Genomic DNA, 108,656 nt, shown 5'->3' with positions numbered 1-108,656 from the left:
CAAGCCGATCGGCGACCGCCCGGCCGGCCAGACCGCCAAGGACGCCGCCCTCGTCGCCGGCACCGCTGCGGCCATCGAGGCGCTCGGCTACAAGCCGCAGTACGAGGCCTCCTCCACCGACGCCAACGCGCCGATGGCGCTCGGCATTCCCGCCATCACCATCGGCGGCGGCGGCTCGGGCGGCCGCGCCCACTCGCTGGACGAATGGATCGACGTCGAAAAGGCCAGCAGCGTCCGCGGCATGAGCGTCGGCCTCGCCGCCGTCCTCGTCGCGGCGGGCATGAACTAGCGGCTGAAGACCGACAACAGCCCGCGCAGCCAGTTCACCAGCGCTCCCCAGAGGTCGGCCAGCCACGACGTCGGCGTGGCCGGCTTCTCGGGAACGAACCAACTCGGCGCGGCCGGCGGGGCGCAGTTCATGTTCATGCCCACGCCCTTCAGGTAGCCGCGCCGCACGCCGCCGGCCTTGATCGCCGCCTCCACCGCCTTGCGGTGGCGGTCGGCGCCGCTCAGCTTGCGCACCCAGCCGCGGAACGGCAGCAGGTCCTGCGTCTCGCCGCGCACCTCGGCCACCGCCGCGGCCTTGGCCTGCGCTCCCAGCTTCTGCATCCGCGTGCGCTCGTCGGGGGCCGGCGCCTCGTCCAGGTCCGGGCCCAGCACCGCGTCCAGCCGGCCGATCTCGGCGGCGATCGCCTCGCAGCCGATCAGCTCGCGGGCCTCGTACGGATCGGCGAGCGCCCGAACCAGCACGTCCGGGATCTGGGCCTGCTTTAGGTTCAGGTCCTCCAGCGGCGCGGTCACCGCCCCGCGGAAGCCTTCGTCGACCTGGGTCGTCCCCCGGTCCGCCGCCGCCCCCGGCCCCGCCGCCAGCAGCGCCGCGGCCGCCAGCCACATCTGTCTCGTCACCATTGCTCCACCCTAGCCTTTGGCCGCGCGTTGGCGCTGCGGCGTTTCGCGCGCCGGTGCATCGCCGGGGGACGCCAGCCATTGCCCGAGTCGCCGCGCACGGCGACGGAACACCCCCTCGGCCCCGTCGTTTTCGAAGGAAGGAGCTATCGAGGATCAGGTCCATGCCCCATCGCCCGACCCCGCCCGACGAACCGCGCCGGCGCAGCCGCCGCTGTGACGAGGCCAAACGCCCCGCGGCGGAACCTCACAGCTTCGGCGAAGAAGGCCGCTACTCCTCCGACCAGGCCCGCTACTACGGCGCCGATCCCCGCTCGTTCGACGCCTTCGGCGCCCACCGGCCCAGCGAGACCCGCCCCGATTGGCGGCGCGGCCGCTATGAGTCGGGCCGCGACAGCGCGCCGGACGCCCCCTTCGACGAGGCCGACGCCCTGGCCCGCGGCTACTACAGTCTCGACGCCCCGCACGGCGGCCAGGAGTACGGGATCGAGCCGCACGGCTATCGCCAGTCCATCGTCCGCCGTCGCGCCCGCCCGCCCGGCGCGGCCCCCACCGAGGCCGAGCGCGCGCCTTACGGCGACCAGCCGCTGGATCCCCGCGACCTCGGAGTGCGCGAGTTCGGCCCTCCCGCCGACTACGCCTATCACCCGGGCGCCGAGGCCGAGTTCGAACTGGAGTACCTCGACTGGCGCGAAGCCAAGCTCGCGGCCCACGATCGCGACTACGCCGTCTGGCGCGCCGAACAGCAGCGCCGGTACGACTCCGAGTACCGCACCTTCCGCGGCGAGTGGCAGGAACGCTTCGACCGCGGATTCGCCGAGTGGCGCAGCCGGCACGACGGCGCGCGCCCCGCCGACGATGATCCGCCGCCGGACGATCGCATGTAGTTCTCCTCACGCGCGATCCCTTCGCGCAGGAGGCGAAACGTCGTTCGCCGACCATGTCCGGGGAGCGCCGAAAACGGCCGGAATAGTCCTATCGGCCAGATGACTCGCCTGCCCGAACCCCATACTAGCGTTACGTCAAATTGACGGGCGGCGCGTAGAGGCCGCCAGGGGGTGCGTGATGCGTGTGGTCGTGGTGAGCAGACAACCGCTTTGGCGGGACGCCCTGAGCGTCCTCGTGGCGGCCCAGCTCCCCGGCGATCCCGTGGTGACGCTCGACGATGTCGCCCAGCTGCCCCCGCTCGCTCCGGATGCAGACGACCTGATCCTCCTCGACCCGCCGGCCCAGAGCGACCCTGGCGATTGGATCGAGCGTCACGCCGACCAGCTGAGCGTCGGTCGCCTGGTCCTGATGCCGCCGCACAAGAATGTCCGCTGGGCCAAGATCGCCTACGCCCGCGGCTTCCGCGCGCTGGTCCCCAAGGACACCGCCTCGGACATCCTCGTCGCCGTGCTGCGGCTGGTGGTCGTCGGCGGCGAATACTTCCCCTGTTTCGAGGAACTGGGCGCCATCCCCGACCCTATTCCCGGCCATGGCCCGCGCCTGTCGCCGCGCCAGATCGAGGTCCTGCGCGAACTCGAACGCGGCCGGACCAACAAGGAGATCGGCGAACACCTCGGCATCGCCATCGCCACCGTCAAGCTGCACGTCCAGGCGATCCTCAGCGCCACCGGCGCCCGCAACCGCACCGAGGTGGTCAGCCGCATGGCCTCCGGCCAATCGCGCCCCCAGGCCTAGCCGAACGGCCACCCCAATATAGCCAAGCGCACTACCAAGAATAATTACACCACTATACTTTTCTATTACTTTTGATATTCGTCATTTTAGGACATCGTTAACGAAAACGCGTCCAGCGTCCCACCCAATATAGCGGGGGACTGACATGTCTATTACTGCGCAACTCAGTGAACGACTAAGCTTCATGCGTATGGACGACCTCGCCTGCGAGAGTCTCCGGGACATCAAACCCATCGTCATGAGCGCCCTGCCCGGCGCGCTCGACGCCTTCTACGGCCAGGTCTCGCAACGTGAGGAGACCCGGGCCTTCTTTTCCGGCTCCACCCACGTGGCCAGCGCCAAGGGCCGCCAGATCGATCACTGGGAGACGATCTCCAGCGGCCGGTTCGACGAGAAGTATGTCGCCGCCGTCACCACCGTCGGCGAAACCCACGCCCGCATCGGCCTGGAGCCGCGCTGGTACATCGGCGGCTACGCCCTGGTGCTGGAGGGGCTGATCGCGGCGGTGACCGCCGCCCGCTGGCCGCGCGGCGGGATCCTGCGCCGCGGCGCGACGCCGGACCAGATCGCCGCCGAGCTGGGCGCGCTCACCAAGGCGACGCTGCTCGACATGGACTATGCGATCTCGGTCTATCTCGCTGCCGCCGAGGCCGCGCGCCGGCGAGCGGAAGCCGAGGTCCTGGCCGCCGAGCGCGCCGCCATCGTCCAGACCATCGGCTCGGGGATGAGCGCCCTGGCCGGCGGCGACCTCGGCTACCGGATCGAGGCCGGGCTGGCGGCCGAGTACGCCCAGATCCGCGAGGACTTCAACGCCGCCCTCGTCCAGCTGGAGGAGACCATCGCCTCGGTGGCCGGGAACGCGGCCGGCGTCCAGGCCGGCGCGGCCGAGCTCGCCCGCGCCTCCGACGACCTCTCCCTGCGCACTGAGCGCCAGGCCGCCGCCCTGGAGGAGACCGCCGCGGCGCTCGACCAGATCACCGCCACGGTGAAGGCCACCGCCGACGGCGCGCGCCAGGCCGGCGAGGTGGTCGCCGTCGCCAAGGCCCAGGCCGAGCTTTCCACCAGCGTGGTCGAGCGCGCCGTGGGGGCCATGGGCCAGATCGAGCAATCGTCCGGCCAGATCGGCCGCATCATCGGCGTGATCGACGAGATCGCCTTCCAGACCAACCTGCTGGCCCTCAACGCCGGGGTCGAGGCCGCGCGCGCCGGCGAGGCTGGGCGCGGCTTCGCCGTCGTCGCCTCCGAGGTCCGCGCCCTGGCCCAGAGGTCGGCCGACGCCGCGCGGGAGATCAAGGATCTGATCGGCGCCTCCGCCGGTCACGTCGACGAGGGCGTCGGCCTGGTGCGTGAAACCGGCGCGGCCCTGCAGGCCATCGCCGACAAGGTCGGCGAGATCGACGAGGTGGTCACCGGCATCGCCGCCTCGACCCAGGAACAGGCTTCGGGCCTGGCCCAGATCAACTCGGCGGTGAACCAGATGGACCAGGGACTGCAGCAGAACGCGGCCATGGTCGAGCAGGCCGCCGCCGCCACCCGCGCCCTACGCGGCGAGGCCGCCGAGCTGACCGCCCTGGTCGCCCGCTTCCGGCTATCGGGCCAACCGCCGCACCGCGACGTCGGGCCGGTCGGCGCGATGACCCGGGCGCTGGCCTCGGCGGTCTCCGGCGGCCGGCTCGCCCATGGTTGAGGACCGCCTCGAGCGGGTGCAGCGCCTGGCCAACGCCGGCGCCTGGGAGTGGACCGTCGCCGACGGCGCCCTCTCCTGCAGCGAGCCGGCCCTGCGCCTGCTCGGCCTGCCGCCCGGTCCCTGCACCGCCGACCAGGCGCTGGACATGCTCCCAGACGACGACCGCCGACGTCTTGTGGAAGCCGTCCGGCGGGCGCTCGACACCGGCTGCGCCTACGCTCTCGACCACCGCGTCAGGCTGCCCGATGGGGCGGTTCGGGTCCTGCGCCACCAGGGCGCGCCGCGCCTCGACCAGACCGGCGCGGCCGTCGGCCTCGTCGGCGCGGTGCAGGACGTCACGCCCTTGCGCGTCGCCGAAGCCGCTTCCCATCGCAGCCAGCAGATGCTGGCCGGGATGCTGAAGATCTCGCCCGAGGCGATCGTCGTCGCCGACGCCGACGCGCGTATCATCCTGTTCAGCGCCGGGGCCGAGGCCATGTTCGGCTACAGCGCCGATGAGGCGCTCGGCCGCAGCGTCGAGGACCTGATGCCCGCCCGCTTCCGCGCGCGCCACCAGCAGGCGGTCTACCGGTTCGCCTCCAGCTCGCGGCCCAGCCTGCGGATGCACGAGCGCGCCGAAATCCTCGGCCTGCGCAGCGACGGCGAGGAGTTCCCCGCCGAGGCCTCCCTCGCGCGCCTGGAGACCCCGGCCGGCACGGCCTTCACCACCATCGTCCGCGACCTCACCGAGCGGAAGGCCGCCGAGGCCCGGCTGGTCCAGGCCCGCGAGGAAGCCGAGGAGGCCAGCCGCGCCAAGTCCACCTTCCTGGCCAATATGAGCCACGAGATCCGCACCCCGCTGAACGGCGTGCTCGGCGTCGCCGGCGCCCTGGCCCGCACCGAACTGGCCGAGACCCAGCGCGAAATGGTCCAGCTGATCGAGACCTCCGGCCGTGCGCTGCAGGACCTGCTCAGCGACATCTTAGACCTGGCCAAGGTCGACGCCGGCCGGCTCTGCATCCGCGACGATCCCTTCGACCTGGCCGAGATGGTCCGCGCGGTCTTCGCCCTGTTCCAGGCCAGCGCCGCCGAAAAGGGCATCGGCTTCCGGCTGGAGATGGACCGCGAGGTCTGCGACCGCTTCCACGGCGATGACCTGCGCATCCGCCAGGTGCTGTCCAACCTGCTCTCCAACGCCGTGAAGTTCACCGCTCGCGGCGAGGTGCGGCTCAAGGTGCTGTCGCGCGGCGTGGCCGGCGATGTGCGCCGCGTGCGCTTCGTGGTCGAGGACACCGGCGTCGGTTTCTCCCAGCAGGTCGCCGAGGCGCTGTTCGACCGCTTCGAGCAGGCAGACTCCTCGATCACGCGTGAGTTCGGCGGCACCGGCCTTGGCCTGGCGATCTCCCGCTCGCTGGTCGACCTGATGGACGGCGAGATCGTCGCCTCCTCCAGCCCGGGTCAGGGCGCGACCTTCGCCTTCGAGCTGCCCTTGCGGCGCCTCGCCCGCGACCTCGCCCCGCAGGCGCCGGCCCCGGCCTCCTCGCTGCCGCCCGCCGACCGCCCCGTGCGCGTGCTGCTGGCCGAGGACCATCCGACCAACCGCCGGGTGGTCGAGCTGATCCTCGGCGGCCTGCCGGTCGACCTGACCTGCGTCGAGAACGGCCAGCAGGCGGTTCAGGCCGCCGCGGCGGAGACCTACGACCTCATCCTGATGGATATGCAGATGCCGGTCATGGACGGGGTCACCGCGGTCAGCCGCATCCGCGCCGCCCGGCCGCTGCGCCTGGGGCCCCGCATCTGCATGCTGACCGCCAACGCCATGCCCGAGCACCGCGAGGCCAGCCACCGTGCCGGCGCCGACGCCTTCCTGGTCAAGCCCCTCGACGCCGCCGCCCTGATCGCCGAGGTCATGGAGGCCCGCGACGCCGGCGCCTGACCGCGCGTCCCGCTTCGCGGCCGCTGCCGACGCTCTCCGTTGATAGCGTCGGCGACCTGTGCGCAAGACAGGCGGCCCGCGCAGCAGGAGTCCGCATGGAATCGGCCGAAACGAGCAGCGCCGCCACGGCCGAGCGCATCCTGGAGGCCGCCCGCCTGCGCCTGGCCGCCGGCGGTTTCCGCGACCTCACCCTGCGGCCGCTGGCCGAGGCCAGCGGCTCGACCGTCGCAGCTCTCACCTATCACTTCGGCTCCAAGCGCGCGCTGATCGAGCGGCTGGTGCGGGCCGAGCGCCAGGCCGACGCCGCTCGCCATGCGGCCTTCCTGGCGCGCTTCGCGGGCCTGCGCGTCCTGGCCCCGGCCGCGCTCGTCGCCCTGCTCGAACACTATCTGGACGAGGCCGCCGGCCGCGAACGGGCGACCAGCCTGATCTGGTGCGAACTGCTGTTGGCCGCGGTCAGCGACCCGGAGGCCCGCGAACTGGTCGCCCCCTGGATCGCCGAGCGCCGCGCCTTCTGGGACGCGGTGTTCGAGGGCCGCATCCACGATCCCCAGGCCTGGGCCCGCGCCTGCCTGGGCTACGTGACCGACGAGACCGCCCACGGCCTGGCGCAGCAGGATAGCCCCGACTACCGGCTGATGCGGACCATGACCCTGGAACGGCTGGCGGGCCGCGGGGCGTGCCTCGGGCTGTCCGAACCAGCCTTCTTCGAAACCGTCATTCGCCGGCTGGACCCGGCGCTCGCCCTGCCCGGCCCGGCCTCCCAGGCGCCCTACGCCGGGCGCGCGCTGGACATCGCCATGGCCGCCGGCGAGGTGATCGTCGCGCGCGGGGCCGAAGGGGTCACCCACCGCGCGGTCGGCGAGCGGGCCCAGGCCCCGGCCTCCTCTGTCGCCTATCACTTCCGCACCCGCCTCGACCTGCTGCGCGCCGGACTGACGGTGATCTATCTCGTCGCCCAAGGCCGGCTGGCGCCGCGCCAGGACCAGGCCGAGATCGAGGCCTTCGTCGCCCGCGGCACGGTGTCGGTGGCCCTGGCCGCGGCCCGCGAAAGCGAACTGCGCCCCTACGCCGTCGACCTGCGCCGCCTGCGCGGCGAGAACCTGCGCCGGCGCGCGGCCGAGCGCCTGGGCCGCGACCTCGACCTCTGCGCCGCCCAGAGCGCCTCGGTCGCCCGGCTCGGCGCCACCCTGCTGGCCCGCGCCGAGGGCTCGCCGCCGCAAAGCGCCGAGCTGGTCGACTGGATGCTCGCCCGCGCGACCTGAACATCTGTTCTGTTGCGCGCGCTTTTCAGCCGCAATCGTCGCAAATATTTCGCACAACTGTTTTCCTGAACGCCGTGCAGACCCCCTAGAAGGCCCGCGTCCGAGCCACAGGGGATCACAAATGCTCAAGACCGCCCATGCCCGCCGCCATACGCTGCGGGCGCTTCTGGCCATCGGCGCCAGCGCCATCGCAACTGAACAAGCGTTCGCCCAGGCCGCCGCCGCCGACCCGCTGGCGATCGAGGAAGTGGTGGTCACCGCTCAGAAGCGCGAGCAGAAGCTGAAGGACGTGCCGATCTCGATCGCCGCCTTCGGCGGGGCCAACATTGAGCAGCAGAACTTCACCGACTTCGAGCGCCTGTCGACCCGCACCCCGGGCTTCTTCGTGCAGCAGCAGACCGACTCCTCGGCCAGCTTCGTCATGCGCGGCATCGAGGCCGGCAACGCCGGCGCGGTCTCCGAGCCGAGCATCTCGTTCTTCCTGAACGACGTCGACACCAGCCGCTCGCGCGGCATGCTCAAGGAGCTGTTCGACATCGAGCGGGTCGAGGTCGCCAAGGGCCCGCAGGGCACCCTCTACGGCCGCGGCTCGCAGATCGGCGCCGTCGCCGTCGTCACCCGCCGCCCGGACCTGTCGCAGACCGGCTGGTCGCTGGAGGGACAGTACGGCTCCTACAACCTCTACAGCATCACCGGCATGGCCAACCTGCCGATCATCGAGGACGAGCTGGGCCTGCGCGTCTCGGTCCGTCGCCGCGAGCGCGAGGGCTACGTCACCAATCTCGGCGGCTCCAAGAAGCTGAACGACGACGACCTGTGGGCGGCCCGCGCGTCGCTGCGCTGGGCGCCGAGCCAGGACCTGACCTTCGACCTGATCCTCGACCACCAGGCCGACAATGACGCGGCGGCCGCCACCAAGGCCATCAACATCGCCTCCCCGGGCGGCGACACCGGCTGGTTCAGCGACGCCGGCCAGAATCGCTACCAGCCGCCGCAGAAACGCCGCCAGACCGGCGCCACCCTGCTGGCCGACTGGGACCTCGCCGACGGCTGGAACCTCAAGTCGATCAGCGCGTGGCGCGAGGTGGACTTCTCCGAATCCTGGGACGTCGACGGCACGACCTACGAGTTCCTGATCGGCCGCAACCTGGCCGACGACCAGAGCATCCTCAGCCAGGAATTCCGCCTGGCCTACGACCAGGGCGGCCCGTTCCGCGCCGTCGGCGGGATCAGCTACTACAAGGACAAGACCTTCAATCAGTCGGAGTTCGTGATCAACGAACAGCTGCTGCTGGCCGGCTTCCCCAAGCGCACCACCCCGGTCACCATGTTCCCCGTTCCGGGCACGAGCCTGGTGCTGCCGGTCACCACCGGCAACTCGACCCTCTCCAACACCCGCAACAACCGCGAGAGCTGGTCGGCCTACATCAACGGCGGCTACGACATCACCGATCGCCTGGTGCTCGACGCCGGCGTCCGCTTCACCCACGACGAGGCCACGGTCCGCAATTCTTCGCTGGTCACCACCGTCGACGGCGTGCGCCCGATCGCCCTGCCCAACGGGCTCTCCAACTCGCTCGGCCAGGAATTCTCCAACAGCGCCGACTACGACATGGTCCAGCCGCGGATCGCCCTCACCTATCGCCTGACCGACCAGATCAACATCTATGCCGGCGCCTCGCGCGGCCTGAAGGCCGGCTATCCACAGACCACCTTCGCCGCCCCGGTGAACGGCCAGGCCCGGCCGATCTACGGCGAGGTGAAGACCGAGGAGGTCCTGAACTTCGAGGTCGGCGCCAAGGGTACGGTCATGGACCGGCTGTACTTCGACGCCGCCGCCTTCACCTATGACTACAACGACTTCCAGACCCGCGCCGTCGATATCACTGTCGGCGTCGTCAACGCCGGCAAGGCCTCGGCCTGGGGCGTGGAGCTGAACGGCGGGCTCAAGGTCACCCCCGAACTGACCTTGTCGGCCGCCTACGCCTATCTGCACACCCAGTACGACGAGTTCCGCGAGGTGGTCGGCGGCCAGCTGGTCGACCGGTCGGGCAATGTGTTCCGGATGGCTCCCGAACACACCGCCTCGCTCAGCGCCGACTACCGCCGGCCGATGGCCGAGGGCTGGGACGGCTTCGTCAACGCCAACTACGCCTGGCGCTCGGAGTACTTCCTGAACAACGACAACCTCGACACCGAGATGCAGAAGGCCTTCGGCCTCGTCGACCTGCGGATCGGCGCCGAAAGCGCTGACGGCCTCCTCGTCGAGGCCTACGCCGAGAACCTGTTCGACCAGGACTGGGTCCGCGACGTCGGCAACGGCGGCAAGTTCTTCGGGGTGCCCACCTCGGTGCGCGCCAATCCGCGCATGGTCGGCCTCCGCGTCCGCATCGTCCGCTAGCTTCGAGAGAGCCCATGAAGACTCTGATGACCAGCCTCGCGGCCCTGGCGCTCGCCTCGGCCGCGGCGGCGGCGCCCGCGCCGGCCCCCCAACCTGGCGACCAGCTGAAGCTCAACCAGATCCAGGTGGTCGGCACCCACAACAGCTACAGCCAACCAGCCGACCCCCGGGTGTTCGCGGTGATGAAGCCGCTGATCCAGCCGACCCTCGACGGCATGATGAAGATGATGCCGCCGGCCATGGCCGCGCGCATGGCCGACGAGCATCCCAATCCGCTGGGCGCCGACCTGCAGGCGGGGCTCGAATACGTCCACCCGCCGATCGAGATGCAGCTGCGCGCCGGCCTGCGCAGCCTGGAGTTCGACCTCAATGTCGACCACGAGGGCGGCCGCTTTTCCGATCCCCTCGCCTACCGGCTGCTGCGCGAGAAGGGCGCCAAGGACCTGGCCCCGCTCTATTCCGACGCGCTGAAGCAGCCGGGCCTGAAGACCCTGCACGCCGCGGACATCGACTTCCGCAGCAGCTGCCCGACCTTCCGCCTGTGCCTGCAGCAGATGCGGAGCTGGTCGGACGCCAATCCCGGCCACTCGCCGGTGTTCGTGCTGCTGGAGCCGAAGTTCAACAGCCTGGCCGGGTTCGCGCCCGGGGCCACCAAGCTGATCCCCTTCGACGCCAGGGCCTTCGCCGAGATGGACGCCTCGATCGGCGAGATCCTCGGCCGCGACAAGGTGGTCGCACCCGACGACCTGCGCGGCCAGCACGAGACCCTGGAAAAGGCCGCCCTGGCCGGGGCCTGGCCGACCGTGGGCCAGGCGCGCGGCAAGTTCGTGTTCCTGATGATCGTGCCGGGCATGAACCTGGCGGCCTTCAAGCCCTATCTCGACGGCCATCCCAACCTTGAGGGCCGCCTGGCCTTCGTCCAGGGCGAGCCCGGCATGGCCCACGCCGCCTTCGTCATGGTCGACAACGCCCTGACCCGCGGCGGCGAGATCAAGGCGCTGGTGAAGGCCGGCCGCCTGGTCCGCTCGCGCAGCGACATCGACACCTACGAGGCGCGCCAGAACGACCCGGCCCGCCGCGACGCGGCGCTGGCCAGCGGCGCCCAGGTCGTCTCCACCGACTACCCCTGGGCCCCGAACATCTTCGGCAACGCCTACGCGGTGAGCCCCTTCGACGGCGGCTTCCGCTGCAACCCGGTCAGCGGCCCCTGCGCCAAGACCCCGGCGCGCTGACCCCGCAGCGCGCCGCCCGAGCCCCGCCCCTTTCCCCGAGGGGGCGGGGCTCTTTGGCGGGCGCTGGCGCGACAAGAGCGTGACTTCGCCGCGCCCGTGCTTCGAGATAAGCGGAAGCGGATTCGGGGGAACTCACGCCTTGTCGACCCAGCCATCGAACGGTCCCAGAGTGGGGTGCGGCGTCGCCATCCTGCGAGACCAGCGCTTGTTACTGATCCGGCGTGCGCGCCCCCCCGAAGCCGGCTGCTGGAGCCTTCCGGGCGGAAAAGTCGAACTATGGGAAAGGACGGCAGAGGCCGCACGCCGGGAGATCGCCGAAGAGATCGGCGTCAAACTCGGCGCGCTCGAACTTCTCTGTGTCGTCGACTACGTGGCCCCTGACGAACGCGCTCACTGGGTTTCGCCGGCGTATCTGGCGACCGAGTTTGAGGGCGAGCCGACCTTGCTCGAACCTGAGAAGCACATCGGCCTGGACTGGTTTCCGCTCGACGCCTTGCCGAGCCCGCTCGCCCAGTCCGCCCAGGAAGCCGCCGAGGCGCTCAAGTCGCGCTAAGCGGCTTCGCGGTCCGCACGGGGTGGAAAGAGGACGGTGATGGCCCTAGCCTAGCCTCATGGGGGAAGTCAGCGTCTCGTTTGATCGCGCGGGCCAAGGCTGGATGAACCTCGCCATATCCATCGGCGACGAACGCATTGTCTTAGATTGGATCAGCTACACGACCGACGTGATCGGCGATGTGATCCGCGCTGCACTTCAAATCGCGGCCGGAGGCATGGGTGCGCTGGCGCGGTTCGACCGCGAACCCGCAGAATTTCGGATGCTCTTGGAACGGCGTTGGGAAGGCGTGCCCCAACGGGAAATGTTCTGGATCCGGGTGCTCGAACTACCTGAATTCTACGCTGATGCTCCCACTGAGGCGGGCGAGCAACGTTTCTGCGTCAACTGCGATCCATCGGCGTTCGCAACCGCGGTGCATCTCGCGGCGAGCCGGCTTCTTGGCGAGGCGGACGCCCAGGGCGGGCTGGAATGGTGGGGCCTGCCGTTTCCGTTTCGAGCATTCTCAGCTCTTGAGGCAGCCCTCGCCGAGGATCGCCCCCAGGCCGGCTAGAGACCGACAAGCGACATCGTGTGATCGATCACCCTCATGGACCGAAACCAATGCACGCTGCTTTGCACCAGCCGGACCGCTATCCGCTGACTTCTAAGTACGACGCGGCCTGGCTCCTGTCCCTGGACATGGGGCCCAACCCGCTATGGCTGCTGGAAGACCTCGCGACGGACCTGACCCTTCGGTCCGGCATGCGGGTGCTGGACCTCGGCTCCGGTCGGGGCGCGACATCGGTGTTTCTCGCGCGGGAGTTCGGCGTCGAAGTCGTGGCCGCCGACCTGTGGGTGGACCCGGCGCTGGCCGCAGCGACCTTCGCCCAGGCGGGCCTGAGCGACAGGATCGAGGCCGTGCGGGCCGAGGCGCATGCGCTTCCGTTCGCAGCCGGGTCGTTCGACGTGATCGTCAGCATCGACGCCTACGAATACTTCGGGACCGCCGACAGCTACCTGGCCTACGTCACCCGCTTTCTGAAGCCCGGCGGCCAACTCGCCATTGCCACGCCCGCCATGCGCCGGGAAGTCCGCGCGATGGGCGAGATCCCGGCCCACATTAAGGCGTGCGTCGGCTGGGAGGCCATCGCCTGGCACACTCCCGAGTGGTGGCGCTTCCAATGGAACATCACCGAACTCGTGAGCGTCACCGCGGCGCGCATGCAGGAACACGGCTGGGCCGATTGGCTGCGTTGGGCGCGGGCGCTGAATCCGGCAGGCGATGACAGCACCATCGCCATGCTTGAGGCCGACCGGGGCGAACTGCTCTCCTTCGCCCTCGTCACCGCCAACAAGTAGCAGCCCGCGACGGCGCATGCTCTGGACTCCGCCACCTGTGCACCCAATGGTTCGCTCATGACGAAATTGTCCCTGGCGCCATTGTCCTGGGCCCATCCGGATCGTCGTCGGCTCTATCGCGCCCTCCTGATCCTGACCTCGGCTCGACTGTCGCCGGCCCGCGCCGCAGTGGCCAGGCACGCCCTGCTGCAGGACCTGGAGATTTTCGACGATCCGCGCCAGGGCCAAGGCGACTGGCTGTTCGCCGACGAGGTCGCGCACGTGGAACGCTTGGGCGAACTGCTGGCGGCGACGGACGACCGCGGCGACCGGGATCGAGAGATCCAGAGGGCCGCGGCCGTGCTGATCCGGTTGATGGATACCAACGGCGCCGGTCGCGCAGAGATCGAAGCCGTTGCGGGTCAGTCTGATTTTTCTGAGAAAAGTTGGCGGTGACGCAGGGATTCGAACCCTGGATACGCTTTCACGTATGACGATTTAGCAAACCGTTGCCTTCAGCCACTCGGCCACGTCACCAGTCCGACCGGGCGCGCGCGGGGCGCGCTCCAAATCGGGTCGCACTCCATAGCCGAAACCGGGCGCCGGGAGCAACGGGGGCGTTGAAAAGAAAACGCCCTCCGCCCCGCTCGCCGAAATGTGCGGCGCGCGGGCCGCCTCATCGCCTATGGTTAAGCGACGGGAGGGGCGCGTGAGCGGTCAACTGCACGAACGACTGGACGCCAAGATCGGCGAGTTGCGCGCCGCCGGCGTGACGATCACGCGAATCGACGCCAGCCCCGAAGCGATCGCCCAGCTGTTCGTCGGCAAGGGCGAGGCGGCCATCCTGTTCGACGCCGATCCGGCCCGCGACACCGCCTGGTACGGCGACGTCGAGCTGCAGGCCTGCGCCGCGCCGGGCGCGCGGCTGCTGGTGGTCGGCGCCGACGGCCCCCAGAACATCGAGATCTAGAACATCCAGATCTGACGGCACGAAGCTTGCTGCGCGGTCTCCCAGCGAGACACTCGCGCACCAAAACGAGCCCATCGTCCCAGTGCGCGCGCCGGCGCCCCACGCGCCGGCAAGGCGGGGGAGCGCGTCATCGCCGGCGCGCTCCCCCAGCCTCCTTCACCCCCCAGCCTCCTTTGATCAGGACGGGCTCTTGGCGTAGCGGCGGGCGCCGCGCGCCGCGTCCAGGCACTCGGCATAGGTGTCCAGCAGCCACTTGCGGCTGGCCAGCTTGTCCTTGCCCTCGCGCGACAGGGCCACCCCCTCCAGGTCGGCGACCCGCTCCAGCAACTGATAGGCGATGTGCTCGGGCGTGTTCTCGACCGCCCGTGAAACCGGCAGATCGGCCATGGCGTTTTCGGACTTCCTGATAGACATTGCACGCGCGCCCTCGGCCGAGCTTACCCCGCGCCTCAACGTGCCGATCGCGGTACAGTTGCATTACCCTTTCGTCACGCCCAGAGCCCCTTTCGGAGACGCCCCGCGACGGGGCCAGACGCCCATGCGCTCCCTCTTGCCCGCCGTCCTGGCCCTCGCCCTCGCCGCGCTGGCGCCGGCGCCCGCCGCGGCCGATCCCAGCGCCGGTCCCGGCCTGCTGGCGCGCCTGCCCGACGGACGCCGCCTGAACTTCCGCTGCGCCGGCGCCGGCGCCCCGACCGTGCTGCTCGAAGGCGGCTACGGCGCGGACTCGCTCGGCTGGGGCAGGATCAAGGCCGCGTTCGCGAAATCCTACCGGGTCTGCAGCTATGATCGCGCCGGGGCCGGCTATTCCGATCCCGGGCCCCTGCCCCGCGACGGCGCGGCCATCGCCCGCGACCTCGACCGCGGCCTGGCCGCCGCGCGCATCCCCGGCCCCTACATCGTCGTCGGCCATTCCGCCGGCGGCCTCTATGTGCGGCTGTTCTCCAACCGCCGGCCGCAGGACGTGGTCGGCATGGTGCTGGTCGATCCGTCGGTCGAGCATCAGGACCGCCGCTTCGCCGCCCTGTTCGGCGAGGGCGCGGCCGGGCTCGGTCCGCTACAGGCGCGCGCCGCCCAGTGCCTGGCCGCCGCCGAGACGGGGGCCCTGCCCTCGGTCGAACCGCCGCTCGACAGGTGCGTGCCGCCCGCCCGGCCCGGCCAGAGCCCGGCCGCCGTCGCCGCCCGCCGAGCCGAGGCCCTGCGCCCGTCCACCTGGCGCGCCCGGATCTCCGAACTCGACACCCTCTGGAGCGCGACGTCCGACGCCCTCGACCTCGGCCGCCAGAGCTACGGCGACCTGCCGCTGGTGGTGCTGACCGCCGACGGGACCTATGCGGCCGCGCCGCAGGCCGCCCGCGAGCCGCTGGCCAGCCTCTGGTGGGGCCTGCACCGCGAACTGGCCCGCCGCTCGACCCGCGGGGTCAGCCGCCAGGTCGAAGGCAGTTCGCACATGATGATGACCGACCGGCCCGACGCCATTGTCGCGGCTGTCCGCGAGGTCGCCGCTCAGGCGAATATGATTAAGGCCAGGTGAACAATTCGCTCACAGGTTGTTCGCGGTTTATGAGCATCCTGAAGTGTGAACGACAGTTGTCGATGCCCACACGCAGCCCCGAGATTGATTCAGTCGTCAATCTGTTTGCAATTAGGGTGTTCTACGGGTGCGAATAGTTTACAGATATCGCTACAGAACGCGTGTACGTTAACTGCTCACACAGAGGCCGTGTGGCAGTGTGCTTCTCCGTTATCGCGACAAACCGGTCCCTGATGTCTCTCGCCGCTCCGTTCAAGCCCAGTTCGTTGGCTGATCGCCGCGCACGGCGCCAAGCCGATGCAGACGCGGCCGCTGCGGCCTGGGCCGACCCCGTTCGCGACCGCCGCGGACCGCTGCGCCCGGACAGGCTGACCCCGACCCGGCTGCGCATGTCGGGCCGGCTGCTCACCCGGTTCTTCCAGGGCGGCGACGCCATCGCGCTGATCCTCGGCAGCCTGATCGCCGTGGCCCTGACCCATGGCGCCAGCGTGCTGCTGATCTACGGCGGCGCGTCGGTCGCCACCTTCGCCAGCCTGCGCCTGTTCGACTGCTACAAGTTCGGCCGCCGCGAAGACCTGGCCATGCACCTGATGCGGGTCACCGTGGCGTTCGCCGTCGCGGTGGCGATGTGCTTTGCGATCCTCACCCATTTCGTCGGCGCGGTCATGCTGACCGCCTCGCTCGGAGTCTGGACGCCGATGGCGTTCCTCTGCGTGGCCGGCGCCCACGGGCTCTGGTGGGCCAACGTCAAGCGCTGGCGCGCCAACGGCCGGCTGACCCCCAACCTGGTCATCGTCGGGGCCACCGGCGCGGCCGACCGCCTGATCGCCGCCATTCTCGAAACCCGCGAGGCGCACGTCCTCGGCGTCTTCGACGACCGCGCCGCGCGCACGCCGGCGGGCCTGCATCGCGTCCCGGTGCTCGGCGGCACCGACGATCTGCTGGCGCACCGGATCATGCCCTATGTCGACCGCATCGTGATCACCGTGCCAGCCGGCGCGCGCGAGCGCGTGCACGCCCTGCTCGAGCGGCTGAAAGTGCTGCCCAACGAGATCACCCTGCTGCTCGACCGCGAGGGTCAGGCCGGCGAAGCCGACGCCATCGACCGCATCGCCAACATCCCGCTGACCCGCATCTCGGGCGCCGAGATCGACCAGGGCAAGGCGCTGGCCAAGCGCGCCCAGGACCTGATCATCGCCACCATCGCGCTGTTCGTCGCCACGCCGATCATGCTGCTGGTCGCCCTGGCCATCAAGCTGGACAGCCCCGGCCCGGTGTTCTTCCGCCAGCGCCGCCACGGCTTCAACAACGAAGAGATCGTGGTCTGGAAGTTCCGCTCGATGCGGACCGAATCCGCCGACGCCAAGGCCGCGCGCCAGATCAGCGCCGACGACGACCGCGTCACCAAGGTCGGCAAGTTCATCCGCAAGACCAGCCTCGACGAACTGCCGCAGCTGATCAACGTGCTGACCGGCGAGATGTCCCTGGTCGGCCCGCGCCCGCACGCCATCGGCATGAAGACCGGCGAGGTCGAAAGCTCGCGCCTGGTCGCCGAATACGCCCACCGCCACCGCATGAAGCCGGGCATGACCGGCTGGGCCGCCATCAACGGCTCGCGCGGCGCGGTCGACACCCCCGAACTGGTCCGCCGCCGCGTGGCCCTGGACGTGGAGTACATCGAGCGCCAGTCCTTCTGGCTCGACCTGTACATCATGTTCATGACCGTCCCCTGCCTGCTCGGCGACTCCGAGACGGTCCGCTAGGCCCGACTAGGCGCCGGCCGGCTCACGCCCATCTCGGCCAGCGGCGGCTTCCAGCTCTGCGGTGTGATCACCGCGCGATAGCGTTCGGTCTGGGCGGGATCGAACGTCTCGATCATGAACACTCCGTCCATCCAGACCTCAGTCAGCTGAAACACGCCCTCGCCCCGGTCGCAGGCCCGCGCGGGCCGGCCGGCGGGACGTCGCCGAACCGCGCAGGCGCGCGGCGCCGGGCCTACCCCAGCAGCGGCCAGCCCGGCGCTCCCACCACGCCGCGGTTGAAGAACAGGCCGGTCACCTGACCGCCGGCCCCGGTGATTGCGTCGCGCAACTGCGCCGGCGCGCGCACGTCGGGCTGATCGGCCGCCACCACGAGCACCGTCTGGTCCATGAACGGGGCAAGCGCCAGGGCCGCGCGCGAGCGGTCAGGCGCCGGCCCGTCGACGATGATCACCTCGGCGAAGCGGCGCAGCGCGTTCCAGTAGTCGGCGGTCGGGACCAGCCGCACGCTCTGGCGGCCGATCAGCCGCTCGCGCCGGAAACGGGTCACCCACCAGCGGGCCGAGCCGACGCGATAGGCGGCGAGATACCGGCCGTCCGGCCAGACCTCCCCGTCCGGGGTCTGGGCTGGCGGCTCGACGGTGAAAAAGGCCGAGCCGTCCGGGCTGGCCTGCATCGGGCCGATCAGTTCGCCGTAGCGGCCGGCCTGGGCCGACAACGCCGCATGCTGCGCGGCGGTCACCAGGTCCAGGTCGACCAGCCACACCGATCGCCCGGCCTTGCGCGCCGCGTAGTGGGCCAGCTCGCGCGCCACGGTCGAGGCGCCCTCCCCGGTCCGCGCCGCAGTGATCTGAATGATGCGCGAGCGTCCGGCCGCGGGCGATCCCAGGGACGCCCACAGATCGGCCATCTCGGAACTCAGATCGACCATGCTCGAATCGCGCCGCCCATTTGGGGGAGGCTAGAGCATTTCCCCTCGATCTGGCGGGGTCGGAGTTGTCTCAGGCGCGAACCGCCCCTCACCGCCCCTTGAAGGACGCGGCCCCCAGCACCGGCAGGTCCAGGGTGCGCGCCGCCGACTGCGGCGTCGGCAGGCCGGGGCGCAACACCATCGCCAGCAGCCCCGCAAACAGGGCCGAGACGGCGGCGACCAGGAACGCCGTCGCAATCACCGGCCCCCGCAGGCTCTTGCCCTGGGTCGGCGGCGCGGCCCGCTGGACGATGCGGATGTTCTCGCTCGCCCGGGCGGCGATCTCGGAGGCCGCGCGGCGCTGCTCCTCCTTGACCGCGAAGTCGCGCAGGCCGGCCTGCAGCACGGCGCGGTTCAGCGACAACTCCTGGAAGCGCGGCTCCAGCGCCGCCAACGCCAGCCGCCGCTCGGTCAGGCGCTCGGCCTGCGCCTTGAGCTCGGCCTGCGCGCGGCGCAAGGCGCCGATCTCCGATGTCAGCTGGATCTTCTCGGTCTGCAGGGCCTGGTGCACCGGATTGATCCCCAGCCACCTGCCCCCCTCGCCCTGGGCCCGAGCGCCGGGCGCGCCGGAGGCGTCGCGATAGATCACCACCTCGCGCGGCGCCTGGTCGAGTTGCGTGCTCAGGCTCGCCAGCCGCCCGATCCGCGCCTGCAACTGGGCGTCGGTCTGCAATCTCTGCTGCTCGACCCCTGCCTGCAGCTGCGACAGCGAAGCCTTTTCGGCCGCGAAGTCCCCGATCCTGTTGTCGGTCAGGAACGCCTCATAGGCCGCCTCGGCGTCCGCCAGCCGCGCCTCGAACACCTGGCGCTGCTGCTCCAGCGCCGGCGAGCCGGGGTCGATCAGCACCGTGCGGCGGAAGATCAGATATTCCTCAAGCAGGGTGTTGAGGATCAGGGCCGCGGCCTTCGGGTCCTGGTGGCTGAACCTGGCCCGCACGATCGGGGTGTCCGGCGCGGTCTCGATCGCCAGGCCCCGCTCGATGGCCCGGACCGCCCGGCCCATGACGGCGGCCTTCTCGGCCGGCGTCGCCGCCTTGGCGTACGCCCTGGCCAAATCCGGATAGGTCTGCGCCAGGCCCAGCCGCTCGATCACCCGCAGTTTCAGCGGCGCGGCGCCCAGGATCTCCAATTCCGACTGGACCATCCGTCCGGGGTCCAGCGACGTTCCACGCCCGGCGTCCCCGACCCGCGGCTCGTAGACGTACTCCTGGCCCAGCCGCACGAGCACGCTCGAATAGGCCTCGTAGCGGGTCTTCAAGGTCAGGGCGGCGGCCATCCCCAGGACTGACAGGGTCAGAAAGACCGCCAGCATCAGCCGACGCTCGCGCCACAACAGCGCCGGCAGATCGCCCAGCGCATAGCGGCGGCCGACCCAGGCCGAGCCCGGGGCCTGCGTCGCTGCTGTCCGGGCGCCGTGCGTCACGTGCGAGTATCTCGGTTCCCGTCCACCGCCGACGACGAGTCGGCGCGCTCTACGCCTATCTCTCGCCCCGTTCGCGGCGTTCGTCAAAAGCGGGACCGCCGATGCAGCGCGCGGTCTCGTATGCGTGGATTGAAGACATCCCGCCGCGGGGGCATCGTCCCCGACATGAGCGATGCTCCGAAAGTTCAGCTGTCACGCCTTCGCCAGATCGGATGGTCGCTTTGGGACCCGATCGGCCTGCGTGAACTGAGCGATGGCGAATGGCGCGACGGCGGCGCCTGCGCCGACGAGTATGACGGCTATCTGCTGCAGGTCGTGGCGAGGCTCAGACACGGCGCTTCAGTCGCCGAGGTCGTCGCCTATCTCGAAGACAGCGAGGTTGGTCACATCGGGCTGACGCGAAACGCGACAACAGGCCCCCGGGCGATGGCCACGGTCGAGGTCGTGCGCGAGTATCTGACGACCATTCCGGCCGGACCGCCGAAGGTCCGCTAGCGACCAGTCGCCTCGACGGACGACGCCGGCTTCGCCATCGCCGAAATTGGTCCGACGACCGCGCCAGGCGTCAGCCGTGGGCCAGCCACTCGCGGGCCTGGCGCTGGGCCTCGGCGACGTCTTCCGACTCCATCTCCTGGCTCAGTTCCTTGCGGTAGACCTTGGCCTCGACCGAGCCGCGCATGGCCGCCAGGTTGAACAGCATGTGCGCCGAGACGTAGTCCAGCGGCGCCCCGCCCTGACCGGTCGAATAGAGCAGGCCCATTTTGAACAGCTCGTCCCCCGTCGACTCGGCGGTCGGCAGCGGCATTTGGTTTTCCACGCTCGCAAGCATGACTTCGTTTCCCTAGCCCCGTCGGTCCGCCCCCGTTCTGGGTTCCGATCCCGACGATCCTGAGGCTAGGTAAGTCGATGCGCACTGAAGATAGGGTTAACTCGAAAAACGCCATGTTCTTCGAGCGACAATTATGACTATTCGCGCTTTTTACTGCTCGGAAAGCTTCGTAGCCAGAATCTTAAAGCGGTCGCCTTCTCGCCCGCCGCCGCTATCGGCGGGTTCCTGGCCGACGGGGCTGAAAACCTGCCGCTACACCGGCGATTGCGACCCTATCGGCGCCGATTGTGAAGCTGAAAGGCCCGTTCAGCGGCGGTTCAGCCGCCTACCGTCAGGTTTGCCGATATCGAGTACGAAAGATTGGAGCCAGGAGGCCCGCCATGAAACGCCTGATATTGAGCCTTGCTGCGGTCGCCGCGGTCGCCGGCCCGATGGCGTTCGCCGCCACCTCGGCCCAGGCCGATGACGACCATCGCGGCCGTGGCCGCGACCGTCACGAACAGCGTTGGGACCGTCACGACGACCGTCGCGACTGGGACCGCCGCGGGAACTACGACCGCCGCGACTGGGATCGCCGCGGGGAGCGTTGGGGCCGGCACGACAACGGCCTCCACCGCGGCTGGGACCGCGGTCGCCACAACGGCTATTACTATAACAACCGCTGGTACTACGGCCCGCCGCCGCAAGCCTATTACGGCAACCCGTACTACCGCCCGGGCTACGCCGCCTGGCGTCGCGGGGCGCACCTGCCGCCCTACTACCGGGGCTATGTGGTCAACGACTACCACCACTACCACCTGCGCCAGCCGCCGCGCGGCTACGCCTGGTATCGGGTCGGAGACGACTATCTGCTGGCGGCGATCGCCACCGGCATCATCTTCGATATCATCAACAACTAACTGATCTGAAAGAAAAACGCCCCGGATCGCTCCGGGGCGTTTTGCTATTCGATGCCCAGCTTGGCCTTGAGCAGGCCATTGACGGCGCCGGGATTGGCCTTGCCGCCGGTGGCCTTCATGACCTGGCCGACGAACCATCCGATCGCCTGCGGCTTCTCCTTCACCGAGGCCGCCTGTCCCGGATTGGCGGCGATCAGCTCCTCGATGATCTTCTCGAGCGCGCCGGTGTCGGAGACCTGCTGCAGGCCCTGCTTCTCGACGATCTCGCGCGGGCGGCCCTCGCCGGCCCACATCCGTTCGAAGACGTCCTTGGCGATCTTCGAGGAGATCACATCCTCCTCGATCAGCGCCACCAGTTCGGCGATCGCGTCCGGTTTCAGCGGGCTGTCCTCGATGGCCAGGCCGCCGGCCGTCAGCTTGGCGGCCAGTTCGTTGGTCACCCAGTTGGCGGTCAGCTTGGCGTCGCGGCCCTTGGCGGCTTCCTCGAAATAGTCGGCGCGCGCCTGCTCGGTGATGAGCACGCCGGCGTCATAGGCCGACAGGCCGTACTGCGACTGCAGGCGCGCCTTCTTGGCGTCCGGCAACTCGGGCAGCGAGGCCTCGATGGCCTTGACCCAGGCCGGGTCCAGTTCCAGCGGCAGCAGGTCCGGATCGGGGAAGTAGCGGTAATCGTGCGCTTCTTCCTTCGAGCGCATCGAACGGGTCTCGCCCTTGTTCGGGTCGAACAGGCGGGTTTCCTGGTCGATCTTGCCGCCCTCCTCGAGGATCTCGATCTGACGGCGCGCCTCGTACTCGATCGCCTGCTGGATGAAGCGGTACGAGTTGACGTTCTTGATCTCGCAGCGCGTGCCCAGGTGGCTGAAGTCGCCGGTTTCGCGGAACTTCTCGTAGGAGCCGACGCGGCAGACCGAGACGTTCACGTCGGCCCGCAGGTTGCCCTTCTCCATGTCGCCGTCGCAGGTGCCCAGATAGACGAGGATGGTGCGCAGCTTTTTCACATAGGCCGCGGCCTCGGCCGACGAGCGCATGTGGGGCCGCGAAACAATCTCCATCAGCGCGGTGCCGGCGCGGTTCAGGTCGACATAGGTCGCGTTCGGATCCTGATCGTGCAGGCTCTTGCCGGCGTCCTGCTCCAGGTGCAGGCGCTCGATCCCGACACGGAACGTCGTGCCGTCGTCATGCTCGACGATGACCTCGCCCTCGCCGACGATCGGGTCCTTGAACTGGCTGATCTGATAGCCCTGCGGCAGGTCCGGATAGAAGTAGTTCTTCCGGTCGAAATGGCTCTTCAGGTTGATCTGCGCCTTGAGGCCCAGGCCGGTCTTCACCGCCTGCTCGACGCAGTGCTTGTTGATCACCGGCAGCATGCCCGGCATGGCCGCGTCGACCAGCGAGACCTGCTGGTTGGGGCCGGCGCCGAATCCCACCGCCGCGCCGGAAAACAGCTTGGCGTTCGAGGCGACCTGGGCGTGAACCTCCAGCCCCAGGACCACTTCCCATTGGCCGGTGCGGCCGGCGATCAGCTTCGACGTATCAGTCATGGCCGCTTCCTAGCGCCCCTCGCGCGCGAGCGAAAGCGGGGCCGCTCGAAATCCCTTGCGCAAAAGGCGGAACCGGGGCTGAAATCCGCGCCGGATAACCTGGGGATGAGGAAACACCCGAAATGATGAAAACGTTTACTGCCGGCCTCGTCGGCCTGTCGCTCTCGCTCGGCGCCATGGCCGCCCCGGCCCTCGCCCAGGACGCCCACGCTGGCCACGCCGCGGCCCTTTCGGCCTCCGACACCCCGATCGAGTCGATCGCCGCGGTTCCGGAAGGCAAGGCCGCCCTGGACAAGAACCTCCCGGGCCTGACCACCCACGAGGCCTATGAGCAGTTCAAGGGCATGAGCCTGAAGCAGGTCCAGCCGATGAGCGGCGGCGCCATCACCGACGACCAGATCAAGGCGCTGCAAGCCGACCTCGACAAGCTCAAGAAGTAAGGGCCGCGCCGAATCGACAAGGCCCCCGCCCTACTCGGGCGGGGGCCTTTTTCATGCCCGCAACCTGCGGCCTACCACCACTTGGCGGGCTTGGCCTTGAAGTCGGCGGCCTTCTCGATCGCGCCGCCGAGCGAGAACAGCGTGCCCTCGTCCAGCGCCTTGCCGATCAGCTGCAGGCCGAGCGGCAGGCCGTTGGCGTCGACGCCGGCCGGGATGCTCATGCCCGGCAGGCCGGCCAGGTTCACCGTCACCGTGAAGATGTCGTTCAGGTACATCGCCACCGGATCGTCGGCGTTCTCGCCCAGCCCGAACGCCGCGGACGGCGCGGTCGGGGTCAGCAGAGCGTCAACTTTCTGGAAGGCCTGGTCGAAGTCGTCGGCGATCCGCCGACGGACCTTCAGCGCCTTGACGTAGTAGGCGTCATAGTAGCCGGCCGACAGCACATAGGTGCCGATCAGGATCCGCCGCTTGACCTCCGCCCCGAAGCCGGCGGCGCGGGTGTTCTCATAGGTCTCGGTCAGGTTGCCGCCGGCCTCGCGCAGGCCGTAGCGCATGCCGTCATAGCGCGCGAGGTTCGACGAGGCCTCGGCCGGCGCGACGATGTAGTAGGCCGGCAGAGCGTACTTGGTGTGCGGCAGGGAGACCTCGACGATCTCGCAGCCCGCCTCCTTGAGCCAGGCGATCCCCTGCTCCCACAGCTTCTCGATCTCGGGCGGCATGCCGTCGACGCGGTACTCTTTGGGAATGCCGACGCGCAGGCCCTTGACCGACTTGCCGACGAAGCTCGGATAATCGGGCGTCTCGATGTCCAGGCTGGTGGAGTCCTTCGGGTCGTGGCCCGACATCGACTTCAGCAGGATCGCCGCGTCCTCGACGGTCTTGGCGATCGGGCCGGCCTGGTCGAGCGACGAGGCGAAGGCCACCACGCCCCAGCGCGAGCAGCGGCCGTAGGTCGGCTTGATCCCGACCGTGCCGGTGAACGCGGCCGGCTGTCGGATCGAGCCGCCGGTGTCGGTCGCCGTCGCGCCCAGGCAGAGGTCAGCGGCCACCGCGGCGGCCGAACCGCCGGACGAGCCGCCCGGGGTCAGCTTGGCGTTGGAGCCTTCCGAACGCCACGGGTTCACCACCGGGCCGAAGGCCGAGGTCTCGTTCGACGAGCCCATGGCGAATTCGTCGAGGTTCAGCTTGCCCAGCATCACCGCGCCGTCGCGCCACAGGTTGGCGGTGACGGTCGACTCATAGGTCGGGATGAAGTTGCCGAGGATGTTCGAGCAGGCGGTCGAGCGGACGCCCTCGGTGCAGAACAGGTCCTTGATGCCCAGCGGCGCGCCGTCCAGGGCGCCGGCCTCGCCTTTCGCCCGGCGGGCGTCGGAGGCCTTGGCCATCTCGATGGCCTTTTCCGGGGTTTCGAGGATGTAGGCGTTCAGCGGCTTGGCGGCGGCCACGGCGTCGACGTGCGCCTTGGTCAGCTCTTCCGACGAGAACGACTTGTCGGCCAGGCCGTCGAGGGCGGCCTTCAGGGTCAGGGAGGTGAGCGCGCTCATCATTCCACCACTTTCGGCACGACGAAGAAGCCATCCACGGTCTTGGGCGCGTTCGACAGCACCTTGGCCGGATCGCCGCCGTCGGTGACCACGTCCTCGCGCATCGGCAGCGTCACGGCCACGGCCGACGTCATCGGCTCGACCCCGTCGGTGTCGACTTCGCCCAGTTGCTCGATCCAGGTCATGATCCCGGTCAGCTCCTTGGCGAGCGCTTCCAGCTTGTCCTCGGGCTCGGCGATCCGCGCGAGCCTCGCGACCTTACGAACGGTCGCGGCGTCGATGGCCATGGGGCCCTCCTAATGGTTCGAGGCAGGGGTTAGCCGCGTGGGCCTCCCTTTGACAAGCGATGACCGCTAAGAAGCCGCATGGCTGTCGTCGATCTGACCGATCTCCCCGCGCTTTTGCCGCGCTATTCCGCCCTGATCGGACTGGATCTGGGCGAAAAGACCATTGGCGTGGCCGTCTCCGACGTCACCCGCATGGTCGCCTCCCCGCTGGAGCTGATCCGCAAGACCAAGTTCACGGCCGAGGCCAACCGCCTCTTCGCCCTGATCGACGAGCGCGACGTCGGGGCCATCGTCATCGGCCTGCCGGTCAACATGGACGGAACCGAGGGGACCCGCTGCCAGTCCAACCGCGCCTTCGCCCGCAACCTGCTGCGGCTGCGCGACTTGCCCATCGCCTTCTGGGACGAGCGGATGTCGACCATGGCGGTCAACCGCGTGCTGATCGAGGAGGCCGACGTCACCCGCGCCCGGCGAGCCGAGCTGGTCGACAAGATGGCCGCCGCCTGGATCCTGCAGGGCGCGCTGGACCGCCTCAGCGCCCTGGCAGGTTAGCCGAGGACCGAAATCCGGATCTGGCGCAGCACCTCGCCCAGGCCCGCCTGCGGCTGGTCGAGGTCGTAGGTGCGCACGGTGCGCACGCCCAGTTCCGGCGGTCGGCGCCAGGCGACCTGGACCTCGCGGCCCATGCCGGTCACCAGATCGAGCACGCAGAAGCTGTCCGGCGCCGCCTCATCGCCTGGCAGGTTCAGCCGCAGACCGCCCTCGGACCGGTCGAGGATCACGCAGGGGCGCTTGCGGCCGCCCTCCTCGACCAGCAAGGCCGGTAGGAGGACCGGTTCGCGCGGCGTGGCCCGGCGCTCGATTCCGCCATTGGCCCGCGACCAGCGTTCGATAATCGGCGGCGTCGCATCAGATGGTGTCATGCAGGAACTCCAGCGCAGACCCTAGCCTGAGTCAGCCGGTGATCCACAGTGGGGCGTCGGCCCCAGTCGACTGCCCCTTGGCGCCCGCCGCCGCCGCCTCTAAGAGGGCGCTTTAATGAGCGCAGCACCGACCGGCCTGAACGAAGTCCTTGGCAGGACATTCCCTTTTCCCAAGCGCCACTTCCTATCGGTGGTCGATCTCAACCCCGTGGAAGTCACCGGGTTGCTTGATCTGGCCGACAGCTTCGTTTCGCTGAACCGCCAAACCTCGAAGAAGCTCGACCTGCTCAAGGGCAGGACGCTGATGAACCTGTTCTTCGAAAACTCGACGCGGACCCAGAGTTCGTTCGAGCTGGCCGGCAAGCGGCTGGGCGCCGACGTCGTCAATATGAGCCCGCGGTCCTCGTCGATCTCCAAAGGCGAGACCCTGATCGACACGGCGGTGACGCTGAACGCCATGCAGCCGGACCTGCTGGTGGTCCGCCACTCGTCGTCCGGGGCGGCCTCGCTGCTGTCGCAGAAAGTCACCTGCTCTGTGATCAACGCCGGCGACGGCCAACACGAGCATCCCACTCAGGCGCTGCTGGACATGCTGTCGATGCGCCGCGCGTTCGGCCGTGTCGCCGGCCTGCGCATCGCCATCTGCGGCGACGTGCTGCACAGCCGCGTGGCGCGCTCCAATGTCGGCCTGCTGCAAATGATGGGCGCCGAGGTGCGGCTGGTCGGTCCGCCGACGCTGATGCCGACCGACGTCGACCGCTGGAACGTCCAGGTCTTCCACGACATGCGTAAGGGCATCGCCGGCTGCGACGTGGTGATGATGCTGCGGCTGCAGCTGGAACGGATGGACGGGGTGATGGCCCCTTCCCAGCGCGAGTATTTCCGGTTCTTCGGCCTCGACCGCGAAAAGCTGGCATTCGCCTCCGACCATGTGCGGGTCATGCATCCGGGACCGATGAACCGCGGCGTCGAGATCGACTCCGACGTGGCCGACGACCTCAATGTCTCGCTGATCCAGGACCAGGTGGAGATGGGCGTGGCCGCGCGCATGGCGGTGCTCGCCGCGCTGGCCGCGCGGCTGGACAACGACTGATGAACGCCCTGACCTCGGTCTGCATCTTCTGCGGGGCCAGTCCCGGCGGAGACGTCGCCTATCGCGCCGCGGCCGAGGCCATGGGCCGGGCGATCGTCGGACGCGGGCTGCGGCTGGTCTATGGCGGCGCCAAGGTCGGGCTGATGGGCGCGGTGGCCGACGCCGCGCTGGCCGCCGGCGGCGAGGTGATCGGCGTCCTGCCGCACGCCCTGACCGACAAGGAGATCGCCCACACCGGCCTGACCCGGCTGGAGGTCGTGGCCTCGATGCACGAGCGCAAGGCGCGGATGGCCGAGCTGTCCGACGCCTTCGTCGCCCTGCCCGGCGGCGCCGGCACGCTGGAGGAGATCTTCGAGATCTGGACGTGGGGTCAGCTCGGCTTCCACGCCAAGCCGGCCGGTTTCCTCAACGTGCGCGGCTACTATGACGGCCTGCGCGGCTTCGTGGACCATGCGGTGGGCGAGGCGTTCCTGCGCGCGCCCCACCGCGACATGCTGATTTTCCGGGAGGATTGCGACGAGATGCTGGACGCGCTCGCCGCCTACAAGCCGCCCGTCGTCGAGAAATGGATCGGACGCCCCGAACTATGACCCAACGCCCGACCGCCTTCGTCAACGCCCGCCTCGTGGATCCCGCCAGCGGCTGGGACGGCCCCGGCGCCCTGCTGGTGCAGGACGGCAAGATCGCCGACGTCGCGCAAGGCCGCGACCTAGGCGCGCTCTCGGCCGACATCGAGGTGATCGACGCGGCCGGCGCCATGCTGGCGCCTGGCCTGGTCGACCTGCGGGTCAAGACCGGCGAACCCGGCGCCGAGACCAAGGAAACCCTGAAATCGGCGGGCCTGGCCGCCGCCGCCGGCGGCGTGACCTCGATCGTCCTGCAGCCGGATACCAATCCGGTGGTGGACGAGGCTTCCGTCGTCGACTTCATTCTGCGCCGCACCCGTGACATCGAACTGGTCCACGTCTATCCGGCCGGCGCCGCCACCAAGGGCGCCAAGGGCGAGCGGATGGCCGAGATCGGCCTGATGCGCGAGGCCGGCTGCGTCTATGTCACCGACGCCGACCGCCCGATTGTGAATTCCAAGGTGCTGCAGAGGGTCCTGGCCTACGCCAAGAGCTTCAACACCCTGGTCGCCCATCGCCCGGCCGATCCCTGGCTGTCGGCGGGCGCAGCGGCCACCGCCGGCGAATTCGCCGGCCGCATGGGCCTTCCCAGCGTGCCGGCCATCGCCGAGAAGATCATGCTGGAGCGCGACCTGGCGCTGGTGGAACTGACCCATGCGCCGTTCCTGGTCGACCAGGTCACCACCGCCGCGGCGCTGGAGAGCCTGGCGCGCGGCAAGGCCAAGGGTCTGCCGGTGACCGCCACCACCTCGATCAACCACCTGTCGTTTAACGAGGTGGACATCGGCGACTACCGGACCTTCCTGAAGTTCGACCCGCCGGTGCGCAGCGAGGACGACCGCCAGGCGACCATCGAGGCCCTGGCCAGCGGCCTGATCGACATCGTCGTCTCGGCCCACGCCCCCGCGCCGGCCGAGGACAAGCGCCTGCCATTCGACGAAGCGGCTCCCGGCGCGGTAGGCCTGCAAACCCTGCTGCCGGCCCTGCTCTCCTTCCACGACCGCATTCCGCTGATCGACCTGATGCGCACCGTCACCAGCCGCCCGGCGGATCTACTCGGCCTGCCGGCCGGCAAGCTCGCCAAGGGCGCGCCGGCCGATCTGGTGCTCTGCGACCTCAACGCCCCGATCGTCATCGACCTCGACAAGCTGAAGTCGAAGTCCCGCAACTCGCCCTTCGACGGCCGCCGGCTGTTCGGCGAGGTGACGATGACGCTGGTCGACGGGCGTGTGGTGTATCGGGCCTAGAACAAAAGTTCTCATTTTGTTCTGAAAATCTCACTTCTCGTGAGAGACTGTGTGCCGGCGCTTGCGCGCCTCCCCCACATTCTCAAGCGAGTACCAAATGGGCAGAAATCCCTTTAGCGCGGCTGATCCCGACGGCCCGGCTTACGATGCAATGATCGCGAAGGATAAACGCCTGCGCGCCGAACGTGAGGCGAAGCAGTACGAAAAGACCGGCGCGACAGCCTCCACTGCCAGCAAGGTGACCAGCATCGCCGACGCCGTGCTGGGAGCCGGCGACGACGCCGCCCGGCGCGCCGGCAAGCCGGTCGCCAAGTCCGCATTGAAATCCGCCGGACGGGTGGTCCCCTTAGCCGGCTACTTTCTTGATGGAATCGACGCCTGGACGGGCTACCAGGCCGATCTCAAACGCGGCTACACCAAGAGGCAGGCCGCAGAGCGAAACGGCCGCCGGATGGCCCCAGGACTTGCGGGCGCAGCGGCGGGCGGACTGGTTGCCGGTCCAGTGGGCGCCGCCATCGGCGGCATCGCGGCACCCTTCATCAAAGATCACGTCATCCCCGCCATCGGAGACCAGATGAAGTACAACTTCGAGACCCTGAACGACCCTCGCCGCTGGCCGACGCGACGACTTCCCTACTAGCCGGCAACCGCGCCGGTCGGGATCGCACCCTCCCGTCACCCGCTTGACGGGTCGAACGATCCCAATGTTCCCCGATTGTTCTTGACGACGAGCGTAGCACACTCTACGCGCGAACTGAGAGACGGGGCGACAATGCAGACTAGCGAACCGGCCGGCGCTTCCAAAGTCATCGCCCACACGAACCCGATCACCCTCGGAACCGGTTGGATGGTCCTTGGGGTAGGCCTGCTGTTTCACATCCAGGCGCTCGACAAGTACGGCTGGCTCAAGCCGGAAGCTTTCGTCGGATTGAAGTCATCGCGCCATGCTTGGTTCTACGACATCGCATTCGTAGGCCACGCCATCGCGGCGAGTTTAGCGCTACTCCTAGCAGTAGTGACGTTCAAGCTCGCCCTGCCGGCCATGCGCGGCTTCAATGATGTGATCGTCGAGAACGGGCGCCTCTCCTATGCGAGCCGCCCTTGGATGGGGAAATCCGCAGTATCGGACATCTTTGCGCGGGTCGTTCCCTCCCATCAGGAGGGACTTCTGTTCCGCGCGGACAACCTCGAGATCGTCCACGTGATACGGCGCTCATCAGGCCGGAAGCTACGGATCATCCGCCTCCAGTCTCTGTTCTACTTCGAAACCGCACAGCAAATGGCGGCCAACCTGGAAGCATGCGGCGTCGAGATTCGGGGTCGCCGCTCGGAACAGTCCGTTCCGGTATGGGAACGCAGTGCGGACGGCTAACCACCGCTTGGCGAGCGTCGCGCCCACGGCTACCACTGGACGACCAAGGGGGAACGCCGATGTTTGAGACTCTCAGCCCTGCGCTGATCGCCGCCGCCGTCGTCGGCGGCTACCTGCTCGGATCCATCCCGTTTGGGGTCATCGCCACGCGGCTGGGCGGCGCCGGCGACGTGCGCAATATCGGCTCGGGCAACATCGGCGCGACCAACGTGCTGCGCACGGGCCGCAAGGACCTGGCCGCGATCACCCTGCTGGGCGATGGCGGCAAGGGCGCAGTGGCCGTGTTCATCGCCTGGCTGCTGACGCGCAATTCCGGGGCCCAGGCGCAAGCGACGCTGACCGCCCTGGCCGGCGGCTCAGCCTTCCTCGGCCACCTGTTCCCGGTCTGGCTGAAGTTCAAGGGCGGCAAGGGCGTGGCCACGTTCTTCGGCACTCTGCTGGCGGCCGCTTGGCCGGTCGGCATAGCGGCCGGCGCGACCTGGATCGCCATGGCCTTCCTGTTCCGGGTTTCGTCGCTGGCGGCGCTGACCGCGGCGGCCCTGGCCCCGATCTACGTTTTCCTGCTTGATCGCCCCTACCCGATCGCGGTGATGGCGCTGTTCATGGGCGTGCTGATCTACATCCGCCACAAGGACAACATCGGCCGGCTGCTGAAGGGTCAGGAGCCGAAGATCGGCAAGAAAAAAGACGCCGCGTGACGCTCACCCCCGCAGCCCGTCGCGACTGGCTGCGGCTGGCGCGCACCGAGAACGTCGGCCCTGTCGCCTTCGCACAGCTGATCGCCCGCTATGGCGAGGCCTCGCTGGCGCTCGCCGCCCTGCCCGACCTGGCCCGCCGCGGCGGGCGGGTGTCGCCGCTGGGCGTGCCGCCAGTCGAGGACGTCATGCGTGAACTGGAGGCCGGCCAGGCGCTGGGCGCTCGACTGATCGCGTCCTGCGAAGCCGACTTCCCAGCCGCCTTGGCCGCGGTCGACCCGCCCCCGCCGTTGCTCTGGACCCGGGGCGACGCCGCCCTCCTGAACCGCTCCAGCATCGCCGTCGTCGGGGCGCGGGTCGCCTCGGCCGGCGGCCAGCGGTTCGCCCGCGGCCTGGCGGCCGAGCTCGGCGCGGCCGGCCACGTGATCGTCTCGGGCATGGCGCGCGGCATCGACGGCGCGGCGCACGAGGGAGCCCTGCCGACCGGAACCGTCGCGGTGCTGGGCGGCGGCATCGATGACATCTATCCGCACGAGCATAGCGACCTCTATCAACGGATTGTCGCCGAGGGCTGCGTGGTCTCGGAAAACGCCCCGGGGCGGACGGCCACCGCCCGCGACTTCCCGCGCCGCAACCGCGTCATTTCCGGCCTCTCGCGGGCCGTGGTGGTCGTCGAGGCCGAACTGCGCTCCGGGTCGCTGATCACCGCGCGTCTGGCCGCCGAGCAGGGCCGAGAAGTTCTCGCGGTTCCGGGCTCACCGCTCGACCCGCGGGCCAGGGGAACCAACGACCTGATCCGCCAGGGCGCGGCGCTCTGCGAGGGCGCCGAGGACGTGCTGCGCGCGCTCGAGGGTATCGGCGGCCTGCGCGAGCCCGAGCGGCCATATGCCCCGCCGCCGGTCGCCGACGCCGAGGTCGACGCGGTGCGTGAACGTGTCGCCGCACTGCTGTCGCCGACCCCGGTGTCGCGCGACGAAGTGGTCCGCGCCGCCGGCGCCCCGACGCCCGTGGTGCTGGCCGCCCTGACCGAACTGGCCCTGGCCGGCCGCGCCGAGCTGTTGCCGGGCGGGCTTGTCGCGAGCCTCGGATGAGGCCATTGACAGCGCCTAGGCGCCACGCCCACCTTTCGCGCCCTTGATTTTCGGGCGATCCGCCCAAGACGCCCCATATAGAGCGACCATGAACCTTCTCGTCGTCGAGAGCCCGGCCAAGGCCAAGACCATCAACAAGTACCTGGGTTCGGACTATACGGTCCTGGCCTCGTACGGCCACGTCCGCGATCTTCCGGCCAAGGACGGATCGGTGAAGCCCGACGAGGACTTCGCCATGTCCTGGGACGTCGACGCCAAGGCCGCCAAGCGCCTCAGCGACATCGCCGAGGCGGCCAAGAAGTCCGACCGCATCATCCTGGCCACCGACCCCGACCGCGAGGGCGAGGCGATCTCCTGGCACGTGCTGGAGGTCCTGCAGAAGAAGAAGGTCCTGAAGGACAAGAAGGTCGAGCGGGTGGTGTTCAACGCCATCACCAAGTCGGCCGTCACCGAGGCGATGAAGTCGCCGCGCGACATCGATATGGAGTTGGTCGAGGCCTATCTCGCCCGCCGCGCACTGGACTATCTGGTCGGCTTCACGCTCTCGCCGGTGCTGTGGCGCAAGCTGCCGGGCTCGCGCTCGGCCGGCCGCGTGCAGTCGGTCGCCCTGCGCCTGGTCGTGGACCGCGAGCTTGAGATCGAGCGCTTCAAGACCCAGGAATACTGGACCGTCGAGGCCGACGTCTCGGCCGGCGCCGAGCCGTTCCTGGCCCGTATGGTCAAGCACGAGGGCAAGCGGCTCTCCAAGTTCGACCTCGGCAATGAGAGCAGCGCCCTGGCCGCCAAGGCCGCGGTCGAATCGGCGACCTTCACGGTGGCCGGCGTCGAGAAGAAGCCCGGCCGGCGTTCGCCGCCCCCGCCCTTCACCACCTCGACCCTGCAGCAGGAAGCGGCCCGCAAGCTCGGCTTCTCGGCTCAGCGCACCATGCAGGCCGCCCAGAAGCTGTACGAGGGCATCGACATCGGCGGCGAGACCGTCGGTCTGATCACCTATATGCGGACCGACGGCGTGCAGGCCGCGCCCGAAGCGCTGGACGAAGCGCGCGTCGTGATCGGCGGCGTCTACGGCAAGGAATACGTCCCCGAGACCGCCCGCATATACAAGACCAAGGCCAAGAACGCCCAGGAGGCGCACGAAGCCATCCGCCCGACCAGCCTGGCCCGCAATCCGGGCTCGCTGCGGCTGGAGAGCGATCTCGGCCGGCTCTACGAGCTGATCTGGAAGCGGATGATCGCCTCGCAGATGGAATCGGCGCGGATCGAGCGCACGACGATCGAACTGGAGAGCGAGGACGGCAGGACCGGCCTGCGCGCCACCGGCCAGGTGGTGCTGTTCGACGGCTACCTGGCGGTCTACGAGGAAGGCCGCGACGACGCCGACGACGAGGAAGGCGGCCGCCTGCCGCAGGTCAACGAAGGCGCTTCGGCGCGTGTCGTCGCCGCCCGCGCCGACCAGCACTTCACCGAGCCGCCCCCGCGCTACTCGGAAGCCAGCCTGGTCAAGAAGATGGAAGAGCTGGGCATCGGCCGGCCGTCCACCTACGCCTCGGTGCTGACCGTGCTGCGCGACCGCGAGTACGTCCGCATGGACAAGAACCGGTTCGTGCCAGAGGACAAGGGCCGCCTGGTCACCGCGTTCCTTGAGCAATTCTTCTCGCGCTACGTGGAGTACGACTTCACTGCGGCGCTGGAAGAGAAGCTCGACCTCGTCTCGTCCGGCGACATGGACTGGAAGGCGCTGCTTCGCGAGTTCTGGCAGGACTTCCACGCCGCGGTCGGCGAGATCGCCGAATTGCGCGTCACCAACGTGCTGGATGCGCTGAACGAGGCGCTCGGCCCGCATATCTTCCCGGCCAAGGAAGACGGATCGGATCCGCGCGCGTGCCCGACCTGCGGGACCGGCCGGCTGTCGCTGAAGACCGGCAAGTTCGGGGCCTTCATCGGCTGTTCGAACTATCCGGAGTGCCGTTTCACCCGCCAGCTCGCCCAATCGGACGACGAGGCGGCCCAGGAGAGCGGCGACCGTGAACTGGGCGTCGACCCGGTGACCGGTGAGAAGGTGTTCCTCAAGGCCGGCCGCTTCGGCCCCTACGTCCAGCTCGGCGAAGCTGACAAGCCCAAGCGCTCCAGCCTCCCCAAGGGCTGGTCGGCGGCGGCCATGGACCTGGAAAAGGCGCTGCGGCTGCTGCGGCTGCCGCGCGAGGTCGGCGCCCACCCCGAGGACGGCGGCATGATCACCGCCGGGATCGGCCGCTTCGGGCCGTTCGTGCTGCACAACGGCACCTACGCCAATCTGCCGAACGTCGATGAGGTGTTCGAGGTCGGCCTGAACCGCGCGGTCGCCCTGCTGGCAGAAAAGCGGGCCGGCGGCGGGCGTCCCGGCCGCGGCGAGGCCGCAGCGCTCAAGGACCTCGGCGCCCACCCGGCCGACGGCGCCCCGGTCAAGGTGCTGGCCGGCCGCTACGGCCCCTACATCAAACACGGCGCGACCAACGCCAACATCCCAAAGGGCAAGGATCCGCAGGAGATCACCCTCGAGGAAGCGGTCGCCTTGATCGCCGAGCGCGAGGCCAAGGGCGGCGGCAAGAAGAAGGGTAAGGCCGCGGCCAAACCCAAGGCGGAGAAGGCGCCGGCCAAGAAGGCCGCAGCGAAGAAGCCGGCCGCCAAGAAGCCTGCCGCGAAGAAGGCCACGAAGGCGGACGCCGAGCCGGCTCCTGCCGGCGGCCCTGCGCCCTGGGACGAGGAGTGACGGCGGGGGCCAAATCCCCGCCACCACTGCGCGATTCCTGCGTTACAAGGCGGAATGGCTAAAGCCCGCATTCCGAAGTCCGCCCGTTTTACCGCCAAGTCCGTCCGGCCGCCCCAAGGGTTGCCGGATCGCGAGACCTTGCTGAAATTCATCCGCGAGGCAGGCGAGACCGACAAGGCGGACATGGCCAAGGCGTTCGGCCTGAAAGGCAATGATCGCCGCGCCCTGCGCGACATGGTCAAGCAACTTGAGGCCGAGGGCGCGCTGGGCAAGCGCGGCCGCAAGGGCTTCTCGGAAGCCGGCGCCCTGCCCCCGGTCGGCGTCGTCGACGTGGTCGAACGCGATCCGGACGGCGAGCTCCTGGTCAAGCTGACCAAGGGCGAGGATGCGCCGCTGGTGCGGCTGGCGCCGGATCGCGCCGGTGCGATCGGCGGGGCGCCCGGCCTGGGCGACCGGCTGCTGGTCCGCTTCGAGACCCTGGAGAACGGGGAGACCGAGGCTCGCGTCATCAAGCGGCTGGGCCAGAGCGCCCACCGCATCCTCGGCGTGGTGCGCAAGGCGAACAAGCAAGTTCGGGTCGAGCCGGTCGACCGCCGTTCGAAGGAAAGCCTGACCCTGGTCCCGGCCGAGGCCGCCAACCTTTCCGACGGCGACCTGGTGCTGGCCCAGGTCACCGCCGAGGTCCGATATGGCCCCAAGCGCGGCAAGGTCCTGGAGATCGTCGGCCGCGAGGACCAACCGCGCGCCGCCTCGCTGATCGCGATCCACAGCCACGGCATTCCGACGGGCTTTACCCAGGACGCCGAAGCCGAGGCCGAAGCCGCGCAGGAGCCGTCGCTGAAGGGCCGCGAGGACCTGCGCGCCGTGCCGCTGATCACCATCGACCCGCCCGACGCCCGCGACCATGACGATGCGGTCTATGCCGAGCCGGACGCCGATCCCAAGAACGAGGGCGGCTGGGTCGTCTGGGTCGCGATCGCCGACGTCGCCGCCTATGTGCGGCCGGGATCGGCCCTCGACCGCGAGGCGCGCGACAAGGGCAACTCGACCTATTTCCCAGACCGCGTCGAACCGATGCTGCCCGAGCGGTTGTCGGCGGGCCTGTGCTCGCTGCGCCAAGGCGAGAACCGCGCCTGCATGGCGGTGCGGATGGTGTTCGGAGCCGACGGGCGCAAGCGCTCGCACAGGTTCGTCCGCGGGCTGATGCGCTCGGCCGCCAAGCTCTCCTATGAGCAGGCCCAGCGGGCCATCGACGGGTTCCCGGACGATCAGACGAACCCGCTGCTGGCGCCGATCCTGAAGCCGCTGTGGGCCGCCTATGAGACCATGCTGAAGGGCCGTAAGGCGCGCTCGCCGCTGGCCATCGAAAGCCAGGAGCGCAAGATCGTCCTCAACGCCGAGGGCGAAGTCACCTCGATCACGCCACGCGCCTCGCTTGAGGCCCACAAGCTGATCGAGGAGATGATGGTGCAGGCCAATGTCTGCGCCGCCGAGACCCTGGAACAGAAGAAGTCACCGCTGATCTACCGGGTGCACGACGCGCCGAGCCAGGAAAAGGTCCAGTCCCTGGCCGAGTTCCTGCAGACCGTCGGCATCGCCTGGAACAAGGGCGAGGCGCCGCGTACCGACCGATTCAACAAGCTGCTGGGCGAGACCCGCGACGGCCCGCACGCCGAGATCGTCAACGAGGTCGTACTGCGCACCCAGATGCAGGCGATCTATTCGACCGAGAACATCGGCCACTTCGGTCTGAACCTGGATCGCTACGCCCACTTCACCTCGCCGATCCGCCGCTATGCCGACCTCGTCGTGCACCGCGCGCTGATCCGCGCCCTGGGGCTCGGCGACGATGGCCTCACCGATCGCGACATCGCCCAGATGAAGGACACCGCTGAGCGGATCACCGGCACCGAACGCCGTTCCATGGCCGCCGAGCGCGACGCCACCGACCGTTATGTCGCCGCCTTCCTGTCCGACCGGGTGGGCGCCGAGTTCGCCGGGCGGATCACCGGGGTCACGCGCTTCGGCCTGTTCATCCGGCTGGACGAGACCGGCGCCGACGGCCTGGTCCCCGTCTCCACCCTGGGCGGCGAGTTCTTCGTCCACGACGACAAGGCCCATGCCCTGGTGGGCGAGCGCACGGGCCGGCGCTGGCCGTTGGGCATGCGGGTGCAGGTCGAACTGAAGGAAGCGACGCCGATCACCGGCGGGCTGCTGTTCGAAATGATCAGTGATCCTCTGCCGGTCGATCGCGCCGCGCCGCGCCCCCGCTTGGGGGTGCGTGGGCGCGCGCCGTTCACCGGGCCGAAACGGGGTGGCGGCGCCGGCAAGGCCCCGCCCAAGCGCGGCAAGAGGCGCTAGGTCATTTCCGCCGAAGCGGCAAAGACAGTGTCCTGAATTCCACCGGGCCTGCGCAACACCCGATCCATGAAGATCGGATTCTGCTCTAGGCCGGCGCGCAGGCCACCGCCAGGCCGACGCAGACGTCGTTGTGTGTCTGACGAACGACCGACAATCGCACGGCGACAAGATCCTGGTCGCGAACCAGGAACTCGACCGCGCCCAAATGCGTGTCCGCGCGCCCTTGCATGACCGCGTTCAAGGTCTGGGCGATGTCATGCCGATGCGGCGGCGCGACGAAATCGACGAGCCGCGCGCCAAGCACCTGCGCCCGAGGAAATCCGACGAGGTCGCAAAAGGCGTCGTTCGCCTCCTCGACGTAGCCCATGGCGTTGACGGCGAGCTTCGAGACCACGCCCAGCGCGTCGACCGCTTGGGTCTGGGCCCGGTACATCTCAGCGTCGCGCCGCAGGTCGAGCAACTCGGTCAACTGTGAGAACATGAGGGCGACGCCGCCCTGGAACGGAAAGGCCCTGTTCTCGTAGCGCCGGTGAGGATTGAAGACGCCCTTGGATTCGAACTGCACGACCTCGCCGGTGCGAAGCACCCGGCGCAGGCGCGCCGCCAGCACCGCGCCCTGCTCTCCGAACTCCGGACTGTCGGCCGCCGCGCCGATCAGCTCCTGCGGATCCCGTCCTGCGCTCGCGAAGGCGACGGCGTTGAGATGACGCACCCGCAGGTCGCGGTCGAAGGACACGAAGCCCTCGAACATGTTGGCGATGAAGGTGTCGCGGTTCAACTCGCCGACCTGCTCGCCAGCGACCGCCGCCGGATTGGAGCCGCCGGCGTCGTCGGCGTCGTCGTCGGCGAGACGGGCGAACTCCTCGGCCGAGAGGACGACAAGCCTCGGACGGCCGTGATGGGTGACCAGCACCGGCCCCTGCATCGCTCGATCCTGCCATTGCCCGAAGTTCCGACTGATCTCGGCTGCCGTCGTCCTGGCCCCGGGCCTGTCAAAGCGCTTCAGCACGCGTGTCCCCCTCCGGTTCACCCCAACCGTGCGGCGAAGGTTGTTCACCCGATGGTACTTGACACTGCGCCCTAGGGTCGCAGTTCATTATCTTTATAATTCATAATGTTACATCATCACCCATCGTTGAGCTTGATCGACGAACAGCGGCCGATTCGCCGAGCGGCCGGCGCCGTTGAAACGGCGCCTTCGCAGGCGATGAAAGCGCGCGCGATGCGCTAAGCTCCCGCCAAAGATCAAGGAGGGACGCGATGTACGAAAGCCCAGCCCCGCCGACCGGCGCCCAGGCGGTTCCCGACAGCCGCGGCCTCAACCTTTTTCGCGCCGACCCGGATCTGCAGAAGCTGGCTGAGCTGTATCTGCCCGGCGGGCTTGCCGGCCACCTGCAGCCGCACCTCGATCGTCTCGGCGCCCTCGCAGGGGGCGAACTGGACGAACTGGCCAGCGTCGCCGACCACAACCCGCCGGTGCTGCGCGCGCGCACCCGACGCGGCGAGGACGCGCAGAGCATCGACTATCATCCCGCCTATCGTCGGCTGGAGCAGACGGCCTTCGGCGACTACGGCCTGGCGGCGCTGTCGCACCGGCCCGGGGTGCTGGGCTGGGACGCCGCCATGCCGGCCGCCGCCAAGTACGTGATCACCTATCTGTTCGTGCAGGCCGAATTCGGCCTCTGCTGCCCAGTCAGCATGACCGACAGCCTGACCAGAACGCTGCGCAAGTTCGGCTCGGAGGAGCTGATCGCCCGCTACCTACCCGCGCTCACCAGCCAGGACCTGGACGTCCTGAACCAGGGCGCGATGTTCATGACCGAACAGGGCGCGGGTTCCGACGTCGGGGCGACGGCCGTGACCGCCTCGCCGCAGGCCGACGGGACCTGGGCGCTGCACGGCGAAAAATGGTTCTGCTCCAACGCCGACGCCGAACTGGCCATGGTGCTGGCCCGGCGGGAGGACGGCGAGCCGGGCTTGAAGGGCGTCTCGCTGTTCCTGCTGCCGCGCACCCTCCCCGACGGAACCGCCAATCGCTATCGGATCGTACGGCTGAAGGACAAGCTGGGCACCAAGTCGATGGCCAGCGGCGAGATCTCGCTGGACGGCGCCACGGCCTGGTTGGTCGGCGATCCCGGCGCCGGCTTCAAACAGATGGCCGACATGGTCAACAACTCGCGGCTATCCAACGGGGTGCGGGCGGCCGGGCTGATGCGGCGGGCCAGCACCGAAGCGCTCTACATCGCCCATCGCCGCGAGGCGTTCGGCAAGCGGCTGATCGAGATGCCGCTGATGCGCCGCCAACTGTTGAAGATGGTCGTGCCCGCCGAGCAGGCGCGCAGCATGATGTTCCAGACCGCCGAAGCGCTGCGCCGCTCCGACGGCGGCGACGAAGGCGCCTATCCGCTGCTGCGCATCCTGACCCCGCTGATCAAGTTCCGCGCCTGCCGTGACGCCCGAAAGGTGACCGGCGACGCCATGGAGGTGCGTGGGGGGTGCGGCTACATTGAGGAATGGTCGGACGCGCGGCTGGTGCGCGACGCCCACCTGGGCAGCATCTGGGAGGGCACCAGCAACATCGTCGCTCTGGACGTGATCCGCGCCGCCCAGCGCGAAGGCTCGCTGCCGGTGCTGCGCGCCCATGTCGCCGGCCTCTGCGACGACAGCGACGCGCCCGCCGAGCTGCTGCCGGCGCTCGACCGCGCCATCGCCCTGGCGGAGGCCGCGCAGGACGACGTCGCCCAGACGCGGCAGGCGGCCAGCGCCCTCTATCACCTCACCTCCGCCGCCGCTCTGGCCTGGGAGGCCAAGAGGCTCGCGGCGCCCCACCGCCTGGCGCTGGCGCGCGCGGTCCTGACCCACCGTGTCCTGCCGAGCGATCCTCTGGCGGCGACGCCGGCCGAGGATCCCGACCTGGCGCCGCTGCTGGCCGATCCCGGCGCGGACGCTAAACTCAAAGACTGATGCGCCATTTCCGATCCAGACAGATCGGGAGTGGCTCTAGGCGGCGGCCGGCTGCAGCGCGGCCAGGAAGCCCTGCTTGGTCAGGGTGAGGCGGTCCTGGTCGAGGTCGCGCAGGCAGTCCTTGGCGCGCAGGGTTTCCCAGGCGTGTTCGAGGCGCTCGGGATTGTTGCCGCGCAGCACCGCCGCCTCGTGCACCGCCGCCCAGGAAATCGCCTCTCCAGGCCAGATGTCGAAGCTGCGGACCGCCGCCAGGACGGCTCGCTCGGCGTCATCCAGAATCAGCAGCCGCGGCGCCCCCGCGGCGAACTCGACCACCTCGCCGGCCGGCTCGGCGGCGGCGCTCTCGTCCTCCAGCATACCGCGGGCGATCTCGGCCTCGCCCATCACCACCCGGTCGGCGCCATGGGCGATCAGGTGGGCGGCCTCGGCGTCGGTGTGGGCGCGGGCGATGATCTCAAGCAGGGCGTTGGCCTTGCGCGCGTGATCGACCACGCCGCCGCACTCGAAGCCGTCGGACACCGCCACGTACATGCGGGCTGCGCGTAGAACCCCGGCGGCCTCCAGCACGCGCGGTTCGACCGCCGAGCCGATGATCACCTCATAGCCTTCCGCGGCGGCCTTGGCGGCGAACTCGGGCTCGGCCTCGACAAGCACGAACGGCTTGGCCTGGCTCTTCAGGCCGGCGCTCACCGCCTGGCCGACGCGGCCGTAGCCGACGACGACGATGTGACCGCTGAGCGCAGTAGGCGACAGGTCGTTGGCAGGCTCCGGCTCCGGCGCCGCGGGCATCGGGGCCGCCGGCTCCACAGGCGCGGTCTTGGGCGTACGCAGAGCCACCGCGAAGATCAGCGGGTTCAGCATGATCGAGATGATGGCGCCGGCGAGGATCAGGTCGCGGCCCTCTCGCGGCAGGATCTGAAGATCGACCCCCAGGCCTGCGAGAATGAATGAGAATTCCCCGATCTGGGCCAGGCTGGCGGCGACCGTAATCGCCGTCGTGTCGGATCGCTTGAACAGCTTGAGGATCGCATAGGCGGCCAGCGACTTGCCGATGATGACGATGGCCAGCACCGCCAGCACGGTGAGCGGATTGGCCAGCACCACGAACGGGTTGAACAGCATCCCGACCGACACGAAGAAGAGCACGGCGAAGGCGTCGCGCAATGGCAGGGTCTCTTCGGCCGCCCGGTGGCTTAGTTCGGAGTCGGCGAGGATCATGCCCGCGAAGAAGGCGCCGAGGGCGAACGAGACCCCGAACAGCATCGCCGCGCCGAACGCCACGCCCAGGGCGATCGCGAACACCGCCAGCCTGAAAAGTTCGCGCGAACCGGTGTGGGCCACATAGTGCAACAGCCACGGCACCGCGCGTCGGGCGACGATCAGCATGAAGGCGACGAAGCCGCCGACTTTCAGAAGGGTCAGGCCCAGCGGCACCCCCCAGGCAGTGAGCGGGTCAGCCGCCCCTTCCCCGGCCTTCATCGCGCCGGCCAGCGCCGGCAACAGCACCAGGGCCAGGACCATGGCCAGATCTTCCACGATGAGCCAGCCGACGGCGATCTTGCCGCGTTCGGTCTGGACCAGCCGCCGCTCCTGCAGCGCGCGCAGCAGCACCACCGTCGAGGCCACCGACAACGCCAGGCCGAACACCAGACCCGAGATCAGCGGCCAACCGAGCAGCGCCGACAGGGCGATCCCGAGGATCGTCGCGACCGCCATCTGGGCCAGCGCGCCCGGCACGGCGATTTTGCGCACCGCCATCAGGTCCTTGACCGAGAAGTGCAACCCCACCCCGAACATCAGCAGGATGACGCCGATCTCGGCCAGTTCGTTGGCGATCTTCTGATCGGCCACATAGCCGGGCGTAAACGGCCCGACGATCACCCCTGCCAACAGGTAGCCCACCAATGGAGAAAGCCTCAGGCGCTGGGCGAGCGTGCCGAGGGCGAAAGCGACGACGAGGCCGGCGACGATGGTGGCGATCAGCGGGGTATGATGGGGCATGTGCCTCCGTGGTGAGTTTCAGGGGGTTCCCACCGTGGAAATTGCGGCCGCAGAGCCTCAGATCAACCAGAAATGAATACGCGCGCCGGACACATCGGCGTCATCACCTGCGCCGTCGTCAGCCTTGGCGGGGGCCGGCCAGCGCCAGCAGCAGCCAGGCGGCCAGCGCCCAGCTGGCCCCGAGGGCCCAGCCGCCGAGCACGTCGGTTGGCCAATGAACGCCGAGATAAACGCGGCTGATCCCCACCGCGAGCACCCCGCTCACCGCCACCCCGTAGATCAGCGCCTTGGTGCGCCGGCGCGCTTCGACGCTGGCTGCGACGGTCGCCAGGATCAGGAACACCGCCGCGGCCATGGCCGAATGTCCCGACGGAAAGCTGTGCGAATAGACATAGCTGCCATGCGCCACCAGGGCGGGCCGCTCGCGCTCGTAGAACGCCTTCAGCAACTGGCTCGACGCCTGGGCGGCGATCACCGTGGCGACGAAGATCAGCGCCTCGCGCCGGCGCTGGTGAAAGATCAGCAGCAGCGTCGCCACGATGGTCAGCAGGGTCAGGAAGGTGAAGCCGCCGAGAGCGGTGATGTCGCGAACCGCCTCCTCCAGCCAGTGCGGGCCGAGCGGATCGGAGGGCCGGCCAGGAGTCCGCAGCGCTAGCAGCAGCCGTCGGTCGAGGGCTTCGGTCTCCCCATCGGACACCTCCCCGGCCACTTTCAGGAACAGCCAGGGCGTCCCGGCCAGCGCCACCAGCAGCACCAGGGTGCGGGTCTCCAACTTGCCGATCAGGGATTTCAGGCGTTCGATCATGCTGTGTTCGCAAGGGGTGAGGTCGATGACGTCTTCATGGCAGCTTTGGGCTTTGCTGTCGGCGGCGTTCGCGGCCTTGACGGCGGTGTTCGCCAAGGTCGGAGTGGAGAACATCAACTCCGACTACGCCACCTTGATCCGCACGCTGGTGATCCTGGCGATCGCCGCCGGAGTCGTCGCGGCGACCGGCGCCTGGCGACCGGCCGGCGAAGTCACGCCGCGGACCTACCTGTTCCTGATCCTCTCGGGCGCGGCGACGGGGCTGTCCTGGCTCTGCTACTTCCGGGCTCTGAAACTGGGCGACGCAGCGCGGGTGGCGCCGATTGACAAGCTGAGCGTCGTGCTGGTCGCCGTGTTCGCCGCGATCTTCCTGGGCGAGCGGCTGTCGGCCGCCGGCTGGGCGGGCGTGGCGCTGATCGCAGCCGGCGCGGCGCTGGTCGCGTGGGGAGGTTGACGTTACGTCGCCGTTCCCAGGACTCAGATCGGGTCATACAGTTGTTTCATGACCACGACCGTTGTTCCGACCAACCGCGCCCCTGAAGGCGGGCGCATGCGGCCCCCCGGCGCCCGGGCGGTGAAGCCGCGCAACGCCGCGACCCTGATCATCGTGCGCCGCGACCGCCAGAAGCCGCAGGTGCTGATGGGCAAACGCCATAGCGGCCACGACTTCATGCCGAACCTCTGGGTGTTCCCGGGCGGGCGGATCGACCGCAGCGATTTCCGCGCGCCGTTCGCGACCGATCTGCGCCCCGACGTCGCCGCCCGTTTCGAGGCGCATATCCCAATGAACCGCGGCCGCGCCCTGGCCCTGACCGCCATCCGCGAGACCTTCGAGGAAGCCGGACTGCTGCTGGCCAAGCAAGCGCCTGTCCGCCCGCTGGCCGGTCCCTGGCGAGAGTTCGCCGCCGAGGGCGCGGCCCCGGACCTGGAGGCGCTGGAGATCGTGGCCCGCGCGGTCACCCCGCCGATGCTGGCCAAGCGGTTCGACACCTGGTTCCTGATGGCCGACGCCGAGCGGCTGATCAGCCTGGAGCGCAAGCCCGATTGCGGGGAACTGGAAGAGATCGCCTGGGTCGACTTCGACGAGGCCATCGCCCTGCCGTTGCCTTCGGTCACCCGCATGGTCATCGAAGAGGCGATCCATCGACTGGACGATCCCGACCGCCCGCGGCCGTTCATGCGCTTTGGGGCTGGCGCCACCCGGCTGAGCCACCTCTAGACGCCGGAACATTTCAAATGCGAATTGTTCTCAACTAACTTGCGTTGAGAACCGCCCCTTGATAGTGCGACCTACTATCAGCACTTGCGGGGATCAGCATCTTGTCGGCTTCGGAGCTCGTGGACGCCAAGGCGGCCATCGACGTGGAAAAGGCCAAGGCCAAGCGTAAGGCCCAGCGCCGCGCCGCCCTGATGCGCCAGATGGTTCAGTGGCACTGGATCAGCGCCGCGGTCTGCCTGCTTGGGATGCTGCTGTTCGCGATCACCGGCATCACGCTCAACCACGCCGGCGCCATCGAGGCCAAACCCCAGACGGTCGAGGCCGAGGGCCAGCTTCCTGCCGAACTGCTGAGCATCGCCAAGGCGGCCCAGGCTGAGCAAGGCTCCCTGCCCGATCCGATCCGGGCCTGGCTGGCCAAGGAAATGGGCGTCAAGGCGCCCAAGGCCGCCACCATCGAGTGGACGGACGCGGAAGCCTATGTGTCCCTCCCCCGCCCCGGCGGCGACGGCTGGGTGACCTTCGACGCCGGCGACGGCGCGGTCGTCCACGAGAGCACCAGCCGCGGCCCGGTCGCCTACCTCAACGACCTGCACAAAGGTCGCAACACGGGGACGGCCTGGAGCCTGTTCCTCGACATCTTCGCCATCGGCTGCGTGGTCTTCTGCATCACCGGACTGGTGCTGCTGCAGCTGCATTCGCGGGCGCGCAAGATCACCTGGCCACTGGTTGGCTTGGGCCTCGCCGTGCCGCTGATCCTTGTCCTGATCTTTGTTCACTGACCGGAGCCCCCATGCGTCTGCCGATCTATACCGCCGCCTTCACCGGCCTGATGGCGGGCCCCGCCCTGGCGGCGGACCTGGAGCTGAACCTGGAGATCCCGCGGCTGACGGTCGCCGAGTACCACCGTCCCTACGTCGCCGTCTGGATCGAGAATCCCGATAAGACCGCGGTGAAGACCCTGGCCGTCTGGTACGACGTCAAGCTGAAGAACCAGGAAGGCCAGAAATGGCTGAAGGACATGCGCCAGTGGTGGCGCCGCGCCGGCCGGGACATGAGCCTGCCCGCTGACGGCATCAGCGCCGCGACCCGCGCGCCGGGCAAACACCAGGTGGTGTTCAAGGGCGGCGCAGCCCCGCTCGGCAAGCTGCCGGCCGGCCAATACAACCTGGTGGTCGAGGCCGCCCGCGAAGTCGGCGGCGTCGAGGTGGTCCGCGCCCCGTTCCAATGGCCGCCCAAGGCCCGCGCGACCTCCTCCGCCAAGGGAACCAGCGAACTCGGCGCCGTGAGCGTCACCGTCAAGCCGTAGAGGATACAAGCATGCACATGATCCGCCGCGGCGCCCTGGCCGCCGTCTCCGTCGTCGCCATCCTGGCGATCCCGGCCGCCGCCAGCGCGCACCGCCAGTGGCTCCTCCCCTCGGCCACCGTGCTGTCGGGCAACGATCCCTGGATCACGGTCGACGCCGCGGTCTCCAACGACCTCTTCTATTTCGATCACGTGCCGATGCGCCTCGACGGCATCTCGGTCATCGCGCCGGACGGCTCGAAGGGCGAGATCAAGAACGGCGCAACCGGCAAGTACCGCAGCACCTTCGACGTGCAGCTGAGCCAGCCCGGCACCTACAAGATCGCCAATGTGAGCGACGGCGTCGGCGCCTCCTACAAGCAAGGCGGCGAGCAGAAGCGCTGGCGTGGCTCGGCCGCCGACCTGGCGACCGCGATCCCGAAGGACGCCACCGACGTCAAGATCATGGAAAACGCCCGGCGCCTGGAAGTCTTCGCCACCCGCGGTTCGCCCACCAAGGAAGCCCTTAAGCTGACCGGCAAGGGGTTGGAACTCGACCCGGTCACCCACCCGAACGACCTGGTGGCCAGCGAGCCGGCCACCTTCAAGCTGGTCATCGACGGCAAGCCCGCCGCCAATGTCGAGGTCGAGGTCGTCGCCGGCGGCAACCGCTACGCTGGCAAGACCACCGAGCTGAAGCTCACGACCGGCGCCGACGGCGCCTTCACGGTGAACTGGCCGAGGGCCGGAATGTACTGGCTGGAAGCCTCCGTCCGGGGCGGCCAGAGCAGCATTCCGGGCGCCGAGCGCAGCGCCGCCTACGTGACGACGCTGGAAGTCCTGCCCGACTGATGAGCCGGGTCGCCGTACCGCTGGAGCTCTCGCCGCTCGGCCTGCAGGCCCGCGGCGAGCGCCCGGTCGCCTTCGCCGGCCCGACCATGGGCGTGGCGTGGAACGTCAAGGCGTTCGCGCCGGCGGGGCTCGATCTCACGGCGGTCCCGGCCCAGATCCAGGGCCTGCTGAACGGCCTCGTCGCCCAGATGAGCAACTGGGAGCCCAACTCCCATATCTCGCAGTTCAACCGCGCCGACGCTGGCGGCTGGCTGGATCTCGCGCCGGGCTTCCGGCACGTGATGGACCGCGCCCTGCACTGGGCCGAACTGAGCGGCGGCGCCTTCGACCCCACCGCCGGGCGGCTCGTCGACCTCTGGGGCTTCGGACCCGCCGGTCCGACGCCCCCGCCGACCGAGGCCGAACTGGAGGGGGCCAGGGCCGAGTGCGGCTGGGACCGGCTGGCCCGCGACGGCGCGCGCATGTTCCAGCCCGGGGGTCTGCATCTCGACCTTTCGGGCATCGCCAAGGGCTTCGGGGTGGACGAGGTCTCCCGGGCCCTTTCGCATCTGGGCCTGATGGATCATCTCGTCGAGATCGGCGGCGAACTGCGCGGCGCCGGCGTCAAGCCCGACGGCCAGCCCTGGCTCGCCGACATCGCCGCGCCGCCGGGCGAGAGCCTGCCTGGGGGGCCGATTCGCGTGGCCCTGCATGGGCTGTCGCTCGCCACCTCAGGGGATTATCAGCGCTTCATCGACCATGACGGCGCGCGCTACAGCCACACGCTCGACCCGCGCACGGGCCGCCCTACGTCCAACGGCCTACGCTCAATCAGCGTCGTCGCTCAAGACTGCGTCGACGCCGACGCGCTTTGCACCGCGATCGGAGTTCTTGGCCCCGACGAAGGCCCCGCGTTCGCCATCGAACATGGCGTCGCAGCCTATCTTCTGGTGGACAATGGCGGCGGATTGCGCGAAATCGTCACCCCCGCCTTCCAGGCGATGCTGGCCTGAGCCAGGACACTCGCGGATTTTCCCAAGGCCGCATTGACTTTGGGTTCGAGATTCGTATTGTCCGCGGCTCTTTAGAACACCTGCCGGTCCGACCGGCCCCGCGAGGACCGACCATGGCGAAGCCCGCCTCCATCAAGATCCGCCTGAACTCGTCGGCTGACACCGGCTACTTCTACGTCACCAAGAAGAACGCCCGCACCAAGACCGAAAAGCTGGTCATGAACAAGTACGACCCGATCGTGCGCAAGCATGTCGAGTTCAAAGAAGGCAAGATCAAATAAGCCTTCCCCAGACTCTCCAGTCTGTGAAAGCGCCCGGCCGTCTGGCCGGGCGTTTTTCGTTGTGCGCTCGACGGGAGCGCCTCCGCATGTCGCCGCCTCGCCTCATCGGCTAGAATGCGGGCATGACGCCCCTGGATCTCAGCATCCGCAGTTACGCCGAAGACAACGGCCCCGACAGCCACAGCTTCGACCAGTTGGTGCTGCCGCTCAGCGGCGCACTGGAGCTGGACATCGACGGTAAGGGCGAACGCCTGGCGTCCGGACGCGCCGCCTTTGTTTTGGCCGGGACGCGGCACTCGACCATGAGCCGGATGGCCAATCGCTCGGTGATCGTGGATCTGCACCTGGCTCATCTGGCGCCGCAGGTGGCCGAACGGCTCGCTCGGGCCCCGTTCGTGAACCTGACCCCCGCCGCGACCAAGCTGATCGACTATATGGGCCTGATGATCGGCGAGGGTCGCGCCACGCCCGCCACGGCGGCGCTCTGGACGCCGCTGCTGATCGACGCACTGGGCCAGGCGCCGGCCAGCGCCGCCTCGCGGCTGGCTCGCCTGGCCGCCGAGATCGAGGCCGATCCAGCCCGGCCCTGGACGGCCGCGGCCATGGCCGAGCGCGCCGCCGTCAGCGTCAGCCGCCTCCACGCCCTGTTCCAGGCCGAGCTGGGCGCGAGCCCGCGCGCCTGGCTCGGCGAGGTGCGGCTGCGCCAGGCCCGCAATTGGCTAGCGACCTCTCCCGTGTCGATCGCCGAAATCGCCCATCGCTGCGGCTATGCCGACCAGAGCGCGCTCACCCGGGCGATGCGCCGCGCCACCGGCATGACCCCGGCGGCCTATCGGCGGCAGGAACGCGAGACGCGGACCAAAACGCAGTAGCCTCGGCCAAGACCGCACGCTCGTTCCATGGCAATGGCCTGCCGCATGACAGGACAGAGCCGGACATTGCTGGGCGTCGGATGCGGGATGGCCGCCGGCGCGCTCTGGGGCCTGGTGTTCCTGGCGCCGGAGCTGGCCGCGGAATTCACGCCGCTGCAACTGGCCGCGGGACGCTACCTAGCCTACGGCGCCATCGCCGCCGCCTTGCTGGCGCCGCGTTGGCGCACGGTCAGCGCCGCGGTCGGCCGGCGTGAATGGTTCGCGCTGTCGTGGCTCAGCGTGCTGGGCAACACCCTCTACTACGTCCTGCTAGCCAGCGCCGTGCAGATGGGCGGGGTAGCCATGACCTCGGTCGTGATCGGCTTCCTGCCTGTCGCGGTGACGGTGATCGGCAGCCGCGACCACGGCGCGGTCGCGCTGCGACGGCTCATCCCTTCGCTGGTCATGGGCGCCGGCGGCGTCGCCTGCATCGCCTGGCAATCGATGGACGCCGCCGCGCCAAGCTCGGAAACCAAGGCCATCATCGGCCTGGCCTGTGCGATCGGCGCGCTGGGCTCCTGGACGGCCTATGCGGTCTGGAACGGCCGCTGGCTGGCACGAATGCAACACGTCTCCGCCCACGACTGGAGCCTGCTGACCGGCGTAGCGACAGGGGCCCAGGCGATCGTCCTGGCAATCCCGGCGGCGCTAATCGGCGCGAGCGCGCACGCTTCCGACGAGTGGATCGGCTTTGTCGCCGTCTCGGCCGGCGTCGCGATCTTCGCCTCCATTGTCGGCAACGCCCTCTGGAACCGCGCCAGCCGGCTGCTGCCGCTCACCCTGGTCGGTCAGATGATCCTGTTCGAGACGCTGTTCGCCCTGCTCTACGGCTTCCTGTGGGAGCAGCGCTGGCCGACCGCCGCCGAACTCGCCGCCATCGTCCTGATGGTCGCCAGCGTCGTCACCTGTGTTTCGGCGCACCGCCAGCGCCAAGGAGCTTCCCATGCACAAGACCAGTACGCCTGACGAACCTGCGGCCGCGCAGATCGTCTTCGACGACTTCGCCAAGGTGGACATCCGCGCCGGGGTGATCGTCTCGGCCGAGCCGTTCCCGGAGGCCCGCAAGCCGGCCTACCGACTGGCCATCGATTTCGGCCCCGCGATCGGCGTCAAGAAGAGCTCGGCCCAGATCACGGGGCGCTACACGCTTGAGGAGCTCGTCGGCTGCCAGGTGATGGCGGTGGTGAATTTCCCGCCGCGCCAGATCGGCCCGGTCCGCTCCGAAGTGCTGGTCCTGGGCTTTCCCGACCAGGACGGCCACATCGTGCTGGCCGCGCCGATGTCAGCGGTTCCCAGAGGCGCGCGACTGGCGTGACCGCTTCGGCAGGCCGCGTCACGCTGCCCGGGCGACCACCTTGTTGCGGCCGTGAGCCTTGGCCTCGTAGACGGCCTCGTCGGCGCGCTTCAGCAGGGCCTCGGGCTTGTCCCCCTCACCCAGGGTGGCCGCGACGCCGACCGAGATCGTGACCGTCAGCAGCTCGCTCCCGCCCTTCACCCGGAAGGGCGAGCCGGCGACATGCAGACGAATCCGCTCGGCGATCCGCTCGGCGTCTTCCAGCTTGGTGTCGGGCATCACCACGACGAACTCTTCGCCGCCGTAGCGGCACGGCAGGTCGATGGCCCGGACGTTGGAGGCCAGCCGCACGGCGAACTCACGCAGGACCTCGTCGCCGACGTCGTGGCCGTAGCCGTCGTTGATCTTCTTGAAGTGGTCGATGTCGATCAGCAGGCAGGCCACCGGATCGCCGCCATGGGTCGCCCGGCGCACCAGCGCCTCGAGCTGGCCGGTCATGTAGCGCCGGTTGTGCAGGCCGGTGAGCTGATCGGTGACGGCCAGCTCGAGGGAGTGATCGAGGTTGTCACGCAGATAGTCGGTGTAGCGCTTACGCCGGATCTGCGTGCGGGCGCGTGCGGCCAGCTCCTGCGGGTCGATCGGCTTGGGCAGGATGTCGTTGACGCCGATCTCCAGCGCCTTCACCAGCCGCGACCGCTCATCGAAATCCACCACCGCCAGCACCGGAAGGTGGCGCGTCGCCTCGTCCGAGCGCAGCTGGGCGGCGAAGCGCAGGCCGTCGAAGGCGCGCGCCGTGGCGTTGACGATGATCAGGTCGACCGGCCCCTTGGCGGTCATCAGCGCCTTTTCGGGATCGGCCTCGATCACCGGTCGGTGCTCGATGGCCAGTTCGGTGGCCACGCGCTGAGCCTGGCGTTCGTGATCGTCGACGATGAGGATCCGCCCCCCCGTCCCGCCCAGGCGCGAGGCGGCGCCGGCGATGACGCCCATGCGCCGGCCCGAGGCCTCGCGGTCGCGAAGTTCGTCGATCACCATCTTCAAGCGGGTCAGGCTGCGCACACGGGCGAACAGCAGGACGTCGTCGATGGGCTTGGTCAGGAATTCATCAGCGCCGGACTCCAGCCCGGCGATGCGGTCGGCGCGGCCGTCCAGGGCGGTGACCAGCACCACCGGCACATGGCGCGTCTCCGGATCATCCTTCAGACGGCGACAGACCTGGAAGCCGTCCATGCCCGGCATCATGACGTCCAGCAGGACGATGTCGGGCTTTTCCTTGGCCGCAATGGCCAGGGCGGTCGGCCCGTCGCTGGCCGTCAGGACATCGTAGTATTCCGCCGTCAGCTTGGCTTCCAGCAGGCGCACGTTGGCTTCGATGTCGTCGACGACGAGAATGCGGGCGGACATGGGCGAACTAGCTCAACAATCGCCGGATGGTATCGAGAAAGTGCGACACCGAAATGGGTTTCGACAGATAAGCCTCGCAGCCGCCTTCGCGAATACGTTCCTCATCGCCCTTCATGGCGAACGCCGTCACCGCCACGACCGGAATCGCGGCGAGGTCGTCGTCCTCCTTCAGCCACTTGGTGACCTCCAGTCCGGAGATCTCGGGCAGCTGGATGTCCATCAAGATCAGATCGGGACGATGCTCGCGCGCCAACGCAAGCGCCTGCAGCCCTTCCCGGGTCTGCAGGGTTTCGTAGCCTTGGGCATCGAGCAGATCATGAAACAGCTTCATGTTCAGCTCGTTATCCTCGACGATGAGGACCTTCTTGGCCATTTTCGTCTCGACGATGCTTCGAGAGCCCACGAATCGACCGCTGCCCCCACCTTTGGATCGTTAATCCCACGGATATCCTTAAACTCGCGTTAGTCGCACCGGAGAGCTTCTTGGCCAGCGTTTCACCTCAACTGCCGCCGCCGCGGGCGCCCAACCTGCTGGACCTGGGCGTCGATCCCGCCCGTCCGCTGCTGCTGGTCGACGTGGACGAGGTGCTGGGCCTGTTCATGCAGGGCTTCGGCCGGTTCCTGGAGGGGCGCGGGCTGGAGTTCCGCGTCGACCGCTTCGCGCTGTTTCAGAACATCTATCGCCCGGGCGAATCCCAGCATCTGCCGGTCGAGGAAGGCCGCATCCACTTCGACGACTTCTTCCGCCTCGGCTGCGGCGACATGGAACCGGCCCCCGGCGGACCAGAGGCGCTGCGCGCGCTGTCCCAGCGAGCCAATGTGGTGATCCTGACCAATGCGCCGGGGCCGGCCCGCATGGCGCGGGCCCGGTGGCTGGGCCGGCACGGCATGGATTACCCGCTGGTGCTCAACACCGGTCCCAAGGGGCCGGTCGCCGCCCTGATGGCGCGGCAGGTCGCCGCGAGGGCCGCCTTCATCGACGACCTGATCTCCAATCTCGACTCGGTGGCCGAGAGCGCGCCCGGCGTGAACCGCTTCCAGATGGTCGCCGATCCGCGGCTGCAGCCGCTGGCCCCGACCGCGCCGGAACGCCACACCCGAATCGATGACTGGCGGGCGCTGCGCGAAGCGATCGAGGCGGCCGTCTTCTAGCCTGCCGGCTTGGCGGCGGCCGGGCCAGGCTGGGTGAACTCGGTCTCGATGAGGATCTCGACCTCGTCGCCGACGCCGAAATGGGTCCCTGGCGCGGGCACCCCGTACGAGACGCCGAAATCGGAGCGCTTGATCTTGCCCTGGGCCGAGAAGCCGATGCGCGCCCCCGACGGATCCATGCCGCCGGCCGCGTAGCCGCCGTTGAACGTGGCGTCCAGGGTCAGCGGCCGGGTCACCCCGTGCAGGGTGAAGTCGCCCGTGACTTTCGCGGTGTTGGCGCCGGTCGGCTCGACCTTGGTCGACTTGAAGGTGATGGCCGGGAACTTTGCGGCGTCCAGCCATTGCGGGCCGGTCAACTCGGCGTCGAAGTCGGGCTTGTCGAGCGGGAAGTCGGTTTCGAGGGACTTCGGATCGACGGTCGCCTCCACGCTCATCGCCGCTGGATTGGCAGGATCGAAGTTCAGCTTGCCGGCGATGTCGGTGAACCGCGCCGTATAGCGGGAGAGCCCCAGGTGATCGACCCGGAAGGTGACGCTGGCGTGGGTGTTGTCCAGCTTGTACTCGCCGGGCGGTGCGGTGTTCTGCACCGTCGGCGCGACGGCCGTAGACGTGGACGGGGGCGGCTCAGCCGCCTTCTTCTCGGCCTGCGGCTGCGAGCAGGCCGCGACAGCAAGAGCGGTGAACGCCCAGGCGGCTCTCTTCATGGGTCCGATCCTCCGAGTAGCACTAGCCACAACTGAGCGTCGCATCCGACGATCACGCGCGCCATCGAAAATCGCCCGCCCGGCCCCATTGCGCCCGACCACGAAACGGAACAAACCATGACCCCATGATCCGGATCGGCGTGGATTTCGGCGGCACCAAGATCGAAGCGGCGGCGCTGGACGCGCAGGGCCGTTTCCAGGCCCGCGTGCGCGGAGCCTCGCCGCGCGACTATGCCGCCGGTCTGGAGGCGGTGCGCGAGCTTGTCGCCGAAGCCGAGCGCCAGGCCGGGGCGAAGGGCGCCAGCGTCGGCGTGGGCGGGCCGGGCTCGCCTTCACCCTCCAGCGGCCTGATGCGCAACGCCAATTCCACCGAGCTCAACGGCCACCCGTTCCCGGCCGATCTCGCCCGCGTGCTGGAGCGCCCGGTCCGCTACGCCAACGACGCCAACTGCCTGGCGTTGTCGGAGGCCGCCGACGGCGCCGGCGCCGCCCACCGGGTGGTGTTCGCCGCGATCCTCGGCACCGGCTGCGGCGCCGGCGTGGCGGTCGACCGCACGATCCTGGAGGGCCGCAACGCCTTCGCCGGAGAGTGGGGTCACATGCCCCTGCCCTGGCCGACCGACGACGAGCATCCCGGCCCCTCGTGCTGGTGCGGGCGACGCGGCTGCATGGAACTCTGGGTGTCGGGAACCGGGCTCGCCAGGGACCATGGCGGCGGCCTCTCGGGCGAACAGATCATCGGCGCGGCGCGGACCGGCGAACGCGCGGCCTCCGCGGCGCTCGACCGCTATGTCGACCGTCTGGCGCGCGGCCTGGCGGTGGTCTGCGACGTGCTGGATCCCGACGTCATCATCCTGGGCGGCGGCATGTCGAATGTCGGCGAACTCTACGAACGCCTGCCCGCGGCCATTGCGCCACTGGTGTTCTCCGACCAGTTCGAGACCGACATCCGGCCGGCGATGCACGGAGATTCGTCCGGCGTGCGGGGTGCGGCCTGGCTGTGGCCGCTGCAGCCATGAGCGCCCTCTGCCGCGACTGCTTCAGGCGCGGCCCGTTCGAGCGCCGCTGCCCCGCCTGCGGCTCGCCGCGGATCGTGGCCCACGCCGAGCTCGAGACGCTCTCCATCGCACACGTGGACTGCGACGCCTTTTACGCCTCGGTGGAGAAGCGCGACGACCCTTCCCTGCGCGACCAGGCGGTGATCGTCGGCGGCGGCAAGCGGGGGGTCGTCACTACCTGCTGCTACATCGCCCGCATCAGCGGCGTGCGATCGGCGATGCCGATGTTCAAGGCCCGCCAGCTCTGCCCCCAGGCGGTGATCCTCAAGCCCGACTTCACCAAGTACCGGACCGAAAGTCGGCGGATCATGGAGATGGTCCGCGACCTGACGCCGCTGGTGCAGCCGCTGTCGCTGGACGAGGCGTGGATGGATCTTTCCGGCACCCAGCGCCTGCACGGGGCGCCGCCCGCCGAGACCCTGGCGCGACTGCAAGCGAGGATCGAGGCCGAGGTCGGCATCACCGTCTCGATCGGCCTGGCCGCCAACAAGTTCCTCGCCAAGATCGCCTCGGACCTCGACAAGCCGCGCGGATTCTCGGTCATCGGGGCGGCCGAAGCGCAGGATTTCCTGGCCTCGAAACCGGTGGGGATCATCCCCGGCGTCGGCCCGGCCATGGTCAGGTCGCTGGAAGGCGCCGGGTTCAGCAAGGTCGGCGACCTGGCCCGCGCCGACCTCAAGGTCCTGGCCCAGCGTTTTGGCGCTCAGGGCCTGCGGCTGCACGACTTGGCGCACGGGCGCGACAACCGCACCGTCAATCCCAACGAGGAGCGCAAGGGCATCAGCGCCGAGACCACCTTCAACGAGGACCTGTCCGCCAGGTCCGACCTGGAGGACAAGCTGGCCCCGCTTTGCGAGCGCGTCGCCCGCCAGGCCCGCGCCGGCGGCGTCGCCGGCCGGGTCGTGACGCTCAAGCTGCGCCGGACGGACTTGAAGATCATCACCCGCCGCCGCGCCCTACCCGTGCCGACCCAGACGGCCAAGACCCTGTTCGCCGTCGGCCGCGAACTGTTGGCCAAGGAGGCCGACGGGCGGCCCTGGCGGTTGATCGGCATCGGCATCGCCGACCTGATCGACGCCGACGCCGTGGAGCACGACTTTTTCGCCGGCGCCGAGCAGAAGGCCCTGGTCGAGGAACGCGCCGTGGATAAGCTACGGGCGCGATTCGGCCCCGGCGCGGTCACATCCGGTCGGGCCTTGGGGGCGAAACGCACCTCCCATGATTGAGGGTTGCCATGTTCCCCCGCATTCGGGGTGACAAAAACGCGCGGTTAGACGGGTTGGAGCCTTTGGGCGACATTTCAACCCTTCCATACGGCAGCCTTTTCCATATCTAATCCATTGTAGAGAGGGCGGCTGCCCTCAGGAGACCTGTTCGATGGCCGAGCGCAAGCAAGGTGATCAAGATACGGGCGTCCGGTCGACGGTCATCACTCAGACCAAGCCGAAGACGCAGAAGCCGTCGATGTATCGCGTGCTCATCCTGAATGATGACTACACGCCGATGGAATTCGTCGTCTACGTGCTTGAGCAATACTTTAACAAGTCGCGCGAAGACGCGACGCGGATCATGCTGCACGTTCACCAACACGGTGTCGGCGTGTGTGGCGTGTTCACATACGAGGTGGCGGAAACGAAGGTGGCCCAGGTGGTTGATACCGCCCGCCGGCATCAGCACCCGCTGCAATGCACAATGGAAAAGGATTGAGGCTCAGTGCCATCATTCTCGCGCCAGCTTGAAGAATCTCTCCACCGCGCGGTGGCTTTCGCGAACCAGCGCAAGCACGAGTACGCGACGCTAGAGCACCTGCTGCTCGCCCTCATCGACGATGAGGACTCGGCGGGTGTGATGCGAGCGTGCGACGTGGACCTGGCCGCCCTGCGCACCACGCTCACCAACTACGTGGACAACGAGCTCCGCTCCCTGGTCGTCGACGACGGCGAGGACGCCAAGCCGACGTCGTCGTTCCAGCGCGTGATCCAGCGCGCCGTGATCCACGTCCAATCCTCGGGCCGTGAGGAAGTGACCGGAGCCAACGTGCTCGTGGCCATCTTCTCCGAGCGCGAGAGCCATGCCGCCTATTTCCTGCAGGAGCAGGACATGACGCGGTACGACGCGGTGAACTACATCGCCCACGGCATCGCCAAGAAGGCCGGGGCCGACCAGCCCAAAACCGTCAAGGGCTCCGAGGACGAGGACAAGCCCGCCGTGAAGACCGGCGGCGAGGCGCTCGAAGCCTACTGCGTCAACCTCAACGAAAAGGCCAAGCAGGGTAAGGTCGACCCGCTGATCGGGCGCGCGGCGGAAGTCGAGCGCTGCATCCAGATCCTCTGCCGCCGGACCAAGAACAACCCGCTGCTGGTGGGCGACCCCGGCGTCGGGAAGACCGCCATCGCCGAAGGCCTGGCCCGCAAGATCATCAGCAACCAGGTCCCGGAAGTCCTGGCCGGCGCGACGATCTTCTCGCTCGACATGGGCTCGCTGCTGGCGGGCACCCGCTATCGCGGCGACTTCGAAGAGCGCGTGAAGCAGGTCGTCAAGGAACTGGAAAACCACCCCGACGCGATCTTGTTCATCGACGAGATCCACACGGTGATCGGCGCCGGCGCGACCAGCGGCGGGGCGATGGACGCCTCGAACCTGCTGAAGCCGGCCCTGGCCTCGGGCACCCTGCGCTGCATGGGCTCGACGACCTACAAGGAGTTCCGTCAGCACTTCGAGAAGGATCGGGCCCTGGTCCGCCGCTTCCAGAAGATCGACGTGAACGAGCCGACGATCGAAGACACGATCAAGATCCTCAAGGGTCTGAAGACCTACTACGAGGAGTTCCACAAGCTCCGCTACACGGGCGACGCCATCAAGGCGGCGGTGGAGCTGTCGGCCAAGTACATCACTGACCGCAAGCTGCCGGACAAGGCCATCGACATCATCGATGAGGCCGGCGCCAGCCAGATGCTGCTGCCTGAGGGCAAGCGGAAGAAGACCATCGGCGTGAAGGAGATCGAGACGGTCGTCGCCAAGATCGCCCGCATCCCGCCGAAGTCGGTGTCCAAGTCCGATACGGTGGCGCTGAAGGAACTCGAAGTCGATCTGAAGCGCGCCGTCTATGGGCAGGACGACGCGATCGAACAGCTCTCCGCCGCCATGAAGATGGCGCGGGCGGGCCTGCGCGACGCCAACAAGCCGATCGGCTGCTACCTGTTCTCGGGTCCCACGGGCACCGGCAAGACCGAGACCGCCCGCCAGTTGGCTTCGACCATGGGCATCGAGCTCCTGCGCTTCGACATGTCGGAGTACATGGAGCGGCACACGGTCAGCCGCCTGATCGGCGCGCCTCCCGGCTATGTCGGCTTCGACCAGGGCGGCCTGCTGACCGACTCGGTCGATCAGCACCCGCACGCGGTCGTGCTGCTGGACGAAATCGAGAAGGCCCACCCGGACGTCTTCAACATCCTGCTGCAGGTCATGGACCATGGCGTGCTCACCGACGCCAACGGCAAGAAAGTCGACTTCCGCAACGTGGTCCTGATCATGACCACCAACGCCGGCGCCTCGGACGCCCAGCGCAACGCCATCGGCTTCGGTCGCGGCAAGCAGGACGACGAGGTCGACGAGGCCCTGAAGCGCCTGTTCACGCCGGAGTTCCGCAACCGTCTGGATGCGGTGGTTCAGTTCAAGCCGCTGACCCAAGAGATCATCCGGCAGGTCGTCCAGAAGTTCGTCATGCAGCTGGAGGCCCAACTGGCCGATCGTCACGTCACGATCGAGACGACTGAGGAAGCGGCCGACTGGCTGGCCAAGAACGGCTTCGACGAGCTCTATGGCGCCCGGCCGCTGGCCCGGGTCATCCAGGAGCACATCAAAAAGCCGCTCGCCGACGAGATCCTGTTCGGCAAGCTGGTCAAGGGCGGCCACGTCAAGGTGGTGCTCAAGGACAGCAAACTCGGCTTCGAGATCGAAGGCGACGACCGCGAGCCGGGCGCCCCGATCATCGAGGATCCGGCCGAGGACACCGCGGCGGAGCTGGCCGACTAGCCCGCTCAAAGACCCGAAAATGCGAAACCCCGGAGCTTCGGCTCCGGGGTTTTTCTTTGCCCGCCTTACGAACCAGCTAGGCGATCTTGGCGGCGATTTGCTCGGCCAGGGCCTTGAGTTCGGCCGGGTCGGCCATGCCGCCGGCCCCGTGCCGGCCGAGCTCAACGCCCGTCCAGCGCGGGATGATGTGGAAGTGCAGGTGATAGATCGTCTGGCCGGCGGGCGCGCCGTTGTACTGGGCGACCATGATTCCATCCGGGTTCAGCGCCGCGCGGACCGCATGGGTGATCCGCTGCACGCCGAACATCAGCGGCGCGAGGACCTCCGGCTCCACCTCCAGCAGGTTGCGCGCCTGGGAGTGCTTGGGGATCACCAGGGTGTGGCCCTTGGACTGCGGAAAGACGTCCATGAATGCGAGAACCTCGCCGTCCTCAAACACCTTCGCCGCCGGCGCCTCGCCGCGCAGAATCTTGGCGAAGATATTTCCGTCCTCGTAGGTCCCGTCCAGGCTCATGGGCCGCTCCTCCAAACTCGTCGCTCGGTGGTAGCGCATTGGCGGGAAGGACGGAACACGGCGACGGGTTTACGCCCCCTCGCCTTGCGATAACCTGCAAGGATAGACGGCCGCAAAGGCTGCAGAGGGAGGGAAGCGATGTATCTCGCCGATCACGCGCGACTGACGCCCGACAAGCCGGCCATGATTTCCGCCGACACCGGCCAGGCGGTGAGCTTCGCCGAGCTGAATGAGCGCTCCAACCGCCTGGCGCAGTTCCTCTATGCCCAGGGCCTGCGCCGCGGCGACCACATCGCCGTCTTGATGGAGAACAACCTCGCCTTCATGGAACCGGTCTGGGCGGCCTTCCGATCAGGCCTCTACATCACCACCATCAACCGCTACCTGCCGCCGGACGAGGCCGCCTACATCGCGAACGACTGCGGGGCCAAGGCGTTGGTCACATCCTACGCCAAGTGCGAGACCGCCGCCGAGCTCCTGGACCTGATTCCGAACTGCCCGATCCGCCTGATGGTCGGCGGCGTCATCCCCGGCTGGGATTCCTACGAGGCGGCGGTGGCGTCCGGTTCGCCCGAGCCTCTGGCTCAGGAGTGGATGGGCGATTCCATGCTCTACTCGTCGGGCACCACCGGGCGACCCAAGGGAATCCTGCGCCCCCTACCCGACATCACGCCGGCCGAGGGGTTCGACGCGCGCCAGATGGCCAACCGCTACGGGCTGTCGGCGCAGAGCGTCTACCTGTCGCCAGCCCCGCTCTATCACGCCGCGCCGCTGGCCTATGTTCTGACGGTGCAGTCCTTCGGCGGCACGGTGGTGATGATGGAGCGCTTCGATCCGGAGCAGGCGCTACAGCTGATCGAGACGCACGGCGTCACTCACAGCCAATGGGTGCCGACCATGTTCGTGCGCATGCTGAAGCTGCCGGCCGAGGTTCGCGCCCGCTACAACCTCTCCAGCCATCAGGTCGCCGTCCACGCCGCCGCGCCTTGTCCGGTAGAGGTCAAGCGCCAGATGATCGAGTGGTGGGGGCCGATCCTCTACGAGTATTACGCCGGTACGGAAGCCTCGGGCTCGACCTTCATCACCAGCGAGGATTGGCTCGAGCACCCCGGCTCGGTCGGCCGGGCGGCGTCGGGCGTCCTGCACATCTGCGATGAAGACGGCAAGGAGCTGCCGATCGGCGAGACCGGCCTCGTCTACTTCGAACGCGAGGCGCCGACCTTCGAGTATCACAACGACCCGGCCAAGACCGCCTCGGCGCGCCATCCCGATCACCCGAACTGGAACGCGCTCGGCGACGTCGGATATCTCGACGAAGACGGCTATCTCTACCTGACCGACCGCAAGGCCTTCATGATCATCTCGGGCGGGGTGAACATCTATCCGCAAGCCATCGAAGACGCCCTGATCACCCACCCGAAGGTCGCCGACGTGGCGGTGTTCGGTGTGCCGGACGCGGAAATGGGCGAAGCGGTCAAGGCGGTGATCGAACCTGCGGCCGGCCAGGCCCCCAGCGAGGACCTCGCCGCGGAGTTGATGACCTACGCCCGCGAGCGTCTGGCCCACTACATGGCGCCGCGCTCCATCGACTTCATCGAGGAGATGCCGCGCCTTCCGACCGGCAAGCTGTACAAGCGGCTGCTGCGCGACGCCTACTGGCAGGACCGGAAGATCTGAGCCGGCCTAGGCTTGCCGGAAGGGCGAATACTCCTCGGCCAGCCACTCCATCTCGCCGTTCACCGCCTCGCGCTCTCGGCGGACGAAATCGTCCACGGGCCCGCGCAGCCGCGGGTCGGCGATGTGGTGGGCGGAATAGACCGGAGCCGGCAGATAGCCCCGGGCGATCTTGTGCTGCCCCTGGGCCCCGGCCTCGACCCGCGCCAGGCCCTTGTCGATCGCCCATTCGATCGCCTGGTAGTAGCAGAGCTCGAAATGCAGGAACGGGACGTCCTCGATGCACCCCCAGTTGCGGCCGTAGAGACAGTCCTCGCCGATCAGGTTCAGCGCCCCGGCGATCCAACGTCCGCCGCGCCGGGCCATGACCAGCAGCACACGGTCAGCCATCCGCTCGCCCAGCAGCGAGAAGAACAAGCGGTTCAGGTACGGGCGGCCCCACTTGCGCGAGCCGGTGTCCATGTAGAAGGCGAAGAACGCATCCCAGTGGTCCTCGGTGATCTCCGCGCCCGTGAGCGCGACGATCTCGACCTGCGCCTGCGCGTCGCGCCGCTCGCGCCGAATGGTCTTTCGCCGCCCCGACGACAGCGCCTCCAGGAACCCGTCGAAGCTGGCGTAACCCTGGTTGAGCCAGTGGTACTGCTGGCCCTGCCGCTGCAGCAGCCCCCGATCACCCAGCCAGTCCCACTCGCCCTGCGTCGGGAAATTCACGTGCAGGGACGAAACCTCGTACTGCTCGCACACTGCCAGGGCGCCGCCCAGCAGGATGCGGCGCGCCTCCTCCAGCTCGACGTCCGGCCGCACCAGCAGCCGTGGCCCGGTCACCGGGCTGAACGGGGCGGCCGAGATCAGCTTCGGATAGTACTGGCCGCCCGCCCGCTCATAGGCGTCAGCCCAGGCATGATCGAAGACGTATTCGCCCTGGCTGTGTGACTTCAGATAGAGCGGCATCACCGCCGCGACCTGTCCCGCCTCGTCTTCGACCGACAGATGCTGCGGCCCCCAGCCGGTGCGCTCGACCGCGCAGCCGGCCGCCTCGGCGATGTCCAGGAAGTCGAAGGCCACAAACGGATTTCCGCGGTGGTCCGGATGACCGGCGCAAGCATCCCACGCCTCACGCCCGATCTCGGCGATTCGGCGGCTGATCTGCACCGCCGGCTTCAGCTTCACGCTTCGAAACCCTCGAAGATCAGGTTGTCGCAATGGTCCTTCACCGCGTCCCACTGCCCCGGCTCGCGCACCGTCCAGGCCACGACCGGCATGCCCTCGTCGCGGAATTTCGCCACCCGCTCGTCCGGCAGCATGCCGATGTGCAGCGCCAGGAAGTGCGGGCGGGCGATGGCCACATGCTCCAGCCTGGCGAAGGATTCGCGCTGCGCCTCGTTCATGTGCGGCGCCTGCTTGTAGTCATAGCTGTCCAGCCCCCGCAGCACGCCCGGGAACCGGTCGGCGAACCAGGCGTGCGAGTAGGGATTGAACCCGATCACACAGGTCGGGCCGGCGTGGTCGATCAGCAGTTCGTGGACGCGCTGCTCCAGCGGCCCGACCTCGCCATAGGCCGTCTTCAGCTCGATGTGCACCATCGCCCGTCGGCCGATCAAGGCCAGGGTCTCGCGCAGGGTCGGGATCTTCTCGTCAGTGTCCTTCAGGTTCAGGTCGCCCAGATCGGCGGCGGTGCGGTCGCGCAGCTTGCCCTCGACTCCGGTCATCCGCTTCAGGTCTTCGTCGTGGAAGACCATCGCCTCCCCGTCCGACGACAGGTGGACGTCCAGTTCGACGCCGTAGCCGGCCTCGCAGGCGGCCTGGAAGGCGGCGAGCGAGTTCTCCGGCGCTCCGCCGCGCGTCCACAGACCCCGGTGCGCCACCGGCGGGTGGAACAGCAGGTCCCAGGCCTCGCCGAACGGGTTGCTCACCGCACCTGCACCACGGCGTCGACCTCGACCGAGAAGCCGAGCGGCAGTCGATAGACGCCGACCGCCGAGCGGGCGTGCTTGCCCGCGTCGCCGAAGGCCTCGACCATCAGGTCCGAGGCGCCGTTCACGACCTGCGGGATCTCCAGGAAGTTCGCGCCCGCCTGCACGAAGCCGCCCAGCTTGACCACCCGGACCACGCGGTCCAGGTCGCCGTCGCAGGCCGCCTTCATCTGGGCGATCAGGTTGACGCCGCACAGACGCGCCGCCGCCTTGGCGGTCTCCATGTCGACCTCCTCGCCGACCGTGCCGCGAATGCCGCCGCCGGCGTCGACCGACACCTGGCCGGAGATGTGGACGAGATCGCCGACCCTCACGAAGGGCACATAGTTGGCGACCGGCGGGTTGGGCTGCGGCAGGGTGAGACCGAGCGCAGACAGGCGTTCTTCGACCTTCGACATGCCGAAGGTCTACCGCTGCGCCCCGAACCCGAAAAGCGAAAAGGGCCCCGGATAGAGAAAAGGCCCGCGCCTGGGATGGCGCGGGCCTTTTCGGTGCGGACACCCCGCCGGAGCGGGGCGACTGGGAGGTCTTTAGCGCGCGGCCTGCAGGCGCTCGACGGCGGCGGTGACGCGCTCGTTGAGCGGCTTGACCGCGTCCTTCACCGACGACGACACGATATCCGACATCTTCGAGACTTCGGCGATGTAGGCGTCGAGGGCCGACTTGGCGTAGGTGGTCTGAAGCTCGATCACTTCCTGCACCGACTTGGCGCCCGAGAGCGACTTGGCGGCGGCGACGTGATCCTCCACGGCCTTCTTCGAGTAGGCCATGGCCTGGGCGCCCAGGGCTTCGGCGCCCTTGGTCGAGGCGGTCACCGAGGCGATGACGGCTTCCAGGTTCTTCTTCGAATGGGTGTTCATCTCGTTCAGTTGAGCGAGCGACTTCTCGACAGCGTCCTTGAAGGCGACGTTGCCGGCGGTGGTGAACTGTTCGACGGTGTTCTTAACGGTCTCGGCGGCGGCCATGGGCGGGCTCCTGGGGTCGGGATTGGGCGGTGATACCGCGACGCAAACGTGGACGGGGGATTTGCCTTGAACTCACCCGTCATTTCCCATGTTGCAGTGCAGCAGTCAAGCGAATTTTGTGCACCGCACAATAACCCTGCCCGCCCTTTGGGCGCCGGACGTTCACGGAAGTGTTGATCGGTTCAGGCGCGACAAATGGGCTCGTTCAAGTCCTGTTTACCATCGCGCAAGGCTACGGCTGGCATGCTAGGACTCATCCGGAGTGGCCCGGGGGGCCGCTTAAACCTTTGTATTGACGGACGAACCGCATGTTCGAGCGTGCCCGCCGCCTGATTGCGTCCCTTGCCCTCGCCGCCGCGACCGCCGTCGCGCCGGTGGCCGGGACCGCACAGGCCCAGGTTCCCTACCTCCAGCTGCCCGCCAGCCAACCCAAGTATGCGGCCATCGTGGTCGATGCGAAGACCGGCGAGGTCATGTACGCCAAACGCGCGGACAGTCCCCGGTATCCCGCCTCGATCACGAAAGTGATGACGCTGTACCTGGCGTTCGAGGCGCTGGCCGCCGGCCGCATCCGTCTCGACGACCCGGTGGTGATCTCGCCCCGCGCCGCCGCCCAGGCGCCGACCAAGCTCGGCCTGCGTCCCGGCGAGACCTTGACCGTCGAACAGGCGATGCAGGCGCTGGCCATCAAGTCGGCCAACGACATCGCCGTGGCCCTGGCCGAAAAGCTGGGCGGATCAGAAGCGCGTTTCGCCGCGATGATGACCCTGCGCGCCGAAGAGCTCGGCATGCAGAACACCCGCTTCGTCAACGCCTCGGGCCTGCCCGACAGCCGCCAGGTCTCCACGGCCCGCGACATCGCGATCCTGTCGCGCGCGGTGATGCGCGACTACCCGCAGTACTACAAGCTGTTCAGCCAGCAGAGCTTCACGTTCCGCGGCGTGACCATGCGCAACCACAACGGCCTGCTTGGCCGCATGCCCGGCGTCGACGGCCTGAAGACCGGCTACACCAACGCCTCCGGCTTCAACATCGCGGTGTCGGCCGTGCGCGACAATCGCCGCCTGATCACCGTGGTCCTCGGCGCGCCGTCGACCGCCGTGCGCAACAACAACGCCGAAGACCTGATCCTGACCGGCTTCGACGTCATGGCCCGCCGCGACCGCGGCGAGAAGATCACCGTCGCCCAGAACCTGTTCGAGCCGGAGCCCTCCGGCCCGCTGGTGCGCCCCTCCATCGAACAGGGCGACAACGAGCAGGACGGTTTGAAGATCGTGCTCGCTTCGGCCAGCCCGACCCCGGCCGCCGCCCGCACCAAGATCGTCGAGCCCTCGAAGAGCGCCCTGCGCGACAAGAAGGCGGCGGGCAAATGGTCGGTCCAAGTCGGCGCCTTCAAGTCCAAGGCTGACGCCAAGGAGCAGATCGCCCTCGTCTCCAAGCGCTTCGGCAAACACTTCCGCGCCGCCAACGGCGAAGTCGGCGGCAAGGTCGGCGGCACCTACCGGGCGCGGTTCTCAGGCTATACCGAGGCCTCCGCCAAGGACGCCTGTCAGGCCCTGAAGGCCAAACGCCTGGCCTGCATGGTCGTGCGGCCGGCCTGACGACTACTTCTTCAGCAGACGATCCCTGGCCGCGTTCAGTTGCGCGGCCAGGCCGCTGGTCCCGCCCTTGTCTGGATGGGCCATGCGCATCAGGCGGCCATAGGCTTCCCTGATCTCGGCTTCGGTGGCCTCAGGCCCGACCCCAAGGATCGAACGCGCCTCGCTGTCGCTGATGCAGGCGGTGGCCGGCGGAGCCGCTATCCCCGTCCGGCGGGTCGACACCGCCAGCCACAGCCCCATGACCACCAGCACGATGGACTTTCCCCAGCCGCCGCGCACGCCGACATAGGCCGCGGCCGCGAAGCAGGCGATCGCCAGCGCTCCGGCCAGGAACCGCCACTCGCGGCGCTTCAGCAAAGGCTTGCCGCGGGTGATCCAGACCAGCAGCAACAGCGCCGCACAGCCAAGGGCCAGGTAAAGCATCTGAACGCGGCTATTGCGCCGCCAGCAGCTCTTCGCCGGCCATGCCCGAGAGGCCCAGCGCGCCCATCAGCGCCCGCAGCTCCTGGCGGGCGGCGACATGCTGCAGCGACATCGCCACCGGACGGATCGTCGGCGACAGATCGGCGATGGTCAGGCCGAACGGGAACAGCTCGCGATAGATGACCCGGTCGCGCAGGCCCGGTCCGACGCGGAACCCGACCCGCCGCGACAGCGCCTGGACGCGCTCGTCCAGGCGCTTGCGGTTGCGCGCCTCGGTGGGGGCCAGACGGTTACGCAGCACCACCCAGTCGATCGACTTGCCGCTCGCCACCGCCCGCGCCTTGCGGCTGTTCCAGACGGTTTCGGAGTAGAGGCTGGGCCGCTTCAGCTCCAGGCTCACCGGATCGACCACGCCCAGCATGTCGAAGTCGACGAAGCTGTCGTTCATCGGGGTGACGATGAGATCGGCCAATCCGTGCGCCGCGCGGCCGATGGCCGTGTCGCTGCCGGGGGTGTCGATCAGCACGAAGTCGGCCTGCTCGGCCGCCCGGCCGAACGCCTCTTCGAACTGGGCCAGCGCGTCGGCGTCCGCCGCCTTGGCCAATTCGGCCGGGAGCTGGAACTCGATCGGCATCGGGGCGACCGCGCCATTGGCGTCCAGCCACGCGCGGCGATGGGCGAAGAAGTGGCCCATCGACTGCTGGCGCACGTCCAGGTCCAAGGTCGCGACCTTGGCTCCGCCATGCAGCAGGGCCGTGGCCACGTGGATGGCGATGGTGGACTTCCCCGCCCCGCCCTTTTCGTTCCCGACGACGATCACCTTGGCTTGTGACATCGATTCTCAACTCCAAACCGATTCGGCGACTTCGCACCGATTCTATTTGTTAACAGGAACCTTCACCACGACGCGGCGTCAACGTAAGGCGCTGCATCGACTGTGGATGGAATAGACGCCAGGGACCGACCGCGCCATAAGCGCCCCACCCAGTCCAGCGAGTTTTCCCATGTCCCAGATCGCCATCGTCCGCACCGTCGCCGACCTCCGCGCCCAGGTGGCGTCGTGGAAGCAGGCCGGTGAACGGGTCGCGCTCGTGCCGACCATGGGCGCCTTGCACGAAGGTCATCTGTCGCTGATCGCCCTGGCCAAGACCAAGGCCGACCGGGTCGTCGCCAGCGTGTTCGTCAATCCAACCCAGTTCGGCCCCAACGAGGACTTCGACGCCTATCCGCGCGGCGAGGCGCGCGACGCCGAACTGTTGGCCGGCGCCGGCTGCGACCTGCTGTTCGCCCCGACGGTGGGCGAGATGTATCCGCAGGGCTTCGCGACGTCCGTCAACGTCACCGGCGTCTCTGAGCCGCTGGACGGCGCGGCCCGCCCCGGCCACTTCGCCGGCGTCGCCACCGTGGTCAGCAAGCTGCTGCTGCAGTGCGGCCCCGACGTCGCGGTGTTCGGCGAAAAGGACTTTCAGCAGCTCCAGGTCATCAAGCGCGTGGTCCGCGACCTGAACATTCCGGTCGAGATCGTCGGGGCCCCGACTTCGCGACTGGAAGACGGCCTCGCGCGCTCCTCGCGCAATGCTTATCTCAGCGAGGCCGAACGCGAAGTCGCTGGCCGGATGAATGTCGCCCTGGCCGACGCCGTGCGCCGCCTGCAGGCCGGCGAGCCCGTCGAGCGGGTGGAAGCCACCGGCATCGCCGCGCTCGAACGCGCCGGCTTCCAGCGCATCGACTACTTCGAGGTCCGCAACGCCGACGACCTCAGCCATCCGGGACCCGGTCCACTGACCGTTCCGGGCCGCGTGCTGGCCGCCGCGATGATCGGTAAGACCCGGCTGATCGACAACATGGCGGTCTGAGCGCCTACCAGGCGCCGGCCTCCCGCAGCTGGCGCGCCAGCTCGGGGGGAATGTCCCCATCGACGCCGCCGGAAAGATCCGGCGGCGCGTCCTTGGCTTCGAGATAACGCCAGCCTTGGAAAGCACGCCGCGGGGTCGGCGCCACCCGGACGATCTCGGGATCGACGGTCACCTGGCAGCGCGCGGTGACGCCCTCGCCCACCGTATCGACCGCCAGAATGCGCTGGCGGCACATGATCACGCCCTTGAACACCCGATAGAGCGAGCCGCCGTCCAGCAATTCGGCGGCCCGCTTGGGGGTCTGGCGGGTGTGCATGATCCAGGGCCTTCCCGCCTCGTGCCAGGCGAGCAGATCCTCGATGGTGTCGCAGCCCACCACCAGCTTGATCATGTGCAGCGACATGGCGCCTAGACCAGCCAGCTGGGCTTGCGCTTCTCAAGGAAGGCGCGGACGCCTTCCTGCCCTTCGGGACTGACACGCACGCGGGCGATCCGCCGGGCGGTTTCCTCCATCACCTCCTCGACCGGGCGGAACGCGACGTCCTCGACCAGCTTCTTGGACTGGGCGACCGCCTCGGGTCCGCAGGCCATCATCTCGCGGGCGATCCGGTCGCGCGCCTCGGTCAGCTGGGCGCCGTCGGCGACCACCTCGCTGACCAGCCCGACCCTCTCGGCATAGGCCGCATCGAACACCTTGCCGGTGGCGAACAGGGCGCGTGCCTCGCGCGGACCGACCGCGCCCACGACATAGGGACTGATGGTCGCGGCGATGAGGCCGAGCCGGACCTCGGAAAAGCTGAACTTGGAGTCGGCGGTGGCGACCGCCATGTCGCACGCGGCCGCCAGACCCGCGCCGCCGCCATAGGCGCCGCCCTCGACCAGGGCGACCGTCAGCGCCGGGATGTCCCACAGGCTCTTGAGCATGCGCGCCAACAGCATTGCATCGTCGCGATTGTCAGCCTCGCTGCGGTCCACGGCCTCGCGCATCCAGTCCAGGTCGGCCCCGGCGCTGAAGGTCGAGCCCGCGCCGCGCAGGAACACCACGCGGACCCCCTCGGCGCCCTGCAGCGTCTCGAACGCCTCGTGCAGGGCCGCGATCAGTTCGGCATTGAAAGCGTTGCGCCGGATCGCCCGGTTGAGCGTCACGGTCGCGACGCCCTCAAGGGTCGCGTCGATGTCGACCAACCTGGAATCGGCGTCGGTGTCAGTGATTTCGACCAGCGGGTCGGCGATCGGATTGGTCATGGCTTGCGGTCTCCTGGGATCCTTAAAGAACGCTGGACCGGAACTTTGGATCAGGCCAAGCCATAGCCGCCCACGGCGACGCAAGCTAGGCTGCCGCCGTGGTCAGCTTGCCCGATATTCCCAGCGAATCGGCCTTGGCCCGTCTCTTCTACGAGGAGCGCGGCCACGGCGAAGCGACGTGGTTCGCCCTGCCGGGCGGAGCAACGCTGTTCAAGGCCGGGGAACCGGCCGACCATCTCTATTTCCTGCGCGCCGGACGTTTGGGCGCCTTCCGCAAGGAAGAGAACGGCGAGCCGCAGTTCCTGGGCGTCATCCGGCCGGGCGAGCCCGCCGGGGAGATGTCGCTGATCACCGGGACCCCGCACAGCGGCACCGTGGTGGCCTTGCGCGATTCCGAGATTTTCGCCCTGCCGCGCGAGGCCTTTTTCGAGGCGGCCGAGGCCGACGCCTCGGTGATGACCGAGCTGGCGCGATTGATGATCCTGCGCACCCGGCAGGCCGCCAGCAAGACCTCGATCGGCGAGCCGTCGGTGTACGGCTTCGTCGGAACGGGCGCAGCCGTCGCCGTCCGCCCCCTGATCGACAAGGTGGCGCGCGAGGTCGGCCGCCTCGGCTATTCGGTGACCGTCGTCGGCAGCGAGGCCCAACACGCCCCGACGGAGTGGTTCTCCGAAGTCGAGCGCGACTACGACTTCGTGCTCTACGCCGCCGAGGCCGAGGATATCGGCTGGCGCCAGGTCGTCGGCCGGCAGGTCGACCGCCTGTTCCGGATCGCGCGGGGCGACACCGCCCCGCCGCCCGAGGGCCTTGCCCATGGCGAGCCGCTTCAGGCCCAGGGGCTCGTCGACCTGATCCTGGTTCAGCCCAAGACCTGCAAGGCGCCGCGGGGATCCCAGGCCTGGGTGGATGCGTTGCGCCCCGCCCGGTTGTTCCAGGTTCGCCGCGACAACGGCGACGACGCGCGACGGATCGCCCGTCTGCTGACCGGGCGGTCGGTCGGGCTGGTGCTCTCCGGGGGCGGCGCTCGCGCCTACGCGCACATCGGGGCGATCAAGGCCCTGCGCGAACGCGGCGTGCCCATCGATTTCGTCGGCGGCGTCTCGATGGGCGCGATCGTCGGCGCCGGTCTGGCGGTCGGTTGGGACGGCGAGGAAATGGAGCGGCGCATCCGCGACGCCTTCGTCACCACCAGCCCGCTGGACGACATCGCCCTGCCGCTGCTGGCCATGACCCGCGGAGAGAAGGTGCGCGAGCGGCTGGCCAGGCATTTTGACGAGATCCAGATCGCCGACCTCTGGCTGCCGTTCTTCTGCGTGTCGTCGAACCTCACCACCGGCGCCTATCAGCTGCACAAGAGCGGCCTGCTGCGCCGGGCCCTGCGCGCGACCATCTCCCTGCCCGGCGTGCTGCCGCCCGCCACCACCGACGACAACAACGTGCTGGTCGACGGCGCGGTGATGAAGAACTTCCCGGCCGACATCATGCGGTTGACCCAGCTCGGCCCCATCGTCGGCGTCGACGTCAGCCGCGGCCGCTCGATCACCGCCGATGACGTCGCACGGCCGGAATCGGTCTGGCGGTGGATCCGCTCGGGCCAATGGCGCAAAGGGCCGCCGATCGTCTCGCTGCTGATGCGGGCGGCCACGGTGTCCACCGGACGCGATCTGGCGGCCGCGCGCGAAGCCACTGACGTCCTCATCACCCCTGACCTGACCGGCGTCGAGATCCGGGACTGGTCCGCGTTCGAGCCGGCGGTCGAGGCTGGCTACCGCGCCACGATCGAGGCCCTCGACAAGCTGCCGCGCCCGGTCACGGAGCTGCGCCGCCGGGCCGGTCGCGAAGACCAACCGAGCGCCGCCGGCGTCACGCTTGGCTAAATGGCGACGAAGGGGTTTGCGAACCGGAAAATCCGTCCCATATTGAGGGTCCTGTTCAACAGCTGAAAGGAGGTGACCCAGTGTCTCATTGTCCTCATCCGAGTGTGGAAGCCGCGACCCGGGTCGCCGCTTACGAGGTCTCCAAGTAAGCGCCGAGTTGCGGGCCGCACTGCGGTCCGACAATGGAAGGGCCGGTTCTCGAAAGGGAGCCGGCCCTTTGTCTTTTCGGGCGTCAGATCCCGCGCCCATTACTTCTCAGGTCATGGAGCCCGCCCCCCAGCCCAGCTAGTGTCGCGCCATGATCGCGACAGCAACCGCAGTGGGCGACCACCTCCGTCAATGGCGCCGGCGCCGCCGGCTCAGCCAGCTCGACCTGGCGCTCGACGCCGAGATTTCCACCCGCCACCTCAGCTTCCTCGAAACCGGCCGCGCCCAGCCCAGCCGGGACATGGTGCTGCGTCTGGCCGAACACCTGGAGATCCCGTTGCGCGAACGGAACACCATTCTCGTGGCGGCCGGCTTTGCGCCAGTGTTTCCGCAACGCTCCCTGGACGACCCCGCCCTTGCAGCGGCGCGCAGGGCCGTCGATGTCATCCTCGCCGGGCACGAGCCCTACCCTGCCCTGGTCGTCGATCGTGGCTGGAACCTGGTCAGCGCCAACCGGATGATCGCGCCGATGATGGCCGGCGTCGCGCCCCACCTGCTGGCCGCACCGCTGAACGTGCTGCGCCTGACCCTCCATCCCGAAGGCCTGGCGTCGCGGATCGCCAACCTGCACGAATGGCGCGCCCACCTGCTCGACCGACTGCGCCGCGAGGTGGAGCTGACCGCCGACCTGACGCTTTCCGAGCTGCTGACCGAGCTGAAGGCCTATCCGATCCCGGGAGGCCAGCCGCCGCGAAAGCCGTCCGACGAGTTCGGCGGGGTGGCCATTCCGTTCCGGCTGCAGACCCCCGCCGGCTTGATGTCGTTCTTCAGCACGACCACCGTCTTCGGCACGCCGGTCGACGTGACGCTGTCGGAGCTGACGCTCGAGACCTTCTTTCCCGCCGACGCCGAAACCGCCCAGGCGCTCCGCGCCCTGGCCGACAGCCTGCCGGCCTAGCGCCCTTCCCACTCACGATGGATCATCGTGAGTGGACAAGAAGGGCTCTAAAATCAAAGAATCGACCCTGTTCATCCCGGTTGGCTTGATTCAAGCCAACCGAGACAGGGTCTAGAAGTCCACGCAGGCCGGCTGCGTGACCAGCAGCACCGATTCCTGGTTGAACTTGGCCTTGTAGGCCTTGCGCGCCGCGTTGAGCTTCAGGTTCGCCTCGATGCCGTTGGGCAGGACCAGGACCACGACCTTGGACGCCTCGCGGATCAGCTTGTTCTCATCGCCCTTCCACTGGCCGCCGCCTTCCAGCACAGTCAGGCCGCTCGGGAAGCGCGGCGTCAGCTCCTCGTCGACGAACTTGCGAAAATCGGCCTCGGAAACGCCGCGTTCGCCGCCGATGTTCTGGCCGAAGAAGAGTTGGGCGGTGCGCATGGACTCCTGCCCGGCGGGGCAGCTAGGCCCGATCAGGCTGGCGCAGCCCCCAAGCGCCAGGGCGCTCAGGGCTGCCGTAATGGGAACGGCGCACTTCATGTGGCATGGTTAGCACGCGTCGCGGCTAAGGCGGAACGGGCCCGTGGCTATTCGTCGCGCTCGAGGATCGCGTCCACGTGCTCGATGTCCTGGCGGCCCAGTCGGTCGAGGATCATGTAGACCGCCACCCCGATCAGACCGACCCCGGCGATGCCGGCCAGCCAGATCACCGTACCTGGGTTCATCGTCCCGGCGGCCTGCGGCTGCGGCATGCTCAGCGCCCAGAACAGGCAGCCGCCGAACAGCGTCACTCCCGCGCCGGCAAGACCGACCGCCGGCAGCAGGCTCGGCCGCCGCACCGCCCTCGGCCGATCCCAGGTCGGCGGCTCAGGCTCGGGCGGCGCAGCTTCCAGCACGGCCTCGACCTCGGGCGCCGTGGACGCCTGCGGCGCTTCAAACAGCGTAGGCTCGGGCTCAGATTCGTTGGCCGCGACCAGTTCGAGTTTCGGCGTCTCGAACGCGTCCGGCGCGGCGAACTCCTCCTCGCCCGGCGGGGTCAGGACGAAGGCCGGCTCGTCGGGCGGCTCGGGGAACCGCAGTCCGGTCACCGGGGCTGGCTCCTCGACGACCAGCCGCGGGGGCGGCTCGACGACCGGCCCCTTCTGAACCGGTTCGTTGAAGATGCTGGACAGCCGCGACGACACCGATGCAGCCGCCGCCGCCGTCGGGCTCTGCTGGTCGTCTTCGAGGACGCCGCCGGCCGGCGGCTCCTGGTGGGCAGGGTCGCGTTCGACGATCGCCCGGGCGCCGTCCATCGGCGCGCTCAGCGCGGTCGGCGTCTGGCGCGGCACCACGCCGCTCGCATCGAGGTCGATGTTCGGCCGCACCACCGGCGACGGCGCCGGAACCCAACCGTCGACCGGCGTCAGGAACAGCGCCTTCTCCGCCGAGCGGCGCCGCACCAGGGCGTCGACGACGATGGTCTCGCCCTCGAACTGCGCCTTGCGCCACAGCTCCATCGCGCAGGCGGCCTGGATCAGGCTGCCCTCGTTGAGCCGCCGCAGCACCGACGAGCGCCGAAAATTCTCCAGGCCGATATTGAAGGCGAACGCCGCCAGGGCGTCGAACTGGTTCTGGTTCAGGGGGGTGAAGACCCACTCGTTGATCGAGTGCGACACGGCGATCAGATCGTAGAGCAGCAGGGCCTCGGCGTCCTGTTCCGAGACCTCGGCCCCCTCACGGGCGGTCAGGGTGTGGCCATGGCCGATGGTCCAGCGCCCATCGGGCAGCTGGGCGGATTTCCGGCGGTAGCCTTCGAAGCGCTTGATCAGCTCGATAGCCGATCTCGACACCTGGTTACGCGGTTTCATGGCCGTTTGACCCATCCTGACACATGGGCGCATGCGCCCACGGCTTAGCCGGCAAAATAGGGGCCGGTTACAGCAGGATCACGGCGGCGAGGCCGAGAAAGGCGAAGAAGCCCGTGAAGTCCGTGGCGAAAGTCACGAAAACTGAAGACGAAACCGCCGGATCGCGCCCCATCCGCTCGAGCACCAGCGGCGCGAGCACCCCGGCCAGCGAGGCGACGAACAGGTTTATGATGAGCGCGAGTCCAAACGTGACGCTCAGCATCACGTCTCGAAACAGGAAATAGATCACCCCGCCGGTCACCGCCGCCAGGGCCGCACCGTTGGCCAGGCCCACGGCCATCTCGCGGAAAACCGTCCGATAGGCGTTGACCGAGGAAAGTTCCTTGCTGGCCAGAGCGCGCACGGCGACGGCCAGGGCCTGGGTGCCGGCGTTGCCGCCGAGCGAGGCCACGATGGGCATCAGCACCGCCAGGGTGACCAGCTTGGCGATTTCGCCCTCGAAGGCGCGGATCACGCTGGCGGCCAGGGCCGCCGTCACCGTGTTCAGCGCCAGCCACGGCAGGCGCGCGCGAATGATGTCCAGGACGTCGGCGTTCCGGCCGGCGTCGGACACCCCGGCCAGGGCGAGGATGTCCTCCTCGCTCTCCTCCTGAATGACGCCGACGATGTCGTCGACGGTGATCTGGCCGACCAGCCGCCCGCCCGGTTCCACCACCGGGGCCGAGATCAGGTGGTACTTGTCGAAGATGTAGGCGACCTCTTCCTGGTCCATCCCGACCGGGATTTCCGTCACCGGCTCCATGATCTGGGCCAGCGGCGTGCTGCGCGGCGCGCGCAGCAGGTGGCTGACCGGCGTCCCACCGACAGGTTTATAGCTGGGGTCCACCACATAGATGTCGAAGAACAGCTCGGGCAGGTCCTCGGCTTCCTTGCGGAAGTGATCGATGGTCTGGCCGACGGTCCAGAACTGCGGCGCGGCCACGACCTCGCGCTGCATGATGCGGCCGGCGGTCTCGTCCTCGTAGGCCAGCGACGTCTCGATCGCCGCCCGCTCGGTCTCGGGCATGGCCGCGAGCACCTGGACCCGCTTGTCGTCCTCCAGGTCGTCCACGACGTCGGCCGCGTCGTCGGAATCGAGCTCCTCCAGCGCCTTGGCCAGGGTCGCGGGGGCGACCGTCTCCAGCACCTCCTCGCGAATCTCGGTGTCGAGTTCGGAAAGAATCTCAGCCAGCGCTTCAGGCGCCAGGTGGGCCAGCACCTCGTCGCGGTACTCGGCCGACAGGAAACCCATCAGGTCGGCGACGTCGGCCGGGTGCAGCGCGCCCAGCAGTTCGCGCAGGCGCTCGGCGTCGCCGCGGTCGGCGGCGTCCACCACCATGGCCACGAATTCGGGATTTAGCGCGTAGTCCTCGCCTAGGGCGAGGTCTTCAAGGTCTTCTTCGAGCTCCGGAGCGGTCTTGTCGTGGGCTTCGGACAGGTCGGCCGTTTCGCGGCTCATGCGGACCTCCCTGGGCGTCGGACGAAGATGTGCTCAGTCGCTGTTGAAGACCCTGATTCACTGGTGCGGTCGAGAAGACTCGAACTTCCACGGGTTGCCCCACAGCGACCTCAACGCTGCGCGTCTACCAATTCCGCCACGACCGCTCGTGGTGAGGCGCGGCAGGTAGCAAACCCCCGCAGCTTTGTGAAGCCCTACTGACCGCCTGCCATGAAGTCATACACATCTGCCGCACGCGTGACGGCGATCGAGATGCGGTCCTCGTTGATCTGAATCTCCCCGCGAGCGACCGGATGGTTGTTCGCCAGGATCCAGACTTCCTCGTTCACGCCCGCGTCCAGCGGGATCACGGCGCCGCGGCCCATGCGCAGCAACTGCTGCATCGGCAGGGTCGATCGGCCCAGCAGGACCGATATTTCGACGTTGACCTCGTTGACCTGACCCAAGACGCAAAGCCTTTGAAACACTAGAGACATCGCAGCGGGGGCTTTGACGCGCCCAGCCTGCGCACCACATTGAGTCCAACATGCTTGACCGCTCGTTAAACCTCTCGCCCGACGCGCCGATCTTCGGCCGCGACGATGGCCTGGCCGCCCAGTGGGCTGTGTCGCGCCTTCCCGTGCCCTACCCTGAAGCCGTCGCGGCCATGGAGGCCCGGGCGGCGGCCATCGCCGAGGGAACCGCGGGCGAACTGGTCTGGCTGCTGGAGCACCCGCCGCTCTACACCGCCGGGGTCTCGGCCAAGAACGACGATCTGCTCGACCCGAATCGATTCCCGGTCTTCGCCAGCGGCCGTGGCGGCCAGTTCACCTATCACGGCCCCGGTCAGCGGGTGGCCTATGTGATGCTCGACCTGACCAAGCGCCGTCGTGACGTGCGCGCCTTCGTGGCCAGCCTCGAGGCCTGGGTGATCGGCGCCCTCGCCCGCTTCAATGTCGAGGGCGAGATTCGCGACGGCCGCGTCGGGGTCTGGGTGGAGCGCAAGACGGCCGGCGCCCCGACTCGCGAGGACAAGATCGCGGCTATAGGGGTCAAGCTGCGCCGCTGGGTGTCGTTCCACGGCATATCCTTGAACGTGGAACCGGACCTAAGCCACTTCTCGGGCATCGTGCCCTGCGGCCAGACCGAGCACGGGGTCACCAGCCTGGTCGACCTCGGGCTGCCGGTGACCATGGACGAGGCCGACGAGGCCCTGCGCGCCAGCTTTCGGCTGGTGTTCGGCGACGTCGAGGAAGCCGAGGCGCCGGCCTAGGCGCTCACAGGCCGCATGGGGTTGGGACCGAAGCGGTTCGCGCCCATCTCGCTCCCCATGATCCCCAGCTCGACCGCCGCCCAGACCAGGGCCAGACCGAACAGGAAGTCGAAGAAACCGACGGGTTGAGGCCATACCGCGACCAGGGCGAACAGGATCAACGCCGCCCACCAGCCCGACTTGCCCCGGTCGTGGAGGCGCTTGGAGAGCACGCAGGCCCCGGCGTAGATCAGGGCCGGATAGACGAACCATCCGGTCAACCAGTGCAGGGTGACGCCCACCACGGCCTCGTAGACGGCCGCCAGGCCCAGCAGGGTCGCAGCGGCGATCAGGAACGGCGCACGGGCGATCCGCCCCTGCGCCGAGAGCAGCAGCGCGCCCCGGTCCGCCTGGCCGTCGTTCATGCCCCCTCCGTCCGCTAGCGCAGTTTGACGGCCGTGCCGGCGGCGGTGACCATCAGCATGCCGTTGTCTGCGCCCAGCGCCTCATAGTCCAGGTCCACGCCCACGACGGCGTCGGCGCCCAGCTTGGCGGCCTCATCGCACATCTCACGGAGGGCGATGTCGCGCGCCTCGCGCAAGGCCTTCTCGTAGCCCCCGGCGCGGCCGCCGATGATGTTGGTGATGCCGGCGAACAGGTCGCGGAAGATGTGCGCGCCGATGATCGCCTCGCCGCTGACGACGCCGACGGTCCGCGCGATTTCGCGCTCAGCCACATAGGGGGTGGTGCTGGTGATCATGGCGGCTCCTGGGGACACTTTCGCGAACGGGTCGCCGACCTTAGATTGACCACCATGAGCACGCCAGCCGCCTCCTCCTCCAGTTTCGACCTCACCCCGCCGACCGCCGACGAGCGCGCCTCGCTTGAGGCGGGATTGTCGCGCGAAGAGGCCGATGTCCTGCTGCATCACGGCACCGAGGCCCCGTTCTGCGGCGGATTGCTCGATAACAAGGAGGACGGCGTCTACTGCTGCCGCCTCTGCGCGCTGCCGCTGTTCCGCGCCAAGACCAAGTTCGAGAGCGGGACCGGCTGGCCCAGCTTCTTCGCGCCGTTCGACGAGAGCCACGTGATCGGCGTGCGCGACGTCAGCTACGGCATGATCCGCATCGAGACCCGCTGCGCCCGCTGCGACAGCCACCAGGGCCACGTGTTCCCCGACGGCCCGCCGCCGACGCGGCTGCGCTACTGCATCAACTCGGTGTCGCTTGAGTTCGTCCAGAACGGCTCGCCCCTGCGCGATCCGCTTGGTCGCGGCGACAACGCCGCCCTGGCCGGCGCCACCGTCTGACAGGACCGCTTGGCGGACCAAGCGGAAAGCGCGTTAAGCTCCCTCGCAAACAACGCCAGGGAGGCGACGCCGTGAAGGACTTCGCAGGTAAGACCGCCGTGATCACCGGCGGGGGAACGGGCATGGGCCGCGAACTGGCCCGTCAGCTCGCCGCCGAGGGCTGCAACGTCGCCATGTGCGACGTCTCGGCTAAGGCCATGGCCGAGACCGTCCGTCTCATCGAGGCCGACGGCAAGCCGCAGGGCACCAAGGTCACCACCCACATCGCCGACGTCTCGCTGGAAGCCGCGCTGATCGCCTTCCGCGACGAGATGGCCGAGCAGCAGCAGACCGACCGCATCCATCTGCTGTTCAACAACGCCGGCATCGGCGGCGGCGGCAGCATGATCGCCGACAGCCGCGCGGCCTGGGAAAAGACCTTCAACGTCTGCTGGGGCGGCGTCTATCTCGGGGTTCGCACCTTCCTGCCGATGCTGATGGCCGCCGATGAGGGCCACATCGTCAACACCTCCAGCGTCAACGGCTTCTGGGCGACCATCGGGCCGAACACCTCGCACACCGCCTACGCCGCCGCGAAGTTCGCGGTGAAAGGCTTCACCGAGGCCCTGGTCACCGACCTGCGGATCAACGCCCCGCACATCAAGTGCTCGGTGGTGATGCCCGGCCACATCGGCACCTCGATCATCGCCAACTCGCGCAAGGTCCAGGCCGGGGTCGATACCGACGAGCTGACCCCCGAAGACCTGACGCTGGCGCGGGCGCGCATGGCCGCGTCGGGCATCGACGCCAGTACTGTCCCCGACGATGCGATCAGGACCATGGCCGCGGAGATGGCCCGCAGCTTCCTCGAGGATGCGCCGATGACGGCGGCGGCCGCGGCCATGGTGATCCTGGACGGCGTGCGCAATGAGCGCTGGCGCATCCTGGTCGGCGACGACGCCCAGGCCCTGGACCAGTGGGTGCGCAAGGATCCCGAACGCGCCTACGAGCCGGAGTTCTTCACCGACTTCGCGCGCGAGGTCGGCTGGCGGATCGGCGGCTAGCCGTAGAGCCGCGCCGCAGCCAGCTCGGCGATCGAGCTGTCGAACTTGGCTGGGTCCCCGTCATCGAGGATCCAGGCCGCCGACAGGCCGCTATAGGCCAGGATCCACATCAGCAGCCGGCGGGGCTCCATGTCCGCACGGCTGGAGACGAGGTCCAGATAGCGGTCCAGGCGGCCGGGGATGAGCGCCGTGGCGGTGTCCGGGTTGCAGAACGGGTTGGCGTAGTCATAGCCGCGCTCCCCCAACACGCACTTGGGGTCGATCGCCAACCAGCCGCGCGCCCCGAAGTCGAGGATGTTGCCGTGGTGCACGTCGCCGTGCAGCGGCACGACCTCTCGCGGGTCGCTGAGCAGGACCTGCGCGGTCTCGTGCGCCTTGACCAGCACCCCGCCGTGGTTGGCCGCGCCCGGTCCCAACGCGCCGAACCAGACATCGAGCGGCACGAGACCGCTTGGCGGGGGCGCAGCTCTCGGCGCGTGCAGCACCGCCACGGCGTCGCAAATGATGGCGGTGGCTAGGTCGTCCTGGTCGCCGCGCGACATGTCGATCAGCGACCCGGATCCCTCCGCCCGCTCCAGCAACAGCGCCTCGTCCTGCCGGGCCAGGACTTCAGCCGCGCCCTGCCCGTCCCACCACGCCATCAGCGCCGCGCCGGCGATCTCCTCAGGGACGGTCGCCAGCTTGAGGATGGCTGGGCGCTCCGCCTGGCGCACAGGTAGCAACCAACTGCCCGTATACTCGGTGGTGAACGCATCGCCGTCGGGCGTCAGGCCCCAGCGGTCGAGCCAGGGCTGGAAGGAAGGTTTGCTCATCCCACCTATCTAGGCGCCGGGGTCGACTGCGCCAGGGAGCAGCTCCTACAGCGGGATGTTGTCGTGTTTTTTCCAGGGGTTGGCGAGCTGCTTGCCCCTGAGGTTCTTGAGCGCGCCGGCGATGCGCCGGCGTGTGGAGTGGGGCATGATGACATCGTCGATGTAGCCGCGGGAAGCGGCGACGAACGGATTGGCGAAGCGCTCCTTGTACTCGGCCTCTCTGGCGGCGATGGCCTCGGGGTCGCCGATCTCGGAGCGGAAGATGATCTCGACTGCGCCCTTGGAGCCCATCACCGCGATCTCGGCCGAGGGCCAGGCGTAGTTGAGATCGCCGCGGATGTGCTTGGAGCTCATCACGTCATAGGCCCCTCCATAGGCCTTGCGGGTGATCAGGGTGACCTTGGGCACGGTGGCCTCGGCGTAGGCGAACAGCAGCTTGGCCCCGTGGCGGATCAGCCCGCCCTGCTCCTGCTTGGTGCCGGGCATGAAGCCGGGCACGTCGACGAAGGTGACCAGCGGGATCTCGAAGGCGTCGCAGAAGCGCACGAAGCGGGCGGCCTTGCGCGAGGAGTCGATGTCGAGCACCCCGGCCAGCACCTGCGGCTGGTTGGCGACGATGCCGACGGTGGCCTCCTCGATGCGGCCGAAGCCGCAGATGATGTTCTTGGCGAACTCCGGGCTGATCTCGAAGAAGTCGGCCTCGTCGACGACTTTGAGGATCAGCTCCTTCATGTCGTAGGGCTTGTTCGGATTGGCCGGCACCAGGCTGTCGAGCGAGGGCTCCAGTCGGTCGGGCGCATCGAAGCTCTCGCGCACCGGCGGCTTCTGGCGGTTGGAGAGCGGCAGGAAGTCGACCAGCCGGCGCACCTGGGTCAGCGCCTCCAGGTCGTTCTCGAACGCCCCGTCGGCGACCCCCGACTTGATGGCGTGCACCCGGTAGCCGCCGAGCTCCTCGTGGGTGACCTCCTCGTGGGTGACGGTCTTCACCACGTCCGGACCGGTCACGTACATGTAGGAGGTGTCCTTCACCATGAAGATGAAGTCGGTGATCGCCGGCGAATAGACGTCGCCGCCGGCGCAGGGGCCCATGATCACGCTGATCTGCGGGATCACCCCCGAGGCCAGGGTGTTCTGCAGGAAGATGTCGGCATAGCCGGCCAGGCCGTCGACCCCCTCCTGGATGCGCGCCCCGCCGGCGTCGAACAGGCCGATGATCGGGGCTCCGACCTTCAGCGCCTGCTCCTGCACCTTGACGATCTTGCGGGCGTGGGCGTTCGACAGGCTGCCGCCGAACACCGTGAAGTCCTTGGAGAACACGAACACCAGCCGGCCGTTGATCTTGCCCCAGCCGGTCACCACCCCGTCGCCCGGCACCCGGTTGTCGGCCATCCCGAAGTCCACCGCCCGGTGCTCGACGAACATGTCGAACTCTTCGAACGAGCCCTCGTCCAGCAGCAGCTCGAGCCGCTCGCGCGCCGTCAACTTGCCCTTGCCGTGCTGGCTCGCGATACGCCGCTCGCCACCGCCAAGACGCGCCTCCCCACGGCGCTTCTCAAGCTCTTCAAGGATGTGCTTCACGCATCGGCCTCCCACGCCAAGGTTCAAGGCGTAGTCGGACGATCCGGCTCTGGCAACCGCGCAGCCGCCTCAGGCGAGGGCCTTGAACCAGCTCTCGAGCATGCGCGCCTCCTCCAGCAGGCGGGCCGTACGCTCAGCCGCCTCCTCGTCCACGCCCCATTTTTCTTCCTGATAGGCCTCGTCGATGCGCGAGAGCGTCCAGGCTTCCTCGCCCGTCAGCCAGCCGCGTTGCAGCGACAGCGCCAGCACCGCCGACCCGAACAGCGGCGTGCCGAACGCCACCCCGGTCAGGGCGAAGTCGTCGAGGTTCAGGGCCAGCGCCTTGACCGTGTCCAGGGTCGCTTCCGGCTGCTCGGCGTGGACGATCCCGGTGGCGCGGCGGAACACCAAGGCCAGTTCGTGCTCGGCCCGGCGCAGCACCGGCTCCCAGCCGGCGACCTGCCGATCATAGAGACTGTTGCCGCTCTCCGAGAAATAGCAGAGCAGGTCCGAGGCGGCGTACTGGGCGATCTGGCTGGCGGTGGCATCGCGAGCCTGGGGAATCGCCTCGGTGGCGGTGAAGGCCAGACGCGTGATGTGCATGGCCGCGATCTCGATGTGCTTACCCTGCGCGTCCCATTCAGCGGCGACCATTTCGGCCAGGGCCTTGGTCGGGACCGACAGCTTGCCGCCCTTGGGCGAGCGGACGTTGCGGCCGTCCAGCTTGACCGAGAAGGCGCCGTCCTCGGCCACCACCGAGACGTCCTTGTAGAACCGCTTGGGCTTCTCGCCCGGCTCTTTGAAGCCCTTCTGCACGCGTATCTCCTTAGCTCAGGGGTGCAATGACGCCCCCGCGGCGATTGCGCAAGCTGGGGCGGGTCGGCGATCCTTGGCGCATGAGCGACACCATCCTTGGCCCGCGCGACCTCAACCGCATCCTGCTGGACCGGCAGATGCTGCTGGAGCGGCAGGCGCTCGATCCGGTCGCGGCGCTGGAGCGACTGTTCGCAATGCAGGCGCAGCTGCCGCGGGCGCCGTTCCTGGGCCTGTGGGCGCGGCTGCGGGACTTCCGGCGTCAGGACCTGCTGGACGCCATCCAGGCCCGCCGGGTGGTCCGCTCGACCCTGATGCGCGGCACGCTGCATCTGGCCAGCGCCGAGGACGTGCTGGCCTTCCGGACCACCGTCATGCCCTCGCGCGACGTCACCCTGCCATGGGGGCTGAAGCCGACGCAGGATCTGCTCGACGCGGTTCTGGCCATCGGCCGCGAGCATTTCGCGCCCGAACCGAAGGACTTCGAGAGCGTGCGTCAGGTGCTGGAGGCGAAGGGCTTCGATCCGGTGCGGCCGCTCGCCTACGCCACTCGAATGTTCCTGCCGCTGGTGCAGGCCTCGTCCAACGCCCCGTTCGGTCACGAGCCCGGCGGCGACTTTACCCTGGCCAAGACCTGGCTGGGGCGCGACGAGCGCGAGGAGCCGCACCCCCAGGCCCTGGCGCGCCGCTACCTCGCCGCCCACGGCCCGTCGCTGCCGGCGGACTTTTCGGCTTGGTCGGGGCTAAAGGCGGCGGCGGCCACGTTCGAGGCCCTGGGCGATGAACTCGCAACCTTCAGGGACGAGCGCGGCCGCAAGCTCTACGACCTGAAGGACGCCGCGCGTATTCCTGGCGACACTCCCGCCCCGGTCCGGCTGCTGGCCGACTTCGACGGCGCCGTACTCTGCCGCGCCGACCGCACCGGGATCATCCGCCCCGAGCACGCGCCGCTGATGGCCAGCAAGAACGGCCTGATCCCGGCCATGGTGCTGGTCGACGGCGTCGTCGCCGGGACCTGGCGGATCGAGACCAAGAAGAAATCCGTCGCCGTCAGCGTGCGCCTGTTCGACAAACTGGCGGCCAAGGACCGTAAAGCCATCGAGATCGAGGCCTTGTCCGCCGCCGCGTTCCTGGCGCCGGACGCCAGGCCGGACGTCGCCTTCGAAACCTAGTGCCGGCGCCGGCGGGCCTTGAAGGGTTCGGGATCGGCCTCATGCTCGTCGAAGCCGAAGCGGTTGAAGCCTTCCTTCAGCTCCTTGCTGATCGGCGCTTCCAGGATCAGCGTGCCGCGCGAGGGATGCGGCAGGGTCAGCCGCCGGGCGTGCAACTGCAGCTTCAGGTTCCCGGAAAGCTCGGCCGAGGCGTCGGTCTTGTACTTGGGATCGCCCAGGATCGGATGGCCCATGGCCAGCATGTGCGCGCGCAACTGGTGGGTCCGTCCGGTATGCGGCCGCAGCGCCATCCAGGCCACACGGTGCGCGGCGCGGCTGACGGTCACGAACTCGGTCTCGGCAGGATCGGCGTTGGGGTCCTTCGGATCGGCCGGCACCACCATCTCGCGGTCGCCGACACCCTTCTTGACCAGGTGCAGCTCCATCACCCCTTCCGAGGGCTTCGGATTGCCGATGACCAGCGCCCAATAGGTCTTCTCGGCGCGGCGACGCGCAAAGGCCCCCGACAGCTTGGCGGCCGCGCCGGGCGTCTTGCCGAGCACCAGCACGCCGGAGGTGTCGCGGTCCAGCCGGTGGACCAGGCGCGGGCGCTCCAGCCCCTCGCCCCAGGCGCTGAGCAGGCGGTCGACGTGCTTGGTTGTCTTGGTGCCGCCCTGGACCGCCAGGCCCGACGGCTTGTTGATCACCAGAACTTCCTCGTCCTCATAGATCACCAGCGACTTGGCGTAGGCGATGTCGCGCGGGTCGAGGCCGGGCTTGTCGCCAGGCTTGGGGGCATCCGGCAGCGGCGGCACGCGGATCATCTCGCCGGCGGCGAGACGCTGGTCGGGCTTGGCGCGCGCGCCGTCGACGCGGATCTGGCCCGAGCGGGCGAGCTTCTGGATCTGGATTTGCGACACGTGCGGCCAGCGGCGCCGGAACCAGCGGTCCAGCCGCACGCCGTCTTCGCCCGGATCGACGGCGATGTTGCGAACTTCTCTCACGCGAACGCCCTCCGGGCCAAAAGCAGACCGACGAACAGCGCGCTCATCGAGAGTAAGACCGAGGCCGTCGCATAGGTGAAGGCCTGGCCATAGGTGCGGCGCTCAACCATCAACGCGACCTCCAGCGAGAACGCCGAAAAGGTCGTGAAGCCGCCGAGGACGCCGACGCCCAGCAGGACGCGCAGCTTTTCCTGATCGGCGCCGCCGCGATGGGCGAGATAGCCCGCCAACACGCCCATCAGCAAGCCGCCCGACACGTTCGCGACGAAGGTCCCGAACGGCCAGTTCGGTCCCCATAGCCTGAGCGCCTGAACGCCAAGGGCGTAGCGGGCCACCGCGCCGACGGCGCCCCCAACGGCCACCAGTAACACCTTTTCCATGCGCTCTTATGCGACGCGCTGGGCCTCCCGCGCAAACGGGCGGTTAATCGCACCGCGTCACGACGCGTTAAGGCCGTACCGGCATGGTCCCAGCCCAATCGGATTGCTGGATGACGGGCGTGGCGGGCGAGAGCGGAGTTGAGGTCAGGGTAGGACCTTCCGAAGGCCTGCCGCCCTGGACCTTCGCCACCAGCGAGCGTCGGATTCTCGCCCTCGATTATTCGATCGAGGAACTGGTCAGCCTGCGCCACGCCGCCACCGCCGCGCTGCGGATCCGCCCCGTGGTCCGCCACGTGAAGACCAGCGTCATCATCCCGACCTGGGCCTATGGCCGCCTGACCGACAGCGACGTCGAGGCCATCGACCGCGCCACGCTCGACTTCGCCAGCCGCCTGCGGCCGTCGGAGGCCGAAGCCAAGCTCCCGCTGATCATCCCCCAGTCGTTCCGCACCCTGGCGGGACGCCGCGGCCGCGCCAGCCTGCCCGAGGCCGTTCACGGCTCGGCGCAGGCGCTGAAGACGCGCGTCATCGTCGAGGTCACCGAGATCAACCGCGGCACCCCGCCGGGCCGACTGAACGAAGTCGCCAGCCTGCTCGGCGCGATGTGCAAAGGGGTCTTCGGCCGCCTGCAGCCCGGTCGTGAGGCCGCCGCGCCCTTCAAGGACGTGCGGCTGCAGGCCCTCGCGTTCGACGCCGGAGATGTGGCCGGAACCGACAGCGATGTCGCCGCCGCCTTGCTGGAGGTCGGCGAACAGATTCAGGGCCTGGCCCCACTTCTGATCGCTCAGGGCCTCCCCTCGGAAGGCTTCTCCGACGTGGCCGAAGTCGCGGGCTTCACGCACGTGGCGACCCGCGCCCAGGACACGCAAAACGCTCGAGGTTAGAGACGCCCGCCGATCGTGCGCCGGACGTCCTCGGCGTTGTAGACCTGACCGGTCGCCGAAGGCGGCGGCGCGCCGCGCCCCATGATCACCTCGATGGTCTGGGTCAGGGCCGGGCCGCCGCCCAGGTTGAAGCTGGTGCCGACGCCCACGCCCACGCCGCTGCTGTAGCCGCCGCTGCCGCCGCCTGCGCCCACCGACACCCGCGGCCCGCTGTCGCTACCACTCTGGGCGACATAGCGGTCCACCACCCGGAACCAGTCGTAGCCGTCGGCCAGGGTCAGTTCCGCGGCCCGCAGCAGCGCGAAATCGGAGACCTGGGCGATCGGCGCTCCCGGCCCGCCGCGGAACGTCACCCGGTACCGTCCTGGCTCGATGCGCATCTCCGAGAAGCCGACGCCCTGGGCGCGGTTCGCCGGCCCATAGACCGTCGGCGCGGTGGCGCAGGCGCCGAGCGCGGCGCAGAACACAATGATCGTTGTCAGGCGTCGCATGCGGGGGACCTCGCCAATGGCGCCGTTCGCACGGCATCCTGGCTAACGGTCAAGCCTGCGCGACGTTCCCGGCCAGGCCCAGCGCCTCGATCAGCGACTGCATGTCGGCCGGCATCTCGGCGGCGATGGTCTTGGTTCCGCCCGCCGGATGCGGAAAGCTCAGCGCTGCGGCGTGAAGCATCAACCGCGGCACTGGATGACCGCCGGCCATCAACGCGCCGCCGTAGCGCGCATCCCCCGCGATCGGCCGGCCGATCGAGGCCAGGTGCACGCGGATCTGGTGCATCCGACCAGTCTGCGGGTTGGCCTCGACCAGCGCGGCCCCCGCGCCCTTGGCCAGCGTCCGATAGCGGGTCAGAGCGGTCTCGGCGTCCGGATGATCGGGTGCGCAGACGCGCATATAGGCCTCGCGCCCGGCCTCCTCGCGACGCAGGGCCGCCTCGATCACGCCGCCGGCCGGCTCCGGCGGGCCCGGGGTGACGATGGCCTGATAGGTCTTGGCGAAACGCCGCCCCATCATGTGCTTGCCCAGGAAGCTCGCCGCCGGCTTGGTCTTGGCCGTCAGGATCACCCCGGACGTGTCGCGGTCGAGCCGGTGGATCAGTCGCGGCCGCGCCTTGCCCGGCTTGGCGAAGGCCCACAGCAGTTCGTCCAGGGTGTTGACCTGCCCGCGCCCGCCCTGGCTGGAGAGGCCGGACGGCTTGTTGAGCGCCATGATGTCGGCGTCCTCGTAGATCACCAGGCTGCGGACCAGGGCGATCTCATCGGCGGTCAGGACAACAGGCTTGGGCTGGGCCTTCACCTTCGGCGGTGTACGCGGCTTCACTTACGGCGGATCCGCTGTTCGGCCCAACGCTCCAGGCGCTCCTTGATCCGCGCCTCGACGCCGACCTCCTTGGGCTCGTAGAAGCGCTGCCGGTCCATGCCGTCCGGGAAGTAGTTCTGCCCCGAAAAGCCGCCCTCGACGTCGTGGTCGTAGGCGTAGCCCTTGCCGTAGCCGAGGTCCTTCATCAGCTTGGTCGGGGCGTTGCGGATATGGGCCGGCGGCATCAGCGAGCCGGTCTCCCTGGCGGCCCGCTGGGCGGCCTTGAAGGCGGTGTAGACGGCGTTCGACTTCGGCGCGGCCGCCAGGTGCACCACCACCTGGGCCAGGGCCAGTTCGCCCTCGGGGCTGCCGAGGAAGTCGTAGGTGTCCTTGGCGGCGTTGGCCAGGACCAGCGCCATGGGGTCGGCTTCGCCGATGTCCTCGACCGCCATGCGGATCAGACGCCGCGCGATGAACAGCGGGTCCTCCCCGCCGCCCAGCATCCGCGCCAGCCAGTAGAGCGCCGCGTCGGGGTCTGAGCCGCGAACCGACTTATGCAGAGCCGAGATCAGGTTGTAGTGCTCTTCGCGGTCCTTGTCGTAGGCCGGGCTGCGCTTCTGAAGGATCTGCCCCAGATCCTTGATCGACAACGGCTTCGCCGCGCCGATGTTGAACAGCGTCTCGGTCAGGGTCAGCAGATAGCGGCCATCGCCGTCAGCCATGGCGACCAAGGCCTGGCGCGCCTCGGGTTCCAGCGACAGCGGCCTTTGCTCGTGGGCCTCGGCCTTGACCAGAAGCGACTCCAGCGCCTCGTCGTCGAGCCGCTTTAGGACGTAGACCTGAGAGCGCGACAGAAGCGCCCCGTTCAGTTCGAACGACGGGTTTTCGGTGGTGGCCCCCACCAGGGTGACGATCCCCTCCTCCACGAAGGGCAGGAAACCGTCCTGCTGGGCGCGGTTGAAGCGGTGAATCTCGTCGACGAACAGCAGGGTGGACTGGCCGGCGGCCCGGCGCATCCGCGCCTGCTCGAACGCCTTCTTCAGGTCCGCGACGCCGGAAAACACCGCCGAGATCTGCTGAAACTCGTAGCCAGCCTCCTTGGCCAGCAGGCGGGCGATGGTGGTCTTGCCGGTGCCGGGCGGCCCCCAAAGGATCATCGAAGACAGCCGCTTGGCCTCAGCCATGCGGCCGATCGGTCCCTCGGGACCGAGCAGATGGTCCTGCCCCACCACCTCGCCCAGCCGCTGCGGACGCAGGCGGTCGGCGAGCGGCGACGGCGCGTGCGGCGTCAGCCCGGCTGCTTCGAAGAGATCGGCCATAGGCGCCTTCTACCGCCCTTCGCGGATCGGAGCGAGAGCGGCGCCGAACGCCGCCCTCATCCGTCAGGTCCGGAAGTTGGCGGTGATCTCCTGGCCGTTGCGCTCGATGGTCACCTGCCACTGGCCGCCGCCGCCGCCGAGCACCCCGGCCAGCTCGCGGACGCTGCCGATTTCGCGGCCGTTGACCCGGCGGACCAGGTCGCCCGGACGCAGTCCGGCGTTCATCGCAAAACCGCGGGAGATGTTGGTCACCAGCACGCCGCGGCCAGCGAACGGATCGATGCCCAGTTCCTCGGCCACCGCCGGCGACAGGTTGACGACCGTCGCCCCGTCGAACGGATTGCGGCCGGAGATCACCTGCTCGTCCTTGGCCGGGGTCGCGGGCGGAGCCTCTGCCCGCAGCGTCAGGATCTGCTCGCTGGCGCCCCGACGCACGCCCAGCTTGACGCTGTCGCCTGGACGCCGCGAGGAGATGGCGTAGGACACCGCCGCCGCATCGACCGCCGGGCGGCCCTCGACCGAGACGATGACGTCGCCCTGACGCAGGCCCGCGCGCGCGGCCGGGCCGTTCGGCCAGATGTCAGCGACCAGCGCGCCTTGCGGCACGCTCATGCCCATGCTGCGGGCCAGTTCGGCGGTGACCGTCTGGGTGCGCGCGCCGAGCCAGGGGCGCACGACCGCCTGGCCGCCGCCAGCAGCGGTCTCGACCACGCGCTTGACGATGGCGGCCGGCACCGCGAACCCGACGCCCGACGAAGTCCCCGAGCGCGACAGGATGAAGCTGTTCACCCCAATCAGGTCGCCGTCCATGTCGACCAGGGCGCCGCCGGAATTGCCCGGATTGATCGCCGCGTCGGTCTGGATATAGGCGTTGGAGGCATCGCCGTTGGGGTCGGCGGTGCGGTTCAGGGCCGAGATGATGCCGTTGGTCACCGTCTGGCCGACGCCGAAGGGGTCGCCGATGGCCAGCACCAGGTCGCCGACCTGCGCCTCGCCCGAGTCGTCGATCGCCAGGATCGGCAGGCGCTCGTTCCCGACATCGATCTTCAGCACGGCGAGGTCGGTGCGCGGGTCGGCCAGCAGCACGCGGGCGGCGTACTCACGCCGGTCGGCCAGGGCGACGGTGATCTCCTGCCCGCCCTCCACGACGTGGTTGTTGGTCACCACGATGCCGTCGGCGCGGACAATGACGCCCGAGCCCAGCGAGCCCTGGATCCGCTCGCGCGGGGCGCCCATGCCGAACATCTCCCAAAACGGGTCGGCCCGCTGACGCACCAGGCGCTTGGACGAGATGTTGACCACGGCCGGGGCCGCTCGCTTTACGACCGGCGCGAACGACGACTTCATCGTCAGGGCGTCGCCAGGCGCGGCCCGCGTCGGCTGGGCCAGCGGCGGGCTCTGGGCGTTGGATTTGGCTGCAGGGTCGGAACAGGCGGCCAGCAGGGCCAGGGCGGGGATCAGGACGCGATAGGCGCGCATAGAGTCTCCAGGTATCGTCTCGGGCCCGCACTCTGCGGAGGTTTCGGGCGCAATGATGGCGAATATCTAGGCTGCGCCGTCGTGATCCGAAACGGGTCTCAGGCGCCTGCGGCCGCGGCCTTGGGAACTCGCCCCACTCGCAGCGACAGTAGCAGGGCCGCGATCAGCAGCGCCGAGGCCAGATAGATCGCCAGTCCCGGCTGATGCATCACGCCGTCGTGACGGATCGACCAGGCGAAGGTCATGCCGAAAACGATGGGTCCGATGACCGAGGCGATGCCTTGCAGCGCCTGGTTCGCACCCTGCAGCTGGCCTTGCGCCGAGGGCTCGACCCGTCGGGTCATCAGCCCCTGCAGGCCCGGCATCAGGAAGTTCATCAGCGCGAAGACCGGCACGCCCAGCATGTAGGCCCAGCCGGTCTGCGCCATGCCGTAGATGGCGAAGCCGGCCGCACCGGCGGCCGCGCCCAGCAGCAGGGCCCCGCGTTCGCCGATCCGCGCGACGACCGGCCCGACGAGCAGGGTCTGGACGATCACCCCGGCCAGCCCCGTGGCCATCATGGTCAGGCCCATGAAACCGGGCGTCCAGCCGTAGCGATAGCCGGTATAGAGCACGAAGATCGCCGGCAGCACGGTGTGGGCCAGCTGGAACAGGAAGCCGATGGAGGCGAGCCCCAGCAGTTCGTTGTGCGAGCGCAGGAAGCTGAGCGACCCGACCGGGTTGGCGCGCTTCCAGTCGAATTTGGCGACGCGCTTCTCGGGCGGCAGCGATTCCGGCAGGATAAAGAAGCCGTAGAGCCAGTTCACCGTGGTCAGCGCCGCGGCGACGAAGAACGGCAGGCGCAGGTCGATATCGCCCAGAAAACCGCCCAGGGCCGGCCCGACCAGGAAGCCGAACGAAAAGGCCGAGCCCATCCAGCCATACGCCTTGGCGCGCTTGTCCGGCGGGGTGACGTCGGCGACGTAGGCGTTGGCGGTCGAGAAACTGGCCGCGGTCAGGCCGTTGATCACACGCCCGACGAACAGCCACATCAGGCTGGGGGCCAGGGCCATGAACAGGAAGTCGATCGCCAGACCACCCAGCGACACCAGCAGGATCGGCCGGCGGCCGTAGCGGTCAGACATCATGCCGAGGATCGGCCCGCAGAACAGCTGCATGACGCCCCAGACCGCGCCGAACAGCACGTTCCATTCCGACGCCGCAGCCGTGTCGCCGCCGGTGAACTCCTTGATCAGGTTCGGCAGCACAGGGATCATGATCCCGAAGGAGACCGCGTTGATCACCGCCGCCGCGAAGATGAAGCGGAAGGCGCCCGCCCAGCGTTTGTCGTCGCCGCCGGAGGCGCTCGGAGCACGCTCGGTCATGATTTCCTCCGTTCGGCCGCTGCGGGCCGCTTCCGTTCCTGAACTACCACGTTCGCCGTCTTAGGCCGACGTGTCGCGGTAGGATGTCAGCAGCGCGCGCCACCATTCAGCCAACCGCATCAGCAGCACTTCGTCCGGGAATCCGTGGCGGGCCGCGCCTTCCGGCACCTGGTCGAAGCCGCGGTGCTCGACGCTGACCCGTGTTTCTTCGCCGACCGCCTCAAAGCGCACCTCGACTTGGGTGTGCAGATCCGGTGGGAAGTTCGCCTGCCGCCAAGAGAAGACCAGGCGCGCCGGCGGTTCCCAGACCAGGATGCGGCCGATCTCGAACACCTTGCCGCTTTCCAGGGTCTCGGTCAGGCGCCCGCCCTCCCTGGCTTCGAACGCCAGCACGCCCGGCGCGCGCGGCGTGGTCTGGAAGAGGCCGTTGGGCCGCCACCAAGCGCCGATCTCGCCGACGAAGGCGGAGAAGGCCCGCTCGGGCGAAGCCTTCACCCGCAGGGCGACATAGACCTTCGAGGTCACGGGGTCGTCTCGACATGAGCCTTGAAGGCGGCCAGCTGCTCGCTCCACAGCCGCTCGCTCTCCTCCAGCCATTGCAGCAGATGAACCATCGGCTCGGGCCTCAAGGCGTAGATCCGGACGCGGGCGTCGAACTGCGGATGGCTTTCCTCCACCAGCCCGCCCTCGCGCAGGGCGCGCAGGTGTCGGCTCATGGTCGGAGCCGACACCCCGAGTTCGCGGGCCAGCTCGCCAGCCGCACGGGGCCCCCGCACCAGCAGGTCGACCACCCGGCGGCGGGCGGGATCAGCCAGCGCCGCCAGGGTCGTATCAAGCTTGCGCGCTGCACTCATCGCCAGCCGGTGATCTTAAGACCGCTCGCGGCCTCTGCTTCCTCGCGGCTTACGCTGGCCACAGTCTGCGACACGGTCCAGATGTGTCCCTCGGGATCGCGGCAGCGATAGGTTCGGTCGCCGTAGAATTGCGTCTCCGGCTCGGCCATGATCTCCGCTCCGGCGGCCTTGGCCCGCGCGAAGTGGGCGTCGACGTCGCTGTCGATCTGCACGTGGACCGTCTGGGTGTTCTTGCCGCCCACGGACTTGGGGCTCTTGTGATCGGCGCTCCATTCCTGGCCGATCATTACATAGCTGTCGCCGAACTCCATCTGGGAGTGGGCGACGTTGCCGTCGGCATCCTCCAGCAGCATGACGAGCTCGAAGCCGAAGGCCTCTTCGAGCCAGGCCAGGGCCGCCTTCGGGTCCTGGTAGAACAACGCGGAACGGAAACCTGCGGACATGGCGTTCTCCTCTGGGCGAGTCAGGCTTTGATCTTGTGGCCGGTGGCCTGCTCCATCTGCGCGACGGACAACTCCTGGACCGTCTGGCCGAAGGACCACGGGTGGTCCTCCACATCGCGACAGGTGAAGACACGGTCGCCATAGGGCTGGTCGGCGGGTTCCCGCTCGATCTTCGCCCCGGCTGCGCGCGCGCGGGCGCAGAGCTCGTCGAGACCCGACTGCAGCTGGACGTGCACCGACTGGGTCGAGCGCCCGCCGAACGTGGCCGGACTGACCGCGCCGTCGCCGCGAGGCGGTCCGACCACCATCACATAGCCGCCAAGCAGCCAGAGTTCGGAGTGGATGACGCCGCCCTGCCCGTCCTCAACGACCATGCCGGCCTCGAACCCGAACGCCCGTTCGAGCCAAGCGATGGCGCCCATCGCATCCTGGTACCAGAGCAGCGGCCCAATCGTGGGAAGCCTCGGACGGTCGTCCATGTCACGCCTCCATCGGCGGAGCGGCCGGAAATGGCCGCCATCAGCCCCTAGACGCTAATTTCACGATCCTACAATATTTTCGACAATACGCAATTATATAGTTCATTGCACCAGGGCCGCTTCAGCGAGCGCCCGCCCACCGTCATTCGGTTCAGGCTTCACGCCCAGCAGATCGGTCAGCACCGCGTAGACATCGACGTTGTCCGTGGTCGGGGTGACGACGCCGCTACGGAAACCCGGGCCCTGCCCGATGAACACCGCCGCCATCTCCGGCGCAGCGGGGTCGAAGCCGTGGTCGCCGCCGCGGATCGGCCGCTTGGCGCCCCACTCGCGGGTGGTGATCTCCCAGCCGGTCTGCGACAGGCAGAAGATCGGTGCGACCCGGCGATGGGCTCCGAAGTGATAGCGGGCGGGGATCTCGCCCCTGCGCCAGCAGGTCATGTGCTCATGGGGCGCGATCAGCGCGGCCTCAACTTCGGCCTCACGCCCTGTGGCCGGGTAGTAGGACATGAAGGCGCCCATCGCCACCGAATGGCCGGCGTCCTTGGGCAGGATGTCGTCGACATAGATCACCCGCTCCCCGGAAATCGGCGCCATCCCGTGGTCGGCGGTAACGATCAGGTTGGCGGTCAGGCCGCGAACCGCCAGGCCCTCCGTCAAACGGCCGATCGCCGCGTCGGGATGATCAGGGCGCTGGCCCAGAGGTCACGGAGCGGTCTCATGACGGTGAAGCTAGCGGAGCAACCGTACATAGCAAAAGCCCCGGACGTTTCCGTCCGGGGCTTCGCGAAAGTCTGAGATCGGGTCGACCTATTCGTCGGCGAAGCCGACGTTTTGCGCCGGGCCCGAGTCCTTGCCCTTTTCAGCCGGGTCGCGATCGACGAACTCGATCACGGCCAGCGGGGCGTTGTCGCCGTAGCGGTAGCCGGCCTTCAGGACGCGGATGTAGCCGCCCTGACGTTCCTTGTAGCGCGGGCCGAGGACGGCGAAGAGCTTGCCGACCTGCTCTACGTCGCGAACCTTGCTGATCGCCTGACGGCGAGCGTGCAGGTCGCCGCGCTTGGCCAGGGTGACCAGCTTCTCGACGACCGGACGCAGTTCCTTGGCCTTCGGCAGGGTGGTGACGATCTGCTCGTGCTTGATCAGGCTCGCCGCCATGTTGGCGAACATCGCGGTGCGGTGGGCGGTCGTGCGACCCAGTTTGCGGTGGGCTTTGCCGTGACGCATTTCGTATCTCCTGGGCCTATGAGCCCGCTGGGCGCTCCGACTTGTCGGACAGTCGCCCTTGCCTAACCAAGTCCCAGCCTGCTCCCGCCTGGGTCAGAACGAAGCGCCTGAGCCCTCGACCGCGATGCGGTGTCCCTGGGCCCTCGCCGCAGAAGCGGCGCGGAGTCGACGCGCAGTCCAAAAGTACCGAGGCCCGCCAGGCGGGCCTCGGGGGTCTTACATCTGATCGTCGAACTTCTTGGCGAGTTCTTCGATGTTTTCCGGCGGCCAGTTCGGCACATCCATGCCGAGATGCAGGTTCATGCCCGCGAGCACTTCCTTGATCTCGTTCAGCGACTTGCGGCCGAAGTTCGGAGTGCGGAGCATTTCCGCCTCGGTCTTCTGGATCAGGTCGCCGATGTAGACGATGTTGTCGTTCTTCAGGCAGTTGGCCGAGCGGACCGAGAGCTCCAGCTCGTCGACCTTCTTCAGCAGCGCCGGGTTGAACGGCAGTTCCGGCTTGGATTCGCCTTCGACCTTCTTCTTCGGCTCTTCGAAGGTGATGAAGATCTGCAGCTGGTCCTGGAGGATACGGGCGGCGAAGGCCACCGCGTCCACCGGCGAGATCGCGCCGTTGGTTTCCACTTCCATGATCAGCTTGTCGTAGTCGAGGCTCTGGCCCTGGCGGGTCGGCTCGACGCGATAGGCGACGCGCTTGACCGGCGAGTACAGGCTGTCGACCGCGATCAGGCCGATCGGGGCGTCTTCCGGACGGTTGCGCTCGGCGGGGACGTAGCCCTTGCCGTTGTTGACCGTGAACTCCATGCGCACGGTGGCGCCGTCGTCCAGCGTGCAGAGCACGTGGTCGGGGTTCAGGATCTCGATGTCCGACGGGACTTCGATCTGCCCGGCGGTCACCACGCCCGGACCGGTGGCCTTCAGCGTCATGCGCTTGGGGCCCTCGGCGTGCATGCGCAGCGCCAGTTGCTTGATGTTCAGGACGATGTCGACAACGTCCTCGCGAACGCCTTCCAGCGACGAGAACTCATGCACCACGCCGTCGATCTGGACGGCGGTGACGGCCGCGCCCTGCAACGACGACAGAAGCACCCGGCGGAGGCTGTTGCCGAGCGTCACCCCGAAACCGCGCTCGAGCGGCTCGGCCACCAGACGCGCCTTGCGGTTCGCGTCGGTTCCGGCCTCGATCAGCGGCTTCTCGGGACGGATGAGCTCGTTCCAGTTTCTTTCGATCACGTAGAGATGTCCCTCGAAACGCAGGATCGCCGGACACGAAAAGCTCGGTCCGGCGCGTGGGGAGTGCGGTACTGCGGTACTTAGACCCGCCGGCGCTTGGGCGGCCGGCAGCCGTTATGCGGAATGGGGGTCACGTCGCGAATGGTGGTGATCGTCATGCCGACCGCCTGAAGCGCGCGCAGCGCCGACTCGCGGCCGGAACCCGGACCGGAGACGTTCACCTCGAGGGTCTTCACGCCGTGCTCGGCGGCCTTGCGGCCGGCGTCCTCGGCCGCCATCTGCGCGGCGTACGGGGTCGACTTCCGGGAGCCCTTGAACCCCATCATGCCGGCCGACGACCAGGAGATGGTGTTCCCCTGCGCGTCCGTGATGGTGATCATGGTGTTGTTGAACGAGGCGTTCACGTGCGCCACGCCCGAGGTGATGTTCTTGCGTTCGCGACGTTTGACGCGCGCCGGTTCCTTGGCCATCGCTTAGCTCTCTTACTTCTTCTTGCCGGCGATCGGCTTAGCCGGGCCCTTGCGGGTGCGGGCGTTCGTGTGGGTGCGCTGACCGCGGACCGGCAGGCCCTTACGGTGACGCAGGCCGCGGTAGCAGGCCAGGTCCATCAGACGCTTGATGTTGACCGCCGTCTCGCGACGCAGGTCGCCCTCGACGAGATAGTCGCGGTCGATCGTCTCACGGATCTGCAGCACTTCAGCGTCGGTCAGCTGATTGACGCGGCGAGCGTCTTCGATGCCAACCTTATGGACGATCTCCTTGGCTTTCGCCTGGCCGATCCCATGGATGTACTGCAGCGCGATGACGACGCGCTTGTTAGTCGGAATGTTGACGCCAGCGATACGGGCCACGCGTTGAATCTCCTAGTCACGCAGAGAAGCGCGAACGGCGCCCCGGCCCAGAATCCCGTATGGGAAGGCCGGCACGTCCTTCGCGCCCTTTCGCGGAAGCGCACCGTTATAGGGAACGTTGCGTTTCCGTCAATGGAGCAATCGCAGGAATCTGAAGGTTTTCAGACTTCCGCAATCGCTGGGCGGGATTGACGCCGGTCGTCAGGCCTTGAGGGCCTGGTCGATTCCGGCGGCGACGTCCTCGATCGAGCCCATGCCGTCCAGCTCAACCAGCTTTTTCTGGTCCTGATAGTACGGCAACAAGGGCGCGGTCTGGTCGTTGTAAGCCGAGAGCCGCACCTTGAAGCTCTCGGGATTGTCGTCGGGGCGACCCGACTCAGCGAAGCGACCTGCAACTCGATTGAGGAGCTGCTCGTCGTCCACCTTCAGGCGCAGCACTAGATCGATTCGCGAGCCGCGCTTGGCCAGCATCTCGTCGAGCGCCTTGGCCTGGGCCAGGGTCCGCGGAAAGCCGTCGAAGATCGCCCCGCCGGCCGCCTCGGCCTCCGGCAGACGCTCCTCGATCAGCGCGATGACGATCTCGTCGGTGACCAGTTCGCCGCGTTGCATCACGCCCTCGACGCGCTTGCCGAGCTCGGAGCCCGACGCGATCGCGGCGCGCAGCATGTCTCCGGTGGAGAGCTGGACCATCTTGCGGGAGTCCACCAGGCGCTTGGCCTGGGTCCCCTTGCCCGCCGCCGGCGGGCCGAACAGGATCAAATTCATCTTCTTAAATGTCCCCCTCCCCGGCCGCCCCTTTCGGCCGGTCCGATCCCTAGCGCCCGCGTCCGCCGCGGAGCTTGGATTTTTTGATCAGGCCTTCGTACTGGTGGGCCAGCAGATGCGACTGGATCTGCGTCACCGTATCCATGGTCACGCTCACGACGATCAGGATCGAGGTGCCCCCGAGATAGAACGGCGCCTTGAAGTACCCGATAAGCGCTTCCGGCATCAGGCAGACCAGCGTGATGTACGCCGCGCCGATCACGGTCAGGCGCGTCAGCACGTAGTCGAGATACTCCGCCGTCCGCTTGCCTGGGCGGATGCCCGGCAGGAAGCCGCCATACTTGCGCAGGTTCTCGGCAGTGTCGTCCGGATTGAAGACGACCGACGTGTAGAAGAAGCAGAAGAAGATGATCAGCAGCGCATAGAGCACCATGAACGCCGGGCGCCCATGCTGCAGCTGACCCACCATGCCGGGCAGCCACTGCGCCCACGCCGGCAGGTCGGCGGTCGCCAGGAAGCCCATCGCGGTCGTCGGCAGCAGCAGCAGCGACGAGGCGAAGATCGGCGGGATGACGCCGGCGGTGTTGATCTTCAGCGGCAGGAACGAGGTGTCGCCGCCGAACATGCGGTTGCCTTGCTGGCGCTTCGGATACTGCACCAGCAGGCGGCGCTGCGAGCGCTCCATGAAGACGATGGCGAACACGACGGCGATGGCCAGGGCGATGATCGCGAACATCGCGAACGGCGACAGCGACCCCGTGCGGGTCATCGTGAACATCTGCCAGACGCCCTGCGGCAGCACCGCGACGATGCCGGCGAAGATGATCAGCGACACGCCGTTGCCGACGCCGCGGCTGGTGATCTGCTCGCCCAGCCACATCAGGAACAGGGTCCCGCCGGTCAGGGTGACGACCGTCGAAGCCAGGAAGAACAGGCCGGGGTTCAGCACCAGGCCAGGGCTGTTCTGCAGCCCGGTGGCGATGGCGAAGGATTGGAACAGCGCCAGCACGACCGTCAGGTAGCGGGTGTACTGGTTGAGCGTCTTGCGTCCGGCCTCTCCGCCTTCCTTTCGCAGCTTCTCCCACGGCGGATACACCGTGCCGAGCAGCTGAACGATGATGGAGGCCGAGATGTACGGCATCACGTTCAGCGAGAAGATCGCCATCCGCTGGACGGCGCCCCCCGAGAACATGTTGAACATCCCCAGGATGCCTTGCGCCTGGCCTTGGAAGGCCTGGGCGAACGCGGCCGGGTCGATGCCCGGGATCGGGATGTAGGTCCCGAGGCGATAGACGATCAGCGCACCCAGGGTGAAGAGGATGCGCTTGTGCAGCTCCGTCGCCTTCTGGAAGGCGCCGAAGTTCATATTCGCTGCGAGCTGTTCGGCGGCCGAAGCCATTTAGAACCCCAGACTAAAGGACCGGACGTACATAGGGCGTCCATCCTGCGCTGTCATCCGGCCGCCTTGCCTCACCCTCCCCCAAATATGTGGAAGCGGGCCAGGCCGGCGCCGGATGGTCAGCGTGGGTCCCCGCGCTTGAAGCGCGGAGAGAGCGGCTTACTCGGCGGCTTCGGCAGCGGCCGGAGCGGTCGTGGTCACCTTGCCGCCGGCCTTTTCAACCGCAGCCTTGGCCGAGGCCGAGGCCGAGTAGACGGTGATCTCGATCTTCGACTTCAGCTCGCCCTTGCCGAGCAGCCTCACGCCGTCCTTTTCACGACGCACGACGCCCGCGGCCACCAGGGCGGCGCCGTCGATGGCCTTCTTGGCGTCGAGCTTGCCGGCGGCGATCGCCTGCTCCAGGCGCCACAGGTTCACTTCGGCGAACTCCTTGGCGAACGGGTTGTTGAAGCCGCGCTTCGGCATCCGCATGTGCAGCGGCATCTGGCCGCCTTCGAAGCCGTTGATCGACACGCCGGTGCGGGACTTCTGGCCCTTCACACCACGGCCGCCGGTCTTGCCCTTGCCCGAACCCGGGCCCCGGCCGACGCGCATGCGGTTCTTGGTGGAGCCTTCGCGCGGCGAAAGTTCGTTAAGCTTGGTCATGTGACGCCTCTCCTTGGAGATCTGTCGCCCAGGGACCACCCCGGACTCGGCTGAAAAGAAAACTGGGCCGCCGAAACGGCCGAAGAGGCGACGCTTTTGGCGCCGCCTCTCCTAAACGTCCAGTCGAAAGGCGCTTAGCCTTCGATCACTTCCACCATGTGATGGACCTTGGCGATCATCCCGCGCACCGACGGGGTGTCTTCCAGGACCGACACGCGGCCAATGCGGTTCAGACCGAGACCGATGAGGGTCGCGCGCTGATCGCTCTTGCGGCGGATGGGGCTCGCCGTCTGACGAACGGTCACCTTAGCCATGGATTACTCTCCGTCAGCGGCGGCGACCGCAGCGCTGTCGGCCTTGCGGCCCAGCACGTCGGCGACCTTCTTGCCGCGCTTGGCGGCGACCTGGCGGGGCGAAGACTGAGCCTTCAGCGCCTCGAAGGTCGCGCGCACCATGTTGTAGGGGTTCGACGAGCCGACCGACTTGCCGACGACGTCCTGGACGCCGAGGGTTTCGAGCACCGCACGCATCGGACCGCCGGCGATGACGCCGGTGCCCGGAGGAGCCGAGCGGACCATGACCTTGCCGGCGCCCCAACGGCCAGCGCCGTCGTGGTGCAGGGTGCGGCTCTCGCGGAGCGGCACGCGGATCATCGACTTCTTGGCTTCCTCGGTCGCCTTACGGATGGCTTCCGGCACTTCACGCGCCTTGCCATGACCGTAGCCGACGCGGCCCTTCTGATCGCCGACCACCATCAGGGCGGCGAACGAGAAGCGACGGCCGCCCTTCACGGTGGCGGCGACGCGGTTGATGTGCACCAGCTTCTCGACGATGTCGGATTCGGCGCGCTCTTCCGCTTGATTGCCGCGGTTGCGGTCACGACGGCCTTGGCCGTCACCACCACGTTGTTCGTTTCCACGAGCCATCAGCGTACCCCTAGAAGTTCAGGCCGGCTTCGCGCGCGGCGTCGGCCAGGGCTTTCACCCGGCCGTGGTAGATGTACCCGCCACGATCGAAGACGACGTCCTTGACGCCCTTTTCCATGGCGCGTTGCGCCACGAGCGCGCCCACACGGGCGGCGGCGTCCTTGTCGGAACCCTTCTGCTTGTCGCCCTCGAGGGTCGAGGCCGCAGCCAGGGTCACGCCGCGCTCATCATCGATGACCTGGGCGTAGATGTTCTTGGACGAGCGGAAGACCGACAGACGCGGCCGACCATTCGCCACCGACCGCAGACGGATGCGGTTGCGCTCGGCGCGCCGCTTGGCGGTATCACGGGGTTTAAGAGCCATGACCTACTTCTTCTTGCCTTCCTTGCGGCGAACCTTCTCGCCGGCATAACGGACGCCCTTGCCCTTGTAGGGCTCCGGCGGACGCAGGCGGCGGATCTTCGAGGCGATCTCGCCGACGGCTTGCTTGTCGATGCCCGAGATCTTGATCTCGGTCTGCTTCGGAGTCGCGAACGTGATCCCGGCGGGCGGGGGCACGTCGACGTCGTGACTGAAGCCCAGCTGCATGGAGAGCGCCTGGCCCTTCATCGCGGCGCGGTAACCGACGCCGACCAGCTCGAGGGTTTGCTCGAAGCCCTGGGTCACGCCGGTCACCATGTTGCTCACCAGCGTGCGCGACAGGCCCCACATGGCTTGCGCCCGGGTGGTGTCGACGCGCTTGGTGAGCAGGAGCTCAGCGCCATCCTGCTTCACTTCGATTTCCTCGGCCACGGTCCAGGCGAGTTGACCCTTGGGCCCCTTCACCGTGACGGTCTGGCCGTCGATGGTCACCGTCACGCCCGCGGGGACGGCGACCGCCTTCTTTCCAATCCGCGACATCTTAGTAGACCCGCAACAGGACTTCGCCGCCCACGTTCGCGTCACGCGCGGCCGTGTCCGACATGACGCCCTTCGGCGTCGACAGGATCGAGATACCCAGGCCGTTCTTGATCGGCTTCAGGTCCTTGATCGACGAGTAGACGCGGCGGCCCGGCTTCGAAATGCGCCGGATCTCAGCGATCACCGGTTGGCCGTCGAAGTACTTCAGCTCGATCTCGAATTCCGGGAACGCGCCCGGCTTCTGAACGAGTTGGTAGCCGCGGATGTAGCCTTCCTCCGCCAGGACGTCGAGGACGCGCGCGCGCATCTTCGAAGCCGGGGTGGAAACCTTCGAACGGCCGCGGGTGGCGGCGTTCTTGATGCGGGCGATCATATCGCCAACGGGGTCGTTCACCATGAGACCCTCCTCACCAGCTCGACTTGACGAGGCCAGGAATCTGGCCGTTCGAGCCCAGTTCGCGCAGCGCGATCCGGCTCATCTTAAGCTTGCGGTAGTAGGCGCGCGGACGGCCCGTGACTTCGCAACGGTTACGGATGCGGGTCTTGGACGAGTTACGCGGCAGTTCGGCGAGCTTCAGGCGCGCTTCGAAGCGTTCTTCGAGCGGCAGGCTCTCGTCGTTGGCGATCGCCTTGAGCTCTTCGCGCTTTGCGGCGAATTGCTTCACCAGCTTGCGGACCATCTCGTTGCGATTGACGGCGCTTTTTTTGGCCATTTGTTCTTTCCTTCCCGCCGCTTACGCTTGAACGAACGGGAACTGGAATTCCTTGAGAAGCGCGCGCGCTTCGTCGTCGGTCTTCGCAGTCGTGGCGACGATGATGTCCATGCCCCACATTTGATCGATCTGGTCGTAGTTGATCTCCGGGAACACGATGTGTTCCTTCAGACCCATGGCGTAGTTGCCACGACCGTCGAACGAGGTGGGCTTCAGGCCCCGGAAGTCCTTCACGCGCGGCAGCGCGATCGTGATCAGACGGTCCAGGAACTCATACATGCGATCCTTGCGAAGGGTCACCTTCGCACCGACCACCATGCCCTCGCGCAGCTTGAAGCCGGCGATGGAGTTGCGGGCCTTGGTCGCGACGGGCTTCTGGCCCGAGATCTTGGTCAGATCGGCGATCGCGGCCTGGACCTTCTTGGAGTCGGTCACGGCCTCGCCGATCCCCATATTCAGGACGATCTTGTCCAGCTTGGGGATCTGCATCTCGTTGGAGTAGCCGAACTGCTCCTTCATCGCGGCGCGGATGCGCGCGCGATATTCGGTCTTAAGCCGCGGCTCGTAAGCTTGCTCAGCCATTGATCACCTCACCGGTCGTCTTGGCGACGCGGACCTTCTTGTCGCCTTCGACGCGGAAGCCGACGCGGGTCGGCTTGCCCTTGGAGTCGACGATGGCCACGTTCGAGATGTGGATCGCCGCTTCCTTGTTCTTGATGCCGCCCTGCGGATCGGTCTGCGTCGGACGGGTGTGGCGCTGAACCATATTCAGGCCTTCGACCACGACGCGGTGTTCCTTCGGCAGCACGCGCAGGACGGCGCCTTGACGGCCCTTGTCCTTGCCCGTGAGGACGACGACGCGGTCGCCCTTCTTGATCTTCGCGGCCATTACAGCACCTCGGGGGCGAGCGAGATGATCTTCATGTGGTTCTTGGCGCGCAGTTCGCGGGGAACCGGGCCAAAGATCCGCGTGCCGATCGGCTCGGATTGCTTGTTAACGATCACGGCGGCGTTCTTATCGAAACGGATCACCGAACCGTCCTTGCGCTTGATCGCCGAGGACGTGCGGACGACGATCGCCTGCAGCACGTCGCCCTTCTTCACGCGACCGCGCGGAATGGCTTCCTTCACGGAGACGACGATCTTGTCGCCAACGCCGGCGTAGCGGCGACCAGCGCCACCAAGCACCTTGATGCACATCACACGACGGGCGCCGGAATTGTCGGCGACCTCGAGGTTAGTCTGCATCTGAATCATGGGATGAGACTTTCTTTAGGAGGCTTGCTGGTCGGCGCCCTTGGGCAGCGCTTCCCAGGTCTTGGTTTTCGACTTCGGGGCGCATTCGATGATGCGCGCGACGTCGCCGGCCTTGTAGACGTTGGCCTCGTCATGAGCGTGGTACTTCTTCGACCGACGAACGGTCTTCTTCAGCACCGGATGCAGGAAGGTCCGCTCGACCTTCACCACGATCGTCTTATCGCCCTTGTCCGAGACGACGACGCCTTCGAGAATTCGCTTCGGCATGTTCGTTGTCTCCTTACGCCGCGGTCTGCTTGGCGTGCAGGACGGTCTTGATCCGCGCGATGTCCTTGCGGACTTCGTTCACGCGGTGGGTCTTCTCGACCTGGCCGGTCGCCGCCTGGAAGCGCAGGTTGAACTGCTCCTTCTTCAGGTTCAGCAGGGCCTCGCCGAGTTGGTCGGGCGTCATGCCCCGGATATCGTCGATCTTCATCACGCGTGCTCCACGGCGGCGTCGATGCGGGTGACGATACGGGTCTTCACCGGAAGCTTGGCGGCGCCGAGGCGCAGGGCTTCACGAGCGACATCGTCCGGCACGCCGTCGATTTCAAACATGATACGGCCAGGGTGAACGCGCGCGGCCCAGTACTCGACCGCGCCCTTGCCCTTACCCATCCGCACTTCAGCCGGCTTGTCGGTGACCGGGACATCCGGGAAAATCCGGATCCACACGCGACCTTGGCGCTTCATCTGGCGGGTGATCGCCCGACGAGCCGCTTCGATCTGACGCGCGGTGATGCGTTCCGGTTCAACGGACTTCAGACCGTACGATCCGAAGTTCAGCGAGAAGCCGCCCTTCGCAACGCCGTGGATCTTGCCCTTGAACTGCTTGCGGTACTTGGTCTTCTTCGGAGACAGCATGGCTCTACCTTAGGCTCCAGCTTGCTCGCGACGGTCGCGGCGCGGACCGCGGTCACCGCGGTCGCCACGTTCACGTCCACCGCCCTCGCCGGCCGGGCCGGATTCCGAGGCCAGGCGCTTGTCGAGAGCCATCGGGTCGTGGTCCAGGACCTCGCCCTTGAAGACCCACACCTTCACGCCGATGATGCCGTAGGTGGTCGAGGCCTCGGTCACGCCGTAGTCGATGTCGGCGCGGAGGGTGTGACGCGGAACGCGGCCCTCATGGTACGACTCGGTACGGGCGATTTCGGCGCCGCCCAGACGGCCGGCCACTTCGATGCGCATGCCCTTGGCGCCCAGACGCATCGCGCTTTGCAGCGAACGCTTCATGGCGCGACGGAAGGCGACGCGGCGCTCGAGCTGCTGGGCGATGTTCTCGGCCACCAGCTGGGCGTCGGTTTCCGGCTTACGGATTTCGACGATGTTCAGATGAACTTCGCCTTCCGTGATCGCCGCCACGTCCTTGCGCAGCTTGTCGATGTCCGCACCCTTCTTGCCGATGATCACGCCGGGGCGCGCGGCATAGATGGTGATGCGGCACTTCTTGTGCGGACGCTCGATGATGATCCGCGAAACGCCGGCTTGATACAGGCGCTTCTTCAGCTGCTTGCGGATCTTGATGTCCTCATGCAGGAGCTTGCCGTAGTCCGCCTTCTTGGCGAACCAGCGCGAGTCCCACGTGCGGTTGATGCCGAGGCGAAGCCCGACCGGATTGACTTTCTGACCCATCAGGCGGCCTCACCCAATTCGCGGACCACGATGGTGATCTCGCTGAACGGCTTTTCGATGCGCGAAGCACGACCGCGAGCGCGGGCGGCGAAGCGCTTCATCACCAGGTTCTTGCCCACGAAGGCCTCGGCGACGACGAGGTTGTCGATGTCGAGGTTGTGGTTGTTCTCGGCGTTCGAGATGGCCGAGTAGAGCGCCTTGCGCACATCGCGGGCGATGCGCTTGTGGCTGAACTCCAGCTCGTTGAGGGCGCGCTGCACCTTCAGGCCGCGGATCGACTGAGCCACGAGGTTCAGCTTGCGCGGGCTGGTGCGCAGAGTCGTCACCTTGGCCATCGCCTCAACGCCGGTCAGGCGGCGTGCTTTAGCTTGCTTTGCCATGGTTACTTCCTCTTGGCCTTCTTGTCGGCCGCGTGGCCAGGGAAGTACCGGGTCGGAGCGAACTCACCGAGCTTCATGCCGACCATGTCTTCGCTGATCAGCACCGGAACGTGCTTCTGGCCGTTGTGCACGCCGAACGTCAGGCCGACGAACTGCGGCATGATGGTCGAGCGGCGCGACCAGGTCTTGATGACGTCCTTGCGGCCAGACGACAGAGCGGCGTCGGCCTTCTTGAGGAGGTATCCGTCGACGAACGGACCTTTCCAGACAGAACGGGTCATGGCTTAGCGAGCCTTCCGAGCGTGGCGAGAACGGATGATGTACTTATCCGTCGTCTTGTTAGAACGGGTCTTCGAACCCTTGGTCGGCTTGCCCCACGGGGTGACCGGGTGGCGACCGCCCGAGGTGCGGCCTTCACCGCCGCCGTGGGGGTGATCGACCGGGTTCATGACGACGCCGCGGACGTGCGGGCGGAAGCCCATGTGACGCTTGCGGCCGGCCTTGCCGAGGACCTGGTTCATGTGGTCCTGGTTCGACACGGCGCCGACGGTGGCCATGCAGCTGTCCTGCACCATCCGCAGTTCGCCCGAGCCCAGACGGATCTGGGCGTAGCCGGCGTCGCGGCCGACCAGCTGGGCGTAAGCGCCAGCCGAACGAGCAAGCTGGCCGCCCTTGAGGGGCTTCAGCTCGATGTTGTGGATGATGGTGCCGATCGGCATGCCGCGCAGCGGCATGGCGTTACCCGGCTTCACGTCGGCCTTCTCGGCGGCGATGACGACGTCACCGGCCTTCAGGCGCTGCGGAGCCAGGATGTAGGCCAGCTCGCCGTCCTCATACTTGATGAGGGCGATGAACGCCGTGCGGTTCGGGTCGTACTCGAGACGCTCGACCGTGGCCGGCATATCGAACTTGCGACGCTTGAAGTCGACCTTGCGGTACAGGCGCTTGGCGCCGCCGCCGCGGAAGCGGACGGCGATGCGGCCACCGCCGCCACGACCGCCCGACTTGGTCAGGCCTTCGACGAGCGACTTGATCGGGCCGCCCTTGTGCAGGTCGGACTTGTCGACCAGCACGAGGCCGCGACGGCCCGGCGAAGTCGGTTTGAATTGCTTCAGAGCCATCGAACTAGAGCCCCGTGGTGATGTCGATCGACTGGCCTTCGGCCAGGGTCACGACAGCTTTCTTGACGTCCGAGCGACGGCCCGGACGGCCGCGGAAACGCTTGGTCTTTCCCTTCACCACCAGGGTGTTGACCTTGGTGACGTTGACCTTGAACAGCGCTTCGACAGCGGCGGCGATTTCATCCTTGGTCGCATCGTTGGCGACGCGGAAGACGACCTTGTTCTGCTCGGAGAGCAGGGTGGCCTTTTCCGTGATCACCGGCGACAGGATGGCGTCGTAGTGGCGGGCGACGGGGTCGGCCATTACGCAGCTTCCTTCTCAGCAAAGCGCGCGTTGATCGCTTCGACCGCGTCCTTGGTCAGGACCAGGGTCTTGCGACGCAGCACGTCGTAGACGTTCAGGCCGGCGTTCGGCAGCACATCCACGTTCGGGATGTTGCGAGCGGCCATCGCGAAGTTCGCGTCGACCTCGGCGCCGGCGATGACCAGCGCGTTCTTCAGGCCGATCTTGTCGAAGTTGGCGCGCAGAGCCGAGGTCTTCACCTCAGTCAGCGCCACGCTATCGACGACCACCAGCGCGCCCGACTTGACCTTCGAGGACAGCGCGTGGCGCAGGGCCAGGGCGCGGAACTTCTTGGTCAGGTCGAAGGCGTGGCTGCGCACGACCGGCCCGTGAGCCTTGGCGCCGCCGACGAACTGGGCCGCACGGCGCGAACCGTGACGGGCGCCGCCGGTGCCCTTCTGCTTGTACATCTTCTTGCCCGTACGAGAGACCTCGTTGCGGACCTGGATCTTGTGGGTGCCGGCGCGGCGCTTGGCGAGCTGCCAAGTGACCATGCGCTGCAGGATGTCCCCACGGATCTCGTCGATGCCGAAGACGGCGTCGGACAGTTCGATCGAACCGCCCTTCCCGCCGTCGAGTTTGATGACGTCGAGTTTCATTACTGTTCTTCGCCCCCAGCTTCGGCCGGAGCCTCTTCCACCGCAGGCGTCTCAGCAGCGGCCGGAGCCGCAGCCGCCTGGCCAGCCTTACGGAAGCCGCCCGGGACCGGCGCTTCAGCCGGACGAGCCGACTTCACCGCGTCGCGGATCTTCACGTAGGTGCCCTCGGTGCCGGGCACGGAGCCCTTCACGAGGATCAGGCCACGCTCGGCGTCGACCTTCCAAACGGTGACGTTGAGGGTGGTGACGGTCTCTTGGCCGAGATGGCCGGCCATCTTCTTGTTCTTGAAGGTCTTGCCCGGATCCTGGCGGTTACCAGTCGAACCATGGGCCCGGTGCGAAACCGAGACGCCGTGGGTCGCGCGCATGCCGCCGAAGTTCCAGCGCTTCATGGCGCCGGCGAAACCCTTACCGACCGTGAGGGCGGTGACGTCGACCTTTTGGCCGGCGACGAAGTGGTCAGCGGTGAACTCCGCGCCGACTTCGATCAGGTTCTCTTCGGTGACGCGGAACTCCGCGACTTCGCGCTTCGGCTCGACCTGAGCCTTGGCGAAGTGGCCGCGCAGGGCCTTCGAAGTGTTCTTGGCCTTCTTGGCGCCAGCACCGAGCTGGAGAGCCACATAGCCGTCTTTGTCCTGGGTGCGCTGACCCGTGACCTGGCAGCCGTCGAGGCTGAGCACGGTCACCGGAACATGGACGCCGCCTTCATCGAAGAAGCGAGCCATACCCAGTTTCTTGGCGATCACGCCGGTACGCATCGACCGATCCCCTCTTAAAGCTTGATCTCGACGTCCACGCCGGCGGACAGGTCGAGCTTCATGAGCGCGTCCACGGTCTGCGGGGTGGGGTCGACGATATCGAGCACGCGCTTATGCGTGCGGATTTCGAACTGCTCGCGCGACTTCTTATCGACGTGCGGCGAGCGGTTGACGGTGAATTTTTCGATTTGCGTCGGCAGGGGGATGGGCCCCCGGACGGTCGCGCCGGTGCGCTTAGCCGTATTGACGATCTCGCGTGTGGAATGGTCCAGCACGCGGTGATCGAAGGCTTTGAGCCGGATGCGGATGTTCTGACGATCCATATCGCTCTTTAGTTTCCCCTACAGACGGCGGTCCGTCCGCGTGACTTTGACCATTTCAAAGACCAACCCGAACGCCTCAAGAGACGCTCGTACGCGTAAGTCCGCAAAAACGACGTGAGCCCGCGCGAACAGTTCGCGAGGGCCCTGCCCGAAAGCTCCGATTTCCACCGGTTCTCGAGCCGTTCTGCGAACCGCGTCTGTGCTTCAAATCACTTCGAAGCACACAGCCGGTCCAACAGGAGGCGCGTCTATACGTGGGTGACTCGCCCGCGTCAAGACTTGCCGGTGCGGCGGGGCCCCTGCCCTAGCCGATCACCACCTCGCCGGATCCGACGACCGCCTTGGACACCGCGCCCTTGACCGCCTTCACCTTGACGTCGCCGGACCCGGCGATCCGCGCCTTGAGCGAGTCCGCGGGGCCATCGACCGTCACGCCGCCGGCGCCCGCCACCGATACGGTCATCGCCCCGACCCGGCCGCCGGCGATCTTCACGTCTCCGGAACCGGCGATCTTCACGTCCAGCGGTCCCTCAAGCGAGGCGCTCCAGACATCGCCTGAGCCAGCCAGGTTCACGTCCATCGGCCCCTTGACCGCTTGGGTCCTGATATCGCCAGAGCCGGCGACGCGCAGGTGGGCGCGCCCGACGCTTCCGACATAGGTGTCGCCCGATCCGGCCTGGTTGAGCTTGAGCTCGCCGGCGACGTTGGCGACCGTCCAGTCTCCGCACCCAGCATTGGACAGCTGGAGGCTCGCCGACTTGCCGATCGTCCCGAACACCGCTCCGCCGCTATCCAGATTCACGTCGCGGGGTGCGCGGATCACCACCTGCGGCATATTCGCATAGGCGATCGCCCCGAGCCCGGCGACGTTGACCGACGCACGGCCCGCCTCACCTTCGCAGCTGCGGATCTTGCGATTGAGGCCCCCGTCGATGACGACCTTGCCGCCCGCGGTCCGGACCTGCAGCGGCAGTTGAGGGTGGCTCGACAGGAACTCGACCTTGATGTCGCTGCGCGCTTCCGGGATCACCGTGACCCGAACGACGGCGTCCTTGATCTCGACGGACTGCGCGTGCGCCGCACTCGCCGCCAACGCCGCCCCCAGCCCGAGAATGATCATCGGAAGACGCATGTCTTTCCTCCGTCTAGCTGAACAACCTTGGTGCCAACGGTAGGCCCGGGCGCCGTGCCGGTCAGCTTAATTCCGGGTCATGACTTTGCCGTCATGCGCCCGCAATCCGGCCAACGAAAAGGCCGCCGAGGTTGCCCTCGGCGGCCTGATCTTGAGGTC

Annotated in this window: 127 protein-coding genes, 2 tRNA genes and 1 pseudogene (1 of these 130 running past the window's edge); 54 read left to right on the top strand and 76 right to left on the bottom strand. The window is 68.2% G+C overall.

Annotated elements, in window-relative coordinates:
- Positions 1-289, top strand: the 3' portion of a protein-coding gene (locus OUA97_RS10830) for a M20/M25/M40 family metallo-hydrolase (RefSeq protein WP_267231898.1). 983 nt of this gene lie to the left of the window's left edge; 289 of the gene's 1,272 nt are visible here — the last part of the coding sequence; the start codon falls outside the window, past its left edge; its stop codon occupies positions 287-289.
- On the opposite strand, the gene OUA97_RS10825 is transcribed toward OUA97_RS10830, so the two are convergent.
- On the bottom strand, positions 286-909 hold the full coding sequence (locus OUA97_RS10825) for a hypothetical protein (RefSeq protein WP_416362426.1): 624 nt from the start codon (positions 907-909) through the stop codon (positions 286-288). The genes OUA97_RS10830 and OUA97_RS10825 overlap by 4 nt on opposite strands.
- Before the next feature lie 161 nt (positions 910-1,070).
- Here OUA97_RS10825 and OUA97_RS10820 point away from each other — a divergent pair, with 161 nt between their 5' ends.
- From OUA97_RS10820 to OUA97_RS10770, 11 genes are all read left to right on the top strand, one after another.
- On the top strand, positions 1,071-1,793 hold the full coding sequence (locus OUA97_RS10820; RefSeq protein WP_267231896.1) for a hypothetical protein: 723 nt from the start codon (positions 1,071-1,073) through the stop codon (positions 1,791-1,793).
- A 193-nt stretch (positions 1,794-1,986) separates the two neighbouring features.
- Positions 1,987-2,589, top strand: a complete 603-nt coding sequence (locus OUA97_RS10815) for a helix-turn-helix transcriptional regulator (RefSeq protein WP_267231895.1) — start codon at positions 1,987-1,989, stop codon at positions 2,587-2,589.
- A 145-nt stretch (positions 2,590-2,734) separates the two neighbouring features.
- A complete protein-coding gene (locus OUA97_RS10810; protein ID WP_267231894.1) occupies positions 2,735-4,276 on the top strand; it encodes a globin-coupled sensor protein in 1,542 nt (513 codons plus the stop codon).
- Positions 4,269-6,191, top strand: coding sequence for a hybrid sensor histidine kinase/response regulator (locus OUA97_RS10805; protein ID WP_267231893.1), 1,923 nt, complete (start codon positions 4,269-4,271; stop codon positions 6,189-6,191). The genes OUA97_RS10810 and OUA97_RS10805 overlap by 8 nt, the downstream gene beginning before the upstream one ends.
- Before the next feature lie 95 nt (positions 6,192-6,286).
- Positions 6,287-7,456, top strand: coding sequence for a TetR family transcriptional regulator (locus OUA97_RS10800; RefSeq protein WP_267231892.1), 1,170 nt, complete (start codon positions 6,287-6,289; stop codon positions 7,454-7,456).
- Between the two features lie 121 nt (positions 7,457-7,577).
- Complete coding sequence (locus OUA97_RS10795) at positions 7,578-9,857, top strand: TonB-dependent receptor (RefSeq protein WP_267231891.1); 2,280 nt, start codon at positions 7,578-7,580, stop codon at positions 9,855-9,857.
- A 14-nt stretch (positions 9,858-9,871) separates the two neighbouring features.
- Positions 9,872-11,089: a Ca2+-dependent phosphoinositide-specific phospholipase C gene (locus tag OUA97_RS10790; RefSeq protein WP_267231890.1), complete on the top strand. Its 1,218-nt coding sequence runs from the start codon at positions 9,872-9,874 to the stop codon at positions 11,087-11,089.
- A gap of 139 nt (positions 11,090-11,228) precedes the next feature.
- Positions 11,229-11,642, top strand: coding sequence for an NUDIX domain-containing protein (locus tag OUA97_RS10785; protein WP_267231889.1), 414 nt, complete (start codon positions 11,229-11,231; stop codon positions 11,640-11,642).
- A gap of 58 nt (positions 11,643-11,700) precedes the next feature.
- Positions 11,701-12,195: a hypothetical protein gene (locus OUA97_RS10780; protein WP_267231888.1), complete on the top strand. Its 495-nt coding sequence runs from the start codon at positions 11,701-11,703 to the stop codon at positions 12,193-12,195.
- 50 nt (positions 12,196-12,245) lie between these two features.
- Positions 12,246-12,983, top strand: a complete 738-nt coding sequence (locus OUA97_RS10775) for an SAM-dependent methyltransferase (RefSeq protein WP_267231887.1) — start codon at positions 12,246-12,248, stop codon at positions 12,981-12,983.
- A gap of 66 nt (positions 12,984-13,049) precedes the next feature.
- Positions 13,050-13,418: a hypothetical protein gene (locus OUA97_RS10770; protein ID WP_267231886.1), complete on the top strand. Its 369-nt coding sequence runs from the start codon at positions 13,050-13,052 to the stop codon at positions 13,416-13,418.
- On the opposite strand, the gene OUA97_RS10765 is transcribed toward OUA97_RS10770, so the two are convergent.
- Positions 13,410-13,499: transfer RNA gene (locus tag OUA97_RS10765), tRNA-Ser, on the bottom strand. The two genes, OUA97_RS10770 and OUA97_RS10765, sit on opposite strands and share 9 nt — an antisense overlap.
- 172 nt (positions 13,500-13,671) lie before the next feature.
- Between OUA97_RS10765 and OUA97_RS10760 the strand changes: the two genes are divergently transcribed.
- Positions 13,672-13,932 carry a hypothetical protein gene (locus tag OUA97_RS10760; protein WP_267231885.1) on the top strand — a complete coding sequence of 87 codons (261 nt, stop codon included), beginning with the start codon at positions 13,672-13,674 and terminating at the stop codon, positions 13,930-13,932.
- Between the two features lie 177 nt (positions 13,933-14,109).
- Here the strand turns inward: OUA97_RS10760 and OUA97_RS10755 are convergent, their stop codons facing one another.
- A complete protein-coding gene (locus tag OUA97_RS10755) occupies positions 14,110-14,319 on the bottom strand; it encodes a hypothetical protein (RefSeq protein ID WP_267231884.1) in 210 nt (69 codons plus the stop codon).
- Between the two features lie 151 nt (positions 14,320-14,470).
- Between OUA97_RS10755 and OUA97_RS10750 the strand changes: the two genes are divergently transcribed.
- Both OUA97_RS10750 and OUA97_RS10745 read left to right on the top strand, forming a co-directional pair.
- The gene (locus tag OUA97_RS10750) at positions 14,471-15,463 is read left to right on the top strand and encodes an alpha/beta fold hydrolase (protein ID WP_267231883.1); all 993 of its coding nucleotides are present in this window, start codon (positions 14,471-14,473) and stop codon (positions 15,461-15,463) included.
- A 233-nt stretch (positions 15,464-15,696) separates the two neighbouring features.
- The gene (locus OUA97_RS10745) at positions 15,697-17,226 is read left to right on the top strand and encodes an exopolysaccharide biosynthesis polyprenyl glycosylphosphotransferase (RefSeq protein ID WP_323690696.1); all 1,530 of its coding nucleotides are present in this window, start codon (positions 15,697-15,699) and stop codon (positions 17,224-17,226) included.
- Here the strand turns inward: OUA97_RS10745 and OUA97_RS10740 are convergent.
- From OUA97_RS10740 to OUA97_RS10730, 3 genes are all read right to left on the bottom strand, one after another.
- Complete coding sequence (locus OUA97_RS10740) at positions 17,223-17,381, bottom strand: hypothetical protein (RefSeq protein ID WP_267231882.1); 159 nt, start codon at positions 17,379-17,381, stop codon at positions 17,223-17,225. The genes OUA97_RS10745 and OUA97_RS10740 overlap by 4 nt on opposite strands.
- A 77-nt stretch (positions 17,382-17,458) precedes the next feature.
- A complete protein-coding gene (locus tag OUA97_RS10735; protein ID WP_267231881.1) occupies positions 17,459-18,154 on the bottom strand; it encodes a sugar kinase in 696 nt (231 codons plus the stop codon).
- Positions 18,155-18,242: 88 nt separating this feature from the next.
- Positions 18,243-19,616: a GumC family protein gene (locus tag OUA97_RS10730; protein ID WP_267231880.1), complete on the bottom strand. Its 1,374-nt coding sequence runs from the start codon at positions 19,614-19,616 to the stop codon at positions 18,243-18,245.
- 165 nt (positions 19,617-19,781) lie between these two features.
- Between OUA97_RS10730 and OUA97_RS10725 the strand changes: the two genes are divergently transcribed.
- A complete protein-coding gene (locus OUA97_RS10725; protein ID WP_267231879.1) occupies positions 19,782-20,111 on the top strand; it encodes a hypothetical protein in 330 nt (109 codons plus the stop codon).
- Between the two features lie 70 nt (positions 20,112-20,181).
- Here the strand turns inward: OUA97_RS10725 and OUA97_RS10720 are convergent, their stop codons facing one another.
- Entirely contained in the window at positions 20,182-20,445 is a 264-nt protein-coding gene (locus tag OUA97_RS10720) for a sel1 repeat family protein (protein ID WP_267231878.1), read from the bottom strand.
- Positions 20,446-20,825: 380 nt separating this feature from the next.
- On the opposite strand from OUA97_RS10720, the gene OUA97_RS10715 reads away from it, so the two are divergent.
- Positions 20,826-21,344, top strand: coding sequence for an RcnB family protein (locus tag OUA97_RS10715; RefSeq protein WP_267231877.1), 519 nt, complete (start codon positions 20,826-20,828; stop codon positions 21,342-21,344).
- Positions 21,345-21,388: 44 nt separating this feature from the next.
- Here the strand turns inward: OUA97_RS10715 and gatB are convergent, their stop codons facing one another.
- Entirely contained in the window at positions 21,389-22,885 is a 1,497-nt protein-coding gene (gene gatB, locus OUA97_RS10710) for an Asp-tRNA(Asn)/Glu-tRNA(Gln) amidotransferase subunit GatB (RefSeq protein WP_267231876.1), read from the bottom strand.
- Between the two features lie 125 nt (positions 22,886-23,010).
- Between gatB and OUA97_RS10705 the strand changes: the two genes are divergently transcribed.
- Positions 23,011-23,325, top strand: a complete 315-nt coding sequence (locus OUA97_RS10705; RefSeq protein WP_267231875.1) for a hypothetical protein — start codon at positions 23,011-23,013, stop codon at positions 23,323-23,325.
- Positions 23,326-23,396: 71 nt separating this feature from the next.
- On the opposite strand, the gene gatA is transcribed toward OUA97_RS10705, so the two are convergent.
- Entirely contained in the window at positions 23,397-24,869 is a 1,473-nt protein-coding gene (gene gatA / locus OUA97_RS10700) for an Asp-tRNA(Asn)/Glu-tRNA(Gln) amidotransferase subunit GatA (RefSeq protein ID WP_267231874.1), read from the bottom strand.
- Complete coding sequence (gene gatC / locus OUA97_RS10695) at positions 24,869-25,156, bottom strand: Asp-tRNA(Asn)/Glu-tRNA(Gln) amidotransferase subunit GatC (protein WP_267231873.1); 288 nt, start codon at positions 25,154-25,156, stop codon at positions 24,869-24,871. The genes gatA and gatC overlap by 1 nt, the downstream gene beginning before the upstream one ends.
- Positions 25,157-25,234: 78 nt before the next feature.
- Between gatC and ruvX the strand changes: the two genes are divergently transcribed.
- Positions 25,235-25,708, top strand: a complete 474-nt coding sequence (gene ruvX / locus OUA97_RS10690; protein ID WP_267231872.1) for a Holliday junction resolvase RuvX — start codon at positions 25,235-25,237, stop codon at positions 25,706-25,708.
- On the opposite strand, the gene OUA97_RS10685 is transcribed toward ruvX, so the two are convergent.
- Positions 25,705-26,079, bottom strand: coding sequence for a PilZ domain-containing protein (locus OUA97_RS10685; protein WP_267231871.1), 375 nt, complete (start codon positions 26,077-26,079; stop codon positions 25,705-25,707). The two genes, ruvX and OUA97_RS10685, sit on opposite strands and share 4 nt — an antisense overlap.
- Before the next feature lie 115 nt (positions 26,080-26,194).
- On the opposite strand from OUA97_RS10685, the gene OUA97_RS10680 reads away from it, so the two are divergent.
- From OUA97_RS10680 to rnr, 9 genes are all read left to right on the top strand, one after another.
- Positions 26,195-27,172 (top strand): aspartate carbamoyltransferase catalytic subunit, encoded by a 978-nt coding sequence (locus OUA97_RS10680; RefSeq protein ID WP_267231870.1) that lies wholly within the window; start codon positions 26,195-26,197, stop codon positions 27,170-27,172.
- Positions 27,172-27,762, top strand: coding sequence for a TIGR00730 family Rossman fold protein (locus OUA97_RS10675; RefSeq protein ID WP_267231869.1), 591 nt, complete (start codon positions 27,172-27,174; stop codon positions 27,760-27,762). Before OUA97_RS10680 ends, OUA97_RS10675 begins: the two co-directional genes overlap by 1 nt.
- Positions 27,759-29,045: a dihydroorotase gene (pyrC, locus tag OUA97_RS10670; protein ID WP_267231868.1), complete on the top strand. Its 1,287-nt coding sequence runs from the start codon at positions 27,759-27,761 to the stop codon at positions 29,043-29,045. Before OUA97_RS10675 ends, pyrC begins: the two co-directional genes overlap by 4 nt.
- Before the next feature lie 97 nt (positions 29,046-29,142).
- Entirely contained in the window at positions 29,143-29,685 is a 543-nt protein-coding gene (locus tag OUA97_RS10665; RefSeq protein ID WP_267231867.1) for a hypothetical protein, read from the top strand.
- 132 nt (positions 29,686-29,817) lie between these two features.
- Positions 29,818-30,417, top strand: coding sequence for a hypothetical protein (locus tag OUA97_RS10660; protein ID WP_267231866.1), 600 nt, complete (start codon positions 29,818-29,820; stop codon positions 30,415-30,417).
- 59 nt (positions 30,418-30,476) lie between these two features.
- Complete coding sequence (gene plsY, locus OUA97_RS10655) at positions 30,477-31,115, top strand: glycerol-3-phosphate 1-O-acyltransferase PlsY (protein ID WP_267231865.1); 639 nt, start codon at positions 30,477-30,479, stop codon at positions 31,113-31,115.
- A complete protein-coding gene (gene dprA / locus OUA97_RS10650; protein ID WP_267231864.1) occupies positions 31,112-32,203 on the top strand; it encodes a DNA-processing protein DprA in 1,092 nt (363 codons plus the stop codon). The genes plsY and dprA overlap by 4 nt, the downstream gene beginning before the upstream one ends.
- Before the next feature lie 88 nt (positions 32,204-32,291).
- Positions 32,292-34,952, top strand: coding sequence for a type I DNA topoisomerase (gene topA, locus OUA97_RS10645; RefSeq protein ID WP_267231863.1), 2,661 nt, complete (start codon positions 32,292-32,294; stop codon positions 34,950-34,952).
- 54 nt (positions 34,953-35,006) lie between these two features.
- A complete protein-coding gene (gene rnr, locus OUA97_RS10640; protein WP_267231862.1) occupies positions 35,007-37,313 on the top strand; it encodes a ribonuclease R in 2,307 nt (768 codons plus the stop codon).
- A gap of 85 nt (positions 37,314-37,398) precedes the next feature.
- On the opposite strand, the gene OUA97_RS10635 is transcribed toward rnr, so the two are convergent.
- On the bottom strand, positions 37,399-38,322 hold the full coding sequence (locus OUA97_RS10635; protein WP_267231861.1) for a type II toxin-antitoxin system prevent-host-death family antitoxin: 924 nt from the start codon (positions 38,320-38,322) through the stop codon (positions 37,399-37,401).
- A 251-nt stretch (positions 38,323-38,573) separates the two neighbouring features.
- Here OUA97_RS10635 and OUA97_RS10630 point away from each other — a divergent pair, with 251 nt between their 5' ends.
- Complete coding sequence (locus tag OUA97_RS10630; RefSeq protein WP_267231860.1) at positions 38,574-40,277, top strand: acyl-CoA dehydrogenase family protein; 1,704 nt, start codon at positions 38,574-38,576, stop codon at positions 40,275-40,277.
- Positions 40,278-40,313: 36 nt separating this feature from the next.
- On the opposite strand, the gene ybaL is transcribed toward OUA97_RS10630, so the two are convergent.
- The gene (gene ybaL, locus OUA97_RS10625) at positions 40,314-42,278 is read right to left on the bottom strand and encodes a YbaL family putative K(+) efflux transporter (protein WP_267231859.1); all 1,965 of its coding nucleotides are present in this window, start codon (positions 42,276-42,278) and stop codon (positions 40,314-40,316) included.
- A gap of 118 nt (positions 42,279-42,396) precedes the next feature.
- The gene (locus OUA97_RS10620) at positions 42,397-43,083 is read right to left on the bottom strand and encodes a phosphatase PAP2 family protein (protein WP_267231858.1); all 687 of its coding nucleotides are present in this window, start codon (positions 43,081-43,083) and stop codon (positions 42,397-42,399) included.
- A gap of 25 nt (positions 43,084-43,108) precedes the next feature.
- On the opposite strand from OUA97_RS10620, the gene OUA97_RS10615 reads away from it, so the two are divergent.
- The 10 genes from OUA97_RS10615 (at position 43,109) to OUA97_RS10570 (ending at position 49,937) form a co-directional block, all read left to right on the top strand.
- A complete protein-coding gene (locus OUA97_RS10615; RefSeq protein ID WP_267231857.1) occupies positions 43,109-43,537 on the top strand; it encodes an EamA family transporter in 429 nt (142 codons plus the stop codon).
- Between the two features lie 48 nt (positions 43,538-43,585).
- Positions 43,586-44,302, top strand: coding sequence for an NUDIX hydrolase (locus OUA97_RS10610; RefSeq protein ID WP_267231856.1), 717 nt, complete (start codon positions 43,586-43,588; stop codon positions 44,300-44,302).
- 101 nt (positions 44,303-44,403) lie between these two features.
- Positions 44,404-45,081: a PepSY-associated TM helix domain-containing protein gene (locus tag OUA97_RS10605; protein ID WP_267231855.1), complete on the top strand. Its 678-nt coding sequence runs from the start codon at positions 44,404-44,406 to the stop codon at positions 45,079-45,081.
- 11 nt (positions 45,082-45,092) lie between these two features.
- Complete coding sequence (locus OUA97_RS10600) at positions 45,093-45,608, top strand: DUF2271 domain-containing protein (RefSeq protein WP_267231854.1); 516 nt, start codon at positions 45,093-45,095, stop codon at positions 45,606-45,608.
- A gap of 11 nt (positions 45,609-45,619) precedes the next feature.
- Positions 45,620-46,438 carry a DUF4198 domain-containing protein gene (locus OUA97_RS10595; protein ID WP_267231853.1) on the top strand — a complete coding sequence of 273 codons (819 nt, stop codon included), beginning with the start codon at positions 45,620-45,622 and terminating at the stop codon, positions 46,436-46,438.
- Positions 46,438-47,430 (top strand): FAD:protein FMN transferase, encoded by a 993-nt coding sequence (locus tag OUA97_RS10590; RefSeq protein WP_267231852.1) that lies wholly within the window; start codon positions 46,438-46,440, stop codon positions 47,428-47,430. Before OUA97_RS10595 ends, OUA97_RS10590 begins: the two co-directional genes overlap by 1 nt.
- 113 nt (positions 47,431-47,543) lie before the next feature.
- A complete protein-coding gene (gene rpmG, locus OUA97_RS10585) occupies positions 47,544-47,711 on the top strand; it encodes a 50S ribosomal protein L33 (protein WP_183770461.1) in 168 nt (55 codons plus the stop codon).
- A 122-nt stretch (positions 47,712-47,833) separates the two neighbouring features.
- The gene (locus OUA97_RS10580) at positions 47,834-48,583 is read left to right on the top strand and encodes an AraC family transcriptional regulator (RefSeq protein ID WP_267231851.1); all 750 of its coding nucleotides are present in this window, start codon (positions 47,834-47,836) and stop codon (positions 48,581-48,583) included.
- 45 nt (positions 48,584-48,628) lie between these two features.
- Positions 48,629-49,588: a DMT family transporter gene (locus tag OUA97_RS10575; RefSeq protein WP_267231850.1), complete on the top strand. Its 960-nt coding sequence runs from the start codon at positions 48,629-48,631 to the stop codon at positions 49,586-49,588.
- Positions 49,566-49,937, top strand: coding sequence for a tRNA-binding protein (locus OUA97_RS10570; protein ID WP_267231849.1), 372 nt, complete (start codon positions 49,566-49,568; stop codon positions 49,935-49,937). Before OUA97_RS10575 ends, OUA97_RS10570 begins: the two co-directional genes overlap by 23 nt.
- An 18-nt stretch (positions 49,938-49,955) precedes the next feature.
- Here OUA97_RS10570 and OUA97_RS10565 read toward each other — a convergent pair whose 3' ends face one another.
- Complete coding sequence (locus OUA97_RS10565) at positions 49,956-51,320, bottom strand: PleD family two-component system response regulator (RefSeq protein WP_267231848.1); 1,365 nt, start codon at positions 51,318-51,320, stop codon at positions 49,956-49,958.
- Between the two features lie 7 nt (positions 51,321-51,327).
- Positions 51,328-51,693 carry a response regulator gene (locus OUA97_RS10560; protein ID WP_267231847.1) on the bottom strand — a complete coding sequence of 122 codons (366 nt, stop codon included), beginning with the start codon at positions 51,691-51,693 and terminating at the stop codon, positions 51,328-51,330.
- Positions 51,694-51,803: 110 nt separating this feature from the next.
- Here OUA97_RS10560 and OUA97_RS10555 point away from each other — a divergent pair, with 110 nt between their 5' ends.
- Positions 51,804-52,472 carry a hypothetical protein gene (locus OUA97_RS10555; RefSeq protein ID WP_323690688.1) on the top strand — a complete coding sequence of 223 codons (669 nt, stop codon included), beginning with the start codon at positions 51,804-51,806 and terminating at the stop codon, positions 52,470-52,472.
- Here OUA97_RS10555 and OUA97_RS10550 read toward each other — a convergent pair.
- Entirely contained in the window at positions 52,469-53,176 is a 708-nt protein-coding gene (locus OUA97_RS10550) for a YceI family protein (protein ID WP_267231846.1), read from the bottom strand. The genes OUA97_RS10555 and OUA97_RS10550 overlap by 4 nt on opposite strands.
- A 125-nt stretch (positions 53,177-53,301) precedes the next feature.
- Between OUA97_RS10550 and OUA97_RS10545 the strand changes: the two genes are divergently transcribed.
- The 4 genes and pseudogenes from OUA97_RS10545 to clpA all read left to right on the top strand — a co-directional run.
- On the top strand, positions 53,302-54,195 hold the full coding sequence (locus OUA97_RS10545; protein ID WP_267231845.1) for an ROK family protein: 894 nt from the start codon (positions 53,302-53,304) through the stop codon (positions 54,193-54,195).
- Complete coding sequence (locus OUA97_RS10540; protein ID WP_267231844.1) at positions 54,192-55,460, top strand: DNA polymerase IV; 1,269 nt, start codon at positions 54,192-54,194, stop codon at positions 55,458-55,460. The genes OUA97_RS10545 and OUA97_RS10540 overlap by 4 nt, the downstream gene beginning before the upstream one ends.
- Before the next feature lie 151 nt (positions 55,461-55,611).
- Positions 55,612-55,941 (top strand): ATP-dependent Clp protease adapter ClpS, encoded by a 330-nt coding sequence (gene clpS, locus OUA97_RS10535; RefSeq protein ID WP_056734830.1) that lies wholly within the window; start codon positions 55,612-55,614, stop codon positions 55,939-55,941.
- Between the two features lie 6 nt (positions 55,942-55,947).
- A pseudogene (clpA, locus tag OUA97_RS10530) lies at positions 55,948-58,252 on the top strand (ATP-dependent Clp protease ATP-binding subunit ClpA); the annotation flags it as partial.
- Between the two features lie 93 nt (positions 58,253-58,345).
- Here the strand turns inward: clpA and OUA97_RS10525 are convergent.
- A complete protein-coding gene (locus OUA97_RS10525) occupies positions 58,346-58,783 on the bottom strand; it encodes an HIT family protein (protein WP_267231842.1) in 438 nt (145 codons plus the stop codon).
- Between the two features lie 138 nt (positions 58,784-58,921).
- Between OUA97_RS10525 and OUA97_RS10520 the strand changes: the two genes are divergently transcribed.
- Positions 58,922-60,460, top strand: coding sequence for an acyl-CoA synthetase (locus OUA97_RS10520; RefSeq protein ID WP_267231841.1), 1,539 nt, complete (start codon positions 58,922-58,924; stop codon positions 60,458-60,460).
- A 6-nt stretch (positions 60,461-60,466) separates the two neighbouring features.
- Here OUA97_RS10520 and OUA97_RS10515 read toward each other — a convergent pair whose 3' ends face one another.
- The 4 genes from OUA97_RS10515 to OUA97_RS10500 form a co-directional block, all read right to left on the bottom strand.
- On the bottom strand, positions 60,467-61,627 hold the full coding sequence (locus tag OUA97_RS10515) for a GNAT family N-acetyltransferase (protein ID WP_267231840.1): 1,161 nt from the start codon (positions 61,625-61,627) through the stop codon (positions 60,467-60,469).
- Positions 61,624-62,370: a glycerophosphodiester phosphodiesterase family protein gene (locus OUA97_RS10510; protein ID WP_267231839.1), complete on the bottom strand. Its 747-nt coding sequence runs from the start codon at positions 62,368-62,370 to the stop codon at positions 61,624-61,626. The genes OUA97_RS10515 and OUA97_RS10510 overlap by 4 nt, the downstream gene beginning before the upstream one ends.
- Positions 62,367-62,828: a RidA family protein gene (locus OUA97_RS10505; RefSeq protein WP_267231838.1), complete on the bottom strand. Its 462-nt coding sequence runs from the start codon at positions 62,826-62,828 to the stop codon at positions 62,367-62,369. Before OUA97_RS10505 ends, OUA97_RS10510 begins: the two co-directional genes overlap by 4 nt.
- Positions 62,829-62,960: 132 nt before the next feature.
- Positions 62,961-63,395, bottom strand: coding sequence for a phasin family protein (locus OUA97_RS10500; RefSeq protein WP_267231837.1), 435 nt, complete (start codon positions 63,393-63,395; stop codon positions 62,961-62,963).
- Positions 63,396-63,703: 308 nt separating this feature from the next.
- On the opposite strand from OUA97_RS10500, the gene OUA97_RS10495 reads away from it, so the two are divergent.
- Positions 63,704-64,996 carry a D-alanyl-D-alanine carboxypeptidase gene (locus OUA97_RS10495; protein WP_267231836.1) on the top strand — a complete coding sequence of 431 codons (1,293 nt, stop codon included), beginning with the start codon at positions 63,704-63,706 and terminating at the stop codon, positions 64,994-64,996.
- A 3-nt stretch (positions 64,997-64,999) separates the two neighbouring features.
- Here OUA97_RS10495 and OUA97_RS10490 read toward each other — a convergent pair whose 3' ends face one another.
- Together OUA97_RS10490 and OUA97_RS10485 are read right to left on the bottom strand one after the other, a co-directional pair.
- The gene (locus tag OUA97_RS10490; protein ID WP_267231835.1) at positions 65,000-65,419 is read right to left on the bottom strand and encodes a DnaJ domain-containing protein; all 420 of its coding nucleotides are present in this window, start codon (positions 65,417-65,419) and stop codon (positions 65,000-65,002) included.
- Between the two features lie 10 nt (positions 65,420-65,429).
- Positions 65,430-66,254, bottom strand: a complete 825-nt coding sequence (locus OUA97_RS10485; RefSeq protein WP_267231834.1) for a division plane positioning ATPase MipZ — start codon at positions 66,252-66,254, stop codon at positions 65,430-65,432.
- Between the two features lie 169 nt (positions 66,255-66,423).
- On the opposite strand from OUA97_RS10485, the gene panC reads away from it, so the two are divergent.
- On the top strand, positions 66,424-67,275 hold the full coding sequence (gene panC / locus OUA97_RS10480) for a pantoate--beta-alanine ligase (RefSeq protein ID WP_267231833.1): 852 nt from the start codon (positions 66,424-66,426) through the stop codon (positions 67,273-67,275).
- Positions 67,276-67,279: 4 nt separating this feature from the next.
- Here the strand turns inward: panC and OUA97_RS10475 are convergent, their stop codons facing one another.
- Both OUA97_RS10475 and OUA97_RS10470 read right to left on the bottom strand, forming a co-directional pair.
- A complete protein-coding gene (locus OUA97_RS10475; RefSeq protein ID WP_267231832.1) occupies positions 67,280-67,678 on the bottom strand; it encodes a DUF1489 domain-containing protein in 399 nt (132 codons plus the stop codon).
- A 5-nt stretch (positions 67,679-67,683) separates the two neighbouring features.
- Entirely contained in the window at positions 67,684-68,520 is an 837-nt protein-coding gene (locus OUA97_RS10470; RefSeq protein ID WP_267231831.1) for an enoyl-CoA hydratase-related protein, read from the bottom strand.
- A gap of 98 nt (positions 68,521-68,618) precedes the next feature.
- On the opposite strand from OUA97_RS10470, the gene OUA97_RS10465 reads away from it, so the two are divergent.
- Both OUA97_RS10465 and OUA97_RS10460 read left to right on the top strand, forming a co-directional pair.
- Positions 68,619-70,397 (top strand): patatin-like phospholipase family protein, encoded by a 1,779-nt coding sequence (locus OUA97_RS10465; RefSeq protein WP_267231830.1) that lies wholly within the window; start codon positions 68,619-68,621, stop codon positions 70,395-70,397.
- 298 nt (positions 70,398-70,695) lie between these two features.
- On the top strand, positions 70,696-71,502 hold the full coding sequence (locus OUA97_RS10460) for a helix-turn-helix domain-containing protein (protein ID WP_267231829.1): 807 nt from the start codon (positions 70,696-70,698) through the stop codon (positions 71,500-71,502).
- A gap of 111 nt (positions 71,503-71,613) precedes the next feature.
- Here OUA97_RS10460 and OUA97_RS10455 read toward each other — a convergent pair whose 3' ends face one another.
- The 5 genes from OUA97_RS10455 to OUA97_RS10435 all read right to left on the bottom strand — a co-directional run bounded on the left by OUA97_RS10455 (position 71,614) and on the right by OUA97_RS10435 (position 75,311).
- On the bottom strand, positions 71,614-71,928 hold the full coding sequence (locus tag OUA97_RS10455) for a DUF3574 domain-containing protein (protein WP_267231828.1): 315 nt from the start codon (positions 71,926-71,928) through the stop codon (positions 71,614-71,616).
- A gap of 146 nt (positions 71,929-72,074) precedes the next feature.
- Positions 72,075-73,337: a glycoside hydrolase family protein gene (locus tag OUA97_RS10450; RefSeq protein WP_267231827.1), complete on the bottom strand. Its 1,263-nt coding sequence runs from the start codon at positions 73,335-73,337 to the stop codon at positions 72,075-72,077.
- Positions 73,338-73,404: 67 nt separating this feature from the next.
- Entirely contained in the window at positions 73,405-74,835 is a 1,431-nt protein-coding gene (gene mgtE / locus OUA97_RS10445) for a magnesium transporter (RefSeq protein WP_267231826.1), read from the bottom strand.
- Between the two features lie 61 nt (positions 74,836-74,896).
- Positions 74,897-74,981 (bottom strand) — tRNA-Leu (locus tag OUA97_RS10440).
- Positions 74,982-75,029: 48 nt separating this feature from the next.
- Positions 75,030-75,311, bottom strand: coding sequence for a FliM/FliN family flagellar motor switch protein (locus tag OUA97_RS10435; RefSeq protein WP_267231825.1), 282 nt, complete (start codon positions 75,309-75,311; stop codon positions 75,030-75,032).
- A gap of 50 nt (positions 75,312-75,361) precedes the next feature.
- Here OUA97_RS10435 and lipB point away from each other — a divergent pair, with 50 nt between their 5' ends.
- A complete protein-coding gene (gene lipB / locus OUA97_RS10430) occupies positions 75,362-76,087 on the top strand; it encodes a lipoyl(octanoyl) transferase LipB (RefSeq protein WP_267231824.1) in 726 nt (241 codons plus the stop codon).
- Here lipB and OUA97_RS10425 read toward each other — a convergent pair.
- Entirely contained in the window at positions 76,084-76,491 is a 408-nt protein-coding gene (locus tag OUA97_RS10425; RefSeq protein WP_267231823.1) for a DUF805 domain-containing protein, read from the bottom strand. The two genes, lipB and OUA97_RS10425, sit on opposite strands and share 4 nt — an antisense overlap.
- 14 nt (positions 76,492-76,505) lie before the next feature.
- Complete coding sequence (locus tag OUA97_RS10420) at positions 76,506-76,826, bottom strand: heavy metal-binding domain-containing protein (protein ID WP_267231822.1); 321 nt, start codon at positions 76,824-76,826, stop codon at positions 76,506-76,508.
- Positions 76,827-76,880: 54 nt separating this feature from the next.
- On the opposite strand from OUA97_RS10420, the gene msrB reads away from it, so the two are divergent.
- Positions 76,881-77,375, top strand: coding sequence for a peptide-methionine (R)-S-oxide reductase MsrB (msrB, locus tag OUA97_RS10415; RefSeq protein ID WP_267231821.1), 495 nt, complete (start codon positions 76,881-76,883; stop codon positions 77,373-77,375).
- 71 nt (positions 77,376-77,446) lie between these two features.
- Positions 77,447-78,418, top strand: coding sequence for an SDR family NAD(P)-dependent oxidoreductase (locus OUA97_RS10410; protein WP_267231820.1), 972 nt, complete (start codon positions 77,447-77,449; stop codon positions 78,416-78,418).
- Here OUA97_RS10410 and OUA97_RS10405 read toward each other — a convergent pair.
- The 3 genes from OUA97_RS10405 to OUA97_RS10395 all read right to left on the bottom strand — a co-directional run bounded on the left by OUA97_RS10405 (position 78,415) and on the right by OUA97_RS10395 (position 81,603).
- Positions 78,415-79,230 (bottom strand): aminoglycoside phosphotransferase family protein, encoded by an 816-nt coding sequence (locus OUA97_RS10405; protein ID WP_267231819.1) that lies wholly within the window; start codon positions 79,228-79,230, stop codon positions 78,415-78,417. The two genes, OUA97_RS10410 and OUA97_RS10405, sit on opposite strands and share 4 nt — an antisense overlap.
- Positions 79,231-79,275: 45 nt before the next feature.
- Positions 79,276-80,808 (bottom strand): acyl-CoA carboxylase subunit beta, encoded by a 1,533-nt coding sequence (locus OUA97_RS10400; RefSeq protein WP_267231818.1) that lies wholly within the window; start codon positions 80,806-80,808, stop codon positions 79,276-79,278.
- A 69-nt stretch (positions 80,809-80,877) separates the two neighbouring features.
- Positions 80,878-81,603, bottom strand: a complete 726-nt coding sequence (locus tag OUA97_RS10395; RefSeq protein WP_267231817.1) for an ATP12 family chaperone protein — start codon at positions 81,601-81,603, stop codon at positions 80,878-80,880.
- A gap of 80 nt (positions 81,604-81,683) precedes the next feature.
- Between OUA97_RS10395 and OUA97_RS10390 the strand changes: the two genes are divergently transcribed.
- Positions 81,684-82,772: a winged helix DNA-binding domain-containing protein gene (locus OUA97_RS10390; protein ID WP_267231816.1), complete on the top strand. Its 1,089-nt coding sequence runs from the start codon at positions 81,684-81,686 to the stop codon at positions 82,770-82,772.
- On the opposite strand, the gene OUA97_RS10385 is transcribed toward OUA97_RS10390, so the two are convergent.
- Complete coding sequence (locus OUA97_RS10385; protein ID WP_267231815.1) at positions 82,769-83,755, bottom strand: RluA family pseudouridine synthase; 987 nt, start codon at positions 83,753-83,755, stop codon at positions 82,769-82,771. The two genes, OUA97_RS10390 and OUA97_RS10385, sit on opposite strands and share 4 nt — an antisense overlap.
- The gene (gene crcB, locus OUA97_RS10380) at positions 83,752-84,135 is read right to left on the bottom strand and encodes a fluoride efflux transporter CrcB (protein ID WP_267231814.1); all 384 of its coding nucleotides are present in this window, start codon (positions 84,133-84,135) and stop codon (positions 83,752-83,754) included. The genes OUA97_RS10385 and crcB overlap by 4 nt, the downstream gene beginning before the upstream one ends.
- A gap of 110 nt (positions 84,136-84,245) precedes the next feature.
- On the opposite strand from crcB, the gene OUA97_RS10375 reads away from it, so the two are divergent.
- Positions 84,246-85,019: a hypothetical protein gene (locus OUA97_RS10375; protein ID WP_267231813.1), complete on the top strand. Its 774-nt coding sequence runs from the start codon at positions 84,246-84,248 to the stop codon at positions 85,017-85,019.
- Here OUA97_RS10375 and OUA97_RS10370 read toward each other — a convergent pair.
- The 38 genes from OUA97_RS10370 to OUA97_RS10185 form a co-directional block, all read right to left on the bottom strand.
- Positions 85,016-85,510, bottom strand: a complete 495-nt coding sequence (locus OUA97_RS10370) for a CC0125/CC1285 family lipoprotein (protein ID WP_267231812.1) — start codon at positions 85,508-85,510, stop codon at positions 85,016-85,018. The two genes, OUA97_RS10375 and OUA97_RS10370, sit on opposite strands and share 4 nt — an antisense overlap.
- Positions 85,511-85,559: 49 nt before the next feature.
- Positions 85,560-86,336, bottom strand: coding sequence for an RluA family pseudouridine synthase (locus OUA97_RS10365; RefSeq protein WP_267231811.1), 777 nt, complete (start codon positions 86,334-86,336; stop codon positions 85,560-85,562).
- A complete protein-coding gene (locus OUA97_RS10360; RefSeq protein WP_267231810.1) occupies positions 86,333-87,634 on the bottom strand; it encodes a replication-associated recombination protein A in 1,302 nt (433 codons plus the stop codon). Before OUA97_RS10360 ends, OUA97_RS10365 begins: the two co-directional genes overlap by 4 nt.
- 63 nt (positions 87,635-87,697) lie before the next feature.
- Positions 87,698-89,113 (bottom strand): Do family serine endopeptidase, encoded by a 1,416-nt coding sequence (locus OUA97_RS10355; protein ID WP_267231809.1) that lies wholly within the window; start codon positions 89,111-89,113, stop codon positions 87,698-87,700.
- Positions 89,114-89,211: 98 nt separating this feature from the next.
- Positions 89,212-90,477, bottom strand: coding sequence for a TCR/Tet family MFS transporter (locus OUA97_RS10350; protein ID WP_267231808.1), 1,266 nt, complete (start codon positions 90,475-90,477; stop codon positions 89,212-89,214).
- A gap of 60 nt (positions 90,478-90,537) precedes the next feature.
- Positions 90,538-91,002 (bottom strand): SRPBCC family protein, encoded by a 465-nt coding sequence (locus OUA97_RS10345; protein ID WP_267231807.1) that lies wholly within the window; start codon positions 91,000-91,002, stop codon positions 90,538-90,540.
- Entirely contained in the window at positions 90,999-91,331 is a 333-nt protein-coding gene (locus OUA97_RS10340) for an ArsR/SmtB family transcription factor (RefSeq protein ID WP_267231806.1), read from the bottom strand. The genes OUA97_RS10345 and OUA97_RS10340 overlap by 4 nt, the downstream gene beginning before the upstream one ends.
- Positions 91,328-91,774: a VOC family protein gene (locus OUA97_RS10335; RefSeq protein WP_267231805.1), complete on the bottom strand. Its 447-nt coding sequence runs from the start codon at positions 91,772-91,774 to the stop codon at positions 91,328-91,330. The genes OUA97_RS10340 and OUA97_RS10335 overlap by 4 nt, the downstream gene beginning before the upstream one ends.
- Positions 91,775-91,794: 20 nt before the next feature.
- On the bottom strand, positions 91,795-92,253 hold the full coding sequence (locus tag OUA97_RS10330) for a VOC family protein (RefSeq protein WP_267231804.1): 459 nt from the start codon (positions 92,251-92,253) through the stop codon (positions 91,795-91,797).
- 102 nt (positions 92,254-92,355) lie between these two features.
- The gene (locus tag OUA97_RS10325; RefSeq protein ID WP_267231900.1) at positions 92,356-92,922 is read right to left on the bottom strand and encodes an alkaline phosphatase family protein; all 567 of its coding nucleotides are present in this window, start codon (positions 92,920-92,922) and stop codon (positions 92,356-92,358) included.
- A 141-nt stretch (positions 92,923-93,063) separates the two neighbouring features.
- Positions 93,064-93,480 (bottom strand): 50S ribosomal protein L17, encoded by a 417-nt coding sequence (rplQ, locus tag OUA97_RS10320; RefSeq protein WP_267231803.1) that lies wholly within the window; start codon positions 93,478-93,480, stop codon positions 93,064-93,066.
- Between the two features lie 216 nt (positions 93,481-93,696).
- Positions 93,697-94,713 (bottom strand): DNA-directed RNA polymerase subunit alpha, encoded by a 1,017-nt coding sequence (locus OUA97_RS10315; RefSeq protein ID WP_267231802.1) that lies wholly within the window; start codon positions 94,711-94,713, stop codon positions 93,697-93,699.
- An 80-nt stretch (positions 94,714-94,793) separates the two neighbouring features.
- Positions 94,794-95,183 carry a 30S ribosomal protein S11 gene (gene rpsK / locus OUA97_RS10310; RefSeq protein WP_056018114.1) on the bottom strand — a complete coding sequence of 130 codons (390 nt, stop codon included), beginning with the start codon at positions 95,181-95,183 and terminating at the stop codon, positions 94,794-94,796.
- 12 nt (positions 95,184-95,195) lie between these two features.
- A complete protein-coding gene (gene rpsM, locus OUA97_RS10305) occupies positions 95,196-95,564 on the bottom strand; it encodes a 30S ribosomal protein S13 (protein WP_267231801.1) in 369 nt (122 codons plus the stop codon).
- A gap of 201 nt (positions 95,565-95,765) precedes the next feature.
- On the bottom strand, positions 95,766-96,329 hold the full coding sequence (locus OUA97_RS10300; protein ID WP_267231800.1) for an adenylate kinase: 564 nt from the start codon (positions 96,327-96,329) through the stop codon (positions 95,766-95,768).
- A 49-nt stretch (positions 96,330-96,378) separates the two neighbouring features.
- Positions 96,379-97,728 (bottom strand): preprotein translocase subunit SecY, encoded by a 1,350-nt coding sequence (gene secY, locus OUA97_RS10295; RefSeq protein WP_267231799.1) that lies wholly within the window; start codon positions 97,726-97,728, stop codon positions 96,379-96,381.
- Positions 97,729-97,887: 159 nt separating this feature from the next.
- Positions 97,888-98,373 carry a 50S ribosomal protein L15 gene (gene rplO / locus OUA97_RS10290; protein ID WP_267231798.1) on the bottom strand — a complete coding sequence of 162 codons (486 nt, stop codon included), beginning with the start codon at positions 98,371-98,373 and terminating at the stop codon, positions 97,888-97,890.
- A gap of 134 nt (positions 98,374-98,507) precedes the next feature.
- Complete coding sequence (rpmD, locus tag OUA97_RS10285; RefSeq protein ID WP_183777092.1) at positions 98,508-98,687, bottom strand: 50S ribosomal protein L30; 180 nt, start codon at positions 98,685-98,687, stop codon at positions 98,508-98,510.
- A 3-nt stretch (positions 98,688-98,690) separates the two neighbouring features.
- Entirely contained in the window at positions 98,691-99,299 is a 609-nt protein-coding gene (rpsE, locus tag OUA97_RS10280; RefSeq protein ID WP_183777093.1) for a 30S ribosomal protein S5, read from the bottom strand.
- 10 nt (positions 99,300-99,309) lie between these two features.
- Complete coding sequence (rplR, locus tag OUA97_RS10275; RefSeq protein WP_267231797.1) at positions 99,310-99,663, bottom strand: 50S ribosomal protein L18; 354 nt, start codon at positions 99,661-99,663, stop codon at positions 99,310-99,312.
- Between the two features lie 3 nt (positions 99,664-99,666).
- A complete protein-coding gene (rplF, locus tag OUA97_RS10270; protein ID WP_267231796.1) occupies positions 99,667-100,200 on the bottom strand; it encodes a 50S ribosomal protein L6 in 534 nt (177 codons plus the stop codon).
- 1 nt (position 100,201) lies between these two features.
- Positions 100,202-100,597, bottom strand: coding sequence for a 30S ribosomal protein S8 (rpsH, locus tag OUA97_RS10265; RefSeq protein ID WP_056018098.1), 396 nt, complete (start codon positions 100,595-100,597; stop codon positions 100,202-100,204).
- A gap of 10 nt (positions 100,598-100,607) precedes the next feature.
- The gene (rpsN, locus tag OUA97_RS10260; protein ID WP_183777097.1) at positions 100,608-100,913 is read right to left on the bottom strand and encodes a 30S ribosomal protein S14; all 306 of its coding nucleotides are present in this window, start codon (positions 100,911-100,913) and stop codon (positions 100,608-100,610) included.
- 21 nt (positions 100,914-100,934) lie between these two features.
- Positions 100,935-101,495: a 50S ribosomal protein L5 gene (rplE, locus tag OUA97_RS10255; RefSeq protein WP_267231795.1), complete on the bottom strand. Its 561-nt coding sequence runs from the start codon at positions 101,493-101,495 to the stop codon at positions 100,935-100,937.
- Positions 101,488-101,802 (bottom strand): 50S ribosomal protein L24, encoded by a 315-nt coding sequence (gene rplX / locus OUA97_RS10250; RefSeq protein WP_267231794.1) that lies wholly within the window; start codon positions 101,800-101,802, stop codon positions 101,488-101,490. The genes rplE and rplX overlap by 8 nt, the downstream gene beginning before the upstream one ends.
- Positions 101,802-102,170, bottom strand: a complete 369-nt coding sequence (gene rplN, locus OUA97_RS10245) for a 50S ribosomal protein L14 (RefSeq protein WP_056018090.1) — start codon at positions 102,168-102,170, stop codon at positions 101,802-101,804. The genes rplX and rplN overlap by 1 nt, the downstream gene beginning before the upstream one ends.
- 15 nt (positions 102,171-102,185) lie before the next feature.
- The gene (gene rpsQ / locus OUA97_RS10240; protein ID WP_267231793.1) at positions 102,186-102,437 is read right to left on the bottom strand and encodes a 30S ribosomal protein S17; all 252 of its coding nucleotides are present in this window, start codon (positions 102,435-102,437) and stop codon (positions 102,186-102,188) included.
- A 13-nt stretch (positions 102,438-102,450) separates the two neighbouring features.
- Entirely contained in the window at positions 102,451-102,645 is a 195-nt protein-coding gene (gene rpmC, locus OUA97_RS10235) for a 50S ribosomal protein L29 (protein ID WP_267231792.1), read from the bottom strand.
- Entirely contained in the window at positions 102,645-103,073 is a 429-nt protein-coding gene (rplP, locus tag OUA97_RS10230; protein WP_183777101.1) for a 50S ribosomal protein L16, read from the bottom strand. The genes rpmC and rplP overlap by 1 nt, the downstream gene beginning before the upstream one ends.
- Before the next feature lie 9 nt (positions 103,074-103,082).
- A complete protein-coding gene (rpsC, locus tag OUA97_RS10225; protein WP_267231791.1) occupies positions 103,083-103,841 on the bottom strand; it encodes a 30S ribosomal protein S3 in 759 nt (252 codons plus the stop codon).
- Positions 103,841-104,221, bottom strand: coding sequence for a 50S ribosomal protein L22 (rplV, locus tag OUA97_RS10220; RefSeq protein ID WP_056018081.1), 381 nt, complete (start codon positions 104,219-104,221; stop codon positions 103,841-103,843). The genes rpsC and rplV overlap by 1 nt, the downstream gene beginning before the upstream one ends.
- Positions 104,222-104,223: 2 nt before the next feature.
- On the bottom strand, positions 104,224-104,502 hold the full coding sequence (gene rpsS / locus OUA97_RS10215; RefSeq protein ID WP_267231790.1) for a 30S ribosomal protein S19: 279 nt from the start codon (positions 104,500-104,502) through the stop codon (positions 104,224-104,226).
- Positions 104,503-104,505: 3 nt separating this feature from the next.
- Positions 104,506-105,342, bottom strand: coding sequence for a 50S ribosomal protein L2 (gene rplB / locus OUA97_RS10210; protein ID WP_267231789.1), 837 nt, complete (start codon positions 105,340-105,342; stop codon positions 104,506-104,508).
- A 4-nt stretch (positions 105,343-105,346) separates the two neighbouring features.
- Complete coding sequence (locus tag OUA97_RS10205) at positions 105,347-105,646, bottom strand: 50S ribosomal protein L23 (RefSeq protein ID WP_056018075.1); 300 nt, start codon at positions 105,644-105,646, stop codon at positions 105,347-105,349.
- On the bottom strand, positions 105,646-106,284 hold the full coding sequence (rplD, locus tag OUA97_RS10200) for a 50S ribosomal protein L4 (RefSeq protein WP_267231788.1): 639 nt from the start codon (positions 106,282-106,284) through the stop codon (positions 105,646-105,648). Before rplD ends, OUA97_RS10205 begins: the two co-directional genes overlap by 1 nt.
- Entirely contained in the window at positions 106,284-107,042 is a 759-nt protein-coding gene (rplC, locus tag OUA97_RS10195) for a 50S ribosomal protein L3 (protein ID WP_267231787.1), read from the bottom strand. Before rplC ends, rplD begins: the two co-directional genes overlap by 1 nt.
- Before the next feature lie 14 nt (positions 107,043-107,056).
- Positions 107,057-107,365, bottom strand: a complete 309-nt coding sequence (gene rpsJ / locus OUA97_RS10190) for a 30S ribosomal protein S10 (RefSeq protein ID WP_056018070.1) — start codon at positions 107,363-107,365, stop codon at positions 107,057-107,059.
- 304 nt (positions 107,366-107,669) lie between these two features.
- On the bottom strand, positions 107,670-108,497 hold the full coding sequence (locus OUA97_RS10185; RefSeq protein WP_267231786.1) for a GIN domain-containing protein: 828 nt from the start codon (positions 108,495-108,497) through the stop codon (positions 107,670-107,672).
- Positions 108,498-108,656: the final 159 nt, after the last annotated feature.

It is taken from the genome of Phenylobacterium sp. 58.2.17, assembly GCF_026411515.1.
Classification (GTDB): domain Bacteria; phylum Pseudomonadota; class Alphaproteobacteria; order Caulobacterales; family Caulobacteraceae; genus Phenylobacterium.
The sequence above is the reverse complement of the archived record's forward strand: the minus strand, read 5'-3'. Positions and strand labels throughout refer to the sequence as shown.

Coding starts and splice junctions, on each gene's coding strand:
- OUA97_RS10825 (WP_416362426.1), bottom strand. CDS start 909: ATGGTGACGAGACAGATGTGGCTGGCGGCCGCGGCGCTGCTGGCGGCG.
- OUA97_RS10820 (WP_267231896.1), top strand. CDS start 1,071: ATGCCCCATCGCCCGACCCCGCCCGACGAACCGCGCCGGCGCAGCCGC.
- OUA97_RS10810 (WP_267231894.1), top strand. CDS start 2,735: ATGTCTATTACTGCGCAACTCAGTGAACGACTAAGCTTCATGCGTATG.
- OUA97_RS10805 (WP_267231893.1), top strand. CDS start 4,269: ATGGTTGAGGACCGCCTCGAGCGGGTGCAGCGCCTGGCCAACGCCGGC.
- OUA97_RS10800 (WP_267231892.1), top strand. CDS start 6,287: ATGGAATCGGCCGAAACGAGCAGCGCCGCCACGGCCGAGCGCATCCTG.
- OUA97_RS10795 (WP_267231891.1), top strand. CDS start 7,578: ATGCTCAAGACCGCCCATGCCCGCCGCCATACGCTGCGGGCGCTTCTG.
- OUA97_RS10790 (WP_267231890.1), top strand. CDS start 9,872: ATGAAGACTCTGATGACCAGCCTCGCGGCCCTGGCGCTCGCCTCGGCC.
- OUA97_RS10780 (WP_267231888.1), top strand. CDS start 11,701: ATGGGGGAAGTCAGCGTCTCGTTTGATCGCGCGGGCCAAGGCTGGATG.
- OUA97_RS10775 (WP_267231887.1), top strand. CDS start 12,246: ATGCACGCTGCTTTGCACCAGCCGGACCGCTATCCGCTGACTTCTAAG.
- OUA97_RS10755 (WP_267231884.1), bottom strand. CDS start 14,319: ATGGCCGATCTGCCGGTTTCACGGGCGGTCGAGAACACGCCCGAGCAC.
- OUA97_RS10750 (WP_267231883.1), top strand. CDS start 14,471: ATGCGCTCCCTCTTGCCCGCCGTCCTGGCCCTCGCCCTCGCCGCGCTG.
- OUA97_RS10745 (WP_323690696.1), top strand. CDS start 15,697: ATGTCTCTCGCCGCTCCGTTCAAGCCCAGTTCGTTGGCTGATCGCCGC.
- OUA97_RS10735 (WP_267231881.1), bottom strand. CDS start 18,154: ATGGTCGATCTGAGTTCCGAGATGGCCGATCTGTGGGCGTCCCTGGGA.
- OUA97_RS10725 (WP_267231879.1), top strand. CDS start 19,782: ATGAGCGATGCTCCGAAAGTTCAGCTGTCACGCCTTCGCCAGATCGGA.
- OUA97_RS10720 (WP_267231878.1), bottom strand. CDS start 20,445: ATGCTTGCGAGCGTGGAAAACCAAATGCCGCTGCCGACCGCCGAGTCG.
- OUA97_RS10715 (WP_267231877.1), top strand. CDS start 20,826: ATGAAACGCCTGATATTGAGCCTTGCTGCGGTCGCCGCGGTCGCCGGC.
- gatB (WP_267231876.1), bottom strand. CDS start 22,885: ATGACTGATACGTCGAAGCTGATCGCCGGCCGCACCGGCCAATGGGAA.
- OUA97_RS10705 (WP_267231875.1), top strand. CDS start 23,011: ATGAAAACGTTTACTGCCGGCCTCGTCGGCCTGTCGCTCTCGCTCGGC.
- gatA (WP_267231874.1), bottom strand. CDS start 24,869: ATGAGCGCGCTCACCTCCCTGACCCTGAAGGCCGCCCTCGACGGCCTG.
- gatC (WP_267231873.1), bottom strand. CDS start 25,156: ATGGCCATCGACGCCGCGACCGTTCGTAAGGTCGCGAGGCTCGCGCGG.
- ruvX (WP_267231872.1), top strand. CDS start 25,235: ATGGCTGTCGTCGATCTGACCGATCTCCCCGCGCTTTTGCCGCGCTAT.
- OUA97_RS10685 (WP_267231871.1), bottom strand. CDS start 26,079: ATGACACCATCTGATGCGACGCCGCCGATTATCGAACGCTGGTCGCGG.
- OUA97_RS10680 (WP_267231870.1), top strand. CDS start 26,195: ATGAGCGCAGCACCGACCGGCCTGAACGAAGTCCTTGGCAGGACATTC.
- OUA97_RS10675 (WP_267231869.1), top strand. CDS start 27,172: ATGAACGCCCTGACCTCGGTCTGCATCTTCTGCGGGGCCAGTCCCGGC.
- pyrC (WP_267231868.1), top strand. CDS start 27,759: ATGACCCAACGCCCGACCGCCTTCGTCAACGCCCGCCTCGTGGATCCC.
- OUA97_RS10665 (WP_267231867.1), top strand. CDS start 29,143: ATGGGCAGAAATCCCTTTAGCGCGGCTGATCCCGACGGCCCGGCTTAC.
- OUA97_RS10660 (WP_267231866.1), top strand. CDS start 29,818: ATGCAGACTAGCGAACCGGCCGGCGCTTCCAAAGTCATCGCCCACACG.
- plsY (WP_267231865.1), top strand. CDS start 30,477: ATGTTTGAGACTCTCAGCCCTGCGCTGATCGCCGCCGCCGTCGTCGGC.
- topA (WP_267231863.1), top strand. CDS start 32,292: ATGAACCTTCTCGTCGTCGAGAGCCCGGCCAAGGCCAAGACCATCAAC.
- rnr (WP_267231862.1), top strand. CDS start 35,007: ATGGCTAAAGCCCGCATTCCGAAGTCCGCCCGTTTTACCGCCAAGTCC.
- OUA97_RS10630 (WP_267231860.1), top strand. CDS start 38,574: ATGTACGAAAGCCCAGCCCCGCCGACCGGCGCCCAGGCGGTTCCCGAC.
- ybaL (WP_267231859.1), bottom strand. CDS start 42,278: ATGCCCCATCATACCCCGCTGATCGCCACCATCGTCGCCGGCCTCGTC.
- OUA97_RS10620 (WP_267231858.1), bottom strand. CDS start 43,083: ATGATCGAACGCCTGAAATCCCTGATCGGCAAGTTGGAGACCCGCACC.
- OUA97_RS10615 (WP_267231857.1), top strand. CDS start 43,109: ATGACGTCTTCATGGCAGCTTTGGGCTTTGCTGTCGGCGGCGTTCGCG.
- OUA97_RS10610 (WP_267231856.1), top strand. CDS start 43,586: ATGACCACGACCGTTGTTCCGACCAACCGCGCCCCTGAAGGCGGGCGC.
- OUA97_RS10600 (WP_267231854.1), top strand. CDS start 45,093: ATGCGTCTGCCGATCTATACCGCCGCCTTCACCGGCCTGATGGCGGGC.
- OUA97_RS10595 (WP_267231853.1), top strand. CDS start 45,620: ATGCACATGATCCGCCGCGGCGCCCTGGCCGCCGTCTCCGTCGTCGCC.
- OUA97_RS10590 (WP_267231852.1), top strand. CDS start 46,438: ATGAGCCGGGTCGCCGTACCGCTGGAGCTCTCGCCGCTCGGCCTGCAG.
- rpmG (WP_183770461.1), top strand. CDS start 47,544: ATGGCGAAGCCCGCCTCCATCAAGATCCGCCTGAACTCGTCGGCTGAC.
- OUA97_RS10580 (WP_267231851.1), top strand. CDS start 47,834: ATGACGCCCCTGGATCTCAGCATCCGCAGTTACGCCGAAGACAACGGC.
- OUA97_RS10575 (WP_267231850.1), top strand. CDS start 48,629: ATGACAGGACAGAGCCGGACATTGCTGGGCGTCGGATGCGGGATGGCC.
- OUA97_RS10570 (WP_267231849.1), top strand. CDS start 49,566: ATGCACAAGACCAGTACGCCTGACGAACCTGCGGCCGCGCAGATCGTC.
- OUA97_RS10565 (WP_267231848.1), bottom strand. CDS start 51,320: ATGTCCGCCCGCATTCTCGTCGTCGACGACATCGAAGCCAACGTGCGC.
- OUA97_RS10560 (WP_267231847.1), bottom strand. CDS start 51,693: ATGGCCAAGAAGGTCCTCATCGTCGAGGATAACGAGCTGAACATGAAG.
- OUA97_RS10550 (WP_267231846.1), bottom strand. CDS start 53,176: ATGAAGAGAGCCGCCTGGGCGTTCACCGCTCTTGCTGTCGCGGCCTGC.
- OUA97_RS10545 (WP_267231845.1), top strand. CDS start 53,302: ATGATCCGGATCGGCGTGGATTTCGGCGGCACCAAGATCGAAGCGGCG.
- OUA97_RS10540 (WP_267231844.1), top strand. CDS start 54,192: ATGAGCGCCCTCTGCCGCGACTGCTTCAGGCGCGGCCCGTTCGAGCGC.
- clpS (WP_056734830.1), top strand. CDS start 55,612: ATGGCCGAGCGCAAGCAAGGTGATCAAGATACGGGCGTCCGGTCGACG.
- OUA97_RS10525 (WP_267231842.1), bottom strand. CDS start 58,783: ATGAGCCTGGACGGGACCTACGAGGACGGAAATATCTTCGCCAAGATT.
- OUA97_RS10520 (WP_267231841.1), top strand. CDS start 58,922: ATGTATCTCGCCGATCACGCGCGACTGACGCCCGACAAGCCGGCCATG.
- OUA97_RS10505 (WP_267231838.1), bottom strand. CDS start 62,828: ATGTCGAAGGTCGAAGAACGCCTGTCTGCGCTCGGTCTCACCCTGCCG.
- OUA97_RS10500 (WP_267231837.1), bottom strand. CDS start 63,395: ATGGCCGCCGCCGAGACCGTTAAGAACACCGTCGAACAGTTCACCACC.
- OUA97_RS10495 (WP_267231836.1), top strand. CDS start 63,704: ATGTTCGAGCGTGCCCGCCGCCTGATTGCGTCCCTTGCCCTCGCCGCC.
- OUA97_RS10490 (WP_267231835.1), bottom strand. CDS start 65,419: ATGCTTTACCTGGCCCTTGGCTGTGCGGCGCTGTTGCTGCTGGTCTGG.
- OUA97_RS10485 (WP_267231834.1), bottom strand. CDS start 66,254: ATGTCACAAGCCAAGGTGATCGTCGTCGGGAACGAAAAGGGCGGGGCG.
- panC (WP_267231833.1), top strand. CDS start 66,424: ATGTCCCAGATCGCCATCGTCCGCACCGTCGCCGACCTCCGCGCCCAG.
- OUA97_RS10475 (WP_267231832.1), bottom strand. CDS start 67,678: ATGTCGCTGCACATGATCAAGCTGGTGGTGGGCTGCGACACCATCGAG.
- OUA97_RS10470 (WP_267231831.1), bottom strand. CDS start 68,520: ATGACCAATCCGATCGCCGACCCGCTGGTCGAAATCACTGACACCGAC.
- OUA97_RS10460 (WP_267231829.1), top strand. CDS start 70,696: ATGATCGCGACAGCAACCGCAGTGGGCGACCACCTCCGTCAATGGCGC.
- OUA97_RS10455 (WP_267231828.1), bottom strand. CDS start 71,928: ATGCGCACCGCCCAACTCTTCTTCGGCCAGAACATCGGCGGCGAACGC.
- OUA97_RS10450 (WP_267231827.1), bottom strand. CDS start 73,337: ATGAAACCGCGTAACCAGGTGTCGAGATCGGCTATCGAGCTGATCAAG.
- mgtE (WP_267231826.1), bottom strand. CDS start 74,835: ATGAGCCGCGAAACGGCCGACCTGTCCGAAGCCCACGACAAGACCGCT.
- OUA97_RS10435 (WP_267231825.1), bottom strand. CDS start 75,311: ATGTCTCTAGTGTTTCAAAGGCTTTGCGTCTTGGGTCAGGTCAACGAG.
- lipB (WP_267231824.1), top strand. CDS start 75,362: ATGCTTGACCGCTCGTTAAACCTCTCGCCCGACGCGCCGATCTTCGGC.
- OUA97_RS10425 (WP_267231823.1), bottom strand. CDS start 76,491: ATGAACGACGGCCAGGCGGACCGGGGCGCGCTGCTGCTCTCGGCGCAG.
- OUA97_RS10420 (WP_267231822.1), bottom strand. CDS start 76,826: ATGATCACCAGCACCACCCCCTATGTGGCTGAGCGCGAAATCGCGCGG.
- msrB (WP_267231821.1), top strand. CDS start 76,881: ATGAGCACGCCAGCCGCCTCCTCCTCCAGTTTCGACCTCACCCCGCCG.
- OUA97_RS10405 (WP_267231819.1), bottom strand. CDS start 79,230: ATGAGCAAACCTTCCTTCCAGCCCTGGCTCGACCGCTGGGGCCTGACG.
- OUA97_RS10390 (WP_267231816.1), top strand. CDS start 81,684: ATGAGCGACACCATCCTTGGCCCGCGCGACCTCAACCGCATCCTGCTG.
- crcB (WP_267231814.1), bottom strand. CDS start 84,135: ATGGAAAAGGTGTTACTGGTGGCCGTTGGGGGCGCCGTCGGCGCGGTG.
- OUA97_RS10375 (WP_267231813.1), top strand. CDS start 84,246: ATGACGGGCGTGGCGGGCGAGAGCGGAGTTGAGGTCAGGGTAGGACCT.
- OUA97_RS10370 (WP_267231812.1), bottom strand. CDS start 85,510: ATGCGACGCCTGACAACGATCATTGTGTTCTGCGCCGCGCTCGGCGCC.
- OUA97_RS10360 (WP_267231810.1), bottom strand. CDS start 87,634: ATGGCCGATCTCTTCGAAGCAGCCGGGCTGACGCCGCACGCGCCGTCG.
- OUA97_RS10355 (WP_267231809.1), bottom strand. CDS start 89,113: ATGCGCGCCTATCGCGTCCTGATCCCCGCCCTGGCCCTGCTGGCCGCC.
- OUA97_RS10350 (WP_267231808.1), bottom strand. CDS start 90,477: ATGACCGAGCGTGCTCCGAGCGCCTCCGGCGGCGACGACAAACGCTGG.
- OUA97_RS10340 (WP_267231806.1), bottom strand. CDS start 91,331: ATGAGTGCAGCGCGCAAGCTTGATACGACCCTGGCGGCGCTGGCTGAT.
- OUA97_RS10335 (WP_267231805.1), bottom strand. CDS start 91,774: ATGTCCGCAGGTTTCCGTTCCGCGTTGTTCTACCAGGACCCGAAGGCG.
- OUA97_RS10330 (WP_267231804.1), bottom strand. CDS start 92,253: ATGGACGACCGTCCGAGGCTTCCCACGATTGGGCCGCTGCTCTGGTAC.
- rplQ (WP_267231803.1), bottom strand. CDS start 93,480: ATGCGTCACGGCAAAGCCCACCGCAAACTGGGTCGCACGACCGCCCAC.
- rpsK (WP_056018114.1), bottom strand. CDS start 95,183: ATGGCCAAGGAACCGGCGCGCGTCAAACGTCGCGAACGCAAGAACATC.
- OUA97_RS10300 (WP_267231800.1), bottom strand. CDS start 96,329: ATGAATTTGATCCTGTTCGGCCCGCCGGCGGCGGGCAAGGGGACCCAG.
- secY (WP_267231799.1), bottom strand. CDS start 97,728: ATGGCTTCGGCCGCCGAACAGCTCGCAGCGAATATGAACTTCGGCGCC.
- rplO (WP_267231798.1), bottom strand. CDS start 98,373: ATGACCAAGCTTAACGAACTTTCGCCGCGCGAAGGCTCCACCAAGAAC.
- rpmD (WP_183777092.1), bottom strand. CDS start 98,687: ATGGCTAAGGTGACCGTTCGTCAGACGGCGAGCCCCATCCGCCGCAAG.
- rpsE (WP_183777093.1), bottom strand. CDS start 99,299: ATGGCTCGTGGAAACGAACAACGTGGTGGTGACGGCCAAGGCCGTCGT.
- rplR (WP_267231797.1), bottom strand. CDS start 99,663: ATGGCTCTTAAACCCCGTGATACCGCCAAGCGGCGCGCCGAGCGCAAC.
- rplF (WP_267231796.1), bottom strand. CDS start 100,200: ATGTCGCGGATTGGAAAGAAGGCGGTCGCCGTCCCCGCGGGCGTGACG.
- rpsH (WP_056018098.1), bottom strand. CDS start 100,597: ATGGTGAACGACCCCGTTGGCGATATGATCGCCCGCATCAAGAACGCC.
- rpsN (WP_183777097.1), bottom strand. CDS start 100,913: ATGGCCAAAAAAAGCGCCGTCAATCGCAACGAGATGGTCCGCAAGCTG.
- rplE (WP_267231795.1), bottom strand. CDS start 101,495: ATGGCTGAGCAAGCTTACGAGCCGCGGCTTAAGACCGAATATCGCGCG.
- rplX (WP_267231794.1), bottom strand. CDS start 101,802: ATGGCCGCGAAGATCAAGAAGGGCGACCGCGTCGTCGTCCTCACGGGC.
- rplN (WP_056018090.1), bottom strand. CDS start 102,170: ATGATTCAGATGCAGACTAACCTCGAGGTCGCCGACAATTCCGGCGCC.
- rpsQ (WP_267231793.1), bottom strand. CDS start 102,437: ATGCCGAAGCGAATTCTCGAAGGCGTCGTCGTCTCGGACAAGGGCGAT.
- rpmC (WP_267231792.1), bottom strand. CDS start 102,645: ATGAAGATCGACGATATCCGGGGCATGACGCCCGACCAACTCGGCGAG.
- rplP (WP_183777101.1), bottom strand. CDS start 103,073: ATGCTGTCTCCGAAGAAGACCAAGTACCGCAAGCAGTTCAAGGGCAAG.
- rpsC (WP_267231791.1), bottom strand. CDS start 103,841: ATGGGTCAGAAAGTCAATCCGGTCGGGCTTCGCCTCGGCATCAACCGC.
- rplV (WP_056018081.1), bottom strand. CDS start 104,221: ATGGCAAAGCAAGCTAAAGCACGCCGCCTGACCGGCGTTGAGGCGATG.
- rpsS (WP_267231790.1), bottom strand. CDS start 104,502: ATGACCCGTTCTGTCTGGAAAGGTCCGTTCGTCGACGGATACCTCCTC.
- rplB (WP_267231789.1), bottom strand. CDS start 105,342: ATGGCTCTGAAGCAATTCAAACCGACTTCGCCGGGCCGTCGCGGCCTC.
- OUA97_RS10205 (WP_056018075.1), bottom strand. CDS start 105,646: ATGGCCGACCCCGTCGCCCGCCACTACGACGCCATCCTGTCGCCGGTG.
- rplD (WP_267231788.1), bottom strand. CDS start 106,284: ATGAAACTCGACGTCATCAAACTCGACGGCGGGAAGGGCGGTTCGATC.
- rplC (WP_267231787.1), bottom strand. CDS start 107,042: ATGCGTACCGGCGTGATCGCCAAGAAACTGGGTATGGCTCGCTTCTTC.
- rpsJ (WP_056018070.1), bottom strand. CDS start 107,365: ATGGATCGTCAGAACATCCGCATCCGGCTCAAAGCCTTCGATCACCGC.
- OUA97_RS10185 (WP_267231786.1), bottom strand. CDS start 108,497: ATGCGTCTTCCGATGATCATTCTCGGGCTGGGGGCGGCGTTGGCGGCG.